General features: G+C 70.5%; 94 protein-coding genes and 1 pseudogene (1 of these 95 cut by a window edge). 62 read left to right on the forward strand and 33 right to left on the reverse strand.

The window, feature by feature from the left end; all coding sequences use genetic code 11:
- The 3 genes in view from ACIBVP_RS02545 to ACIBVP_RS02555 are tightly spaced (at most 8 nt apart) and all read left to right on the forward strand, a layout consistent with a single transcriptional unit that may run on beyond the window.
- Positions 1 to 27, forward strand: the 3' end of a protein-coding gene (locus tag ACIBVP_RS02545; RefSeq protein ID WP_396104180.1) for a hypothetical protein. The gene continues 309 nt to the left of window position 1, outside the view; the window shows 27 of its 336 coding nt (coding positions 310-336); the start codon falls outside the window, past its left edge; the stop codon is at positions 25 to 27.
- Between the two features lie 8 nt (positions 28 to 35).
- Positions 36 to 1,172, forward strand: a complete 1,137-nt coding sequence (locus tag ACIBVP_RS02550) for a sensor histidine kinase (RefSeq protein ID WP_396104181.1) — start codon at positions 36 to 38, stop codon at positions 1,170 to 1,172.
- Positions 1,169 to 1,831 (forward strand): response regulator, encoded by a 663-nt coding sequence (locus ACIBVP_RS02555; RefSeq protein WP_396104182.1) that lies wholly within the window; start codon positions 1,169 to 1,171, stop codon positions 1,829 to 1,831. Before ACIBVP_RS02550 ends, ACIBVP_RS02555 begins: the two co-directional genes overlap by 4 nt.
- Here the strand turns inward: ACIBVP_RS02555 and ACIBVP_RS02560 are convergent.
- A complete protein-coding gene (locus ACIBVP_RS02560; protein ID WP_396104183.1) occupies positions 1,795 to 2,268 on the reverse strand; it encodes a MarR family winged helix-turn-helix transcriptional regulator in 474 nt (157 codons plus the stop codon). The two genes, ACIBVP_RS02555 and ACIBVP_RS02560, sit on opposite strands and share 37 nt — an antisense overlap.
- Before the next feature lie 49 nt (positions 2,269 to 2,317).
- Here ACIBVP_RS02560 and ACIBVP_RS02565 point away from each other — a divergent pair, with 49 nt between their 5' ends.
- The 4 genes from ACIBVP_RS02565 to ACIBVP_RS02580 all read left to right on the forward strand — a co-directional run bounded on the left by ACIBVP_RS02565 (position 2,318) and on the right by ACIBVP_RS02580 (position 5,536).
- On the forward strand, positions 2,318 to 2,722 hold the full coding sequence (locus ACIBVP_RS02565; protein ID WP_396104184.1) for a DUF5313 family protein: 405 nt from the start codon (positions 2,318 to 2,320) through the stop codon (positions 2,720 to 2,722).
- Positions 2,723 to 2,801: 79 nt separating this feature from the next.
- Positions 2,802 to 4,379 carry an apolipoprotein N-acyltransferase gene (gene lnt, locus ACIBVP_RS02570; protein ID WP_396104185.1) on the forward strand — a complete coding sequence of 526 codons (1,578 nt, stop codon included), beginning with the start codon at positions 2,802 to 2,804 and terminating at the stop codon, positions 4,377 to 4,379.
- Between the two features lie 48 nt (positions 4,380 to 4,427).
- Complete coding sequence (locus ACIBVP_RS02575) at positions 4,428 to 5,177, forward strand: polyprenol monophosphomannose synthase (protein ID WP_396104186.1); 750 nt, start codon at positions 4,428 to 4,430, stop codon at positions 5,175 to 5,177.
- Entirely contained in the window at positions 5,174 to 5,536 is a 363-nt protein-coding gene (locus tag ACIBVP_RS02580) for a hypothetical protein (protein ID WP_396104187.1), read from the forward strand. The genes ACIBVP_RS02575 and ACIBVP_RS02580 overlap by 4 nt, the downstream gene beginning before the upstream one ends.
- A 96-nt stretch (positions 5,537 to 5,632) precedes the next feature.
- Here ACIBVP_RS02580 and ACIBVP_RS02585 read toward each other — a convergent pair whose 3' ends face one another.
- Both ACIBVP_RS02585 and ACIBVP_RS02590 read right to left on the reverse strand, forming a co-directional pair.
- Positions 5,633 to 5,977 carry an RNA polymerase-binding protein RbpA gene (locus ACIBVP_RS02585; RefSeq protein ID WP_396104188.1) on the reverse strand — a complete coding sequence of 115 codons (345 nt, stop codon included), beginning with the start codon at positions 5,975 to 5,977 and terminating at the stop codon, positions 5,633 to 5,635.
- 240 nt (positions 5,978 to 6,217) lie between these two features.
- Positions 6,218 to 6,946: a thymidine kinase gene (locus ACIBVP_RS02590; RefSeq protein ID WP_396104913.1), complete on the reverse strand. Its 729-nt coding sequence runs from the start codon at positions 6,944 to 6,946 to the stop codon at positions 6,218 to 6,220.
- A 105-nt stretch (positions 6,947 to 7,051) separates the two neighbouring features.
- Between ACIBVP_RS02590 and ACIBVP_RS02595 the strand changes: the two genes are divergently transcribed.
- Positions 7,052 to 7,321: a hypothetical protein gene (locus ACIBVP_RS02595; RefSeq protein ID WP_396104189.1), complete on the forward strand. Its 270-nt coding sequence runs from the start codon at positions 7,052 to 7,054 to the stop codon at positions 7,319 to 7,321.
- Between the two features lie 103 nt (positions 7,322 to 7,424).
- Here ACIBVP_RS02595 and ACIBVP_RS02600 read toward each other — a convergent pair whose 3' ends face one another.
- Positions 7,425 to 8,039, reverse strand: a complete 615-nt coding sequence (locus tag ACIBVP_RS02600; protein ID WP_396104190.1) for a LysE/ArgO family amino acid transporter — start codon at positions 8,037 to 8,039, stop codon at positions 7,425 to 7,427.
- A 69-nt stretch (positions 8,040 to 8,108) separates the two neighbouring features.
- Between ACIBVP_RS02600 and ACIBVP_RS02605 the strand changes: the two genes are divergently transcribed.
- From ACIBVP_RS02605 to ACIBVP_RS02615, 3 genes are all read left to right on the forward strand, one after another.
- The gene (locus tag ACIBVP_RS02605) at positions 8,109 to 9,005 is read left to right on the forward strand and encodes a LysR family transcriptional regulator ArgP (RefSeq protein ID WP_396104191.1); all 897 of its coding nucleotides are present in this window, start codon (positions 8,109 to 8,111) and stop codon (positions 9,003 to 9,005) included.
- A complete protein-coding gene (locus ACIBVP_RS02610) occupies positions 9,002 to 10,213 on the forward strand; it encodes an alpha/beta fold hydrolase (protein WP_396104192.1) in 1,212 nt (403 codons plus the stop codon). Before ACIBVP_RS02605 ends, ACIBVP_RS02610 begins: the two co-directional genes overlap by 4 nt.
- Positions 10,214 to 10,276: 63 nt before the next feature.
- Positions 10,277 to 10,684 carry a PGPGW domain-containing protein gene (locus ACIBVP_RS02615; RefSeq protein WP_396104193.1) on the forward strand — a complete coding sequence of 136 codons (408 nt, stop codon included), beginning with the start codon at positions 10,277 to 10,279 and terminating at the stop codon, positions 10,682 to 10,684.
- Here ACIBVP_RS02615 and ACIBVP_RS02620 read toward each other — a convergent pair.
- From ACIBVP_RS02620 to ACIBVP_RS02640, 5 genes are all read right to left on the reverse strand, one after another.
- A complete protein-coding gene (locus tag ACIBVP_RS02620; protein WP_396104194.1) occupies positions 10,665 to 11,447 on the reverse strand; it encodes an alpha/beta fold hydrolase in 783 nt (260 codons plus the stop codon). The two genes, ACIBVP_RS02615 and ACIBVP_RS02620, sit on opposite strands and share 20 nt — an antisense overlap.
- Positions 11,448 to 11,528: 81 nt before the next feature.
- Positions 11,529 to 13,604 (reverse strand): choice-of-anchor J domain-containing protein, encoded by a 2,076-nt coding sequence (locus ACIBVP_RS02625; RefSeq protein ID WP_396104195.1) that lies wholly within the window; start codon positions 13,602 to 13,604, stop codon positions 11,529 to 11,531.
- A gap of 370 nt (positions 13,605 to 13,974) precedes the next feature.
- Positions 13,975 to 15,693 carry an MFS transporter gene (locus ACIBVP_RS02630; RefSeq protein ID WP_396104196.1) on the reverse strand — a complete coding sequence of 573 codons (1,719 nt, stop codon included), beginning with the start codon at positions 15,691 to 15,693 and terminating at the stop codon, positions 13,975 to 13,977.
- Positions 15,690 to 16,133: a MarR family winged helix-turn-helix transcriptional regulator gene (locus ACIBVP_RS02635; protein ID WP_396104197.1), complete on the reverse strand. Its 444-nt coding sequence runs from the start codon at positions 16,131 to 16,133 to the stop codon at positions 15,690 to 15,692. The genes ACIBVP_RS02630 and ACIBVP_RS02635 overlap by 4 nt, the downstream gene beginning before the upstream one ends.
- A gap of 20 nt (positions 16,134 to 16,153) precedes the next feature.
- Positions 16,154 to 16,849 (reverse strand): TetR/AcrR family transcriptional regulator, encoded by a 696-nt coding sequence (locus ACIBVP_RS02640; RefSeq protein ID WP_396104198.1) that lies wholly within the window; start codon positions 16,847 to 16,849, stop codon positions 16,154 to 16,156.
- A 55-nt stretch (positions 16,850 to 16,904) separates the two neighbouring features.
- On the opposite strand from ACIBVP_RS02640, the gene ACIBVP_RS02645 reads away from it, so the two are divergent.
- From ACIBVP_RS02645 to ACIBVP_RS02700, 12 genes are all read left to right on the forward strand, one after another.
- Positions 16,905 to 18,470 carry an ATP-binding cassette domain-containing protein gene (locus ACIBVP_RS02645; RefSeq protein ID WP_396104199.1) on the forward strand — a complete coding sequence of 522 codons (1,566 nt, stop codon included), beginning with the start codon at positions 16,905 to 16,907 and terminating at the stop codon, positions 18,468 to 18,470.
- Between the two features lie 155 nt (positions 18,471 to 18,625).
- On the forward strand, positions 18,626 to 19,606 hold the full coding sequence (locus ACIBVP_RS02650) for a methyltransferase domain-containing protein (RefSeq protein ID WP_396104200.1): 981 nt from the start codon (positions 18,626 to 18,628) through the stop codon (positions 19,604 to 19,606).
- Positions 19,607 to 19,708: 102 nt separating this feature from the next.
- Complete coding sequence (locus ACIBVP_RS02655) at positions 19,709 to 21,010, forward strand: M28 family peptidase (RefSeq protein WP_396104201.1); 1,302 nt, start codon at positions 19,709 to 19,711, stop codon at positions 21,008 to 21,010.
- Positions 21,011 to 21,019: 9 nt separating this feature from the next.
- Positions 21,020 to 21,901, forward strand: a complete 882-nt coding sequence (locus ACIBVP_RS02660; protein ID WP_396104202.1) for a hypothetical protein — start codon at positions 21,020 to 21,022, stop codon at positions 21,899 to 21,901.
- Between the two features lie 32 nt (positions 21,902 to 21,933).
- Complete coding sequence (locus ACIBVP_RS02665; RefSeq protein WP_396104203.1) at positions 21,934 to 25,797, forward strand: glycosylhydrolase-like jelly roll fold domain-containing protein; 3,864 nt, start codon at positions 21,934 to 21,936, stop codon at positions 25,795 to 25,797.
- 60 nt (positions 25,798 to 25,857) lie between these two features.
- The gene (locus ACIBVP_RS02670) at positions 25,858 to 26,649 is read left to right on the forward strand and encodes a DeoR/GlpR family DNA-binding transcription regulator (RefSeq protein WP_396104204.1); all 792 of its coding nucleotides are present in this window, start codon (positions 25,858 to 25,860) and stop codon (positions 26,647 to 26,649) included.
- An 86-nt stretch (positions 26,650 to 26,735) separates the two neighbouring features.
- Positions 26,736 to 29,360 (forward strand): family 78 glycoside hydrolase catalytic domain, encoded by a 2,625-nt coding sequence (locus ACIBVP_RS02675; RefSeq protein WP_396104205.1) that lies wholly within the window; start codon positions 26,736 to 26,738, stop codon positions 29,358 to 29,360.
- Between the two features lie 2 nt (positions 29,361 to 29,362).
- Positions 29,363 to 30,616: an ABC transporter substrate-binding protein gene (locus ACIBVP_RS02680; protein ID WP_396104206.1), complete on the forward strand. Its 1,254-nt coding sequence runs from the start codon at positions 29,363 to 29,365 to the stop codon at positions 30,614 to 30,616.
- Between the two features lie 3 nt (positions 30,617 to 30,619).
- On the forward strand, positions 30,620 to 31,498 hold the full coding sequence (locus tag ACIBVP_RS02685; RefSeq protein ID WP_396104207.1) for a carbohydrate ABC transporter permease: 879 nt from the start codon (positions 30,620 to 30,622) through the stop codon (positions 31,496 to 31,498).
- A complete protein-coding gene (locus ACIBVP_RS02690) occupies positions 31,495 to 32,322 on the forward strand; it encodes a carbohydrate ABC transporter permease (RefSeq protein WP_396104208.1) in 828 nt (275 codons plus the stop codon). The genes ACIBVP_RS02685 and ACIBVP_RS02690 overlap by 4 nt, the downstream gene beginning before the upstream one ends.
- A 5-nt stretch (positions 32,323 to 32,327) precedes the next feature.
- The gene (locus tag ACIBVP_RS02695; protein WP_396104209.1) at positions 32,328 to 33,875 is read left to right on the forward strand and encodes an alkaline phosphatase D family protein; all 1,548 of its coding nucleotides are present in this window, start codon (positions 32,328 to 32,330) and stop codon (positions 33,873 to 33,875) included.
- 45 nt (positions 33,876 to 33,920) lie between these two features.
- Positions 33,921 to 35,492, forward strand: coding sequence for an alkaline phosphatase D family protein (locus ACIBVP_RS02700; protein WP_396104210.1), 1,572 nt, complete (start codon positions 33,921 to 33,923; stop codon positions 35,490 to 35,492).
- On the opposite strand, the gene ACIBVP_RS02705 is transcribed toward ACIBVP_RS02700, so the two are convergent.
- Complete coding sequence (locus tag ACIBVP_RS02705; protein ID WP_396104211.1) at positions 35,480 to 36,301, reverse strand: ornithine cyclodeaminase family protein; 822 nt, start codon at positions 36,299 to 36,301, stop codon at positions 35,480 to 35,482. The two genes, ACIBVP_RS02700 and ACIBVP_RS02705, sit on opposite strands and share 13 nt — an antisense overlap.
- A gap of 94 nt (positions 36,302 to 36,395) precedes the next feature.
- Between ACIBVP_RS02705 and ACIBVP_RS02710 the strand changes: the two genes are divergently transcribed.
- Complete coding sequence (locus ACIBVP_RS02710; RefSeq protein ID WP_396104212.1) at positions 36,396 to 38,399, forward strand: glycosyl hydrolase family 28-related protein; 2,004 nt, start codon at positions 36,396 to 36,398, stop codon at positions 38,397 to 38,399.
- Between the two features lie 14 nt (positions 38,400 to 38,413).
- On the forward strand, positions 38,414 to 39,538 hold the full coding sequence (locus ACIBVP_RS02715) for a VanZ family protein (RefSeq protein WP_396104213.1): 1,125 nt from the start codon (positions 38,414 to 38,416) through the stop codon (positions 39,536 to 39,538).
- A gap of 107 nt (positions 39,539 to 39,645) precedes the next feature.
- Here ACIBVP_RS02715 and ACIBVP_RS02720 read toward each other — a convergent pair whose 3' ends face one another.
- Complete coding sequence (locus ACIBVP_RS02720) at positions 39,646 to 40,611, reverse strand: YihY/virulence factor BrkB family protein (RefSeq protein ID WP_396104214.1); 966 nt, start codon at positions 40,609 to 40,611, stop codon at positions 39,646 to 39,648.
- Positions 40,612 to 40,808: 197 nt separating this feature from the next.
- On the opposite strand from ACIBVP_RS02720, the gene ACIBVP_RS02725 reads away from it, so the two are divergent.
- From ACIBVP_RS02725 to ACIBVP_RS02740, 4 genes are all read left to right on the forward strand, one after another.
- Positions 40,809 to 42,272: a S8 family peptidase gene (locus ACIBVP_RS02725; RefSeq protein WP_396104215.1), complete on the forward strand. Its 1,464-nt coding sequence runs from the start codon at positions 40,809 to 40,811 to the stop codon at positions 42,270 to 42,272.
- 126 nt (positions 42,273 to 42,398) lie between these two features.
- A complete protein-coding gene (locus tag ACIBVP_RS02730; RefSeq protein ID WP_396104216.1) occupies positions 42,399 to 42,809 on the forward strand; it encodes a hypothetical protein in 411 nt (136 codons plus the stop codon).
- Between the two features lie 215 nt (positions 42,810 to 43,024).
- Positions 43,025 to 45,277 carry a SulP family inorganic anion transporter gene (locus ACIBVP_RS02735; protein ID WP_396104217.1) on the forward strand — a complete coding sequence of 751 codons (2,253 nt, stop codon included), beginning with the start codon at positions 43,025 to 43,027 and terminating at the stop codon, positions 45,275 to 45,277.
- Positions 45,278 to 45,531: 254 nt separating this feature from the next.
- On the forward strand, positions 45,532 to 48,051 hold the full coding sequence (locus tag ACIBVP_RS02740; RefSeq protein ID WP_396104218.1) for a PEP-utilizing enzyme: 2,520 nt from the start codon (positions 45,532 to 45,534) through the stop codon (positions 48,049 to 48,051).
- Here the strand turns inward: ACIBVP_RS02740 and ACIBVP_RS02745 are convergent.
- From ACIBVP_RS02745 to ACIBVP_RS02760, 4 genes are read right to left on the reverse strand one after another with little or no spacing between them, the layout of a single operon-like run.
- Complete coding sequence (locus ACIBVP_RS02745; protein ID WP_396104219.1) at positions 48,048 to 48,425, reverse strand: DoxX family protein; 378 nt, start codon at positions 48,423 to 48,425, stop codon at positions 48,048 to 48,050. The genes ACIBVP_RS02740 and ACIBVP_RS02745 overlap by 4 nt on opposite strands.
- A 49-nt stretch (positions 48,426 to 48,474) precedes the next feature.
- Complete coding sequence (locus tag ACIBVP_RS02750) at positions 48,475 to 48,762, reverse strand: hypothetical protein (RefSeq protein ID WP_396104220.1); 288 nt, start codon at positions 48,760 to 48,762, stop codon at positions 48,475 to 48,477.
- Positions 48,762 to 49,313: a TetR/AcrR family transcriptional regulator gene (locus tag ACIBVP_RS02755; protein ID WP_396104221.1), complete on the reverse strand. Its 552-nt coding sequence runs from the start codon at positions 49,311 to 49,313 to the stop codon at positions 48,762 to 48,764. Before ACIBVP_RS02755 ends, ACIBVP_RS02750 begins: the two co-directional genes overlap by 1 nt.
- 47 nt (positions 49,314 to 49,360) lie before the next feature.
- The gene (locus ACIBVP_RS02760) at positions 49,361 to 50,434 is read right to left on the reverse strand and encodes a hypothetical protein (protein ID WP_396104222.1); all 1,074 of its coding nucleotides are present in this window, start codon (positions 50,432 to 50,434) and stop codon (positions 49,361 to 49,363) included.
- Positions 50,435 to 50,517: 83 nt separating this feature from the next.
- Between ACIBVP_RS02760 and ACIBVP_RS02765 the strand changes: the two genes are divergently transcribed.
- Entirely contained in the window at positions 50,518 to 50,802 is a 285-nt protein-coding gene (locus tag ACIBVP_RS02765) for a hypothetical protein (RefSeq protein WP_396104223.1), read from the forward strand.
- Between the two features lies 1 nt (position 50,803).
- On the opposite strand, the gene ACIBVP_RS02770 is transcribed toward ACIBVP_RS02765, so the two are convergent.
- From ACIBVP_RS02770 to ACIBVP_RS02780, 3 genes and pseudogenes are all read right to left on the reverse strand, one after another.
- Positions 50,804 to 51,940: a DoxX family protein gene (locus ACIBVP_RS02770; protein WP_396104914.1), complete on the reverse strand. Its 1,137-nt coding sequence runs from the start codon at positions 51,938 to 51,940 to the stop codon at positions 50,804 to 50,806.
- A gap of 27 nt (positions 51,941 to 51,967) precedes the next feature.
- Positions 51,968 to 52,271 (reverse strand): annotated as a pseudogene (locus ACIBVP_RS02775) (ATP-binding cassette domain-containing protein); the annotation flags it as partial.
- Positions 52,272 to 52,344: 73 nt separating this feature from the next.
- Entirely contained in the window at positions 52,345 to 52,563 is a 219-nt protein-coding gene (locus ACIBVP_RS02780; protein ID WP_396104224.1) for a hypothetical protein, read from the reverse strand.
- A gap of 266 nt (positions 52,564 to 52,829) precedes the next feature.
- On the opposite strand from ACIBVP_RS02780, the gene ACIBVP_RS02785 reads away from it, so the two are divergent.
- From ACIBVP_RS02785 to ACIBVP_RS02795, 3 genes are read left to right on the forward strand one after another with little or no spacing between them, the layout of a single operon-like run.
- Positions 52,830 to 53,717: a helix-turn-helix transcriptional regulator gene (locus ACIBVP_RS02785; RefSeq protein ID WP_396104225.1), complete on the forward strand. Its 888-nt coding sequence runs from the start codon at positions 52,830 to 52,832 to the stop codon at positions 53,715 to 53,717.
- Entirely contained in the window at positions 53,717 to 53,899 is a 183-nt protein-coding gene (locus ACIBVP_RS02790) for a DUF397 domain-containing protein (protein WP_396104226.1), read from the forward strand. The genes ACIBVP_RS02785 and ACIBVP_RS02790 overlap by 1 nt, the downstream gene beginning before the upstream one ends.
- A 36-nt stretch (positions 53,900 to 53,935) precedes the next feature.
- A complete protein-coding gene (locus ACIBVP_RS02795; RefSeq protein WP_396104227.1) occupies positions 53,936 to 54,262 on the forward strand; it encodes an antibiotic biosynthesis monooxygenase in 327 nt (108 codons plus the stop codon).
- 6 nt (positions 54,263 to 54,268) lie between these two features.
- Here ACIBVP_RS02795 and ACIBVP_RS02800 read toward each other — a convergent pair whose 3' ends face one another.
- The gene (locus ACIBVP_RS02800) at positions 54,269 to 55,264 is read right to left on the reverse strand and encodes a hypothetical protein (protein ID WP_396104228.1); all 996 of its coding nucleotides are present in this window, start codon (positions 55,262 to 55,264) and stop codon (positions 54,269 to 54,271) included.
- 52 nt (positions 55,265 to 55,316) lie between these two features.
- Positions 55,317 to 55,652, reverse strand: coding sequence for a hypothetical protein (locus tag ACIBVP_RS02805; protein WP_396104229.1), 336 nt, complete (start codon positions 55,650 to 55,652; stop codon positions 55,317 to 55,319).
- Positions 55,653 to 55,876: 224 nt separating this feature from the next.
- Here ACIBVP_RS02805 and ACIBVP_RS02810 point away from each other — a divergent pair, with 224 nt between their 5' ends.
- Positions 55,877 to 56,353 (forward strand): hypothetical protein, encoded by a 477-nt coding sequence (locus ACIBVP_RS02810; RefSeq protein ID WP_396104230.1) that lies wholly within the window; start codon positions 55,877 to 55,879, stop codon positions 56,351 to 56,353.
- A 28-nt stretch (positions 56,354 to 56,381) separates the two neighbouring features.
- Here the strand turns inward: ACIBVP_RS02810 and ACIBVP_RS02815 are convergent, their stop codons facing one another.
- Together ACIBVP_RS02815 and ACIBVP_RS02820 are read right to left on the reverse strand one after the other, a co-directional pair.
- Positions 56,382 to 58,019 carry an ABC-F family ATP-binding cassette domain-containing protein gene (locus tag ACIBVP_RS02815; RefSeq protein WP_396104231.1) on the reverse strand — a complete coding sequence of 546 codons (1,638 nt, stop codon included), beginning with the start codon at positions 58,017 to 58,019 and terminating at the stop codon, positions 56,382 to 56,384.
- A 308-nt stretch (positions 58,020 to 58,327) separates the two neighbouring features.
- Positions 58,328 to 59,479: an ROK family protein gene (locus ACIBVP_RS02820; protein WP_396104232.1), complete on the reverse strand. Its 1,152-nt coding sequence runs from the start codon at positions 59,477 to 59,479 to the stop codon at positions 58,328 to 58,330.
- 98 nt (positions 59,480 to 59,577) lie between these two features.
- Between ACIBVP_RS02820 and ACIBVP_RS02825 the strand changes: the two genes are divergently transcribed.
- Genes ACIBVP_RS02825 through ACIBVP_RS02845 form a run of 5 tightly spaced genes read left to right on the forward strand, consistent with a single transcriptional unit; the run spans position 59,578 to position 63,549 of the window.
- A complete protein-coding gene (locus ACIBVP_RS02825; RefSeq protein WP_396104233.1) occupies positions 59,578 to 60,498 on the forward strand; it encodes a glutamate ABC transporter substrate-binding protein in 921 nt (306 codons plus the stop codon).
- Positions 60,498 to 61,142 (forward strand): amino acid ABC transporter permease, encoded by a 645-nt coding sequence (locus ACIBVP_RS02830; protein ID WP_396104234.1) that lies wholly within the window; start codon positions 60,498 to 60,500, stop codon positions 61,140 to 61,142. The genes ACIBVP_RS02825 and ACIBVP_RS02830 overlap by 1 nt, the downstream gene beginning before the upstream one ends.
- A complete protein-coding gene (locus ACIBVP_RS02835) occupies positions 61,139 to 61,933 on the forward strand; it encodes an amino acid ABC transporter permease (RefSeq protein ID WP_396104235.1) in 795 nt (264 codons plus the stop codon). The genes ACIBVP_RS02830 and ACIBVP_RS02835 overlap by 4 nt, the downstream gene beginning before the upstream one ends.
- Positions 61,926 to 62,879: an asparaginase gene (locus ACIBVP_RS02840; protein WP_396104236.1), complete on the forward strand. Its 954-nt coding sequence runs from the start codon at positions 61,926 to 61,928 to the stop codon at positions 62,877 to 62,879. The genes ACIBVP_RS02835 and ACIBVP_RS02840 overlap by 8 nt, the downstream gene beginning before the upstream one ends.
- Positions 62,880 to 62,898: 19 nt before the next feature.
- A complete protein-coding gene (locus tag ACIBVP_RS02845) occupies positions 62,899 to 63,549 on the forward strand; it encodes a maleylpyruvate isomerase N-terminal domain-containing protein (RefSeq protein WP_396104237.1) in 651 nt (216 codons plus the stop codon).
- On the opposite strand, the gene hrpB is transcribed toward ACIBVP_RS02845, so the two are convergent.
- Complete coding sequence (hrpB, locus tag ACIBVP_RS02850) at positions 63,546 to 65,945, reverse strand: ATP-dependent helicase HrpB (protein WP_396104238.1); 2,400 nt, start codon at positions 65,943 to 65,945, stop codon at positions 63,546 to 63,548. The genes ACIBVP_RS02845 and hrpB overlap by 4 nt on opposite strands.
- A gap of 55 nt (positions 65,946 to 66,000) precedes the next feature.
- On the opposite strand from hrpB, the gene ilvA reads away from it, so the two are divergent.
- On the forward strand, positions 66,001 to 67,242 hold the full coding sequence (ilvA, locus tag ACIBVP_RS02855) for a threonine ammonia-lyase IlvA (protein ID WP_396104915.1): 1,242 nt from the start codon (positions 66,001 to 66,003) through the stop codon (positions 67,240 to 67,242).
- 189 nt (positions 67,243 to 67,431) lie between these two features.
- Here the strand turns inward: ilvA and ACIBVP_RS02860 are convergent, their stop codons facing one another.
- The 3 genes from ACIBVP_RS02860 to ACIBVP_RS02870 are packed head-to-tail and all read right to left on the reverse strand — an operon-like array spanning position 67,432 to position 70,564.
- Positions 67,432 to 68,463 (reverse strand): alpha/beta fold hydrolase, encoded by a 1,032-nt coding sequence (locus ACIBVP_RS02860; protein ID WP_396104239.1) that lies wholly within the window; start codon positions 68,461 to 68,463, stop codon positions 67,432 to 67,434.
- Between the two features lie 13 nt (positions 68,464 to 68,476).
- Positions 68,477 to 69,724, reverse strand: a complete 1,248-nt coding sequence (locus ACIBVP_RS02865) for an esterase/lipase family protein (protein WP_396104240.1) — start codon at positions 69,722 to 69,724, stop codon at positions 68,477 to 68,479.
- A gap of 6 nt (positions 69,725 to 69,730) precedes the next feature.
- Positions 69,731 to 70,564 carry an alpha/beta hydrolase gene (locus ACIBVP_RS02870; protein WP_396104241.1) on the reverse strand — a complete coding sequence of 278 codons (834 nt, stop codon included), beginning with the start codon at positions 70,562 to 70,564 and terminating at the stop codon, positions 69,731 to 69,733.
- Positions 70,565 to 70,719: 155 nt separating this feature from the next.
- On the opposite strand from ACIBVP_RS02870, the gene ACIBVP_RS02875 reads away from it, so the two are divergent.
- From ACIBVP_RS02875 to ACIBVP_RS02900, 6 genes are all read left to right on the forward strand, one after another.
- Positions 70,720 to 71,466 (forward strand): 3-hydroxybutyrate dehydrogenase, encoded by a 747-nt coding sequence (locus ACIBVP_RS02875; RefSeq protein WP_396104242.1) that lies wholly within the window; start codon positions 70,720 to 70,722, stop codon positions 71,464 to 71,466.
- A 91-nt stretch (positions 71,467 to 71,557) separates the two neighbouring features.
- The gene (locus ACIBVP_RS02880) at positions 71,558 to 72,316 is read left to right on the forward strand and encodes an ABC transporter ATP-binding protein (protein ID WP_396104243.1); all 759 of its coding nucleotides are present in this window, start codon (positions 71,558 to 71,560) and stop codon (positions 72,314 to 72,316) included.
- Entirely contained in the window at positions 72,309 to 73,001 is a 693-nt protein-coding gene (locus tag ACIBVP_RS02885; RefSeq protein WP_396104244.1) for an ABC transporter ATP-binding protein, read from the forward strand. The genes ACIBVP_RS02880 and ACIBVP_RS02885 overlap by 8 nt, the downstream gene beginning before the upstream one ends.
- 17 nt (positions 73,002 to 73,018) lie before the next feature.
- Positions 73,019 to 74,260 (forward strand): ABC transporter substrate-binding protein, encoded by a 1,242-nt coding sequence (locus ACIBVP_RS02890; protein ID WP_396104245.1) that lies wholly within the window; start codon positions 73,019 to 73,021, stop codon positions 74,258 to 74,260.
- Positions 74,261 to 74,264: 4 nt separating this feature from the next.
- On the forward strand, positions 74,265 to 75,143 hold the full coding sequence (locus ACIBVP_RS02895) for a branched-chain amino acid ABC transporter permease (RefSeq protein WP_396104246.1): 879 nt from the start codon (positions 74,265 to 74,267) through the stop codon (positions 75,141 to 75,143).
- Entirely contained in the window at positions 75,140 to 76,162 is a 1,023-nt protein-coding gene (locus ACIBVP_RS02900) for a branched-chain amino acid ABC transporter permease (RefSeq protein WP_396104247.1), read from the forward strand. Before ACIBVP_RS02895 ends, ACIBVP_RS02900 begins: the two co-directional genes overlap by 4 nt.
- A gap of 13 nt (positions 76,163 to 76,175) precedes the next feature.
- On the opposite strand, the gene yjfF is transcribed toward ACIBVP_RS02900, so the two are convergent.
- Genes yjfF through ACIBVP_RS02920 form a run of 4 tightly spaced genes read right to left on the reverse strand, consistent with a single transcriptional unit; the run spans position 76,176 to position 80,590 of the window.
- Complete coding sequence (yjfF, locus tag ACIBVP_RS02905) at positions 76,176 to 77,183, reverse strand: galactofuranose ABC transporter, permease protein YjfF (protein WP_396104248.1); 1,008 nt, start codon at positions 77,181 to 77,183, stop codon at positions 76,176 to 76,178.
- Entirely contained in the window at positions 77,180 to 78,154 is a 975-nt protein-coding gene (locus ACIBVP_RS02910; protein WP_396104249.1) for an ABC transporter permease, read from the reverse strand. The genes yjfF and ACIBVP_RS02910 overlap by 4 nt, the downstream gene beginning before the upstream one ends.
- Positions 78,151 to 79,668 (reverse strand): sugar ABC transporter ATP-binding protein, encoded by a 1,518-nt coding sequence (locus ACIBVP_RS02915; protein ID WP_396104250.1) that lies wholly within the window; start codon positions 79,666 to 79,668, stop codon positions 78,151 to 78,153. The genes ACIBVP_RS02910 and ACIBVP_RS02915 overlap by 4 nt, the downstream gene beginning before the upstream one ends.
- A gap of 4 nt (positions 79,669 to 79,672) precedes the next feature.
- On the reverse strand, positions 79,673 to 80,590 hold the full coding sequence (locus tag ACIBVP_RS02920; protein ID WP_396104916.1) for an ABC transporter substrate-binding protein: 918 nt from the start codon (positions 80,588 to 80,590) through the stop codon (positions 79,673 to 79,675).
- Positions 80,591 to 80,797: 207 nt separating this feature from the next.
- Between ACIBVP_RS02920 and ACIBVP_RS02925 the strand changes: the two genes are divergently transcribed.
- The 16 genes from ACIBVP_RS02925 to ACIBVP_RS03000 all read left to right on the forward strand — a co-directional run bounded on the left by ACIBVP_RS02925 (position 80,798) and on the right by ACIBVP_RS03000 (position 102,467).
- A complete protein-coding gene (locus ACIBVP_RS02925; RefSeq protein ID WP_396104251.1) occupies positions 80,798 to 83,287 on the forward strand; it encodes an alpha-L-arabinofuranosidase C-terminal domain-containing protein in 2,490 nt (829 codons plus the stop codon).
- Positions 83,287 to 84,735 (forward strand): family 43 glycosylhydrolase, encoded by a 1,449-nt coding sequence (locus ACIBVP_RS02930; protein WP_396104252.1) that lies wholly within the window; start codon positions 83,287 to 83,289, stop codon positions 84,733 to 84,735. Before ACIBVP_RS02925 ends, ACIBVP_RS02930 begins: the two co-directional genes overlap by 1 nt.
- A gap of 87 nt (positions 84,736 to 84,822) precedes the next feature.
- Positions 84,823 to 85,806: a LacI family DNA-binding transcriptional regulator gene (locus ACIBVP_RS02935; RefSeq protein ID WP_396104917.1), complete on the forward strand. Its 984-nt coding sequence runs from the start codon at positions 84,823 to 84,825 to the stop codon at positions 85,804 to 85,806.
- 218 nt (positions 85,807 to 86,024) lie between these two features.
- Positions 86,025 to 87,695 (forward strand): ribulokinase, encoded by a 1,671-nt coding sequence (araB, locus tag ACIBVP_RS02940; protein WP_396104253.1) that lies wholly within the window; start codon positions 86,025 to 86,027, stop codon positions 87,693 to 87,695.
- Complete coding sequence (locus ACIBVP_RS02945; protein WP_396104254.1) at positions 87,692 to 88,345, forward strand: L-ribulose-5-phosphate 4-epimerase; 654 nt, start codon at positions 87,692 to 87,694, stop codon at positions 88,343 to 88,345. Before araB ends, ACIBVP_RS02945 begins: the two co-directional genes overlap by 4 nt.
- A gap of 20 nt (positions 88,346 to 88,365) precedes the next feature.
- Positions 88,366 to 89,865, forward strand: a complete 1,500-nt coding sequence (gene araA / locus ACIBVP_RS02950; protein WP_396104255.1) for an L-arabinose isomerase — start codon at positions 88,366 to 88,368, stop codon at positions 89,863 to 89,865.
- Positions 89,866 to 89,882: 17 nt separating this feature from the next.
- On the forward strand, positions 89,883 to 90,998 hold the full coding sequence (chvE, locus tag ACIBVP_RS02955; protein WP_396104256.1) for a multiple monosaccharide ABC transporter substrate-binding protein: 1,116 nt from the start codon (positions 89,883 to 89,885) through the stop codon (positions 90,996 to 90,998).
- A 25-nt stretch (positions 90,999 to 91,023) separates the two neighbouring features.
- Positions 91,024 to 92,529: a multiple monosaccharide ABC transporter ATP-binding protein gene (mmsA, locus tag ACIBVP_RS02960; RefSeq protein ID WP_396104918.1), complete on the forward strand. Its 1,506-nt coding sequence runs from the start codon at positions 91,024 to 91,026 to the stop codon at positions 92,527 to 92,529.
- A complete protein-coding gene (mmsB, locus tag ACIBVP_RS02965) occupies positions 92,526 to 93,755 on the forward strand; it encodes a multiple monosaccharide ABC transporter permease (RefSeq protein ID WP_396104257.1) in 1,230 nt (409 codons plus the stop codon). The genes mmsA and mmsB overlap by 4 nt, the downstream gene beginning before the upstream one ends.
- Positions 93,756 to 94,055: 300 nt before the next feature.
- Positions 94,056 to 95,927 (forward strand): cellulase family glycosylhydrolase, encoded by a 1,872-nt coding sequence (locus ACIBVP_RS02970; RefSeq protein WP_396104258.1) that lies wholly within the window; start codon positions 94,056 to 94,058, stop codon positions 95,925 to 95,927.
- Between the two features lie 15 nt (positions 95,928 to 95,942).
- A complete protein-coding gene (locus ACIBVP_RS02975) occupies positions 95,943 to 97,667 on the forward strand; it encodes an ABC transporter substrate-binding protein (RefSeq protein WP_396104259.1) in 1,725 nt (574 codons plus the stop codon).
- A gap of 10 nt (positions 97,668 to 97,677) precedes the next feature.
- A complete protein-coding gene (locus ACIBVP_RS02980; protein ID WP_396104260.1) occupies positions 97,678 to 98,670 on the forward strand; it encodes an ABC transporter permease in 993 nt (330 codons plus the stop codon).
- On the forward strand, positions 98,667 to 99,596 hold the full coding sequence (locus ACIBVP_RS02985) for an ABC transporter permease (protein ID WP_396104261.1): 930 nt from the start codon (positions 98,667 to 98,669) through the stop codon (positions 99,594 to 99,596). The genes ACIBVP_RS02980 and ACIBVP_RS02985 overlap by 4 nt, the downstream gene beginning before the upstream one ends.
- The gene (locus ACIBVP_RS02990) at positions 99,596 to 100,546 is read left to right on the forward strand and encodes an ABC transporter ATP-binding protein (RefSeq protein ID WP_396104262.1); all 951 of its coding nucleotides are present in this window, start codon (positions 99,596 to 99,598) and stop codon (positions 100,544 to 100,546) included. The genes ACIBVP_RS02985 and ACIBVP_RS02990 overlap by 1 nt, the downstream gene beginning before the upstream one ends.
- Positions 100,546 to 101,454, forward strand: a complete 909-nt coding sequence (locus tag ACIBVP_RS02995; protein ID WP_396104263.1) for an ABC transporter ATP-binding protein — start codon at positions 100,546 to 100,548, stop codon at positions 101,452 to 101,454. The genes ACIBVP_RS02990 and ACIBVP_RS02995 overlap by 1 nt, the downstream gene beginning before the upstream one ends.
- Positions 101,451 to 102,467 carry a LacI family DNA-binding transcriptional regulator gene (locus ACIBVP_RS03000; RefSeq protein ID WP_396104264.1) on the forward strand — a complete coding sequence of 339 codons (1,017 nt, stop codon included), beginning with the start codon at positions 101,451 to 101,453 and terminating at the stop codon, positions 102,465 to 102,467. Before ACIBVP_RS02995 ends, ACIBVP_RS03000 begins: the two co-directional genes overlap by 4 nt.
- Position 102,468: 1 nt before the next feature.
- On the opposite strand, the gene ACIBVP_RS03005 is transcribed toward ACIBVP_RS03000, so the two are convergent.
- The 3 genes from ACIBVP_RS03005 to ACIBVP_RS03015 form a co-directional block, all read right to left on the reverse strand.
- Positions 102,469 to 103,038 (reverse strand): dihydrofolate reductase family protein, encoded by a 570-nt coding sequence (locus ACIBVP_RS03005; RefSeq protein WP_396104265.1) that lies wholly within the window; start codon positions 103,036 to 103,038, stop codon positions 102,469 to 102,471.
- 204 nt (positions 103,039 to 103,242) lie between these two features.
- Positions 103,243 to 104,544, reverse strand: a complete 1,302-nt coding sequence (locus tag ACIBVP_RS03010) for a cellulase family glycosylhydrolase (RefSeq protein ID WP_396104266.1) — start codon at positions 104,542 to 104,544, stop codon at positions 103,243 to 103,245.
- Between the two features lie 134 nt (positions 104,545 to 104,678).
- Positions 104,679 to 107,618, reverse strand: a complete 2,940-nt coding sequence (locus ACIBVP_RS03015) for a glycoside hydrolase family 48 protein (protein ID WP_396104267.1) — start codon at positions 107,616 to 107,618, stop codon at positions 104,679 to 104,681.
- Between the last annotated feature and the right edge of the window lie 359 nt (positions 107,619 to 107,977).

A 107,977-nucleotide genomic window follows, 5' to 3' on the forward strand; every position in this document is an offset into this window, starting at 1 on the left:
GGCCGGACTCCCGCCGGCGCGGTCTAATGGCTGCCGTGACGGGCAGAGTCGGCCGGGTCGGCCTCGCAGTGACGATCGTGCTGCTGTTCGGCCTCGGTGTGCTCGACCTCGTCCAGCACTACCGCGTCGAACCGGTCGCCGCGTTCGCCCTCAGCGCCGCTCGGGTGGCCCCGCTGCTGTTCTTCCGGAGGCGTCCGGTCGAGGCGTGGGTGATCGAGTTGTCGGCCGTGCTCGTCACCGCGATCGTGACCGTGCCGGTGTCGCCCGCCGAGCCGTGGCCGTGGGCGGTCAGCAGCATCGCGACGCTCACGGCGGTGGCCGGTCTGGTCGCCACGCTGGGCGGCAAGCACCTGTCGATCGTCATGGTGACGGTCACAGCCGCGCTGGGTGTGTTGCTGTCGATCTGGCCGGGCCGCGGGGACTGGTTCTCGTTCGTCGCGACCACGGTCGCGGTGGCGATCGGCGCCGGCGTGGGGGACGTCGTGTGGGCACGCAGGCAGATGGCGAACGCGCTGGCGGAGGAGAAGCAGGTCAGTGCGGCGGAGCGGGAACTGCGGTCGGTGGTCGAGGAACGGGCCCGGATCGCCCGCGAGATGCACGACGTGGTGGCGCACCACATGTCGGTGATCGTCGTGCAGTCGGAGACGGCCCGGTACCGGCTGGACGGGTTGCCGGAGCGGGCGGTCGCCGAGTTCACCGAGATCGCGCGCCTGGCCCGCGGCTCCCTGTCCGAATTGCGCGGCCTGCTGTCGGCGCTGCGCGACGACGGCGCCGACCCGGCCCGCACGCCGCAGCCGACGCTGGCGGAGCTGCCCGCGTTGGTGGCGCGGGTCGAGGCGGCGGGCATCCCGGTGACCATGACGATCGCGCCCGGTGCCGAGAACCTGCCGCAGGTCCTGCAGCTGGCGGTGTTCCGGATCGTCCAGGAGGGGCTGTCGAACGTGGTCCGGCACGCCCCGGGCGCGCGGACGTGGGTCGACATCGCCCGCAGGAAGGAGACATTGACAGTGGAGGTGACCAACGACGAAGCCGGGGGCGGCGGCCCGCTCACGGACAAGGAAGGCGGCCATGGTCTGGCGGGGGTGCGGGAACGGGTGACGCTGCTGGGCGGCCGGTTCGAGGTGGACCAGCCAGACGGCGGCTGGCGGCTACGGGCGGTGCTGCCGCTGTGAACGGAACATCGATCCGGGTGGTGGTGGTCGACGACCAGGACATGGTGCGTGCCGGGTTCGTGGCACTGCTCGACGCGCAGCCCGACATCGCGGTCGTCGGTCAAGCGGCCGACGGGCAGGCCGCAGTGGAGGTGTGCGTGGCGACGACACCGGACGTGGTGCTGATGGATGTCCGCATGCCGGTGCTCGACGGCGTCGAGGCCACGAAACACCTCGCGGACACGCCGTCGCGGGTGCTCATGCTGACCACCTTCGACATCGACGACCATGTCTACGCGGCGCTCCGCGCGGGTGCGTCCGGGTTCCTGCTCAAGGACGCGACGCCCGACGAGCTGGTGGCGGCGGTGCGGGTGGTGGCGGCCGGGGAGTCGCTGCTCGCGCCCACGGTGACGAGCAGGCTGATCGCACACTTCGCGCGACAGCCCGTGCTCGTCAGCACGCCACCGTCACTGGCTGAGCTGACCCGGCGCGAGCGGGAGGTCCTCGTGTGGGTGGCACGCGGCCTGTCGAACGCGGAGATCGCGGACCGCCTGGTGTTGGCCGAGCAGACGGTGAAGACCCACGTCAGCCGGATCTTCCTCAAGCTCTGCATCCGGGACCGGGCCCAGGCCGTGATGGTCGCCTACGAAACCGGCCTGGTGTCGCCCGGTGTCTTCTGAGTGGCTGCCAGCACGCGGGAGAGGGCGGCGTGCAGCTCCTCCAGCTCAGCCAGCTCCATGCCGAGCTCCTCGACCACCTTGTACGGGATCTTCTCCGCCTCCGCGCGCAGGGCGTTGCCCTTGTCGGTGAGGTCCACCGCCAGTGCTCGCTCGTCGCGGGCGCTGCGGGCACGGCTGATGTACCCGAGCGCCTCCAGGCGTTTGAGCATGGGGGACAGGGTCGCGGGCTCGTGGCGGAGTGTCTCGCCGATGTCCCGGACGGTGCGGGGTGAGCGGTCCCACAGTGCCAGGAGCACCAGGTACTGCGGGTGCGTCAGCCCGTGGGGCTCCAGCAGCGGCCGGTAGATCGCGATGACGCTCCGCGACGCCAGCGACAGTGCGAAGCAGACCTGCCGGTCCAGCGCCAGCGGGTCAGGGCCGAGATCGATCGGTGGCATGGCTCATAGATCCCTAATAGTTAGCGTACTAAGTGTTAGTGTACTGAATATGCAACGACCCAACCCCTTCCAGTGGCTCTGGTACGCGGTGGGTGGCCGGCTGCCGGAGCGCCTCGCCCCGTGGGTGCTGCACGACGTGACCGCCAGGACCTGGGTGTGGCGCCATGCGGCGCGCGGCATCGTGGTGCTGGCGCCGATCGCGGCCGCGTGCCTGGCGCTGCCCGGTCCGCTGGGTCTCCGCCTGGCGATGGTGCTGCTGGTGGCCATTGTCGGCGTCTACTTCTCACTGTCGTACGTGGACGAGAGCTGTGAACTGCGGGCAGTGAAGCACGGCTACGAACACGGCATCGCCCGTGTCACCCGGGACGCCCGCAACGAGAAGGCCGAAGAGGAAGCGCGGGCCCGCTACGCGGCCCAGTTCCGCGCCGAACCGACCGAGCGCACCAGCCGATGACACCGTGCGTGTCACTCGGCGAAACGGGCTCGGGTCGGCTGGAACATGAAGTGAACATACGACGCCGTACCCTTGCCGAGTGGCCGCACCCGTAGTGTCGCCGGACGAGCCGGCGGTGTCCGACAAAACGGACGAACGCTCGCCTGCCTGGCGAAACGTGCTCCTGCGCGTCGTGATCGCGACGGGCGCGGGCATCATGATCTACTTCAGCGGCCCGCCGCGCACGCTCTGGTGGCTCGCGCCGCTGGGGTTCGCCGTCCTCGGCGCGGTGCTCTACGGGCGCCGGGCTCGCGCCGGTTTCGGTTACACGCTGTGCGCGGGTCTCGGGTTCACCGTCCCGCTGCTGGCGTGGACCGGCGAGTTCGTCGGCGTCGTCGCCTGGCTTCCGCTCAGCCTCGCGGAGGCCCTCCTGATGGGCCTCGCCGGGGCCGGGATCGCCGCGGTGAGCGTCCTGCCGGCCTGGCCGGTCTGGGCCGCTCTGATCTGGGTCGCGGGGGAGTGGCTGCGCTCGATCTTCCCGTTCGGCGGGTTCCCGTGGGCGCGGATCGCGTTCACGCAGCCCGACGGCGTCTACCTCCCGCTGGCCTCTGTCGCGGGCACCCCGCTGATCGGTCTCGCGGTCGCCATGACCGGGTTCGGCGTGACCATGCTGGTGCGCAACCTGCTGGTCGACCGGCAGCCGCGGCGGATCGTCGCGCCCGCGCTGGCGGTCCTGCTGCCGATCGTGGCGGCCTTCGGCGCGCTGCCGCTGGTCGGCACGGACGCCAACGACGGCGAGGCGACGGTCGCGGTCATCCAGGGCAACGTGCCGAGGGCCGGGCTCGACTTCAACTCCCAGCGCCGCGCCGTGCTCGACAACCACGCGGAGCGCACCGAGCAGCTCGCACAGGAGGTCCGCGAGGGCAAGGTCAAGCAGCCTGACCTGGTGATCTGGCCGGAGAACTCCTCCGACATCGACCCGTACCGCAACCCGGACGCGTGGGCGCGCATCGACGCCGCCGCACGCGCGATCGGCGCGCCGATCGCGGTCGGGTCCGTGCTGCTCGGCGACGACGGGCTGCCCCGCAACACGATCCTGCTGTGGGACCCCGAGCAGGGGCCGATCGAGCAGTACACGAAGCGAAAGCTGCAGCCGTTCGGCGAGACCATGCCGTGGCGGCCGTTCTTCCGGCTCTTCACCTCGGCCGTGGATCGCGCGGGCCAGTTCGTGCCTGGTGACAAGGCGGTCTCGTTCCCCATGGGGAACGCCACGGTCGGGTTCGCCACCTGCTACGAGGTCGCGTTCGACGGCGTGGTGCGCGAGTCGGTCGAAGGGACGAACCTGCTCGCCGTGCCGACGAACAACGCCACGTTCGGCTACACCGAGATGACCTACCAGCAGCTCGCCATGGACCGCGTGCGTGCCGTCGAGCACGGCCGTGCCGTGGCCGTCGCGGCGACGAGCGGGGTCAGCGCGTTCGTCCGCCCGGACGGCTCGATCAGCCAGTCGACCGGCATGTTCGTGCCCGGCGCGCTGGTCGAGACGGTGCCGCTGCGGACGACGACTACGCTGTCTGACCAACTGGGCCCTGCCCCGGAGTGGGTGATGGTGCTCGCGGGACTCGGCGCGCTCGGCGTCGCGATCGTGGTCCGGCGGCGCGGCAGGGCAAGCAACTGAACGAGTGAGTGACCGGCGCGTCAGGTGCGCCGGCGAGGAGGGTGACGTATGGCGGAGCAGCTCGAGCCGGTGCTCGTGGTGATCCCGACGTACAACGAGCGGGACAACATCGAGCGGATCGTGACCCGGCTGCGTGCCGCACTGCCGAACGCGCACGCCCTGATCGTGGACGACGGCAGCCCGGACGGCACCGGCGACATCGCCGACCGCCTGTCCGCCGAGTCCGACGGGCACGTGCACGTCATGCACCGCACCGAGAAGAACGGGCTCGGCGCCGCGTACGTGGCCGGCTTCCAGTGGGGGCTGGACCGCGACTACGCCGTGCTCGTCGAGATGGACGCCGACGGCTCGCACGCGCCGGAGGACCTGCCGCGCATGCTCGACGCGCTGGCGGACGCCGACCTCGCGATCGGCTCCCGGTACGTGCCGGGCGGCAAGGTCGTGAACTGGCCGAAGCACCGCTACATGCTGTCGTGGGGCGCCAACACCTACGCCCGCATCGCGCTCGGCGCGCGGGTGAAGGACATGACGGCCGGCTTCCGCGCGTACCGCCGCGAGGCGCTGCAGAAGATCCGCATCGACAACGTCGCGTCGCGCGGCTACTGCTTTCAGATCGACCTCGGCTGGCGCACGATCGAGGCGGGCTTCACGGTCGTGGAGGTGCCGATCACGTTCACCGAGCGCGAGCACGGTGTGTCGAAGATGAGCAGCGACGTGATCCGCGAGGCGCTGATCCGCGTCACGAAGTGGGGGCTGCGCCGCCGCGGCACCCAGCTGAAGGCGTTGTTCTCGAAGTGACGCACGCGGTCTCGCCCGAGGACTGGCGCTGGGGGGACGAGTTGGACGCGGTGGTGGCCGCGCCCAACTCGCACCGGGTGGTGTTCGAGAACGAGAAGGTGCGGGTGCTCGAGGTCTCCGTGCCGCCGGGCACGCGCGAGCCGGAACACACGCATCGCTGGCCGAGCGTGATGGTCACCGACACGCGGGCCCGCATCCGCTACTGGATCGGCGACACCCTGAGCTTCGAGTCCCCCGACCCGCTCCCGCCGCCCGGCGACCTGTCGGGCTCGTGGAGCGGGCCGGAGGGCCCGCACTCGGTGGAGAACATCGACACGTTCGCCTCGCACGCGCTGCGCATCGAGTTCAAGGACCAGTAGCCGGCGGTACCCGGCTCAGGCTCCTGTGGTGAAACATGCCGAATGCCACATCGGGCTCGCCCGATGTGGCATTCGGTGTAGGGAGCCGCGGGAGGCTCAGGCGGAACGGCTGCGGCGGACCTTCAGCTCCTGCAGCCGCTCGGTCAGCAGGTCCTCCAGCTCCGGGATGGTCCGGCGCTCGAGGAGCATGTCCCAGTGGGTGCGCGGCGGCTTGACCTTCTTGGCCTCCGGCTCGGTGCCGTCGATCAGCTTCGACGCGGTGCCGTGCAGGCGGCACTCCCACATCGAGGGGACCTCGGCGTCGTCGGAGAACGGAACCTCGAACTCGTGGTCCTTGGGGCAGGCGTACCGGATCGTCCGCCGGGGCGCGAGGTCGTGGTTGCGGTCAGTCTCGTAGCTGACCGCGCCAAGTCGGCTTCCACGGAGTACACGGTCGGCCATGGCGACGTCCTTTCGTTCGGCTCACAGCTGGAGCCAGGGTGGTGCTCACCAAGAGCAACGTCGGAGTAGGTCGAAACGTTCCCGCCCGCCACACTTTGTTGCTCAGGGTGACCTGCGGCAACCCCTGCTTCTATAGCTTCCACCGTAGAGATGCCCCGTAAACGTGTTCGTGACGCGACACTCGTCGGATTGCCGAATGATGTCGCCCACTTGGGGGTACGAGTTGCCCAGGATGGCCGGTCAGGCGAGGCTGAGCTGTCCCCGTCCGGCCACGGCGGGCCCGAGGTCGCCGACGCGGAAGTGTCTCCGGCACAGGACCTGATAACGCACGGTAGTCGGCGGGGTGAAATCCGGTAATTCACGGTCCGTATCCGCGACAAGCACCGTGTCGCCGGCGCGGATCACTGTGCCGTCCGCCACACGCGCGTTGAACCGGGCGGGCAGCCCGCACCAGCAGAGCACGTCGACCTGTACGGGTTCCAGCTCGTCGGCGAGTTCGAACAGCCGCCGCGAGCCGGGGAACATGCGGCTGCGGAAGTCGGTGGCGATGCCGAAGCAGTACACGTCGACCTGCACGTCGTCGGCCAGCTCGGCGAGCTGGTCCACCTGCGCGGGGGTGAGGAACTGTGCCTCGTCGACGATCAGGTAGTCGACCCGGTGACCGTCGGCCCAGCGGGCGCGGACCAGTTCCCGCAGGTCGACCTCGCCGTGCACCTCGTAGGCCTGGCGGGTGATGCCGATGCGGCTGGAGATCTGCGGCTTGCCGGAGCGGTCGTGGTGGACGAGGAGGAGCCCCTTGCGACCCTGCCGGGCGTGATTGTGGTCGACCTGCAACGCGAGCGTGGACTTCCCGCAGTCCATCGGTCCGTAGTAGAACCGGAGGTGTCCCACCACCGGCACCGCCCGCCGTGACCCGGCTGCGGGCACCGAGGACAGTGCGTCGGTCGGGTCGTTGAGGTGCGTCGGCATGGGCTCCACGGCAGGAGACCCTATCCCGGCCACGCTGAGTGGCATGGGATCTTCGGGTCACGGGTATCCACGGCGGTGTCAGCCGCTCCGTTCGAGAGGTGTCGCATGACCGCCCTCCCTTTCCACCGCCTGGTCGACCGCGCCCGTGACGAGGCCGCCGACGGCATCGCGTGGCTCACCGGCCGGACCGCGGGCCTCCTGGACGACACCGCGGCGGTCATCGCCGACGTGTCGGACACGGCGGCGCTGACCGCGGCCAGGGTGAGCGGCCACGCGGGCGAGGCCGCGGGCCGGTACGCGTCGCAGGCGTGCGGCTGGCTCGCCGACCGGGTGAGCGTTCTCGGCGAACGCGTCGTGAGCCGCGTCGAGGACTGAGCGCTCGACGGACGGGACGTCGTCGGGACCGTCGCAGGCCGATGTCGGCAGCAGGTCCGCCGAAGCAGGCGTACCTGTCGACGAACTGGTGGGTCGCGGTTCGTCAGCTCGCGCCGACGACCAGGGTGACGCCCAGTGTGACCATGGTCGCGGCGACGAGGCCGTCCAGCAGCCGCCACGACGAAGGTCGCGCGAAGAAGCCGGTCAGCAGCCGGGCACCGAAGCCCAGTGCCGCGAACCAGCACAGGCTCGCGATCGCGGCGCCCACGCCGAACGCCCAGCGCAGGTCGCCCCGGTGCGCGGCCACCGAACCCAGCAACAACACGGTGTCCAGGTAGACGTGCGGGTTCAGCCACGTCAGCGCGAGGCACGTGAGCACGACGCGGCGGGCGGAACCCGTCGGCGCGCCCGTGACGTCCATGGCCGACGGCCGGAACGCCCTGCGTGCGGCGAGGAACCCGTAGCAGAGCAGGAACGCGCCGCCGACCAGGCCGACGACGGTCAGCGCCTGCGGGAACGCCGCCACGACCGCGCCGACGCCGCCGACCCCGAGCGCGATCAGCACCGCGTCCGACAACGCGCAGATCGCGACGACCGCGAGCACCCCGTCGCGGCGGATGCCCCGCCGCAGCACGAACGCGTTCTGCGCGCCGATGGCGACGATCAGGGACAGTCCGGTGCCGAACCCGGCGACCGCCGCGAGCAGGGCGTCTCTCATGGAGCCGAGGCTAAGGGCGCAGCCGTCGACAGTACAGCTAAGGATTCTTACGTAACATTAGTGTTTGTGATGACCGATCTGCCGCTCGACCAGGTCCGCACGCTGCTGGCCGTGGCCGACGAGGGCACGTTCGACGCGGCGGCCGCGGTGCTGCACGTGACGCCGTCGGCGGTGAGCCAGCGCGTGAAGGCGCTCGAACAGCGCACCGGCAGTGTGCTGGTGACCCGCACGAAACCGGTGCGGCTCACCGAGCCGGGCCAGGTCGTGGTGCGGTTCGCCCGCCGGCTGGCGGCGCTGGAGCGGGACGCTCGCGCCGAGCTGGGCATGAGGGGCGCGAACGAGCCGGTGCGGTTGCCGATCGCGGTGAACGCGGACTCGCTCGCCACCTGGTTCCTGCCCGCGCTGGCCCGCGTGGCCACCGACCCGCCGGTCTGCTTCGAGCTGCACCGCGAGGACCAGGACCACACGACGACGTTGCTGCGGGACGGGACGGTGATGGCCGCGGTCACGTCGTCGGCGACGCCCGTGCAGGGCTGTTCGGTGCGACCGCTGGGCGGCCTGCGGTACCTGCCGTGCGCGAACCCGGCCTTCGCGCGCCGGTGGTTCACCGGCACGTTCGCCGACGACGTCGCGGCGGCGCCCGTGGTGGTGTACGACCGCCGCGACGACCTGCAGGACGCGTTCGTGCGGGCGGTGAGCGGCCGCGACGCGAGCGTGTCGCGGCACTACGTCCCGGCCTCCGAGTCGTTCGCCGACGCCGTCACCGCCGGGTTCGGGTGGGGGATGGTGCCGACGGAGCAGGCCGGGCCGCGGTTGCGTGCGGGGGAGCTGGAGCTGCTGGCCGACCGGCCGATGGACGTGCCGCTGTACTGGCAGCAGTGGAAGCTCGACTCACCCGCCCTGTCCGCGGTGGCCGAGGCCGTCGCCGCGGGGGCCGCCACCTCGTTGCGGAGGACCGCTTCGTGAAGTTCGCAGACCATACGTTTGACCTGCCACTCGACCACGACCGGCCGGACGGCGAGCGGATCACCGTGTACGCGCGGGAGGTCACCGCCGACCCGGCGCTGCCGTGGCTGCTGTTCCTCGGCGGTGGCCCGGGTTTCCCGGCGCCCCGCCCGCTCGGCGACGAGGGCTGGCTGCTGCGCGCGCTGCGTGACTACCGGGTGCTGCTGCTCGACCAGCGCGGCACCGGCCGGTCGACGCCCGTGACCCGGCGGGTGGCGCAGGCGCGGGGAGCGGAGTACCTGACGCACTTCCGGGCGGACTCGATCGTGCGCGACGCCGAGCTGGTCCGGCAGCGCGTGACGGGCGGCGAGCCGTGGACCGTGCTGGGACAGAGCTTCGGCGGCTTCTGCACGGTGACGTACCTGTCGTTCGCGCCGGAAGGGTTGCGTGCCGCGCTGGTGACCGGTGGCCTGCCGGGCGTGGCGACCGACGCGGCCGGGGCGTACCGGGCGCTGTACCCGGTGGTGGCGGAGAAGAACCGCGCCCACTACGCCGCCCACCCGTCGGACGTGGCGGCGGCTCGCCAGGTGGCGACGCACCTGCGCGCGCGTGACGTCTGCCTGCCGACCGGGCGCCGGTTGACGGTCGAGGCGTTCCAGTCACTGGGCAACCTGCTCGGCGGACGCGACGGCAGCGCACGCCTGCACTACCTGCTGGAGTCACCGTTCGACGGCGCCGGGCTGTCGGACGCGTTCCTGCTCGCGGTGACGGCGGAACTGTCGTGGGCGTCGGCGGCGAACCCGCTCTACCTGCTGCTCCACGAGGCGACGTACGCGCAGGGGCCGGGCGCGACGGCGTGGGCGGCGCAGCGGGTGCGCGCGGAGTTCCCGGACTTCGACGGGGACGACCCGCTGTTGTTCACCGGCGAGATGATCTACCCGTGGATGCTGTCCGACGATCCGCTGCTGGCGCCGTTGCGGCCGGTCGCCGACGAGCTGGCGGACCGTCCACAGTGGTCCCCGCTGTACGACGTGGACCGGTTGCGTGCCAACGAGGTGCCGGTCGTCGCGGCCGTGTACGACACGGACATGTACGTGAACCGCGACCTGTCCCTGCGGACGGCGACGGTGATCGGCGGCCTCCGCGTGTGGCACACCGCCGACCACCAGCACGACGGTCTCCGCGTCAGTGACGGCGCGGTCCTGTCCCGGCTGCTGGAGATGCTGTGAGTCGGCGGCGACCCGCCCGGCGAGCGAGCGGAAACCGGGACGAGCGGGCACGATGAAACCACCATGGTTGCCGGGAAACACGTGAAACAGGCGACGATCGCGCTGATCGGTGCGGTCGTGCTCGTCATCGGTGTCGCGTTGCTGGTCCTGCCGGGGCCGGGGCTGTTGCTGGTCCTGGCGGGCCTGGTGATCCTCGCGTCGGAGTTTCCCGCGCTCGAACGGCATGTCGACCCGGTTCGCGACCGCGCCATGAAGGCGGCGGAGGACAGCGTGTCGTCGCCGCTGCGGATCGCCGGGTCGGTGCTCGTCGGGTTGGGGCTGATCGCGGCGGGGGTCGTGTGGGGGTTGCGGCTGTTCCCGTGGTTGCCGTTCCCGGGGTGGAGCACGGGGTCGAGCCTGATCCTGTCCGGGATCGTGCTGTTCGCGCTGCTGGGCTGGTCCTACCGGAAGGTCAGCGCACGGCGTCGGTGATGTGCGTGCCGAGCACGTCCGGCGCGTGGACGTGCGCGAGGTGCCCCTGGCCGGTCATCCGCGTGACCGACGCCCGCGGGAAGGCCGCCACGAACCTGGCGAACGGCTCGCCGTAGGGATCACCGCCTTCGGAGCGCTCGCCGACGATCAGCGTCACGGACGTCTCCAGGTCGCGGTAGCGGTCGTACGCCGGGTTGTGCGCGTTGATGGCCGCCAGTTCCTCGGCGAGCGGCGCGGCGAGCCGGACGAGCGTGGGCCACGCCGGGCCGCGGCGCAGTTCGTCGACGTACTCGGTGGAGAAGCCGGACACGTCGCGGTTCACGATCTCCACGGCACGGCCGGGGTCGCCGCTCGCGGCGGCCGCCCGCAGCGGGGCGACGTACTCGGCCACGAACGGGGCGGCGACCGGCTCGTACAGCGTGAGCGAGCGCAGGTCGCGCCGCTCCACCGCCGTCTCCGCGGCGATCAGGCCGCCGTAGCTCCAGCCGAAGAGGTGGGCCTCCCCGCCGAGGTCGTCGAGGAACCCGTGCAGGTCGTCGACCTCGGTGCGCACCGTGTAGCCCTCGCCGACCGGTCCGCTCGGTGTGCGGCCGCGGCGGTTGACCACGACCACCGGGTTCGGCGCCTCGATGCGTTCGACGACCGGCAGCCAGGACTCCGCGTCGGCCATCACTCCCGGCACCAGCACCAACGGCGTACCCGCGCCGTCACGCACGAGCGCGGTGAGGATGGTGCCCGCACGTTCGATCCGCAGGGAACGCATGCCACCATCCTGTCACGCACCTGATCATGGAGCGGCCCCCGGCACGGACGTGCCGGGGGCCGCTCTGTGTCACTCAGCCGGTCAGGAACCGCCGCCCGGCTGGACGACGCCGTTGACCGTCAGGGTGTACGGCGCGTACTGGTTGACGAGCTCGGTGGGCTCGTCGTACGCGACCACCGCGACGACCTTCTCGAACGGGGTCAGGAACATCAGCTGCATCCAGCCGAGCTTGACCTGGTTCTTGCCGTCGACCTCGACCTGCAGCGCGACCTGGTTCTTCTCGTTGTACGCGATCAGCCGCAGGTTCCAGTTGTGCACCGGGAACGGGCGGATCTCGGTCGGCGAGTCGAACGGCTCCACCGACGAACCATCGCTGACGGTGGTGCCGCCCACGGTGATGTCGTCGATCTTCACGCCACCTTCGTTGACGCCGCCGTCACTGATGTACTGGAACCCGACCAGGATGGTCTGGCCCGCGTACGCGGACAGGTCGAACGTGTGCGGCTCGAAGCCGTCGGTCGTGCCGTTCAGCGACGGGCCCTGCGGACCCGGCACCGTCTTGTCACCACTGATCGGCGTGTAGGACTCGCCGCCGTCGGTGGAGACGACCACGTAGCCGTAGTCGTAACCCAGCTCGGCGCCGTACTTCGCGTCGAAGCGCAGCGTCGGGTCGGCCTGCGGCACCGTCACCGACGTCACCGCGGTGGCGTTGATGTTGTTGCCGTTGCCCGACCACAGCACCGGGTCACCGGCGCTGTCCGGGTCGTCGGACACGACCGTCCACTCCAGCGGGAGCGGCGGCAGCGTCTCGGCACCGTCGAACGACAGGGACTTGAGGTCCTTGCCCCTCAGCGTGGTGCCGTCGGCCTTCTGGAGCGGCACGAAGTCCGCACCGTTCGGGGCCGCACCAGGGGTGGCGTAGGACGCCGGGTTGTCCAGGTTCACCGTCGAGCGCAGGCTCGGCGTGGTCACCCGTGACTTCGGCACCCCGAGCATGACACCGCGCCGCGAGTCGCCGACGATCTTGTCCAGCAACGTCATCGACTGGTAGTCGTGCAGCACCCGGTACATGTCCGACTGCCCCTCGGCCTCGAGCGCCGCGTCGAGGCTGGCCAGCCCCTGGCGCTCGCCGTCCTGGTGCAGCAGCGTCATGATCTCGGTGCCGTACCGGTCGGAGAGGAACTGCATGATCGAGTACGCGTTGCCGTAGTCGGCGAGGACCGCACTCGGGTTGCTGCCCTCACCCCACAGGTTCAGCGAGTTCTCCGCACCACCGCAGTCCCTCGGGTTGGTGTTGTACGGCGTCTGGACGATGCCGAAACCCTGGTAGCAGTAGATGTGGCTGTCGCCGCCCCTCTCGAACACGGTCAGCCGCGGGTCGACGTACCCGGTCAGGGTCTGCGCCCAGTCCGAGAGACCCTCGTTGATCCAGTTTCCTTCGAACGGGTCGGTGTAGTACATGAGCAGGTGCTGCCACTCGTGCGCGAACGTGCCCTCGTACAGCTGAGGACGCGCCGGGCGGCTGGTGCACAGGTCGTCCGTCGGCTCGTCGGCCGGGTTGGCACCGGTGCGGTGCGCCCAGTCGAACGCGTCGATGGTCATCACGTTCCGGTCGACCAGCTCGTTGAACTGGCCCGAGAAGAAGCCGGCGATGTACGTCGGCGCCTCGGGGAACGTGTAGTAGTTGTCGTCGCGCACGTTGTCGATCAGCGCGACCGTGTTGTCGCCCTCACCAGAGAAGTCGAAACCCTCCAGCACGGGGCTCATGTTCGAACCGTCACGGTCCGGCGGCGTCGAGAAAGCCGCCGTCTCCTTCGGGTACATGTTGCTGTCGAACTCGTTGACGAAGTACGCGACCTGCTCGTCGGTGACCGTGGTCGAGTTCGGGATCTGGGTACGGCAGTCGCCCTCGGGGAACGACGTGTCGTTGGCGACCCAGACCTCGATCTTGTCGCCGACCCCGCGGAGTGTGTAGTCCTTGAGGTACAGCTGTCCCTGGGCGTCGTCCAGGGCGAGCCACGGACGGACCGTGCCGACCGGCGGTGTCACCGCTGTCGCCGCTGCTCTCTTGCTGCTCGGCTGGTAGCTGCTCGGCACGTTCACGGGCTTGCCGTTGAGCGTGAAGTCCTTGCGGGTCAGCTCACGGGTGTCGTCCACCGGTGCCTTCGCGGCGGGTGCACCGGCCGCCGCCGTAACGGGCAGTACCTGGAGAAGTGGAACCACGAGCAGAGCGGCCGCGACCGAGACTAATCGGCGTCGTCGCATGGAAACCCTTTCGCTATGCGCGTCCGCCACGTGGGGTGCCCACGAAGACGGGCACGGTTGTACATGCCCCCGTACCTCGCCTTTTCGGTTGGGGCATTCCCGGCGTTTCATTCACACCACGGTGTGTTTTTCCCGGTTAACGGGCTGGGTGTGATCAAGTGGCTACGTCTCGTGGCGACTTCTCCGCGTAATTGGCGCACACGTGGACAGCGCCCGGAGCCGGTGCTCCGAGCGCTGTCGAGAATTGCTGCGAACGCAGGAATCAGGTTCGTGCGTGTGCCTCGGCGGTCACCGGTCCGGCCGGGTTCTCGGGTGTCGATTCCGAATTCACGATGACCACGTCACAGTGGACGGTCCGCCACAGTTCGCGGCTGGCGCTCGCGTCCATCAACGCGGGCAGCCCGCCGTGGGTCGGTGCGCCGATGACGACCGCGCGGGCGTGGATCTCGTCGGCGTGCTCACCGATCAGCCTGCCGACCGCGCCGTGGTCGCCCGCGTTCAGCAGGACGTGCCCGACCGCGGGCACACCGGCGGCCGCCAACCGGGACAGGTGCGCGCGGACGAGCGCCGCCGCGGTCTCGAGCGCCTCACCGCCTGCCGCGGACTCGCTCGTGTTCGCCTGCTCCTGCGCGTGCAGCACGTGGACCGCCCGGCCCCGGATCGCGGCGAGCCTGGCGGCCGCGGCGGTGACCCGCTCGGCGACGGGGGAGTCGTCGACCGCCGCGACGATCACGCCGTTGCCCGTGCCGCCGAGCGCGGTGCCCAGTTCCCTCAGCCCCGGTGCCACGGCCGGTGCCACGCTCATGGCCTGCACCCGCTCGGCCTCGGCCAGTTCGCCGCGCGCGGTGCGCAGGATGAGGATGCCGACGATCAGCGCGCCCGCGCCGATGTAGAACGGCACGTGCACGTTCGTCGCCTCGACGAGCTTGCCGGCGGCGAACGGGGCGAGGCCGCCGCCGATGAACCGCACGAACCCGTAGGCGGCGGACGCGACCGGCCGTTCGACCGGCGCGATCGTCATGACCGCCTGCGTGGTCACCGTGTTGTTCACGCCGATGAACACACCGGCGACGATCACCGCGGTGACCAGCACGGGCGTGTTGTTCGTCCAGATCGCGATCACGAGCACGACGAGCGCGAACAGGAACAGGTTCGCGTAGAGCGTGCGGGCGATGCCGAAGCGGGCCTGCAGCTTCGGTGCCCCGAACACCGAGAAGACCGCGACGAGCGCGCCCCAGCCGGTGAACACCAGGCCCAGCTCGATCGCGCCGAGACCCATGGGGAACGGTGCGTATCCCAGCACCGTGAAGAACGCCCAGTTGTAGCAGAGCGCGGTGAGCGACATGGTCGCGAGACCGCGGTGGCGCAACGCCTTCAGCGGTTCCAGGACACCTGTCCTGCGTTCGGGTTTCGGCAGCGGCTCGACGAGCACGAGCGTCGCGAGCGCGGCGATGGTCATGAGCACGGCGACGCCGAAGAACGGGCCGCGCCAGCTGATGTTGCCGAGTACGCCGCCCAGCAGCGGGCCGACGGCGATGCCGAGGCCGAGTGCGGTCTCGTACAGGATGATCGCGCCGACGAACCCGCCGCTCGCGGACGCGACGATCACCGCGAGGGACGTCGCGATGAACAGGGCGTTGCCGACGCCCCAGCCCGCGCGGAAGCCGACGATGCCGCCGATCGAGTCCGACGCGCCCGCGAGGGCGGCGAACACGACGATCAGCGCGAGGCCGGTGAGCAGGGTCTTCTTGGCGCCGATGCGGCTGGACACCCAGCCGGTGATCAGCATCGCCACCGCGGTGATCACCAGGTAGCTGGTGAACAGCAGCGTCACCTGGCTCGGCGTGGCGTTCAGGTCCTCGGAGATCGCGGGCAGGATCGGGTCGACGAGGCCGATGCCCATGAAGGACACGACACAGGCGAACGCGACCGCGAAGACTGCCTTGGGCTGCCGGAAAGGACTGGCCGTCTGGCCGGTCATACCGCTGTCCTTTCGTGTGGTTCGGCGGCCAGCCGCGCCAGCGTCCTGATGGCGGGAAGGGCGGCGAACAGCGCTGTCCGCTCGTCGGCGCCCAGCCGGTCGAAGAGGGTGCCGAGGCGTTCGGTCCGCACGTCGCGGCGGCGGGCCAGTTCGGCGCGACCGTTCTCGGTGATGTGCACGCGGACCACGCGGCCGTCGCCGGGGTCGGGCACCCGTTCGGCGAGCCCGGCCTCCTGCAGGCGGGTGACCAGCTGCGTCATCGCGGGCTGGGTCACGCCCTGCTGCGTGGCGAGTTCCGTCAGCCGGGCCGCGCCATCGCGGTCGAGGCTCGCGAGCGTCGCTGCCGAGGTCAGGGACAGCCCGCCCGCCGGGTTGAGGCGCCGGAAGAGCCGGACCACCTCTTCGAGGGCGATGGCCAGCTCGGCGGCGTCAGCATGCATAAGCTCTTTATATCACTTGCTTATGTATCTTGGTCCAGCCCGGTGAGGAAGGCGCGGACGGCCTGGTCGAACAGGGCGTCCTGGCCCGGCGCGTCCAGGTGCCGGGTGGCCGCGAGGGTGGGGTAGCGGTCGGCGTTGGCCTGGATCAGCTCGTGCGCCGACGTCTGCGGCAGGTCCCCGTGCCACGTCGACTCGGTGAGCGCGGCGCCGATGGTGAGGTTGGCGAGGCCGTGGGTGGCGGCCGCGAGCGCCTGGCCCGTCCGGCCGCTCCGCGCGAGCGTGGACTGCAGGAACTCGGTGCGCGCCAGCACGTTCGGGCCCAGCATCGGGCGGCCGATCAGCGCGGGTGACCACGGGTGGCGCAGCATCGTGGCGCGCCACCGCAGCACGAGCGTCCGCGCGTCGGCGGCCCAGTCGCCCGTCCGGTCGGGGATCCGGACCTCACCGAAGATCGCGTCGACGGCCAGGTCCAGCACCTCGTCCTTCGTCTTCACGTGCCAGTACAGCGTCGGTGGTGCCACGTCGAGGCGCTCGGCCAGCCTGCGCATCGTGAGGTGTGCCGTGCCGTGTTCGTCGAGCAACTCGATCGCCGCGGCCGTGATGCGGTCGCGGGTCAGCGTGTCGCGGCGGGGTTTCTCCGCGCGCAGCCACACCTCGCCCGCGATCCCGCCCGACCGGCCGCCCCGTCCACCCGCCCGCAAACCCTTCGCGTCCACGGACCGCACTCTAGTACGTTGGTCGGGTACTCGACCAACGTTCGAGGAGGCTTCGTTGGCGCACGTGGACGTCTCCGGCCTCACCTACGGCCTCGGCGACGGCAGGCCCCTGTTCGACGACGTGTCCTTCCGCGTCGGCGACGGCGTCACCGCCGGGCTCGTCGGACCCAACGGCGCGGGCAAGACCACGCTGCTGCGGCTGGTCGCGGGCGAGCTGGTCCCGGCGGCGGGCACGATCGCGACGTCCGGCGGCATCGGCGTGATGCGGCAGTTCACCGGCCCCGGCCGCGTGCGTGACCTGCTCCTCGGCGTCGCACCGGCCCGCGTCCAGGCCACCACCGCGGCACTGGCGGAGGCGGAGGCCGTGCTCGCCGACGACGAGGCCTCCCAGCTGCGGTACGCGAACGCGCTCGCCGAGCACGTCGACGCGGGCGGGTACGACATCGAGGTCGTCTGGGACACGTGCACGACGGCCGCGCTCGGGCTGCCGTTCGACGCGGCGGCGGACCGGCCGCTCGACACGCTGTCCGGCGGAGAACAGAAACGTCTGGTGCTGGAGGCGTTGCTGCGCGGGCCGGACGACCTGCTCCTGCTCGACGAGCCCGACAACTACCTCGACGTGCCCGCGAAGCAGTGGCTGGAGGAACGCCTGCGGGCCAGTGCCAAGACGGTCCTGCTCGTCTCGCACGACCGGCAGCTGCTCGCGAACGCCACCGACCGCGTCCTCGCGGTCGAGAACCGGGACGTGTGGGTGCACGGCGACGGCTACGCCACGTTCCCCGCCGCACGCGACCGCCGGGTCGCCGACCTGGACGAGAAGCGGAAGCGCTGGGAGGACGAGCACCGGCGGCTGCGGGGCATGGTCCACACGCTGCGGCAGACCGCCGCGAAGAACGACGCCGTGTCCTCCGCGTACAAGGCCGCCCGCACCCGGCTCGACCGCTTCGAGGAGGCGGGCCCGCCGAAGCGGCCGCCGCGCGAGCAGAACATCCGCATGCGGCTGTCGGGCGGCCGGACCGGCAAGCGCGCGCTGACGTGCGCGGGCGTCGCGCTGTCCGGGCTGACCGAGGCGTTCGACCTGGCGGTCTGGTTCGGCGAGCGGGTCGGGGTGCTCGGCGGCAACGGGTCGGGCAAGTCGCGGTTCCTGCACCTGCTGGCGGGGCAGGACGTCGCGCACACCGGCACGGTCGAGCTGGGCGCACGGGTCGTGCCCGGCCTGTTCGCGCAGACCCACGTCCGGCCCGACCTGCACGGCCGTCGCGTCGCGGACATCGTCATGGCCGACGCGGCGCTGCACCGCAACGACGCGATGGCCGCCCTCGCCCGCTACGAGATCGCCGCCGCCGGGCAGCAGACGTACGGGACGCTGTCCGGCGGGCAGCAGGCACGTCTGCAGATCCTGTTGCTGGAGCTGGCCGGCGCGACGCTCCTGCTGCTCGACGAGCCGACCGACAACCTCGACCTCGCGAGCGCGGCGGCACTGCAGACCGGGCTCGCCGCGTTCACCGGCACGGTCGTCGCGATCACCCACGATCGCTGGTTCGCGGGCGAGCTGGACCGCTTCCTGTACTTCGGCCGCGACGGCCGCGTGACCGAGGTCGACCACCCGGTGTGGACGTGAGACGCAAATCGGTTGCTCACCCCCAGTAATGTTCACCGCATGACGACACGCTTCTTCCGACTGGCCGGCAGCCGCTAGCCGGATCGAGGAGACCCCGCGGCTGGCGATGTGGGGCGGCTGTCCGCCGCTCCAGGTCGCTCTTCGGGAGTGTCGTCATGCCCGCACACCGCCGCCCGGCGGTGGGTACCAGCCTGTTCGCCCGCACGGTCCACGGCCTGGAGCAGGTCGCCGAGGCGGAACTGCGCGAACAGGGCTGCACGGTCCACGCCGTGACCCCACGCCAGCTCGTACTGACCGCACCGGCCGTCCTGCGTCCACCGAGGACGGTCGACGACCTGTTCGACCTCGTGCTCGCCGTGCCGGACCCCGGTGCCACCAAAGCGGATCTCGACGCGCTGGCGCGAGCACTGGCCTCGGCGCCACTGGGGGTGCCGCCGGCACCGGTGCTCAGCGTCTCCGCGTCGACGGCCGGCCGTCGCACCTACAGCCACCTCGACGTGGCCGACGCCGTCGGCGCGGTGCTCGCGTCCCGGCTGGGCGCGGTCTACGCGTCCCGCCGGGACGGCGCGAAACCACCGCCCGGCGCGGCGGACTGGCGCGTCACCATCGACGCCTCGGGTGTCCACATCGGACTCCGCGGCGTCCGGCCGCCGCTGCACCGCCGCCCGTGGAAGGTCGCGTCCGTGCCCGGCACCCTGCACCCGCCGGTGGCCGCCGCGATGGTCCGGCTGGCCGGGATCCGCGCCGGTGACGTGGTGGTCGACCCGTGCTGCGGCGCGGGCACCCTGCTCGCCGAGGCCCCGCCGGGCACGTTCCGCGCGGGCAGCGACCGGGCCGGGGTGGCCGCGGCCAGGACCAACGCGCCCGACGTCCCGTCGTTCACCGCCGACGCCCGCGCGCTGCCGTACCCGACGGGGTCGGTAGACCACGTGCTGACCAACCCGCCGTGGGACCGGCAGGTGACCTCCCACGGCACGTTCGCGGAGTTCGTGGGTGAGTGGCGCCGGGTGCTGCGGCCCGGTGGCCGGTTGACCTACCTCGGTCCGTGGGACCCGCCGCCCGGCTGGCGTCTGGTCAGCCGCCACCCGATCAGCCTGTTCGGCACGCGCCCGGTGATCACCGTGTGCGCGCGGTGACTGGGAAGTACGGGAATTACCACACGCTTTCGGCTGTGGTGCGGTACCGGCCGGTGGCGCACGCTGTGTGACGTTGTCCTTCTCCCCCCTGCTGGAGGCAGCATGCGTACCTTCCTCGTCTCGTTGACCGCGGGCGCGCTCGTCGCGTTCGCCGTCCCGGCGGCCGCCGCGTCGTCCGGGCCGCCCGCCGTGCTCGCCGCGCCGGACATCCCGGTCGCGAACGTGCAGGCGCACCTGAACCAGTTCCAGTCGATCGCGACCAGCAACGGCGGAAACCGGGCGCACGGCAGACCCGGGTACCGCGCGTCGATCGACTACGTGCAGGCGAAACTGAACGCGGTCGGCTACACGACGTCGTTGCAGTCGTTCACATCCGGTGGTCTGACCGGCTGGAACCTGATCGCCGAGTGGCCGCGCGGCGACGCCAACAACGTGATCATGGCCGGCGGGCACCTCGACAGCGTCACCGCCGGGCCCGGCATCAACGACAACGGCTCGGGTTCCGCGGCGCTGCTGGAGGTCGCGCTGACCGTCGCCAGCCAGGACCTCAACCCCGGCAAGCGGATCCGGTTCGGCTGGTGGGGTGCGGAGGAGCGCGGCCTCGTCGGCTCGACCTACTACGTCAACAACCTGCCGTCGGCGGAACGGTCGCGCATCAAGGCGTACGTCAACTTCGACATGATCGGCTCGCCGAACGCGGGCTACTTCGTGTACTCGGCGAGCGGCCAGCCGTCGGGATCCCTTGCGCTGCAACAGACCCTGCAGGCGCCGTTCGCCACCATGGGTGTGCCGACCGAGCTGACGTCGGTCGGCGGCCGGTCCGACCACGCCGCGTTCGCGAACGCGGGCATCCCGATCGGCGGGTTGTTCACCGGCGCCGAGGTGACGAAGACGTCGGCGCAGGCGCAGAAGTGGGGCGGTACGGCCGGACGGGCGTTCGACCGTTGCTACCACGCGTCCTGCGACACGACCAGCAACATCAACGTGACCGCGCTCGACCGCAACGCCGACGCGATCGCCTACGCCGTCTGGACGTTGTCCGCGGGCACGCCGCCGCCGACCGGTCCGCGCTTCGAGAACACCACGGACGTCGCCATCCCCGATCTGTCCACTGTGGAAAGCCCGATCGCGGTGAGCGGGGTCGCCGGCAACGCCCCGGCAGGCCTGCAGGTGGCCGTCGACATCAGGCACACCTACATCGGTGACCTCGTCGTGGACGTGCTCGCACCGGACGGCAGCGTCTACAACGTGCACAACCGGTCCGGCGGCGGCACGGACAACCTCGTGACCACGTACACGATCAACGCGTCCAGCGAGGTCGCGAACGGCACGTGGCGTCTGCGCGTCCGCGACGCCGCGTCGTGGGACGTGGGCACGATCGACGCGTGGAGCCTGCAGTTCTAGCCTGTCCGAATGATCGTCAACTTCACTGACGCCGAACGCGAACAGTTCCACGACGCGGTCGACAAGGCGCTGTTCGCGTTCGGCGCGGACGGCCAGGACCTGTCCTACGGGTTCATGCTGGCCGTCGGCAATCCCGTGATCGAGATGGAGGAGTTCCCGATCGACCCGCTGGTGTCGGCCTGCCGCGCCGTCCCGGCGGGCGAGTGGCACGACGTCTGCCGCGACATCGTGTACCGCTGGGCGCACGGCGACGACCAGCGGGACTGGCTCACCGCCCAGCCGTTCGGCGACGTCGCGGGCGCGTTGCGGCCGTGGCTGTCCGACCGGCGGGAGCGGCCGTTCACGTTCGATCCCGACCACCCGGACCAGCCGTGGTCGGTGGAGTTGCTGCCCGACTGCTGGCTCAGCCTGTTCGTCCAGGTGCCGAGCCTGGGCGAGGACCTGCCGGAGGTGCCCGAGTTCGTGCCGAACAAGGCGGTGGCGGCATGGGGCGTCTCGTCCGACGACCTGGTCGACGCCGTGCGTGCCCGGTTGCGTTCGCTGCCGTCGCCGACGTGGGAGTCGGGCGTCTTCGCCGACCGCGAGGGCACCTCCCAGGCCGAGCTGTGGTACCTGGAGCAGGCGGTGGCGACCGACCCGATCCCCGCCGCCTGGCAGTTCGTCCTCGACGAGGTCGCGCCGCGTCCGCTCATGCCGGGCACGGTGATCACCGCACCGGCCAGGCAGGCGATCCTGCTGTCCTACCCGGACCCGGACCTGACCTTCGACCAGCGCCGTGCCGTCGTCGACCACGTCGGTGACCGGATGTGGGGCGAGTACCGGGAGAGCCGGGTCCAGGCCGGGAGCCTCCAGGTCGGCGACGACGGGCTCTGGCACATCATCGAGGACTGAGAAGTTCTCATCGACTGTGGTTAAGTACGCACATGGTCGACTACCGGTCGTGGCACGGGGAACTGCACGCGGACTTCGCAAACCCCGATCCGGAGTTCTCACCGGCGCCGATCTGGTGGTGGAGCGGAGCGCGGGTCACGCTGTCCGGTCTGCGCGACCAGCTCGACACGCTCGTCGAGCAGGGCGTGCACAACGTCGTCGTGATCAACCTCGCGCCGTCCGGGCCCAGCTACGGGGCGCTCGCCGACGAGCCCGCGCTGCTGTCCGGCGACTGGTGGGACCTGTGGGCGGGGCTGTGCGCGCACGCCCGTGACCGGGGCGCCCGGCTCTGGTTCTACGACCAGATCGGGTTCTCCGGCGCCAACCTCCAGGGCCGGATCGTCGCGGCCCGGCCCGAGTTCGCCGGGGCCTCGCTCGAGTCCCTGACGGGGCGTGGTGAGCTGCGCGTTCCCGACGGTGGCGAGGCCATCGCGGCGTGGGCCGTCGACGAGCGGCGGCCGCTGTCCGTCCACAGCGGACGGGTCAGCCATGACGGCGAGATCCTGCTCGCCTACCAGCTGCGGCGCGGGTTCGACTACACCTCGCGGCAGGCGTGCGCCGTCCTGTTCGACCAGGTCCACGGCGAGTTCGAGCGCCGTCTCCCCGACTACCTCGGCGACGTGGTCGTGGGGTCCTTCCAGGACGAGCTGCCGTCGTTGCCGACCTGGTCGCCGCGGTTCGCCGAGGAGTTCGCCAAACACTGCGGGTACCGGATCGAGACGCTGATCGGCGCGCTCTGGCACGACTGGGGTCCCGAGTCCGCGCGCGTCCGCGTCGACTACCAGCGGGTCCGCGCCGCGCTCGCCGAGGAGGCGTTCTTCGCGCCCCTGCACGAGTGGCACGAGCGGCACGGCATGACCATCGGCGTCGACCAGCAGAGCCCGTCCCGGGCGGGCGAGCCGCTCGGGACCGTCCGCCAGTACGCCGACTACCCGCGCACGCACCGCTGGTACAGCGCACCCGGCAGCGACCACTGGGGCGACGCCAAGCTGCACAGCTCGCTGGCCCACCACTACGGCAGGCCCCGCACGTGGATCGAGGCGTTCCACTCCACCGGCTGGGGCGGCACCCTCGAAGAGACCTTCGACTGGCTGCTGCCGTGGCTGCTGTCCGGTGCCACCCTCTACAACCCGCACGCCGTCTACTACTCGACCGGGCAGGACTGGTGGGAGTGGGCACCGCCGAGCACCTGCTGGCGCCAGCCGTACTGGCCGCACTACCGCCATTTCGCCGACACCGTCAGCCGCCTGTGCAAGCTGTTCACGCGCGGCGAGCACGTCTGCGACGTCGGTGTGCTGTTCCCCGCCACGACCGTCGCCGCGGGCACACTCGTCGACGGCACCCGCGCCGACGCCGCGCTGGCACATCGCACGTATCTCGACGTCGTCGGCCGCATGCTGTGGTTCGACACCGCGCCCGGCGCGTTGCGGTCGGCCGGGCTCGACTTCGACGTGCTCGACGACCACACCGTCGCGACCGCGTCGGTGCGGGACGGTGCGCTGCACACGCAAGGCGAGCGGTACCGGGTGGTGGTCGTGCCCGCGTGCACGGTCCTGGAGGCGGCGACCGCGCGCAGGCTGGTCGAGCTGGCGGCGAACGGCGGGCAGGTGGTGCTGCTGGGTGCGCTGCCGGAGCACGCGGACACCCCCGACGGCGACGACGCCGTGGCCCGGCTGCGGGAGCTGGGCGTGACCGAGCTGCCCGAGGTGGACCAGTCGGTGCGAGCGGACACGCCCGTGCTGCGGCGGCGCGTGGGCGACCGCGAGGTGCTGCTGGTGACCGCGGGCGAGGCGACGGTCAACCCGATCCTGCCGGGCACCGCGTGGTCGGACGAGGTCGAGGACCTGGACATGCCGCGGTACAACCAGCTGCTGCGCGAACGCGGCTACGAGTTCGACCCGTCCCGCCGGGCGGCGACGACCACGGTGTGGGTGGCGGGCGCTGTCACGGAGGTCGAGCAGTGGGACCCCCTGACGGGCGCCGCAGCGCCGGCACCGTGCCGGGCCGTCGACGGCGGCACGGAGGTGACGGTCACGTTCGACTCGGCGCCCGCGGCGGTGCTGGTGTGGTCGGGCGGGACGGGTTCGCCGGTCGCGGTCGAGCCGCCGCCGGTGCTGACGCCGGTGCCACTGACCGGACCCTGGCGGTCCACAGTGGACGCTTCGGTGGTGGCGCAGTGGCGGCCGTGGCACCGCATCGACGGCGAATGGCGGCAGGTGCTGGTGACGCACGGCGAGTTCGCGCAGGTCAGCGTGGACGGCGGGGAGTGGCGGCCGGTCGAGTACTCGTTGTCGCGCGGGATCGAGAAGGACCCGTTCCACGTGCACGCGCTCGGGCCGAAGGGGCGGGTGCCGGAGGAGTTCTGGCACGTCGAGGCGGCGTCGACGGTCCGCCTGCGGACGACGCTGCCCGCGCCGCCGGGCACGCGGACGCTCGCGGTCGCCGCGAACGGGCCGGTCGAGGTGTGGTGGAACGGGTCGCGACTGCCGGACGATCCGGGCGGCTACCTGCGGCTCCACGACGTGGCATGTGCTGACCGCAACCGGCTGGAGGTCGTGGTCCGGTCAGAAGAGGACGGTCCACTGCGCGGGTACTGGGCGCTGACCGACGACCCGGCGGCGTTCGTGCGTCCCGAGTGGCTGACGCCCGCCGACGGCAGCGTGCCGGGGACGACCGTGCGCGCGTCGGCGACGGTGTCGGCGGCGGCCGGCCCCGTGGTGGTGCAGCTGGGCACGGAGGGCGCGGCGACGTTCCTGGTCAACGGGGCGGAGGTGGCGGTGCAGGGTGCGTTCGACCCGTACGCGACGCGGCCGAACCCTCGCGTGCTGCCGCACGAGATCGTGTTGGCGGCGGGGGACAACCGGCTCGAGGTCGTGTTCCCGGACCGGGGCGCGCCGGTCTCGCTGGTCTTCGACGGCCCGGCGGCGGAGTGGTCGTTCACCCGCGACGGTGTGCCGGTGGCGACCGCGCTGCGGCGGCGGCAGTCGTACGACCCGCGGTGGCCGCTGTCGCGTGCGCGCCCGCACCCGCTGCCGAGGGCGACGTGGCTGGACGGCGCGCCGACGAACGGTGTGCTGGACGTCGTGCCGGACTCGGGGCACGAGCGGCGGGTGGAGTGGTTCCGCCTGGTCGTGCCACCGGGCACGCGGCGGGTGCGGCTGCCGGTCGCGGGGGAGACGCAGGCGTGGGTCGACGGGGCGCCGTTGGTGGGTGAGGAGCTGCCGCCCGGCCGGGAACTGCTGATCAAGGTGATGCCGACGGACGGCCGCACGGGCGGGGCACTGTGGGACGGCCCGGCCGAGTTCGAGATGGAACCGAGCGAGAGTCCCATTCGCTCAGCCCTGGGGGCCCCCGGTTTCAACGCTATCAGCGGGGACCGACGGGAAGCGGCGTTCGGGGCGGTGGGCTCGAGCGAGAGTCCCATTCGCACGGGCAAGGGGGCCCCCGATTTCCACGCTACCAGCGAGGACCGACAGGAAAAGGCCGTCGGCGCCGAGGGTGTGGATGGTTCCGTCATCGAGGTCGGGCCGTGGGAGGATGCCGGGCTCGGGTCGTTCTCCGGGGCCGTCAGCTACCACCGCGACCTCGAACTGAGCGACCCCGGGACCGTCGTCCTCGACCTCGGCGCCGTGCGCGGGACGGCCGAGGTGCACGTCAACGGTCGGCCGGCGGGCGTGCGGATCTGGTCGCCGTACCGGTTCGACCTCACCGGACTCGTCCGCGACGGGACCAACACGATCACCGTCACCGTGCGGAACACCCTCGGGCCCCGGCTGGACGACACCTCGCCGACGCTTGGCGTCTACGCGGGTCAGCGGGTGTCCGGCATGCTCGGGCCCGTCACCCTGTGGACTTGACCGGACCGCACCGGCTGAGACAGGCTTTGTGATGTTGGCGCGGAAAATGTTAAGAGGGTCATGAGCAAGGACACGAGCAGTCGCAAGGGCCCGGACTCGCGGCGGAAGGCACTCGCCGACCACGTGCTGTCCGCCGGGTCGGTGAGTGCGGCGGACCTGGCCGACCTGTTCGGCGTCAGCCTCATGACCATCCACCGCGACCTCGACGAACTCGAACGGCAGGGCATCGTCCGCAAGTACCGCGGCGGGGTCACCGCCCAGCCGTCCGGGGTGTTCGAGAGCAACGTCGCCTACCGGATGAAGTCCATGCAGCGGGCCAAGGACGCGATCGCCGCGCACGTGGTGTCGATGGTCGAGCCCGGCATGGCCGTCATGCTCGACGACTCGACCACCGCGCTCGCGCTGGCCCGCCGGCTCGTCGGCATCACCCCGCTGACCGTGGTCACGAACTTCCTCGAGGCGATCAACCTGCTCGCCCGCGAGCGCGACATCCGCCTCATGGCCCTCGGCGGCGACCACGACCCGCTCCATGACTCGTTCCTCGGCATGTCCTGCGTCGACGCGATCGAGTCGCTGCGGGTCGACCTGTGCTTCGTCTCGACCTCGGCGGTGTCCGGCGGGTTCGCCTACCACCAGGAACAGCACATCGTCTCGGTCAAGCGCGCCATGCTCGACGCCGCGGCGCGCAGCGTCCTGCTCGTCGACCACACCAAGCTCGGCCGCGTCGCCCTCCACCGGGTCGCGCCGCTCTCGGCGTTCGACCGGGTCGTCGTCGACGACGGCGCGAGCGCCGAAGCCCTGCGTGAGCTGGACGAGCACAAGGTCGTCCACGAGGTCGCCACCACTTCTTGACACGTTTCAATTCGGCTCTCTAGGCTCCACATCACACTTTCTGGTGTTAATTTCACATCTCATCGGTGACATGTGATCGGAGCGGGATGACCGACCAGCTCAACGCGACGGTGGCCCCCTACGGGCTCCGCTGCGACCACCTGGTCGAGCCGCTCGGCATCGCCGGCGACCGGCCACTGCTCTCCTGGCGCCTGCGTTCCGGCCGCCGTGACGACACCCCGGTGTCCTGCCGCGTCGTGGTGACCGCGGACGGCACCACGGTCTGGGACTCCGGCGAGGCTGCCGACCCGGCCGCCGTCGCCATCCGGTGCGCACCGCTCGAGCCGCGCACCCGCTACCACTGGCAGGTCACCGTCACCGCCGAGGACGGCGCGACCAACACCGCCACGTCGTGGTTCGAGACCGGCAACGACACCTGGACCGCGGCCTGGATCACCCACGACCCGTCCGAAGTGGACGTGGTGGACGCGCCGGACGAGGGCGAGCTCGCGCTGGCCGACCACGGCCTGCGCCCGGCGATCGACCTGCGCCGCGGGCTGACCGTCCGCGCCGCACCGGTTCGCGCCCGTCTGTACGTCACGGCCCGGGGCCTGTACGAGGCGCACCTCAACGGCACCAGGATCGGCGACCACGAACTGGCTCCCGGCTGGACCGAGTACCGCGACCGGATCGACTACCAGACCCACGACGTCACGGACCTGATCACCAGCGGCGCCAACACCCTCGACGTCACGATCGCCGACGGCTGGTGGAGCGGCTACGTCGGCTTCGACCCGCGCCGCTCGGGCGCCCACTACGGCACGTTCCCGCAGCTGCTCGCCGAACTGCACCTCGAACACGCCGACGGCACCCACGAGGTGATCACGACCGACGGCACGTGGCAGTCCCGCCGCGGCCGCGTCCGCTACGCCGACCTGCTGATGGGGGAGTGCCACGACCGCGCCACCACCCCCGGCGACTGGCACCCGGCCACCGTCGTCGACACCGACCACACCCGCCTCACCGCCGGGGTCGCGCCCCCGATCCGTGCGACGGAGGAACTCCCCGCCAGGACGATCACGCGGCAGGGCGACCGCCACCTCGTCGACTTCGGCCAGAACGTCGCGGGCCGCGTCCGCCTCACCGCACGGAACCTGACACCCGGCGACCGCGTGGTCATCCGCCACGGCGAGGCGCTGAACACCGACGGCACGCTGCACACCGCGAACCTCCGCACGGCGCGGGCCACGGACGTCCTCGTCGCCGGTGCGCGGACCGAGACCTTCGAACCCCGCTTCACCTACCACGGCTTCCGCTACGCCGAGGTCACCGGCCTGACGGAACTGTCCGAAGAGGACATCACGGCCGTCGTGCTGCACAGCGACACCCCACGCACCGGCGAGTTCTCCTGTGGCGACGGGGAACTCGACCGGCTCCACGAGAACATCCGCTGGGGCCAGCGCGGCAACTTCGTGTCCGTGCCCACCGACTGCCCGCAACGCGACGAACGCCTCGGCTGGCTCGCCGACGCGCAGGTCTTCCTGCCGACCGCCGCGCTCAACGCCGACGTCGCCGCGTTCTTCGCGGGCTGGCTCCGCGAGGTGCGCGGCGCGCAGTCGGCGGAAGGCGGCTTCACCAACGTGGCACCGCGCCTCGCCGGGGTCGCCGACGAGGGCGCACCCGGCTGGGCGGACGCGGGCGTCCTGATCCCGTGGCACCTCTACGAGGTCTACGGCGACGAACGGTTCCTCGAAGACAACCTCGACGCCATGCGCGCGTGGGTGGCGTTCGTCCATCGCCACAACCCGGACCTGGTGTGGCGCAACAAGGTGGGCCCGCACTTCGCCGACTGGCTCGCACCCGTCCCGACCCCACGCGAGGTCGTCGCCACCGCCTACTTCGCCCGCAGCGCCGAACTGACCGCCCGCGCCGCCGAGGTCCTCGGCCGACCGCACGACCGCACGCTCGCCGAGCACGTCCGCAAGACGTTCGTCGAGCGGTTCTGGCGTGACGGCCGCCTGCACGGCGACACCCAGACCGCCTACCTCCTGGCGCTCGCGTTCGACCTGCTGCCCGACGACCTCGTCCCGCGAGCGGTCGACAGGCTCGTCGAACTGACCGAGACCGGCATCGCCACCGGCTTCCTCGGTGTTTCCCTGATCGCGCCGGTGCTCGACCGCTTCGGTCACCCGGAACGCGCACACGCCCTGCTGCGCGACGAGAACCCGCCGTCGTGGCGGTACCCGCTGCGACACGGCGCCACCACGGTCTGGGAACGCTGGGACGGCTACACCGACGAACGCGGGTTCCAGGTCGCCGCCATGAACTCGTTCAACCACTACGCGCTCGGCTCGGTCGGCGAATGGCTCTACCGCGGCGTCGCCGGCCTCGACCAGGCACCCGGTTCGGTCGGCTACCGCGACCTGCTGATCCGCCCACGTCCCGGCCGGCTGACTCGCGCGAGCGCCCGGTACGAGTCGGTGCGCGGCACCGTCGCCACCGACTGGGCCATCGTGGACGACAGGTTCACGCTCGCCGTCACCGTGCCGCCCGGCGCGACCGCCACCGTGCACGTGCCGACCGCCGACCCGTCGAGCGTGCGAGAACGAGCCCTGCCGGTGCGGGAGGCCACCGGTGTCCGGGTGCTCCACACCGAGCCAGGCGCGCTCGTCTGCCTGCTCACCTCGGGGGACTTCCATTTCACCTCGGCAGCGCCGCCACCTCAGGAGTGATCATGACCATCGACAAGCTGTCCCGGCGCGGTTTCCTCGCGCTCACCGGCGGAGTCGCCGCGACCGCGGCACTGGCCGCGTGCGGCGGTTCGGGCAGCGGCGACACGCTGCGGCTCATCGGCGTCGCGGACCAGCAGAAGCCGCTCGACCAGCTCACCAAGGCGTACAAGAAGATCGGGTTCAGCACGTCCTACGCGCCGACAGACCAGGTGCAGACGTCGGTGCGCACCCAGCTCGGTGCGGGCAACGCACCGGACGTGCACGTCGTGTACCCCGGCAACGGCAGCGCGATGAGCATGGCGCAGATCGCGGACGCGAACCTGCTCGCCGACCTGTCCGACCAGGAGTGGACGAAGAAGATCCCCGAGAACTTCAAGCCCGCGTTCCAGATGGACGGCAAGACCTACATCTACTCGGCGGGTGCGAGCGTCATCGGCGCGATCTACAACACGAAGGTGTTCGCCGAGGTCGGGGTGGCGCCGCCGACGACGTGGCCGGAGCTGCTCGACGTGTGCGCGAAGCTCAAGGCCGCGGGCAAGATCCCGATCGCGCTCGGCGCCCAGACCCCGTGGATCACCCAGCTGATCACCTACGCACTCGTGCCGTCCACTGTGTACGCGAAGGACCCGGAGTTCGACCGGAAGATGGCGGACGGCTCCGCCAGCTTCGCCGACTCGGGCTGGGCGGACGCGTTCGAGATGTACCTGGACCTGCAGAAGCGCGGCTACTTCAACGACAACCCGAACGGCACCACGTTCGAGCAGCAGACGGCGATGGTGGCGACCGGCGAGGCCGCCATGGCGATCCAGGTGAGCGCGGTGCTGCCGGACTTCCGCGACGCCGCGTCGAGCCCGGACGACCTGTCGATGTTCCCCGTGCCCGGTGCGGACACCGCCGACGGCGTGTGGATCCCGGCCGGTGTCGTCGTCGGCCTCGGGGTGAACGCGCGCGGCAAGAAGCTCGACGACGCCAAGGCGTTCATCGAGTTCCTCGGTGAGCAGAAGAACATCAACGCGTGGGCCGAGGCCGTCGCGTGCGTGCCGCTGGTGCGCGACAGCTCCTCGAAGATCGACCCCGTGTTGGACCCGTTCCTGCCGTTCCTCGACGAGAACAGGGCGGTGCCGTTCATGGACCAGGCGTGGCCCAACGCCGAGGTGCAGCCCGCGCACTTCGCGGTCGTGCAGGAACTGCTCGGCGGCGAGACCACCATTCCGGAGGCGCTCGCCACGCTCGACCAGACCTACCGGAAGAGCTAGCACGTGCGGCGCAAGTTCCTCCTGCCGCCGTGGTGGTTCGCGGTTCCCGCGCTGCTCGTGTACGCACTCGTCGTGCTGTACCCGAGCGGTGCGGGCATCATGTACGCGTTCACCGACTGGACCGGCATCGGCGACTTCTCGTTCGTCGGCTTCGACAACTTCACCCAGCTGTGGAACGACGAGGCCGCACGCGGGTCGCTGCTGAACACCCTGCTGCTGACCGTCGCGATCGTGGTGGTGCAGAACGGGATCGGGCTCGCCCTCGCGCTCGGCGTGCACGCACGCATCAGGTCGCGGGCACTGCTGCGGGTGATCTTCTTCGCACCCGCCGTGGTGAGTCCGGTGATGGTCGCGTTCCTGTGGAAGTACGTCTACAACCCCGATCCGGAGTCCGGCCTCAACGGGATCCTCGGCGCGATCGGGCTCGGCGGCTGGCGGCAGGACTGGCTCGGCGACCCCGACCTCGCGCTGTGGTCGGTGGCGTTCATGGTCGTGTGGCAGTTCGCGGGCTACTCGATGGTGATCTTCCTCGCCGGGCTCGAGTCGGTGCCGGACAACCTGCACGAGGCCGCGATGATCGACGGCGCCGGGCGGTGGCAACGGTTCCGCCACGTGACGTGGCCGCTGCTCGCACCCGCCGTGACGGTCAACGTGATGTTGTCCACCATCGGCGGACTCAAGCTGTTCGACCAGGTCTACGCGGCGACCAACGGTGGCCCGGGACACGCGAGCGAAACGCTGTCCACTGTGCTCTACAAGCAGGCGTTCGTGTTCGGCAACTACGGCTACTCGACCGCGATCGCGTTGGTGCTCGCCCTCTTCGTGGCGGCCGTCTCGCTGATCCAGATCCACTTCCTCCGCGGCCGGGAGGTCACATCATGAGTTTCCGATATGGACTCCGGACGTTCGCGCTCGAGTTGTTGATGATCGCGGTCGCGGTGGCTTTCCTGTTCCCTGTGTACGCGCTGGTCACGCTGTCCCTCAAGGATCAGCGACAGGTCGCGGAGTCGCCGTTGGGGCTCCCGTCCTCCCCGACGTTCGACAACTTCGCCGGTGCCTGGGAGCGGGCGTCGTTCGGTGACGCGTTGCTGAACAGCACGGTGATCACCGTCGTCAGCGTGGTGGTGCTGATCGGGATCGGGTCGTTCGCCGCGTACTTCATCGCGCGCTGCCAGACCCGGCTCGGCTACGGCCTGTACGTGCTGTTCCTGCTCGGCATCGTGCTGCCGTTCCAGCTCGGCATGATCCCGCTGTTCTCGATGGTGGACGACGCCGGCCTGCTCGGCACCTACCAGGGGATGATCGTCTTCTACACCGGCATCCAGTTGCCGTTCACGATCTTCCTGTACACCGGGTTCATCCGCGCGCTGCCGAACGACTACGCCGACGCCGCGCTCATCGACGGCGCGAGCCACTTCCGCGCGTTCCGGCAGGTGGTGTTCCCGCTGCTGCGGCCGGTCACCGGCACCGTGCTGATCCTGAACGCGGTGTTCGTGTGGAACGACTTCCTCACCCCGCTGCTGTACCTGGGCGGGTCCGAGAAGGAGACCATCCCGGTGCGGGTCTTCTCGTTCGTCGGCCAGTACGTCTCCGACTACGGCCTCGTGTTCGCCGGTCTCGTGTTGGCGGCGCTGCCGATCCTGGCCATCTTCCTGGTGCTCCAGAAGTACGTGATCAAGGGTTTCTCCAGCGGCTTGAAGGGGTGAGGCGAATGGCGATCGGGCGGCGTGAGCTTTTGTTGTCCGGTGGTGTGGTGGGACTCGCGGCCGCCACCGCGGGCTTCTCCGCGAGCAGTGGGCACGCCAGCCCCCGGGGCGACCTGTTCGAACTCGGGGTCGCGTCCGGCGACCCGTGGCCGGACAGCGTGGTGCTGTGGACCCGGCTCGCCCCGGACCCGTTGGCGTTGGACGGCCGCGGCGGCATGCCGGACCGCAGGGTCGGCGTGGACTGGCAGGTCGCCACCGACGACCGGTTCCGCCATGTGGTCCGAAAAGGACGGACGACGGCCGTGCCGGAGCTGGCGCACTCGGTGCACGTCGAGGTCGACGGCCTCGCACCGGACCGCGAGTACTTCTACCGGTTCCGCGCGGGCGGCGTGCTCAGCCCGGTCGGCCGGACCAGGACGGCGCCGGCGCCGTGGGCCCGGGTGGGCGCGATGAGCTTCGCCGTCGCGTCGTGCCAGGCGTGGTTCGAGGGCTACTACACCGCCTACCGGCACATGGCCGACGAGGACGTCGCCGTCGTGTTCCACCTCGGCGACTACATCTACGAGAACAAGATCGGCGCGACCGGCGGGGTGCGGAACACACCGGTGCCCGCCGAGATCGGCGCGAAACCGTTCGACCTGACCCAGTACCGGCTGCGGCACGCACTGCACCGCTACGACCCCGACATCATCGCCGCGCACCAGGCCCACCCGTTCGCCCTGGTGTGGGACGACCACGAGATCGACGACAACTGGGTCGGCGACATCTCCAAGGCCGACGGTGAACCGGACAACGACCCGGCGGTGTTCCGGCAGCGCAAGGCCGCCGCGTTCCAGGCCTACTACGAGCACCTCCCGCTGCGCCTGCCCTCCACCCGGCTGCACCGGAAGCTCTCCTACGGCCGGCTCGTCGACTTCCACGTGCTCGACACCCGCCAGTACCGGGCCGACCAGGCGTGCGGCGACCGCACCAGCGACTGCGCCGACCGGTTCCTGCCGGACCGCCAGGTGCTCGGCCCGGCGCAGGAACAGTGGCTGTACGACGGGCTGCGCTCCTCGGACGCGCTGTGGAACGTGATCCCGCAGCAGATTCCGGTGACGCAGGTCGACACCGTGCCGGGGGACGGCCGAGCGTTCGTCATGGACTTCTGGGACGGTTACAAGCCCGCCCGCGACCGGTTGTTCGCCGAGCTGGCCCGGGTGCGCAACCCGGTCGTGCTGACCGGCGACATGCACCGGCACATGGCCGCGGACCTCAAGCTCGACTTCGACGACCCGTCCTCCCGCACCATCGGCGTCGAGTTCGTCGGCACGTCCATCTCGACCAAGATGGACGGTGAGGACCTCGACCAGGGCGGCCGGAACCTGCTCGACGCCAACGAGCACATCAGGTTCACCAGCTACCAGCGCGGCTACCTGCGCTGCACCGTCGACGACCAGACCTGCCGCGCCGACTTCCGCGTCCTGCCGTACGTGACCCGGCCCGGCGCACCCGTGTCGACCCGCACGAGCTACGTGACGGAGAACGGCAACCCCGGACTGCAACTCGCCTGACTGAATTCACGGTCCCACCACAGGAGGTTCGTCTTGAACACACCCATGTCCCGACGACGGGCGCTGGGGCTTGGCGGCGCGGGTGCGGCGGCGGTGCTGCTGGGCACCGGCGCGTGGAACGCGGCAGGCGCGTTCGCGGCACCCAGGGCCGGTGGCCTGTTCACGCTCGGCGTCGCGTCCGGCGACCCCGCACCGGACGGCGTCGTGCTGTGGACCCGCCTCGCGTCCGACCCGTTCGCCGTGGACGGCAAGGGCGGCATGCCGGACCGTCCGGTGCGCGTCGAGTACGAGGTGGCGGTCGACGAGGGGTTCCGCGGCGTCGTGCGGCGTGGCAGCGCGGTCGCCACCCCGCAACTGGGTCACTCGGTGCACCCGGAGATCCACGGCCTGGCGCCGGACCGCGAGTACTTCTACCGGTTCCGCGCCGGTGACGAGTTGTCCCCGGTCGGCCGCACCAGGACCATGCCCGCGCCGCACTCCAACCCGCGTGAGCTGAACTTCGCGTTCGCGTCGTGCCAGGCGTGGCAGGACGGGTACTTCACCGCGTACGACCACATCGCGGCCGAGGACCTCGACTTCGTGGTCCACCTCGGCGACTACCTCTACGAGTACGGCGTGCGCAGCAACCGGCGCGGTGTCGTCACCGATCCGCGTTTCCACACCGAGACGTTCGACCTGGCGCGCTACCGGCTGCAGTACTCGCTGTACAAGACCGAGGCACCGTTGCGGAACGCGCACGCGATGCACCCGTTCATCACCACGTTCGACGACCACGAGGTCGAGAACAACTGGGCGGGCGACCTCTCACAGGCCGACACCGAGCCCGACCAGGACCCGGCCGTGTTCCGCAAGCGCCGTGCGGACGCGTTCCAGGCCATGTACGAGAACCTGCCGCTGCGCCGTGCCCAGATGCCGACCGGGCCGGACATCCGCATGCACCGCAGGCTGTACTACGGCAAGCTCGCCGACCTGACGATGATCGACACCCGCACCTACCGCGACGACCAGCCGTGCGGCGACGGTGGCGGCGTGGACTGTGCCGACCGGTTCGACGACGACCGGACACTCCTCGGCGCGGCGCAGCGGGACTGGCTGGTCGACGGCTTCTCCCGGTCGAACGCGCGCTGGCAGATCCTCGGCAACCAGGCCCCGATGGGCCAGACCGACCGCGACCCGGGCCCGGCCGTCGACGTGTGGTACGACCCGTGGGACGGCTACGTGGCGGACCGCAACCGCGTGCTGGCGGCGGCGCAGGACCGCGGTGTGCGGAACCTGGTGGTGATCACGGGTGACCGGCACCAGAACTACGCGTGGGACCTCAAGCGCGACTTCGCCGACCCGAACTCGCCCACGGTCGCCACGGAGTTCGTCGGCACGTCGATCACCAGTGGCGGCGACGGCGCCGACATGAACGACGACGGCGTGAAGTTCATGGCCGCCAACCCGCACATGAAGTTCTTCAACGCCCAGCGCGGGTACGTGCGGGTGAACGTGAACCGGGAACGGTGGCAGAGCGACTTCCGGGTGCTGCCGTACGTGCAGCAGCCGGGCGCCCCGGTGTCGACACGCGCGAGCTTCGTGGTCGAGGACCGCGTGCCGGGCGTTCAGGAGGCCTGAGCCTCGTAGACGGCGGCGGCCACGGCCAGGTCCTCCCAGGCCATGCCGACGCTCTTGAACACGCGTGGACGGTCGTCCGGCACGGTGATCTCGTGCCGGACGACCGACGCGAGGGGGATCAGGTCCGTCGTCCCGGCGAGGATCACGTCACCGGCCTCGCGCAGTGCGGTCGGGACCGACTCGACGACGACCGTCCTCATCAACTCCGCCGGTAGCTCACGGGCGTCGGGTTCGTGCGAGCCCACCGCCACCACCGTCGCGCCGGGACGGACCAGGCGGGCGGGGAACAGGGGAGTGCGGGCGGTCGTCGCACAGCAGACGATGTCGGCCTCGGCGACCGGGGCCGGGTCGTCTCCCCTGCCGAGGAAGGTCACGCCGGTCACCTCCCGGACCGCTCGTGTGGCCGTCACGTGGCCGTGGGCCTGCGGACCTCTGCCGAAGACCACGAGCCGGGCGGGGGTCGTCGGCGCCAGGAGGTCCACCGCGAGCGCGGAGACCGCCGGGGTGCGGAGCGTGGTCAGCGCCGGGCCGTCCAGCAGCGCGAGCGGGGTCAGGGTCGCGGCGTCCATGAGCACGTACACGCCCTTGATCCGCGGCGTGCCCTCGTGCGCCACCGTCGCCAGCTTCACGCCCGTGTACCGGGCACCCGACGACGGCATCAGCAGCAGCTGGCCTGCGGGCACCGGCACGACCGTCCGCGCGGGGTCGGCGTCCACGTCGAGACCGGCCAGCAACGCGTCACGCAGGGCCTGGACGGCTCCGGCGTAGGTCAGGGCCATGACCTGGTGGTGATCGAGGAACGGCAGCACGCCCCGACCGTAGTCGCCGAGCGAGTCATGCAATTTTTCGACTGATCAGCGCAAGTATCTAGCAATGCGATGTGATCTGGGTTACGGTCCGGCCGTGACATGGAGACGGTTGCTGGTGGTGGGCGCGGTGGTCGCCCTGGGTGTGGGAGACGTGGCGGCAACGGCCGAGACACGGGCCGAGACACGGGCGGTGGCACGGGCGGTGGCACCGGTCGTCACACGGGCCGCGCTCGCGCCGCACCTGGTCGCGGGCCGGGGCGCGGACGTCGCGTTCCTCGAACAGGAGGCCGAGAACGCGGCCACGAACGGCACGGTCATCGGGCCCGACCGGACCGCCTACACGCTGCCCGCCGAGGCGTCCGGCCGCACCGCGGTCCGGCTCGCACCGGGGCAGCACGTCGAGTTCACGCTCCCCGCGGACGCGAACGCGGTCACCGTCCGGTACAGCATCCCCGACGCGCCGAACGGCGGCGGCACGACCGCGCCGCTGCGCGTCGCGGTCGACGGCGAGCACCGCGCCACGATGACGCTGACGTCGCGGTACGCGTGGCTCTACAACCAGTACCCGTTCACCAACGACCCCAACGCCGACCTCCTGCATCCCGACTGGTGGATCACCGAGTGCGCCTGCGTGCCGTCGCAGACGAACCCGCCGCCGGTGATCACGAAACCGTTCCGCCCCACGCACTTCTACGACGAGCAGCGCCTGCGCCTCGGCCGCACCTACCGCGCGGGCGACACGATCCGGCTCACCGCCACGGACCGGGCCGCGTGGACGGTCATCGACCTGCTCGGCTCCGAACTGGTCGGGCGGCCGCACGTCGAGAAGAGGGCGCTCGACGTTCGGCTGTTCGGCGCGGACCCCACCGGCCGCCGTGACGCCGCGCCCGCGCTCGAACGCGCCATCGCGCTGGCCCGGTTCCTGAACGTCCCCGTGTACCTGCCGCCGGGGGAGTTCCAGGTGAACCGGCACATCATCGTCGACGACGTCACGATCGTCGGTGCGGGCAACTGGCACACGGTCGTCAGGGGCCGTGCGGTCGCGCTCGACCCGCCCGCACCGGACGGCTCCGTCCACACCGGCGTCGGGTTCTACGGCCGCGACGCGGCCGACGGCGGCTCGTCGAACGTGCACCTGCGCGGGTTCGCCATCGAAGGCGACGTCCGCGAACGCATCGACACCGACCAGGTCAACGGCATCGGCGGCGCGATGAGCGACTCCACGATCCGCGACCTGTACCTCCACCACACCAAGGTCGGCCTGTGGTTCGACGGGCCCATGTCGGGCACCGTCGTCGAGGACAACATCATCACCGACCAGATCGCGGACGCGCTGAACTTCCACGTCGGCGTCACGGACTCGGTGGTGCGGAACAACTTCGTGCGCAACACGGGCGACGACGGTCTCGCCATGTGGGCGGAGCACCAGCAGAACGCCAGGAACGTGTTCGACCACAACACCGTGCAGACGCCCGTACTGGCCAACGGCATCGCCCTGTACGGCGGGACCGACAACACGGTGTCGCGCAACCTGGTCGCCGACCCGGTCCGCGAGGGCAGCGGCATCCACGTCGGGTCGCGGTTCGGCGCACGGCCGTTCACCGGACACGCGTGGATCACCGACAACACCACGGTCCGCGCGGGCACGTACGAGCTGAACTGGAACATCGGCCTCGGCGCGATCTGGTTCTACGCGCTGGACCGCGACATCGACGCCGCGATACGGGTGACCGGCAACCACTTCCTCGACAGCACCTACAACGCGATCATGTTCGTGAGCGACTGGCCGGTGAAGGACCTGTACTCGATCCGCGGCGTGCGGTTCACCGACACGAGGATCGACGGCACGGGCACGTCCGTGCTGAGCGCTCGCGTGATGGGCGGCGTGACGTTCGAGAACACCGACGCGCGCAACGTGGGCGCCATCGGTGTGAACAACTGCGGCTCGTTCAACTTCCCGGCGACGGGCTCGGAGTTCACGGTGACCGACGCGGGCGGCAACGACGGTGGCTGGCTGCTGCCCTGGATGCTCCCGAACACCGTCACCTGCGACGATCGCCCGCCGGTCGTGCCACCGCCGCCGCCGTCGGAGTGGTGAGGTATTAGTAGCGGGTGTTCGAGACCTACCTGCTGCCGGTCACCACGGCGCTGACGGTCTTCCCGCTGCTCGCACTGATCGTGATGCTCCCGGTCGCGGTGGTGTCCTATCGCCGCCGCGGCCGGGCGGGTGGGTGGACGACGCTCGTCTTCTACTGCTTCCTCTTCTACCTGCTCGCGGCCCTGATGCAGACGATCGTGCCGCTGCCCGCGAACCCGGGGGAGTACTGCGCGGGCCAGTCGTACGCGTCAACGCCCCAGCTGCGGCCGTTCTACTTCGTCGACGTGCTCCAGACGCGGGCGCGGGTGTCGGGGACGTGGCTGAACCCGGCGCTGGGGAGCACCGCGCTGAACGTGGTGCTGCTGGCGCCGCTCAGCTTCTTCGCGCGGTACCTGTCCGGCACCCGGTTCCTGGCGGCGACCGGTCTCGGCTTCGGGGCGTCGCTGTTCTTCGAGCTGACCCAGCTGACCGGGCTGTGGTTCATCTACCCGTGCGCGTACCGGCTGTTCAGCGTCGACGACCTGGTCCTGAACACGGCGGGCGCCGCGCTGGGCTGGGTCGTCGCGGGCCCGCTGATCCGGGTGCTGCCGAACCTCGACCCGGTCCGCGACCGACGCCGCTACGCGACGCGCGTGACCGCCAGCCGTCGCGTACTGGCGCTGTTGACCGACGCGGTGGCGTTCGGGGTGCTCGTGGTCCTGGTGCTGGGCTCGGCGAAGCTGTTCGGCATCGACGTGTCACGCGGTCTGGTCGTGGCCGTGCTGGCCCTGGGCTACTTCTGGGCGGTGCCGGTGCTGGCCGACGGCACGCCGGGGAAGCGGGCCATGCTGTTGCGGGTGGCACGCGCCGACGGCCGCCGGGCGGGGCCGCTGTCGTGGCTGGTGCGCAACGGGGTGCTGTTGTCGCCGCTCTGGCTGGTGTGGCTGGCGCTGACGGTGGACCGGTGGGACGTTCTCGGCTCACCGCGACAACTCCTGATCCCGGCCGGTCTGCTGGTGTCGCTGTTCGTGGTCGGCGTGTGGACCCCGCTGGCGGTCTTCTTCGGTGACGAACCCGCGCCGTACGAACGCCTGTCCCGGACGCGGAACGTGGCGGTCGTGGCCGGGAACCCTTCCGTGGCAAGCACTTCCACCTCATAGCCCGGCTCGCCGATCGCGTTTGCCACAAACAGCTATTAGCTATATAGATGTCCGATATTATCGCCGGTAGGGCCCGTGCCGGGGAACGACCGGCCGCCCCCGGGCGCTCAGTCCATGGCCTGTGTGTCGCGTGGCGGCAGGAACGGCTCCTCGTCCTCGGGCAGGCCCTCGGCGACCTCCTTGCCGCGCGTCAGCTCCGCGTCGAACTCGGCGCCGAACAGGATCGCCAGGTTCGAGATCCACAGCCACACCAGGAACACCACGACACCGGCCAGTGACCCGTAGACCTTGTTGTACGAGGCGAAGTTCGCGACGTAGACCGCGAACCCGGCCGACGCCGCCGCCCACACGAGAACCGCGATCGCGCTGCCCGGCGTGACCCACCGGAACCCGGGCTGCCGCACGTTCGGCGCCGCCCAGTACAGGATGGCGATGGCGAGGCTGATCAGCACCGCCAGCACAGGCCACTTCGCGATGTTCCACACCACGATGCCCGTGGACCCGAGGCCCACCGCACGGCCGACGCGGTCGGCGATGCCGCCGCTCAGGATCACGCCGAGGGCGGTGGCGGTCAGCAGCACCATCATCGTGATCGTCAGTGCGATCCGCAGCGGGACGGTCTTCCAGATCGGCCTGCCCTCCTCGACCTCGTAGATCGCGTTGGACGCGCGGATGAACCCGCCCAGGTAGCCGGACGCGGCCCACAGCGCGCTCGCCAGGCTGATGATCGCGAGGGGGCCGGCGACCGACGTCGAACCCGCGAGTTGCCTGACCACGTCGACGAGCGTGTCCTGCGCCTGGCTCGGCGCGAACTGCCGCAGGTTCTCCACGAGCTTGTCGGGGTCGCCGACCAGGCCGATGAGGCTGGCGAGCACCAGCACCGCGGGGAACAGCGACAGCACGGAGTAGTAGGTGAGCGCGGCGGCCCAGTCGGGGAGGTTGTCGTCCACGAACTCGGCGAACGTCCGCTTCAGCGCACCCCACCACGCGTGTTTCGGCAGGTCTGTGGGCGTCTCGGTGCGCATGGCGTCCTCCTCGTGCCGCATCGTGTCGACAACGCGGTTACCCGTCATGGCGGTCGATGCACCTGACTGAACCAACCGCTCGTGCCGAAGAACCCCCCGAACGGGGACTTGATCTGCGGCGATGCGGATGGTTGCGTGCATCCGGCCGTTCCACGGCCCCGCCAGACCGGCGGGGACCAGGTGGAACGCGCAGATGGAGGTACCAAGTGCGAAGAACTTCCTTCCGAGCATTAGTCGCGGCGGCGGTGGCGGTGTCCGCTGCCGGTGTCACCGCCGCGACCGCGTCCCCGGCCGTCGCGCAGGACGGGCCCGCGGCGCACTTCGTCGTGCTCGGGCCGCAGCACGGCTCGCTGGGCAATACCGAGGCGTCGATCCGTGCCGCGGGCGGCGAGGTGCTGCAGAGCTGGCCCCAGATCGGGGTCGTGATCGCGACGTCGACCAGCGCGGACTTCGCGTCCGAGGTGCGGGGCAAGCCGGGCGTCGCCGGGGCCGGTGCCTCCAGAAACCTGGCGGAGCTGGACCAGGCGGCGGCGCGTTCGGCCGGTGCGTCCGAGCAGCAGGGCATGCTCGCCGAGATCGACGCGGTGGCCACCGCCGCCGCGACGGCGCCCGCCGCCGGCGCGGTCGCGGCTGAGCCGCTCGAGGCCAACCAGTGGGGCGTGCGGGCGATCAGGTCGGACCAGGCCAACGCGATCTCCGGCGGCAGCCGCTCGGTGCTCGTCGGCGTGCTCGACTCCGGCATCGACCCGGCCCACCCCGACCTGGCGCCGAACCTGGACGCGTCGAAGTCGGTCGGCTGTACGGACGAGGGCGTACCCGACACGTCCCCGGCCGCGTGGGCGCCGACCACCAGCTCACACGGCACGCACGTCGCGGGCACCATCGCCGCGGCGCGCAACGGGATCGGTGTCGCCGGTGTCGCGCCGAACGTGCGGCTGGCGTCGGTGAAGGTCGTCGACGACAACGGGTTCATCTACCCCGAGTACGCCATCTGCGGGTTCGTGTGGGCGGCCGAGAACGGCATCGACGTCACGAACAACTCCTACTTCATCGACCCGTGGTTCCTGTGGTGCAAGAACGACACGGACCAGGCGGCGGTGATCGAGGCAGTGCGGCGGGCCGTCGACTACTCGGCACGCAATGACGTGGTCAACGTGGCTGCGCTCGGCAACAGCAACTGGGACCTCTCGCACGAGATCACGGACACCGGCAGCCCGAACAACGGGACGCCGGTGGAGCGGACCGTCGGCAACGAGTGCCTCGACCTGCCCGCCGAGCTGCCGGGATTCGTCGGTGTCTCGGCGATCGGCCCGGAGATCCGCAAGTCCTTCTACTCGAACTACGGCGTCATCGAGACCGATGTGGCCGCTCCCGGCGGTGACTCGCGTCAGGTCGCCGACACTCCGTCCCGCAACGGCCGGATCCTGTCGACGATCCCCGGCGGTGGCTACGGCTACTCGCAGGGCACCTCGATGGCCTCGCCGCACGCGGCCGGTGTGGTGGCGCTGATCCGCAGCACCCACCAGGACTGGTCGGCACCCAAGGTGCAGGCGGCGCTCGGCCTGGACGCCGACCGGCTCCCGTGCCCGGAGGGCGTGTACGACCCGGACGGCTCCGGTGCGTTCCTGGCCACGTGCCAGGGCGGGCCGAGCGGCACGGGCTTCTACGGCCTCGGCGTCGTCGACGCCCTGGACGCGGTGACCCGCTGACCGGCTGAACCGCCCTGAAAGACGCTTTCGGGACAAGGAGTGTCCCGGGAGCGTCTTTCAGGGCGTTGGGGCGGACCTTTGGGCAGGGCGTTGATTACGGTGCCCGGCTCGGTCACTGTCGGCGGCATGCGTGCCGAGCGGCGGGTCGTGGTCGTGGTCCTGGGTGGACAGGTCGTGCTGTTCGGTCTGGTCGCCGCCCTCGCGCCCGTGTTCGTCGTCGTCTCCTGCGTCATCGCGCTCCTCGCGCTCATCGCCCTGCTGGTGTTCCTGCTGCGCTGGCAGCGTGCCGACGCCCGCCGGGAGGCGCTCATCGTCTCCGGCGCCCGCACCACCGCGCGGCTCGTCTCCTCCCGTGCGACCGCCACCCGCATCCGCAACCGCACGGTCCAGGCCCACACCTTCGAGGCGCACGCGGCGGGCCGGGTGCTCCGCGCCGAGGCACGCGCCTTCACCCACCTGCCCGTCGGCACCGTGGCGACGATCGCCTACGACACGCGGGGCAACGCGACCGTCGTCGACGACCTCGACCGGCCGTGAGTCGTGACTCCATCACTGGATCAGGTTGACTTCCGTTCACGCGCACCGGTGACGCGTTCCGGGAAGCGCCAGCTCAACCGCCACTGATGCGTATCCGGACATCTTTCCTGTAGCGGACAACACACCCGGTTCTCGGGTTTCCTTGCTCGCATCAGGCCAATCGGGCCTCGACCGAATCCCTCGCCGCGTATCGCTGCCAGATCACGGAGTCGCGAATGATCGAGCCCTCGTCAGGTCAGGACCTGCCCCCGCCACGGAGACGGTGGCCGTCCTGCGCCGGAAACAACCTCAAGCACGACCTCCCTGCCTCTCTCGTCGTTTTCCTCGTCGCGGTCCCGCTCTCACTGGGCATCGCGTTCGCGTCCGGGGCGCCGATCGTCGCCGGCCTGACCGCCGCCGTCGTGGGCGGCGTCGTCGCCGGGTTCCTCGGCGGCGCACCACTGCAGGTCAGTGGCCCGGCCGCGGGCCTGACGGTCATCGTCGCCGAGACCATCGAACGGTTCGGCTGGACCACCACCTGCGCGATCACCGTGCTCGCCGGCGCCGTACAGCTGCTGCTCGGTGCGAGCCGTGTCGCCAGGGCCGCGCTCGCGATCTCACCGGCGATCGTGCACGGCATGCTCGCGGGCATCGGCGTCACGATCGTGCTGGCGCAGGTGCACGTCATCCTCGGCGGCGACACCCAGACCTCGCCCGTGGCCAACCTCGTCGAGCTCCCGGCGCAACTCGCCGGCTTCGACCGGGCCGCCGCCGCGGTCGGCGTCGTCACGCTGGCGGTCCTCCTGCTGTGGGGCCGGCTGCCCGCCAGGGTGCGCGTGCTCCCCGGCCCGCTCGCCGCCGTGCTGTGCGCGACCGTGCTGACCGTCGTCACCGGCCTGACGCTCGACCGCGTGGACGTGCCGGGCAACCTGCTGCACCTCGAGCTGGTGCCGACCTTCCCCGACGGCGACTGGACCGGTTTCGTCCTCGCCGTCATCACGATCGCGCTCGTCGCGAGCGTGGAGAGCCTCCTGTCCGCGGTCGCCGTCGACAAGCTCCACGCCGGCCCACGTGCCAACCTCGACCGCGAGCTGATGGGCCAGGGCGCCGCGAACCTCGCGTCCGGCGCGCTCGGCGGGCTGCCGGTCACCGGCGTGATCGTCCGCAGCTCCACCAACGTCGCGTCCGGCGCGCGCACCCGCGCGGCCGCGGTGCTGCACGCCGTGTGGATCCTCCTGTTCGTGGTGTTCCTCTCCGGGTTGCTGCGCGAGATCCCGCTCGCCGCGCTCGCCGGGTTGCTCGTCTACATCGGCGCGAAGCTCGTCGACCTCGGCCGGATCCGGGAGGTCCGGCAGCACGGCGACCTGCTCGTGTACCTCGCCACCCTGCTCGGCGTGGTCGCCATCGACCTGATGTACGGCGTGCTGATCGGCCTGGGCGTCGCGGTGCTGCTGACGCTGCGCCGCCTGCTGTGGTCGGGGATCCGCGCGGAACGCGACGGCGACGGGTGGCGCATCGTCGTCGAGGGCGCGCTGTCCGCGTTGTCGATCCCGCGCCTGTCGTCGGTGCTCGGCACGATCCCGGCGGGGGGCATGGTGACGCTCGAACTGGTCGTCGACTACCTCGACCACGCCGCGTTCGAGACCTTGTCCAGCTGGCAGCAGGCACACGAGCGCGGCGGCGGCACGGTGGTCGTCGAGGAGCTGGGACATCCCTGGTTCGCGCACGGCAAGGCGGGCAACCCGACGGTCCACAAGTCCGCGGCGCGCCGGGCGGTGCCGAGGTGGTTCGCGCCGTGGTCGGAATGGCAGCGCGCCACGGCGGGCCCCGTCGTGCCCCCGCAGCGGTCCGCGCCACCGTCGGTGCTGCGCGGCACGGCCGAGTACGAACGGAACGTGGCACGCCTGATGCGGCCCACATTGCGACGGCTCGCGGACGCCCACGCCCCGTCGACCATGTTCCTCGCCTGCGGCGACGCGCGGATCGTGCCGAACGTGATCACCTCGAGCGGGCCGGGCGACCTGTTCACCGTGCGCAACCTCGGCAACCTCGTGGGCACGGACGGCTCCGTCGCCGCGGCCGCGGAGTTCGCGGTCGGCACGCTCGGCGTACGGGAGGTCGTCGTGTGCGGGCACTCGTCGTGCGGTGCGATGAAGGCGCTGGTGAGCGGCCTGCCCGCGGGCACGCCCGCGCTGGAGTCGTGGCTGCGGCACGCGACACCGAGCCTCGACCGGTTCGGCACCCGGCCGCACCCGACGATCGAGGGACACGTCCCGGCCGCGGAGTGGGACCGGCTCGCGCTGCACAACGTGCTCGCGCAGCTGGACCGCCTGCGCACACAGCCGACGGTGGCCACCGCGCTGGCGGCGGGCAGGCTCCGGCTGATCGGCATGTACTTCGACGTGGCCGCGGCCCGGGTCTACCTCCACGACCCGGCAACGGGCGACTTCGGCCCTGCGTCCGTCCACACTGGACACTCGGTCGACTAGGCCGGACGACGTGGTGGCGCCGTTCCCGCGGATCAGCGGGCGGAGCGGGTCGGAGATCACCGGGCCCGCCCTCACCCTGGCGGGTGACCGGCTCCACTCCTCGTCACAGCGCGGCACGTCCGGTTCGGCCGCCGGCCGCATCACCTACGAGGTCACAGGACGATTTCGGAGGGTGAGGTCGATGTGAGCCCCTGTTACTGCGCGTGTACCGTCCCCGCCGGGTGGGTGAGGGCAGAGCGCGGGAAGGGGCCACGATGCGCGTTCTCGTCAGCGGAGTCACGTCGGACCTCGGTCGTGTGTTCGCGCGCGCGGCGGCGGGTGCCGGGCACGAGCTGATCGGGGTGGGCGACCAGGCCCACCCCGACCTGCCGCCCGAGGTGGCGTTCACCGCCGGTGACGCGGCGACCGCCGAGTCGCTGGTGGCGGGCACGGACGTGGTCGTGCACCTGTCGCCGGTGGAACGCGAGGTGCCCGGCTCCGGCGGCATCCCCGCCCTGCGCAGGCTGGCGACCGCCGCGGCACGGCACGGCATCCTGTTCGTGGCGCCGATCGCGCACGGCCCGGACGCCGCCGACGCCGACAAGGTCGTGCGGGACAGCGGCCCCCGGCACGTGGTGATCCGCACGGCCCCGCTCGGCGGCAGGCTGCTCGACTGGCAGGCCTGCCGCACCGCCGCGACCCTCCTGACCGCGCCGAAGGACACGCCGTGGCGGCTGCTGCACCACGACGACCTGGTGCGCTTCCTGCTGCACGCGATCACCGGCGAGCGGGTCGGCGTCGTCGCGCTCGCCGCGCAGGACGTCGTGTTCGCGGGCGCCGCGCGTGAGGTGCTGCGCGGGGTGTCGGCGCGCGGCATCCCGGCCCACCCCGCGATGTCCACATCAGACCGCAAGGGCAGCGCGCGGGACTGGGGTTTCGAGTGCGGCTGGTCGTCCGCGGACGTGCTCGCGGACCTGGCCCGTGGCGCCCGCGGCCGCAAGCTGACCAAGAACGGCGCCGTCGCGTCGGCCGTCCGGTTGCCGATCCCGGTGCACGTCCCGCCACGTCGCCGCCAGCCGGAGGACGGCACCGCGCTCACGTCCGTGTCGCTGCCGAGCATGGCGGTCGAGATGGACGACCGCATCGACCCGCGCTACCCGGTGTTCGCCGCACAGCAGACCGCCGAGCTGTTCCCCGGCCCGCTCACGCCGCTGTCGATCGACGTGCACACCGCCGGTCTGCGCGCGGCGGGCCGCACCCTCGCGGAGGTCCTCGGCCTGCCCGCCGCGGTCGCCGACGAGTGGGCGAGCCGCGGTCACGCCGTGTTCGGCCACCACCTGTACGCCGGGGTGTCCGCACTCGCCGCCGCCCCGCCGCCCGGCTGGCACGAGGACACGGTCACCGACCAGCTGATCGGCCCGCGTGCCGACGCCGACCTGTTCCCCGACGAGCGGCCCGCGAAGCGGGGGATCGTCACGCGGCTGGGGGCGTGGGTCCGGTTCGCGGGCATGGCCCGGCGCTACCGGACGTCCGTGCGCGACTTCGCCGCCGCCGCGGTGGCCGAGCGGGTCGAGGACGTGACCACGTTGTCCGACGGCGCGCTCGTCGTGCGGGCCCAGCTGCTGCGGGACCGGCTCGGCGAGGGCTGGACGCTCACGCGGCTCGGCCAGTTCGTCGCGTACTTCCTCGGCGCCCCGCTGCGCAAGCGCGCCAAGGCCGACATCGCGGCACTCGGGCGGGGCGTGGACATCGAGCACGAACCCGTCTACCCGGCCGTCACGGAACTGGCCGAGCTGCTGCGCGCCGACGACGACCTGCGCGGCCTCGCGGAGTGGGGCGACATCGACGCGGTGCGGCAGAAGTCGCCGGAGTTCGGGGCCGCGTTCGACGCGGTGCTGGCACGCATCGGGCACCGGGGACCGTGCGAGACCGAGCTGTCCGGCGTCCCGTTCGGGCAGCGTCCCGAGCTGGTGTTCACGGCGGCGCTGAGCGCGTCCCGCCGGCCGGAGCCGGAACCGCCCGCCGCACCGGAACCGCCTGTGGAGAAGGAAACCGAGGACACCGCCGACGACACCGCCGAGCCTGTCACGTCCGAGGAGGACACTCCGGAGCCCGCGCGGGAAACACCGGTGAAGGCGAAGCGGACGGTGCTGGAGAGGCTGGCGATCGCGGGGCGCAGGCAGCGTGACGTGGCCGTCGACGCCACGGTCCGGTACACCGACGAGCTGCGTGCGGTCGTGCGTGAGTGGGGCGGCAGGCAGGTGCGCGCCGGCCGTCTCGTGGACGTCGACGACGCGTTCTACCTGACGCTCGACGAGCTGCTCAGCCCGCCCGCGGACGCGCTGCGGCGGATCGAGCGCCGCCGCGCCGACGGCGAACGGCTGCGGAAGGTGCGGATGCCGGCGGTGGTCACCGGGTCGTGGCGCCCGGAGGCCGCGGTCGACCCGGTGCCGGAAGGCAAGCAGCTGTACGGGATCGGCGTGTCCCCTGGCGTGGCGGAGGGCCTGGTCCGGGTGCTCGCGGACGACAAGGCGGACGTGGAACCGGGCGAGATCGCGGTCGTGCGGGTGGCGGACGCGGGCCGCGTCGCCCTGTTCGGTCCGGCGGCCGCGATCGTCACCGACTTCGGTGGCCCGTTGTCGCGGGCGGCGGTCGTGGCTCGGGAGCTGGGCATTCCGTGCGTGACCGGTGCCAGGGACGCCGCCGCGCGGCTCGCCCCCGGCACGCTGGTCCGCGTCGACGGCACCACCGGCGACGTGCTGGTTCTCGCCCCGGCACCCATGACCGCGCACTAGGCCGGGACGGCGAAACGCCCCACGGCCACGAACACCGTCGCGGCGAGGTAGGCCAGGTCGGCGCTCAGGTACCGGAACTCCTGCCGCCGGATGCGGGTGATCGACGCGCCGACCATGATCATGGCCAGCCCGATGGCTGCGACCGGCACCAGCCCCGGCGCGATGTCGAGCACGGCCGGCAGGATCAGGCCGATGGCGCCGAGGACCTCGAGCGTGCCGATGGCCTTGACAGCACCGCCGCTGAAGTCCTCCACCCAGTGCGCGCTGGGTCCGGTGGCGGCGATCCGGTTCTTCGGGATGATCACTTTGCCGCCGCCGCCGACCAGGTACGCGGTGGCGAGCAGGCCGGCGACGATCCACAGTGCGATGTTCATGCACACGAGTCACCGGCGGCACGCCTGGCGTGACAGTGACGTGCGCCGCTCAGGCGGGACGGCGGCCGAACGCGCCGGGCCCCGCGTGGAACAGGCCGATCAGCAGCACACCCGTGCTGACCGACGCGAACGCGGCGACCGGGTGCGTCGGCAAGTCGGCCCACCGCAGCGCGAGCGCGGCGAGCACGAAGCCCAGCCAGCCGGCGACCAGGTTCGGGATCGGCCCGTTGCCGAGGGCGCAGGGGTAGTCCCGTCTGGTGATGCCGCGGACGAAGTGGGGGAGTGCGTTGCCCGCCAGCAGTCCGCCGAACAGACCGAGCAGGATCGTGTGCCACATCAGGGTTTCTCCTGGAGCTGGGGGAGCAGGACGGTGTCGACGAGCTTGGCGAGGAAGTGGTCGTCGAGCGGGTCACCGGTGACGAGCTGCCGCGACAGCAGGGCGGCCGAGGTCAGCTCGGCGAGCCACTCGTGGTCGGCGCTCTCGGGCAGCAGCGCGGCGAACGCCTCGCGCTTGTGCTCGAAGACGGCCCGCCGCACGGTGTCCGCGAGTTCGGGGTCGTGCCGCATGGCGCTCAGCAGCCCGAGGACGAGCGCGGCGTCCTGAGCGACGAGGCTCTCCCGCAGCGCGCGGAGGTGGGCGAGGAGGTCGGTGCGCAGGTCGCCGGTCGGTTCGGTGGTCGCGAGCGCGGTGCCCGCGTACCGGCTGACGGCCGCCGTCACCAGCGGCGCCTTGTGCGACCAGCGGCGGTAGACGGTCGCCTTGCTGGCGTTCGCCCTGGCCGCCACCGCTTCCACCGTCAGCCGGTCGTAGCCGATCTCGCTCAGGACCGCCATGGTGGCGAGGAGGATCGCCTCTTCGCGAACGTCGCTCCGTGGTCGGGGTGCCATAAACGAAACGCTACCGTTTCGAAATACGCTCGGCAAGCGTCTCCGGGTCAGATCGACCCGGAGACTCTGCGGGTACCGGGTGGTTTGGGGAGCGCGGTGACCGCCGCGGCCGTCTCCGCGAGACGAGTCCTGAGTTCCTGATCACCCGGCCGGATCGCCGCGACGACGAGCTTGGCCGCCCGAATCGCATCGGATTCCGGTGCGGGTGGCGGGGCGGTGGTGCCGTCGGCGACGGTCTGGTGGACCGTTCGGTAGGAGTAGACGAGCAGCAACACGACGGCCGCGAGGCACGGCAGCCACACGACGTTCTGCCAGCCGTCGAGGTCGAGCGCGCGTGCCGACTCGGTCACGACCACCAACTCGCCCACCGCACCGGACAACGTCAGGGTCGCCGCCGCGAACAACCCCGAAACACGAAACACCTTGTTCCGCTTGGTGGCCAGCAAAAGGACAGGTGCGGCGGCGACGAACGCGACCGCGATCGCCGCGCCGACCGTGGCCAGTGCGATCGACTGGTCGGCATCCGCACCGAGGAGCGCCTTCACGACATCCGACGAGCCCACCACTCCGGTCAGCAAGCCTCCGATGACGGTCACGTTGCCTGCCCAGCTGTCCTTGAAGGACCACGCCGCGTCGAGATAGGGCAGTTCGTCCTCCTCGTGGGCTCTCATCTGACGTCGCCAGAGCATGATCGCCAGCGAGGCGAACAACACGAACACCGCGGGGAACACCAAAAGCACGGACCAGGAAGACGCGGACGCCGGTGATGGCGCCTTGGCGAGGACGTCCACCTGGGTCGCAGGTGCGATCACCAGGAGCCGCAGGCCCGCGTCCGGGACGGGACACGTCTCGGGGATCGTGATCGTGACCGTCGTCGGCTGGGCGCGGGGGAGCGTGTCCGGTTGGGCGACGAGTCCACAGCCCGCGTCCGGCCTACGCGGCCTGATGACGATGTCCAGGTCCTCGTCGGTCAGATTGGTGACGAGGAGCGACACAGTGCCGTCGGCGCTGACCTCCGGTGACGTGTCGTCGATCGTGAACGAGGCAGGGTCGGCCATGGCCCGCGGCATGCAGAGCAACGTCGCCGCGATGACCACGACCACGAGAAACGCACTCCTCATCGAGCAACCCCCGTTCGAACACGGAACGTATTGGGGGATTCGCGGGTAGGCTCGGCACCGTTACGGCGAACGGAGTAGGCGACATGAGTGGCGACCAGGAACCGATCGACGCGGAGATCGTCGAGGAGAGCAAGGCGCTCGACACGCCGCCCCCGGTGGTGCCACCCAGCGACTACACCGAGGGAGGCGTCCCGACCTTCGACTACGTGCGCGACCGGATCGAGAACCGGGTGAACACGGAAATCGGGGCCGCCGAACTGGCCGACGCCACGCCCGAGGGCAAAGCCGTCGAGGACCAGTTCGAGGCGCGCAGGAAGGCCGGGCTCGACAAGCTGGAGGAGATCCGCCGCTCGATGCGCGACCGCTGACTCACGCGGTGAACGGCGCGAGGTCGAACCGGCCCCACGCGATGAACGCCGCCAGCCCGAGGTACACCACGTTCAGCAGCACCAGCTTGTACTGACCGAGGCGGCCGTGGGTGACCATCGCGCCGACCATCAGCAGGATCCAGCAGACGGCGGTCACCGGCACCATGACCGGTGCCACGTCGACCACGGCAGGCACGGTCAGGCCTACCGCGGCCAGCAGTTCCAGGACCCCGAGCGTCCTGACGAAGCCGGTGCTGACGCCCGCGGTCCACTCCCCGCCGTGCGACGCGGCCAGTTTCTCCTTGGGCAGGAACGACTTCGTCATGCCGCCGAGTAGTGCGACCGCGGCGAGCAGGCCGGTGGTGATCCACAGCGCGAGGTTCATGAGGTTCTCCTTCGTTCTCGACCTCATGACTCGGCCGCGCCAGACGTGGTAACCGAACGTGAAGCAGATCACGGCTCCGTCGGCAGGCTCACCCGGAACGTGGTGCCGTGCCCCCGGTTTCGTCTCCAGCGCCACCTCGCCGCCGTGTGCGGTGACCAGCGACCACACGATCGCCAGGCCGAGGCCCGCGCCGCCGCCCTGGTCGCGGGTGCGGGACGTGTCGGCGCGGTAGAACCGGTCGAACACCTTCGCCGCCGCCTCCGGCGGCAGCCGCGGGGTCGGGGCACCCCGCAGCGACAGTCCCCGCTCGTCGAGCTGGGCCAGCAGCAGCAGGTCGTCCACCAGACCTGTCAGCCGCAACGACTCCCGTTCGATGCGGTCCATCGTCGCGTCGATCTCCGCGCCGCCCATCCGGTAGAGCTGCGCGAAGCCGCTGATGCCGGCCAGCGGCGTGCGCGGCTCGTGGCTCGCGTCCGCGACGAACCTGCGCAGCCGTTCCTCCGACCGTGCCCGCGCCGCGACGGCCGCCTCGATCTGTGCCAGCATCCCGTTCGGCGACGCGGTCAGCCTGCCGACCTCGGTGGTGTCGGCCGTCGTCGGCGGGACCCGGCGGGACAGGTCGCCGCCCGCGATCGCGGCCGCGGTCTCCTCGATCCGCCGCAGGGGGCGCAGGCCCGCCCGCACCCAGAACCAGCCGACCACCGCCAGCAGCCCGGCGCCGACCAGCAGGCACAGGAGCCGCACCCGGTTCATCGTCGCGTCCACCTGGGACAGCGCGCGACCGACGAGCCCCAGCACCTCGTCGACCCGCTTCCTGCCGATGCCCGCGGTCTGCGCGAGCGCGAGCAGGTGGTTCGCCGCGGTGCGACCGGGATGGACGGCACGGGCGTCGAGCAGCGCACCGACCACGTGCAGCGGGCGCACCAGGTCCGCGTACCGCCTCCCGCGGACCGGTCACACCGCCCGCGGTCGGGGCGTCCAGCCCGAGGACGAGCTGCATGGTCGTGGACTTGCCCGCGCCGTTCGGCCCCAGGAACCCGGTCACCCGGCCGGGCGCGACGGTGAACGTGAGGTCGTCGACGGCAGGTGACGGGTTCCTGGGAACCGGCGCGCGTTCCTCGGCGAACGGCCGCGGGTTCCCAGGAAACTCCCAGGAACTACTCGGGGTCGGCGTACCGGTCCATCTCCAGCAGCGCGTCGGTGGCCAGTTCGACCAGTGCGCGCAACGCCGACCGCGACACGGTGAACTCGAACGCGTCCGACGGCAGCCACCCGCACGTGATCTGTGCCTGGTCGGGTCCGTCGACGCTGACCGCGAGCGGGCAGCCCTCCCTGATGATCACGTACGAACTCACGACAAGACTCGCGCCCAGCATGGTTTTCTCCTGTTTGTCACGCGGCGAGGTCCGCTCGATCGGGTGAACCGTGCGGCAGCGATCGCCTCGACTTGATCACGCCAAGCCTCGCGTCCGCTGCGTTCGCCCAGTTCAGACCCGGTGGGGAGGGGGAGCGGACCTGGTGTTCGAGCCGCGGGGTCCGCGGTTAGATTCCGCATCGGCGGTTGACCAAGTCCGCTTATAATTAAGCTCGCTTGAATCAAGTATAGCAAGCTCAAATATGTAGCCTGATGGGGTGAACCAGCGTGCACGAGACAGCCCTCCCGCCCGCGCTCCGGTCCGGGAGCCCGGCGCTGTTCAAGCGGACGATCGCGCTGTCGCTGAAGAAGTGGCGCCTGGAGGCGAAGCTCCCGCAGAAGGACGCGGCCAAGCGACTCGACCGGACGGTCCAGCACATCAGCAACCTGGAGTCCGGACAGCTGCCCACGGCCGCCGACCTGGAGCTGCTGCTCGGTCTCTACGGCAAGGCCGACCGGATTCCCTTCATGCGCGAGCTGCTTTCCGCCGCTCGCAAGGCAAGGAACTGGTGGACCGCGTTGTCGGGCGTGACCCCGAAGTGGTTCGACCTCTACCTCGGACTGGAGTCAGGAGCGGCCGAGCTGTACAGCTTCGACACGGTCGTGGTGCCCGGGTTGCTGCAGACCCGCGAGTACGCGACTGCTGTGCTGCGCGGAAATCCCGACCTGAGTGACGAGCAGCTCGAGCAGGGCGTGGAGCTTCGCCTTGGGCGGCAGCAGATCCTCGATCGGGCCGAGGATCCGGTCCACCTCTGGACTGTGCTCGACGAGTCGGTTCTCTACCGGCAGCGCGGTGATGCCAAGGCAATGCGCGACCAGTTGAAGCATCTGCTGGAGATGTCGAAGCGTCCGAGGACCGACATCCAGGTGCTCCCATTCGAGGCGGGCGCCACTCCCGCGCAGGACGGCGGCACGTTCACGGTGATGACGTTCCCGCCGGAGATGGAGAACGATCCCGGTCTCGTCTATCTGGAGTTGCTCACTGGCGGGCAGTACTTCGAGAAGGCGGACGAGATCGCCGAGTATCGGCGGGCGCTCACGCGATTGCACGCTTTGGCGGCTGACCAGAAAGCCTCGCGTGGGATCATCGAGAGAGCGATGAGGGAGGTGAAGTGATGCGGGAGCCAGTGTTCCGCAAGTCCAGCTTCAGTGGTGGTCAGAACGGATCTTGCGTGGAGATCGCGCACGGCGCGGTGGCGTTCAGCATCCGTGACTCCAAGAACGTCCCCGGTCCCGTGCTGACGCTCGACGAGTCCCAGGGGGTGGCGTTTCTCGCTGCGGTGAAGCGGTTTCGCTGACAGGTGTGTGCCCCGCATCCGGTTAGGGTGCGGGGCATGACCATGGCGATCGAACTGGCCCGCTTCACCGTCAAGCCCGGCACGGAGGACACCCTGCTCGCCGAGCGCCCCGCGATGATCACCGCATTGCGGCAGCGGTTCCCCGGTTGTGTCGCCGCGTTCCTCACCCGCGAGGAGGACGGCTCCTGGCTCGACATCCTCGTCTGGCGCACCCGCGCCGAAGCGGACGAAGCCGCGGCGCGGATCGACACCGTCCCGGAGGCCGTGTCCTGGTTCCGGCACATCGCCGAGTCCGGCGGGCTGCGCCACGTCGAGGTCCGCGACTCCTGGATCGCCGACACCCTGGTCGGCGACCCGCGCTGACGGTGATCAGCGCACCCGAGCCCACTCGTTCAACAGACGGCGTGCCGACCCGCCGACCGGCCCCACCGCGTCGGCCAGCGTGGCCGCGTCGGGCAGGTGAGCGCCGTCGATCGCGGCCACTGCCTCGCCCGCGTCGTCGATCGTCGACGAGCAGACCGCCAGCAGGTAGTCCGGCACCGTGAGGGCGGGATCGGTGACCCCGACGAGCGGCGTCCCGACCGCCGCGACCAGCGGGAACACCGTGCCGGGGATGCCGATGGCCGCCTCCGCGCGCGCCGACGCGGTCACCGAGGGGACGTCGGCGATCTCGTAGTCGTCCCACAGCGTGCGGTCCTCACGCGGGTGCAGGCCGACGAGGATCCGCTTACCGGCGGCGGCGAGCTTCTCCGCCGCCGCCAGCAGGAGTTCGGTGCCCGGTGCCGCGCCGCCCGTGCCGTCCGGGTGGGTGACGCTGGTCAGCACCAGCACGAGGTCCGGTTCCGGTGCCCGCGTGGGCAGGTTGTCCGTCTGCGGTGAGCCGACGATCGTGGGGCGGCGTCCCGTGCCGAGGTAGGCGCGGAAGGCCCGGCCCTCGGCGGGCGACGACGACGTGATGATCCGCGGCCGGATCTCCTTGGCACGCGGCGCTTCCACCGGTCGCTGGTAGGCGAGCGAACTGGCGGCCACGGGCAGCCTGCGGAACCGGTCGACGCAGTCGGCGGGCCAGTCCCCGGCGCCGGTGACGACGAGCAGGTCCGCGCGGGGCGCGTCGGCTGGCGTCGCGACCGGCACGGGGTCGCCCGGCGCCACCCCCGCGTAGTCGGGCACGAGCTGCGTGAGCTGCCAGCCGCGCCGCGCGACCTCGGCGAGCAGCGGTCTGACGTGGTAGGTGCCCCACGGCTCGTTGGTCGCGACCAGCACGCGGCGGCGTGCGGCGGGCGCGGCGATGGCCGTGCCGGTCCCGACCGCGACGGCCGCCGCGCCGGCCAGGGCACCACTGAGGAATGTCCGGCGGTTGATCATGCGCGGAACCTAGCCGCCGGTCGCGGCCCCCGGGTGAACCGGCGGGAAACGTTCAGCGCAGCGAGACGGTCAGCAGGACGACGGCGTCCGTCAGGGCCGCGAGGCCGTGGCGCTGGTGGGGGATGGCCGTCAGGTGACCCGCGTCCAGGACCCACTCGCGGTCGCGGGTGTGGAGACGGACCCGGCCCTCGACGACCTGCAGTGTCGCCGCGGGCGGGGCGTCGTGGTCGGCCATCGACGCGCCTTCGCACAGAGCGATGAGGGTCGCGCGCATGGCGGTGCCCGTGACGAGGGTGCGCGCGGTGCGGCGGGAGTCGTGGCCTCGGGCCTCGGTGAGCAGCTCCTTGGCCGCTGTGTCGAGTTCGGTGATCTCCGGATGGCCGGTCATCGCGCGCTCCCAACCTCGTCGTAGGTGTTCGCCACCACCAGTGCAGCAGGTTCACCGGCGCCTCGCTCGTTCTGCGAGTCCCCGGCGTACCAGTGGACCCTACCTTCGTAGGGTTGTGGGGAATTTCTCCCGCTCAGTACGTTCGGTTGGTCGGGGTATTCGACCTCGGAATCAATTTCCATCGCATTGTGTTTCTTGACCCCTGCTATGAAAAGGAATACGCGATGTCGAGGTTTGTGGTGAAACTGTTGACGGTGGCGGCCGCCGTCGTCGGGTTCGTGCTGTTCGGGATGCCGGTCGCGCAGGCGGCGGACGGGCAGGCCGCGGACGTCGGGACGCAGGCCTGGTCGTACCACATCGAGTCGTCATGTGCCGGGTGGGAAGGACCGATCCGGCAGGGCGCCAACTACTGGGGCGACGTGACGGAGGGCGGCGGCACACCCGTGCGGTGCCAGAACTCCGCGATCACCGACTGTGGCTTCCTCGCCGACGGAATCGAGACCACGGACGTCCACGGAAATCTGATCGTCGTCGGCTGCAACTACGGCGCCGGTCAGCTGATCAAATTGTTCCCGGGCGCGGTGAACGATCCCGCTCTCCTCGCCGCGCACGAATTCGGGCACAACTGGTACGGGCATTCCTACGACGGGTGCGCCTCCTGGGCGAGCCCGACGGACGTGATGGCCACGACCATGTGCTGACGCGGACCGCGGACGGGTGGCCCCGGGGTCACCCGTCCGTCACGACCCCGTCGGCCACGTGCAGGTGTCGCGTGGTGTGGACCGCCGCCAGCATCCGCCGGTCGTGCGTGACCAGCAGCAACGTGCCCGGGTAGTTCGCCAGCGCCGACTCCAGCTGCTCGATCGCGGGCAGGTCCAGGTGGTTCGTCGGCTCGTCGAGGACCAGCAGGTTCACGCCGCGGGCCTGCAGCAACGCCAGTGCGGCACGCGTCCGCTCACCCGGCGACAGGCTGTCCGCCGGGCGCAGCACGTGCGCCGCGGTCAGCCCGAACTTCGCCAGCAGTGTGCGCAGGTCCTGGGGCGTCGCGGACGGCAGCTGCGCCTCGAACGCGGCGAGCAGCGTCCGGTCGTCGGTGAACAGCGCGCGGGCCTGGTCCACCTCGCCGATCCGCACGCCCGACCCGAGCGTGGCCGTGCCCTCGTCGAGCGGCAGCCTGCCGAGCAGTGCGGCGAGCAACGTCGACTTGCCCGCTCCGTTCGCGCCCGTGATCGCGACCTTGTCCGCCCAGTCGATCTGCAGGTGCACCGGCCCCAGCGTGAACGACCCGCGCCGCACCACGGCGCCGCGCAGCGACGCGACGACCGTGCCCGAGCGGGGTGCCGCGGCGATCTCCATCCGCAGCTCCCACTCCTTGCGCGGCTCCTCGACCACCTCGAGCCGCTCGATCAGCCGGTCGGTCTGCCGTGCCTTCGCCGCCTGCTTCTCGGTCGACTCGATCTTCTTGTTCCTGCCGATCTTGTCGTTGTCGGAGGACTTGCGGCGCGCGTTGCGCACACCCTTGTCCATCCACGCGCGCTGCGTGCGGGCCCGCTGCTCCAGCGACGCCCTGGTGTCGGCGTACTCGTCGTACCGCTCCCGCGCGTGCCGCCGCGCCACCTCGCGTTCGGCGAGGTAGGCGTCGTAGCCACCGCCGTAGACGTTGACCTGGTGCTGGTGCAGGTCCAGTTCGAGCACCGAGGTCACGGTCCGCGCCAGGAACTCGCGGTCGTGGCTGACCAGCACGGTCGCCGAGCGCAGCCCGGTCACGAACGTCTCCAGGCGCGCGAGCCCGTCGAGGTCCAGGTCGTTGGTCGGCTCGTCGAGCAGGAACACGTCGTAGCGCGACAGCAGCAGCGACGCCATGCTCGCCCGCGCCGCCTGCCCGCCGGACAGCGACGTCATGGCCGCGTCCAGGCGCACGGTCAGGCCGAGGTCGGCGACCACGTCGTCCATCCGCTCGTCGAGGTCCGCGCCGCCGAGCGAGAGCCAGCGCTCCAGGGCGACCGCGTAGTCCTCGTCCGCGCCCGGCTTCCCGTCGGCGAGTGCCGCGGTCGCGACGTCGAGATCGGCCTGCGCGGCGGTGACCCCGGTACGGCGGCCGAGGAACCCGCGAACGTCCTCGTCCGGCCTGCGGTCCGGCTCCTGCGGCAGGTACCCGACGGTCGCGGTCGGCGGCGACAGCCGGACCGTGCCCTCGTCGGGCGCCCGGACCCCGCCGAGCATCCGCAGCAGCGTCGACTTCCCCGCCCCGTTGACGCCGACCAGCCCGACGACGTCCCCGGGCGCGACCACGAGATCGAGATCGGTGAACAGGACGCGGTCCCCGTGCCCCGCCGTCAGCCCCTTGGCGACCAGTGTTGCGCTCATCGGAGACGAGCCTAGATATGAGGAAACCCCGCGGTACTGCCAGGGCTGAACATGAGGAAACCCCGGGATGCTGCCAGGTCGGGGGGTAGCCCGCCTCCCCGCGTTTCAAAGTGTTGGTCCCGACCCGGCGGCGGTGCGGAGAGCAGGTGGTTGGTGGCTGGCTGCCGTCACGTTCCCCTGGGGTTCCCTTGGTCGACACCGGGCCTGAGCACAGGGAAACCCCGGGATGCTGCCAGGTCGGGGGTCCGCCAGCACCTCGGGGTTCAATGGGGTGATCGTCGTTGCCCTCCGATGCGTTACCCGATCTTCTAGCCGATTTCCGCGTTCACGCGTTCCGGGGCCAGCAGGTACTCCAGCATCAGGTGCGCCGCCCCCGTCACGCCCGCCAGCCGGCCCGTGCGGGTCGTGACGACCTGCAGGTCCTCGGTCGCCATCGGCAGGCAGCGTTCGTAGAGCGTGGACCGGAGGCTCGCCACGAACGGTTCCGCGCGGCTGAACTGGCCGCCGACCACCAGCACGTCCGGGTTGAAGAAGTTCACGATCGTCGCCAGGACCTCGCCCGTGGCCTGGCCCGCCTCACGCAGCATGCGCGTGGTCACCGGGTGGGCGTCGCGGGCCAGCTCGACGACCTCGGCCGGGTCCGACACCGTGACGCCCGCCGCGGTCAGGTCGCGGACCAGTGCCGCGCCGCTCGCCACCGCGTCCAGGCAGCCGTTGCGGCCGCACGAGCACTCGACGTCCTCCCGGCCGTGCACCGCCAGGTGGCTGATGTCGCCCGCCGCGCCCACCGCGCCGTGGTGCAGCCTGCCGGACGCGATGACGCCGCAGCCGATGCCGGTGCCCGCCTTCACGTAGACCAGGTGCGCCACCGGGTCGGCGCTGTGCTCGCCGACCGCCATGAGGTTCGCGTCGTTGTCGACCACCACCGGCAGGTCCGTGTGCGCGGCGAGCACCTCGCGCACGTCCACGCCGTTCCAGCCCGGCATCCGCGACGGTGACACGACCCGTCCGGTGCGGGCGTCGACCGGGCCCGGCACCCCGACGGTGATGCCGCGCAACGGGATCGTCCGCTCGGCGAGGCGCTGCACCTCCGCAAGCATCTGCGGCAGCACCACCGACGGGCCGTCGCCGATCCGGACCGGCTGCTCGTGCTCGGCGAGCAGCGCGCCGCACATGTCGAAGACCGCCAGCGACGCGTGGTGGCTGCCCAGGTCGATCGCCGCCACCGCACCCGAGTCCGCCCGCAGCGCGAGCCGCCGCGGCCGACGGCCGCCGTGGGACTTCCCGTCACCGGCTTCCCGCAGGTAGCCGTGGTCGATCAGCGCCTGCACCCGGCCGGCCGCCGTGGACGCCGACACACCGAGCAGCCTCGCCACGTCGGACCGCGACGCCGCGGCGCCGGACCGGATCAACTGCAGCACGCCGCCGGGGGAGTCGGGCGCGGCCTGGGGACCAGTCATGGGCTACTTCATACCAGCTTGTTACGAACTCAGCTTGACTTGTTTCGATTTTTGGACCTACGGTTCCGACATCCGGCGTAAGTCGAAGGGAACTTTCCATGAAGCGTCGCCTGTTCGTAGCCATGACCGGCGCACTCGCGGTCGCGCTCGCTGGATGCGGCAGCGGTGGTGACTCGGCCGTGCCGCCCGCGGGTGGCGGCGCCACGAGCGCGGACCTGTTCGCGGACGCGCCCAAGGCCCCGGCCGACGCGATCGTGCCCGGCTCCACCATGGAGAAGATCAAGCAGCGCGGGAAGCTGGTCGTCGCCGAGGCGCTCGACGCACCGCTGTTGTCCCAGCAGAACCCGTCGAACCCCGACGAGGTCGCCGGCTTCGACGCCGACCTCGCGAAGCTGCTCGCCGTCTACATCCTCGGCAAGCCCGAGGTGGAGATCGTGCCGCCGGCCACCGAGACCCGTGAGGCGCTGCTCGCCAACGGCACCGTCGACGTCGTGTTCAACACCTACACGATCACCGAGGAGCGGGCCCAGCAGGTCGCGTTCGCCGGGCCGTACTTCGAGTCCGGTCTCGCGGTGGCCGTGAAGAGCGACAACACCGACATCAAGGGCGTCGACGACCTCGCGGGCAAGACCGTGATCGTCGGCGCCAACACCCCGGCCGTCACCGCGGTGCCGGAGAAGGTGCCGACCGCGAACGTCGTCCCGTTCGGCACCGACCCGCAGGCCGTGACCGCCCTGCTGCAGGGCCGCGGCGACGCCTACGTGCAGGACCTGACGCTGCTCGCCAGCAACGCCAAGGCCAACCCGAAGCTCAAGGTCGTCGGCAACCCGTTCACCACCGAGCCCTACGGCATCGGCCTCCGCCACGGCGACGACGACTTCAAGAAGTTCGTCAACGACTGGCTGAAGAAGATCCAGGACGGCGGCCAGTGGGCGGCGGTCTGGGAGAACTCGCTCGGCACGGTCGTCGACGCCGAGGCGCCGGAGCCGCCCGCCATCGGCTCGGTGCCCGGGTCCTGATGGACGCACTGCTCGACAACCTCGCCCCACTGCTGCAGGGCCTCGTCACCACGCTGTGGATGGCGGCCCTGTCAGCGGTGGGCGCGCTGGTGCTCGGCGTGATCGTGACGGCGATGCGCGTCAGCCCGCTCCCGGTGCTGCGCGGCGTCGCCTTCGCGTACGTGCAGCTGTTCCTGAACGTGCCGCTGCTCGCCCTGCTGGTGCTGTTCGTGTTCGCGCTGCCCGACGCCGGGCTGTTGATGCCGCTGCCGATGACCGCGGTCGTCGTGCTGATCATCTACGAGGCGGCGTACGTCGCGGAGGCCGTGCGGTCGGGCGTGAACACGGTCGCGCTCGGGCAGGCTGAGGCGGCGCGGGCGCTCGGGCTCACGTTCCGGCAGACGCTCGGGTCGGTGATCCTGCCGCAGGCGCTGCGGGCGGTCGTGCAGCCGGTCGGCAACGTGATGATCGCGCTGGTGATGAACACGTCCCTGTTCGCCGCGGTCGGGATCGTGGAGCTGACGGCGGCCGCGAACAAGACGAACCTGATCCACGCGCAGCCGATCCCGATCTTCGTCGGCGCCGGGCTCACGTACATGGCGCTGGCGCTGCTGATCGGCCTCGGGACCGGATGGCTGGAGCGACGGGTGGCGATCGTGCGATGAGTACGGTTCTGTACGACGCACCGGGGCCGAGGACCCGGCGGCGGATCTTCATCTGGTCGGTCGTCAGCGCGCTCGTGCTGGCAGGGCTGGTCGGGCTCGGGCTGTGGCAGTTCGCGGAACACGGCCAGCTCGACGCGGCCAAGTGGACGCCGTTCACGCAGTGGCCGATCTGGGAGTACCTGTTCGTCGGTCTGCTCGGCACGCTGGAGGCCGCCGCGTACGTGGCCGTGCTGAGTGCCGTGGCAGGCGTTTTCCTCGCTCTGGGAAGGCTTTCCCGCGTACGGCCGGTCCGCTGGCTCGCGACCGGGTACATCGAGATCGCCCGCACGCTGCCCGTGCTGCTGATGATCTACGTGACCTTGTTCGCGCTGCCGTCCGCCGGGGTCAACCTGCCGACGCTGTGGAAGCTCGTGCTGCCGCTGACCGTCGCGAACTCGGCCGCGTTCGCGGAGATCTTCCGGGCGGGCATCCTGAGCCTCCCGAAAGGACAGTCGGAGGCCGCGGTCTCGCTGGGACTGTCCGGGGTGCAGACGATGCGGCACGTGGTGCTGCCGCAGGCGGTCCGGCACGTGACGCCGTCGCTCGTGAGCCAGCTGGTGAGCCTGCTGAAGGACACGTCGCTGGGGTACGTCGTCGCGTTCACGGAACTGCTGTACCGGGCGCAGGTCCTGTCCGCCTACAACCACCTGCTGGTGCAGACGTTCCTCGTGGTCACGTTCATCTACCTGGTGTGCAACGGGACACTGTCGTTCGCCGCGCACCGGCTGCAACGCTGGGAGAAGCATGGCTGAGCTGGCGGTCGTCGAGCGGTCCGGTTTCGTCGAGAGCAGACATCACGGCACACTCGTCGGCCTGGCGGCCGACGGATCGGTCGCGGTGTCGCTCGGTGCGGTGTCGGCGCCGATCCTGCCGAGGTCGTCGACGAAACCGTGGCAGGCGGCGGGGTGCCGCGCGGCCGGGCTGGAACTGTCCACGGCCGGGACCGCGCTGTCCGCGGGCAGCCACACCGGCGAGGACCGGCACGTCGCGCTGGTGCGGGAGATCCTCGCCGACGCCGGGCTGTCCGAAGAGGACCTGCGGTGCCCGGCGGACTGGCCGGAGGACGAGGCGACCCGGCACCGCATGATCCGCGACGGCGAGGGCCCGAGCCGGGTGCGGATGAACTGCTCCGGCAAGCACGCGGCGATGCTGGCGGCCGCGGTCGTCAACGAGTGGTCCACCCACGACTACCTGTCCCCGGACCACCCCGTGCAGAAGACGATCCGCGACCGGCTCGAGTCGGTGGCCGGTACCGTGGCGCACGTGGCCGTCGACGGCTGCGGCGCACCGCTGTTCTCGACCACGGTCCCCGGCCTGGCCCGCGCGGCCCGCGCCATGGCGACCGCGTCGCTGCGCACCCCGGAGGGCGCGGTGGCCGCCGCGATGCGCGCCGAGCCGGACTTCGTCGGCGGCACCGGCCACGAGAACAGCGAGTTCATGCGGCTGGTGCCGGGCTCCATCTGCAAGGGCGGCGCCGAGGGCGTGCTGATGGCCGCCGCCGCGACCGGGCAGGCCGTCGCCATGAAGGTGATCGACGGCAGCCCACGCGCCACCACGCTGCTGGCCCTGAGCGTGCTGGGCGCGCTGGGCGTGAACGTCTCGGGCGCTGCCAAGCTCGGCGAGCTGCCGGTGCTGGGCGGCAGCGTCCCGGTCGGCGAGATCCGTGTTAGCGACGAGGTGCGCGCGGCACTGCCCTGAACCGCGTTACCGTGCCGGGGTGGATCTCTTCTCACGCTCCTGGACGGCGCTGCTCACCGCGGTCGCCGACGTGCCGGACGAGGACTTCGAACGGCCGTCGGGCTGCGCGGGCTGGTCCGTGCGGGACCTCGCCTGCCACCTGGTCATCGACGCGCAGGACGTCCTCATCACCCTGGTCACACCGGCCGACACCGAACCGACCGCGGACGCGGTCACCTACTGGGAGGTCGGCCACACCCCGCCCACCGGCGACGACCCGCTCTCCGCGCTCATCCCTCGTCTCGCCGCCGCGTACGGCGAGCCGCGCTGGCTGAAGTTCCACCTCGACGACGTCGGTTCCGCCGCGGGCCGCGCCGCCGTGCTCGCCGACCCGGACACGCGGGTGAGCACGCAGGACAAGGTGCTGACCGCGGGCGACTACCTGTCCGCGTACGTGATCGAGTGGACCCTGCACCACCTCGACCTCATCGCACACCTGCCGGACGCCGCCGACCCGCCCGCCGACACCCTCGCCGCCGCCCGTGACCTGCTGGAGAAGATCGCCGGGACCGCGTTCCCCGCGTCGTTCTCCGACACGGACGCGCTGCTGGTCGGCACCGGCCGCCGCGCGCCGACCGACGCGGAGAAGGTCGCGCTGCCCGCCGTCACGCTCCCGCTCGTGCTGGGCTAACGCCGGTTCGTGCGTGCGGTCGGCGTCGCCGTCGTCGGGTCCTCCGGCCACGGGTGCTTCGGGTAGCGGCCACGCAGCTCGGCGCGCACCTGCCGGTAACCCTCCTGCCAGAACGTCGCCAGGTCCCGGGTGACGGCGACCGGGCGGCCGGCGGGGGAGAGCAGGTGCAGCAGCACCGGCACCCGGCCGTCCGCCACCGCCGGGGTGTCGAGCCAGCCGAACGTCTCCTGCAGTTTCACCGGCAGCACGGGGTCGTCCGCCGAGTAGTCGACGCGGATCCGCGCGCCGGACGGGACCTGGATGCGGTCCGGTGCCAGCTCGTCGAGCCTGCCCGCGGCGGGCCAGGGCAACAGCCGTTGCAGCGCGCCGTGCGTGTCGACCTTCGCGAGGTCGGCGCGACGGCGCGCGGTCGCCAGCTCCGGGCCGAGCCACACCGGCGCCGCCGCCAGCAACGCGTCGTCGTCCACGGCGGGCCACGGGTCGCCGAGCGCGCGGTGCAGCAGCGCCAGCCGTTGCCGCAGCCGGGTCGCGGAATCGTGCCACCGCACCAGGTCCAGGCCCTCGGTGCGCAACCCGTCGACGAGCGCCGCCCGCACCCGGTCCGGGTCGGGGTCGGGCAGTGGCCGCTCTCGCAGCACGATCGCGCCGAGGCGGCGCACGTGCCGGGCCACCACGTCCCCGCCCGACCACGCGATCTCGTCCACGTCGGACAGCAGCGCGGGTGCAGCTCGCTCGGCCAGCGCCTGGTCGGCGCGGGCGGCGAGCCGGATCTTTCCCTGCGTACGGCCGGGCTGGCGGTCCGCGCTCGCGACGGCCAGCCACTCCGCGTCCGGGCCGCCGTCCAGTTCCGCCGCGGTGCCGCCCGCCATGAGGTACACGTGCGAGCCGGGCGCGCGGCGGCGCGCGAGCCGTTCCGGGTGCGCGAGCGCGACCACCAGCGCCGGGTCGGGTGTCCCGTGTGGACCGTCCGGCACGAGCGCGGCCAGCCTGCGGACCTCGCGCGCCCACCGCTGGTCGCCGTCGCGGCGCAGCCGCCGCAGTCCGTCCTCGACGGACGTGCCGGTGGCGAGCGTGTCGTCGTCGAGGAGCGCGACGACCTCGGCGGCGGCTGTCGCGCCCACCACGTCGGCGCCGTCCAGCAGCGCCCGCGCGAGGCGGGGGTGCAGGCCGACGTCGGCGATCCGCCCGCCACGCGCCGTGACCCGGCCGTCCGCGTCGAGCGCGCCCAGCGCGGTGAGCACCGCCCGGCCCGCCGCGAGCGCGCCCGGGGGCGGCGGGTCCCACCAGTCGAGCGCCGACCCGTCCGGCGTGCCCCAGCAGGCCAGCTCCAGGGCCAGGCGGGTCAGGTCGGCGGTACGGATCTCCGGCTCCGGCTGCGTGGGCAGCGTGGCGTGCTCGTGCTCGGCCCAGCAGCGGTACACCCGACCGGGTGCCTCCCGGCCCGCGCGACCCGCCCGCTGCTCGGCCACCGACAGCGACACCCGGGTGGTGACCAGCCCGGCGAGCCCTCGGCGGTGGTCCATCCTCGGCACCCGTGCCAGCCCGGAGTCCACGACCGCCCGCACGCCCGGCACCGTCAGGCTGGACTCGGCGACCGCCGTGGCCAGCACGACCCGGCGGTCCGCGCCCGGCGTCAGCGCGACGTCCTGCTTCGCGGCGGGCAGCCGGCCGTGCAGCGGCACCGTGCGCACCCCGGACAGCAGGCCCATGACCCGGTTGATCTCACCCGCGCCCGGCAGGAACACGAGCACGTCGCCGTCCTGCTCGGACAGTGCGGTGTGGACGGTCCGCGCCACGCGCTGCTCGATCCGCTCACCCCGGGCCGCCGGTGTGTAGGTGACCGTGACCGGATGCGTGCGGACGTGCGCCTCGACCACCGGCGTGCCCTCGCCGAGCAACGCGGCGACCCGCTCACCCGCGACGGTCGCCGACGTGGCGAGCAGCCGCAGGTCGGGCCGCAACCCGGCGCGGGCGTCCAGCAGCAGCGTGAGCAGCAGGTCGGCGTCGAGGTGGCGCTCGTGGATCTCGTCGAGCAGGACGGTCCCGACCTCCTCCAGGCCCGGGTCGTGCTGGAGCCGCCGGACCAGCAGGCCGGTGGTGACCACCTCGATCTTCGTGTCCTTCGACGTCCTCCGGTCGCCGCGCACCGCGTAGCCGACCGTCCTGCCGACGGGCTCGCCGATCAGCCGCGCCATCCGCGTGGCGGCGGCACGGGCGGCGAGCCTGCGTGGCTCGGCGACGACCACCTTGCCGGGGCCGTCCGCCAGCGCCAGCGGCACGACCGTGGTCTTGCCGGTACCGGGTGGCGCGACGAGCACCGCGGCCCCGTGCCCGTCGAGCGCGGCGGTGACGTCGCCGAGCACCGCGCGGACCGGCAGGTCGGGGAGGGGAAACACGCCATGAACCGTACAGTCGGCCATGGGCGTGTGGTTGGTGACCGGTGCCGCGCGTATGGTCACGCGAGTGGTTTCCAAGGTGGACGTCGCGGCGGCGGCGGAGCGGTTCGCGGGTGTGATCCCGCCGAGCCCGCTGCAGCGCAACGAACGGCTCTCCCAGCGGTACGACCTGGACGTGTGGCTCAAACGGGAGGACCTGAACGCGGTCCGGTCCTACAAGGGGCGCGGGGCGTTCAACTTCGTCAGCGTGCTCGAATCCGCGGCCACGGCCCGCGGCGTGGTGTGCGCGAGCGCGGGCAACCACGCGCAGGGCGTCGCGTTCGCGTGCGCGTCACTGGGCGTGAAGGCCACCGTGTACCTGCCCCGGACCACGCCTCGGCAGAAGCGCGACCGCGTCGCCACCCTCGGCGGCAGGCACGTGAAGGTCGTGGTCGAGGGCGAGACGTACGACGAGGCGTCGGCCGCGGCGTCGTCCTACGCGAACGCCACGGGGATGACGCTGATCCCTGCGTTCGACGACCCGCGCACCATCGCGGGCCAGGGCACGGTCGTGGCCGAGGTGGTGGCCCAGCTGGGTCGCATGCCCGACACGCTGGTCGTCCCGGTCGGCGGCGGTGGGCTGCTGGCGGGCACCCTCGCGTGGCTGGGCGCCGGTGACCGCGTCATCGGCGCGGAACCGGCGGGCGCGGCGAGCATGGCGTACGCGCTGGCGTCCGGTGGCCCTGTGCCACTGCCGGACCTTGACCCGTTCGTCGACGGCGCCGCGGTCCGCCAGGTCGGCACGCACACGTACGCCGTCGCCGCGGCGCACGAGCCGAGGCTGGTCGCGGTGCCGGAGGGCCAGATCTGCGTGGAGATGCTGGATCTGTACCAGTCGGACGGGATCATCAGCGAGCCGGCGGGTGCGTTGGCGTCGGCTGCTCTCGCGTCGGTGGAGTTGCCCGCGGGGTCGTGCGTGGTGTGCGTCGTGTCGGGCGGTAACAACGACGTGAGCCGGTACGCGGAGATCGTTGAGCGGGCGTTGGTGTTCGAGGGGCGCAAGCACTACTTCCTGGTGGAGTTTCCGCAGGAGCCTGGTGCTTTGCGGCGGTTTCTCGACGATGTGCTGGGGGCGGATGACGACATCACGTTGTTCGAGTACGTCAAGCGGAACAATCGCGAGACTGGGCCTGCTCTTGTGGGGATCGAGCTGGGGGCGCCGGAGAATCTCGCCGCCATGCTGAAGCGGATGGAGGCGGCGCCGCATCGGATCGAGCGGGTGCCGCCGGACAGTCCGTTGTTCACGTTCCTGGTGTGAGGTTGGGGTGCCCTCCGGGCGGGCTTCGCCAGGTCGACGGGAGGGCAGGCCGTCTTTGTGGGCTTTCGCCCGGCTTTGCTTGGGGCTGGGGGCCCGCTTCGCGGGCCGGGCGCGCATCGCCCGGGCCCGTGCTGTGACAGGCGCGTTGCTGGCGTTGAGTGCTGTGAAGCCGCCTTTCGCGGCGTGGGGTCAGCCTCGGGTCAGTCCCTTGTGGAGGGCCGTTGCGAATTCCGCTGGGCGTTCGATGTGGGGGCTGTGGCCTGTGTCGGGGAAGACGATCTCCTCGTAGGTGCCGCCCGCTTTCGCGTAGCGGTCCAGCACCGCGCGGGTCTGGGCGATCATCGGTTGTGGGGGATGGGTTTCCGCACCCGGCCAGCCGGGGATCGCGCCCAGCTGGCCGAGGTGGGCCAGGTCGAACATCGACGTGTCCGACACGATCTGGTCGTCCGCGCCGCGGAGCCACAGGATCGGGGGTTTCGGCGACACGGCGTGCAGGTCGTCGATGCGGAAGTGGTTGGGGGCCATGGAGTTCAGCACCCCGCGTGGGCCCGGTGCCGCGCCCGGCCACACCTCCGACGGGACTGTGTCGCCCGGGTAGTTGTCCTCGCCCGTGCGGGTCGTGAGCATCGACTCGACGAACTCGTCCTCGTCCTCGATCGTGCGCGGGGGTTTCACGTAGAAGGTCCGCATGACCGTTCTGGGGGACATCGGTTCCGCGCCTCGGTCGCCGTCGGCCAGGCGTTGTACGAAGTCCGGGTTCGCGCCGCCCGCGCCCGCACCCGCGCCGTCCGGGGAGATCAGGGTGCCCTCGACGTCCGTGGTGCCGCCGAAGCCGTACGGGGACACCGGGTTCACCAGTGTGAGGGTGCGGACCAGTTCGGGGTGGTCGCGCAGCAGTTGCAGCACCACGCCGCCGCCCATGCTCCAGCCCACGTAGTGCGCGGGGCCCAGGTTCAGCGACAGCACGTCGTCCACGTGGTCGCGCAGGCCTCGGGTCGCGTCGACCGGCAGGGGGTCCGAGCCGCCGAAGCCGCGCAGGTCCACCGCGAGGGGGCGGTAGCCGCTGGGCAGGTCCAGCATCTGCCGCTGCCAGAACAGGCTCGACGACACGTTGCCGTGCACGAACACGACCGGGTCACCCTGGTCGCGGCCCTCGACCGACAGGACCTGTGCCGTGAGGCGCGGCGTGGTGACCCGTGCCGCCGTGATTCCGTCCAACATCTTCGCGTTCTCCTCAGGCAAGCCAGCTCGCGACCTGCGACATCGACGACGTCGCCCAGCCGAGCTGGAGGTGGTTCACGGTCGAGACCAGCGCGGTGCCGCCCACAGTGGACACACCCGTCGTGGACAGAGCGCTCGCGACGAACACGATGCCGTCGCTCGGGCCCCGGGTCTCGTTCCACACGCCGACGATGTTCGCCGCGCCGCCCGCCAGCAGGTACACCGACACCGACGACGGTGTGCCCGCGTTCTGGATCGTCGAGATCAGGGAGCCCGCGTTGATCGCGGCCTGGATGCCGGGGCCCTCGGTGTAGAAGCCCTGGCCGCCGTAGTAGGTCGTGTACCAATCCTGTGCGGACGTGTTCACGCCGAACGTGCCGTCCCACCGCGCCAGCATCTGCCGCTGGCCGGGATAGGCGTCCCAGCCGCCGGTCGGGGTGATCGACAGCTCCGGGTGGTAGGTGTACTGGCCGTAGCACGTCATCCTGGTGTGCGGGGACGGCGCGTTGATGGCGCCGCCGCACTCCGGCCAGATCGAGAAGTCGTGTGCCCAGCCGTGCGCGAACGGGTAGTCGTAGCCGCCGTTCGGGCCGCCCAGCGTGATCAGCTTGCGCACGTCGCCCGCGTAGTTCCGGCCCCACGACGGCTTCACCGACGACACGTACATGCGCGACGACATCATGCCCTTGCTCCACCCGATGACGTCCACCTTGGACACCCCGAGCCGGGACTTGATGACCGCGATCGCGTCGCCGACCTGCTGCGCCTGCTGCCGGTTGTCGCCCTGCTTGTGCGCGAACCCGATGGCGAACACCTTGTAGCCGCGCGAGTCCAGGTACTGCATGAGACCCGTCGACGGGCAGGACGCCGAGCCGCAGCCGAAACCGCCGGACTCGTTCGGGTTCGCCCACGCGCGGTCGGGGTTGTCGTTCGCGCCGTGCACCAGCAGCACCGGCGTGGCCTTCGTGCCCGTCTGCCAGCGTGGCGCGGAGTACAGCAGGAACCGCGACGACGACGGCCGCGCCACGTTCCCGAAGAACGTCCTGCGCTGGCCGTCCTGGTCACCCCGGCCGTCCGGCGGGTACTGCTCGTTGACGAAGCCGGCCGTGGTGTCGCGGTACCGGTCGACCTTGGCCCACCCGTTCGCGACGGACGTGTAGGTCGCCTCCAGCGTCAGGTACGCCGGGTCGGCGGCGGCCGGGGTGACCGGAACCAGGAACGCGAGCGCCAGTAGCGCCACCGCGAGGACGCGTCTCACCATGTCTCCTCAGAACAGTGCGGCGGCCACGGCACGCGCGCCGTCCTCGCCGAGCAGGATCGTGTAGTGGTTGGTGCCGGGCACGGTCGTCACGGCCAGGCCGATCGTGGCCGGGTCGGGGTAGAGCGCCTCCGGCTGGTTGAACATGCCGCGCTCGGCACGCAGGAAGACGGTGTCCGACGCCAGCGCCTCGTACGCTTCGCGCGGGTCGTCGCCCTTGTGCAGGTCGATGAAGTCGGTGCGGACCGCGTCGCCGTTGACCTTGCTGCGCAGCCGTGGCGCCGCGCCGGTGAGGTCGTAGTCCACGTAGGACTCGATGGCGGGGTTCCACTCCGCGAACGACGGGTGCTCCCGCCAGAAGTCGCGGTACTCGGCGACCGAGCCGAACCGCATCTCCAGGCGTGCCACCGCCGGGCCGAGCGCGGTCTCGATGTCCACGCCCTCGGGCAGCGTCAGGGGAGCGCCGCCGTCGACCAGCACGAGCCGGGCCACGCGTGACGGGTAGCGGTGTGCGAGTACCGACGCGACGAAGCCGCCCATCGAGTGCCCGACCACGATCGCCTGCTCGATCCCGAGCCCGTCCAGCACGGCGACGCAGTCAGCGGCGTGCGTGGCCATCCCGTAGGGCCCGGGCAGCGACCCGCTGCCGCCGCGGCCACGCAGGTCGGGTGCGATGACCGGGCCCGCCACGAGCGGCGCGACCATGCCCCACGCCAGGTGGCTGGCCGTGATGCCGTGGATCGCGAGCACGGGCAGCGAGTCCCCGGGCCACCGGCCGACCGCCAGCTCACCTCCGGGCACGGATATCCGGGACACCGCGGGCGTCGCGGGCGTCGCTGTCATGGCACGTACCCTCTCGGCCGCGCACCCGCCGGTCAACGTGGTGGGTCGCCATCCCGTGGTGAACGTACATGTGGCCGCCCCACACGGCCGACCGGCCGAGTATGGATGCGCCAGACGTGGAAGGCCGTCCCGTTGGCGTCGTAGCGTCACCACCCATGACACCTGGGGATCTGACCGGACGACGGGCGCTGGTGACCGGCGCGGCCAGCGGCATCGGGCGGGCGTGCGCGGCACGGCTGGTGGCGGCGGGTGCGAAGGTGGTGGCCGTCGACCGGGACACGGACGCACTGGCCGCGCTCGACCTGGACGTGGAACCGGTGGTCGCCGACCTCGCCGACCTCGACGCGATCGACCGGCTCGACCTGACCGTGGACATCCTGGTCAACAACGCCGGGCTGCAGCACGTCGCGCCGATCGAGGAGTTCCCGCCGGAGCGGTTCTCCTACCTGCTGCGTGTGATGCTGGAGGCGCCGTTCCGGCTGGTACGTGGTGCCTTGCCACACATGTACGAGCGGGGCTGGGGCCGGGTGATCACGATCTCGAGCGTGCACGGGCTCGTCGCGTCGCCCTACAAGTCCGCGTACGTCGCGGCCAAACACGGCGTCGAGGGCCTGTCGAAGGTGATCGCGATGGAGGGCGCCGCGCACGGCGTCACCTCGAACTGCGTGAACCCCGCCTACGTGAGGACCCCGCTGGTCACCGGGCAGATCGCCGCGCAGGCGAAGAGCCTCGGCATCCCGGAGGACCGGGTGGTCGAGGAGGTCATGCTCGAGCCCGCCGCGGTGCGCAGGTTGATCGAACCCGAAGAGGTCGCCGAACTGGTGGCCTACCTGTGCTCGGACGCCGCGTCGGCTATCACCGGAGCGTCGATGAAGATCGACGGTGGATGGACCGCGCACTGAGCATTGTGTAGGAAGTCGACACATCCTGCGCTCACCTTGTGGACCTCCCGGCCATGTTGCTCCGAGCGGCGCAGTCTCTAGGGTCTTCCGGGTGACAGACGCCACACCGTTGTTGCGTACTGAGGGACTCGTTCGCGAGTTCAGCGGCTTCACCGCCGTGAACGGCGTCGACCTGGAGGTCGCCGCGGGAACCGTGCACGCGCTCGTCGGGCCGAACGGCGCGGGCAAGACCACCCTGTTCAACCTGCTCACCGGGTTCCTCAAGCCGACCGGTGGGCGGATCGAGCTGGACGGCCACGACGTGACCGGGTTGCGGCCGGAGCAGATCGCGCAGCGCGGGGTCGCCAGGTCGTTCCAGATCACGAGCCTGTTCGAGGAGTTGACGCTCGTCGAGCACGTCGAGCTGGCACTGCAGGGCCGCGACGGCCGCGGCTACCGCTTCTGGCGTTCCGACAAGGCGTTGCGCCGCTACCGCGCGGAGACCGACGACCTCCTCGAACAGGTCGGGCTCACCGCGCACGCGCACAAACCGGCGGGCAGCCTCGCCTACGGCCAGAAGCGGGCGCTCGAACTGGCGCTGGCGCTCGCGCTGTCGCCTCGGCTGCTGCTGCTCGACGAGCCGACCGCCGGCATGGGCGTGGAGGACGTGGCCCGCACGGTCGAGCTGATCCGGCGCGTGCGTGCGGACCGCACGATCGTGTTGGTGGAGCACAACATGAAGGTCGTCGGCGACCTCACCGACCGCGTCACGGTGCTGCAGTTCGGCAAGGTCCTCGCCGAAGGACCGTACGAGGAAGTCCGCAACGACCCCCGTGTGATCACCGCCTACCTGGGGGAGAACGTTGCTTAGCATCCACGGACTCACCGCAGGCTACGGCGAAGCCCAGGTCCTGCAAGGGGTTTCCCTCGACGTGGGGGAGGGCGAGGTCGTCACCCTCGTCGGTCGCAACGGGGCGGGCAAGACGACGCTCCTGCGCTGCCTCATGGGACTGCACAAACCCACCTCCGGTCACATCGAACTGGACGGCCGCGACATCACCAGGGTGCCCGCGCACAAGCGGTGCGCCCTCGGCCTCGGCTACGTGCCCGACGACCGCGGCATCTACTCGAGCCTCACCGTCGAGGAGAACCTGACGCTGCCGCCGAAGGTCGGGCCGGACGCCTGGTCGCTGGCGCAGGTCTACGACACGTTCCCCGTCCTCGCCGAACGCAGGAAGCAGGCGGGCACGCACCTGTCCGGCGGTGAGCAGCAGATGCTGTCCGTCGCACGGGTACTGCGCATGGGCGCCCGGCTCCTGCTCGCGGACGAGCCGACGGAAGGACTGGCACCGCTGCTGGTGCAACAGATCGGCGAGATCATCCGCACGGTCAAGGCACACGGTGTGACCGTGCTGCTGATCGAGCAGAACATCCACTTCGCGGCCACTGTGGCCGACCGTCATCACCTCATCGCGCAGGGCCGCGTCGTCGAGTCGCTCGACAACGCGGAGGTAGCGCGACGCGAGCACGAGCTGCTCGAGTACCTCGGCATCTGAACAAAGGAGAAGTGTCAATGGCGACCAGGCTCAAGGCGGCGGCGACGGTGGTCGCGGTCGGTGCGATGGTCGCCGCCTGCGGCGGCGGCCCGCAGAGCGGCGGCGGCAAGATCAGCGGGGACGCGATCAAGCTCGGCGTCATCACCGACCTGTCCGGCGTCTACTCCGAACTGGCCGGGGAGAACGCCGCCGAGGCGGTGCGGATGGCGGTGGACGACTTCAAGGCGCGGCACTCCGACGACGCCGTGACCCAGAACATCGAGGTCAGCCAGGCCGACCACCAGAACAAGCCGGAGATCGCGAACACCGCGGCCCGCGAGATGTACGACCGGGACGGCGTCGACGCGATCTTCGACGTGCCCACGTCGTCGGCCGCGCTCGCGATCGCCACGGTCGCGGGGCAGCAGAAGAAGATGTACTTCAACATCGGTGCCGCCACCACCGAGCTGACCGGCGCGCAGTGCAACGCCTACACGTACCACTACGCGTACGACACCTACATGCTGGCGCACGGCACCGGCACGACGGTGACCGAGCAGGGCGCGAAGAACTGGTACATCATCTACCCGGACTACGCGTTCGGGCAGGACATGAACAAGAGCTTCACCGAGGCCATCGAGGGCGCTGGCGGCAAGGTCGGCGTCGCGGACCCGACCCCGTTCCCCAACGACAACTTCTCGACGTTCATGACGAAGGCGCCCGGCCTCAATCCGAAGCCGGACGTGCTCGGCGTCATGCAGGCAGGCGGTGACCTCGTCAACGTCGTCAAGCAGTACAACGAGTTCGGCCTCAAGGACAAGGGCGTCGGCCTCGCGGTGGGCCTGATGTTCGACACCGACATCGCGTCGATCGGCGTGGAGTCGCTCGCCGGCACGCTGTACACGACGGCGTGGTTCTGGAACATGGACGCCAAGAGCCGCGAGTGGGCGGACAAGTTCAAGGAGCGCACCGGCAAGCGGCCGACGTTCGACCACGCCGCGAACTACTCGGCCGCCACGCAGTACCTGGAGGCCGTGCAGCGCGCGGGCACCGACGACGCGGACGCCGTGCGCGAGGAGCTGGACGGGACCGAGTTCGAGGACTTCTTCGCCCGCAACGGCAAGTTCCGCGCCGAGGACCACCGCGTCGTGCACGACTCCTACCTCGTGAAGGTGAAGGAGCCGGACCAGGTGAAGGAGGACTTCGACTTCACCGAGATGGTCAAGACGATCCCCGCGGACGAGGCGTTCCGCGAGCCGACCGGCTGCGACATGGGCTGACCACATGGGCACTGAACTCGTCCAGCAGCTGTTCAACGGCCTCGTCAGCGGCAGCTTCTACGCGTTGCTCGCGCTCGGCCTGTCGGTGATCTTCGGCATGCTCGGCGTGGTCAACTTCGCGCACGGCGCGTTCTACATGCTCGGCGCGATCGGCGCGTTCGTGCTGCTGGACACCGTCGGGCTGTCGTGGTGGCTCGCGCTGCTCGTGGTGCCGGTCGTGCTCGGGCTCGTCGGCATGGTCCTCGAACGGCTGCTGGTCGCCAGGCTGGTGCGGCTCGACCCGCTGTACAACTTCCTGCTGACGTTCGGCATCGCGCTGATCCTGCAGGACGTGGTGCGGCTGCGGTACGGCGTGCAGTCGCAGCCGTACTCGCGGCCGGAGCTGCTGGACGGGTCCGTGAACCTCGGGTTGTTCGACTACCCGAAGTACCAGGTGTTCGTGCTCGTGTTCTCGATCGTGGTGTCGGTGCTGGTGTGGCTGGTGCTGACGAAGACGCGGGTCGGCGTGATCGTGCGGGCGTCGACCGAGCGGCCGGAGCTGACCAGGGCACTGGGCATCGACGTGCGCAGGTGGGTCACCCCGGTCTTCGGGTTCGGCATCGCGCTGGCCGGGCTCGCCGGGGTGCTCGCCGCGCCGATGCGGGCGGTGAACTCCGGCATGGGCGCCGACCTCATCATCGTGATCTTCGCGGTGGTGGTCATCGGCGGGCTGGGCTCGGTGTTCGGGTCGGTCGCCGCCGGCTACCTGGTCGGCATGCTGTCGGCGGTCGGCAACCTGTACATCCCGGCGTTCTCCCAGAGCCTCGTGTTCGTGCTGATGGCGTTGGTGCTGCTGCTGCGACCGGCGGGGTTGTTCGGTCGCGAGGAAGGCGTGCGCGCATGATCATCTCCAGGTTGGCGGCGGGGCGTTCGCCGGTGGTGCGCCTGGCCCTCCTCGTGGTCGGGCTGGTGCTGGCGTTCGGGCTGCCGTGGATGATCTACCCGCCGGTGGCGCTGGACATCGCCGCGTGGGCCCTGTTCGCGGTGGCGCTGGACCTGCTGCTGGGCTACACGGGGTTGTTGTCGTTCGGCCACGCGGCGTTCTGGGGCTCGTCGGCGTACGCGACGGGCATCATCGCGATCGAGACCGGGCTGCCGTTCTACGTCGCGGTGCTCGGCGGTGCGGTCGTGGCCGCGTTGATCGCGGTGCCGATCGCGCTGCTCTCCGTACGCCGCACGGGAATCTACTTCGCGATGGTGACGCTGGCGTTCGCGCAGCTGATCTACTTCGTCGCGAACCAGTGGCGCTCGGTCACCGGCGGGGAGAACGGTCTGCAGGGCATTCCCCGCGAGGCGTTCGGGTGGGACCTGGCCGATTCCTTCTACTTCTACTACGCGGCACTGCCGTTGCTGCTCGTCGGCCTGTTCGTGGCCTGGCGGGTGGTGTACTCACCGTTCGGCCGGGTGATGGTGGCGATCAGGGAGAACCCGGCGCGTGCCCGTGCTCTTGGTTACCCGGTGAACCGGTACAAGGTGCAGGTGTTCGTGATCTCCGCGTTCCTGGCGGGGATCGCGGGTGGTGTGTACGCGATCGGGCACGGGTTCGCGTCGCTGCAGGAGGTGTACTGGACGACGTCCGGCAAGGTCGTCGTGATGAACATCCTCGGCGGCATGGGCACGCTGTGGGGTCCCGTGCTCGGCGCGGGCATCATCGTGGTGCTGGAGGACTACCTGGCGACCGCGGGCATCGACGCGATCGGCGTGGTCACGGGCGCCATCTTCGTGATCACCGTGCTGGTGTTCCGGCGAGGCATCTGGGGCACGGCGCGGCACCTCCTCCGGTCCCGCAGGCGTCAGCCACCGGACCCGGACCCCAGCCCGACGCCCGAGAAGCCGAAGACCACCACGAGCCCGGGCCGGTGACTGTGGCTCCGTTCTACGTCACCGGCTGACGGCGCACGATCACCCTCTGCAGCGCGATGAACGCCAGCAGGAGCACACCGATCACGATCTTGGTCCACCACGACGACAACGTGCCCTCGAACGAGATCAGCGTCTGCACGGTCCCGAGCACGAGCACCCCGAACACCGACCCCACGACATACCCGACCCCACCCGCTAGCAACGTCCCGCCCACGACCACGGCGGCGATCGCGTCCAGTTCCAGGCCCACCGCGTGCAGGCTGTAGCCCGACAGCATGTAGAAGCTGAACAACAGCCCACCCAGCGCCGAGCAGAACCCGCTGATCACGTACACGCCGACCTTGACCCGCCCCGTGCGCAACCCCATGAGCGTCGCCGAGGACTCGCTGCCGCCCACCGCGTACACGGTCCTGCCGAAGCGGGTCAGGTGCAGCACGTACGCGGCCGCCGCCACCACGACCAGCGCGATCACCACGCTGTAGGTGATCGACACCTCGCCCATGGGGATGGACGCCGTCGCGATGTCGTAGAACCGCGCTTCCTTGATGGAGATCGACTCGACGCTGATCACGAAGCACAGGCCGCGGGCCAGGAACATGCCCGCGAGTGTCGCGATGAACGGCTGCACACCGAACCGGTGGATCATCACGCCCATGCCGAGACCCAGCAGGGCGCCGGTGGCCAGCACGACGATGACCACCAGCCACGCGGGCCACCCGGCGCGCAGCGTGGCGGCCGCGATCATCGTCGACAAGGCCACGACGGAACCCACCGACAGGTCGATGCCGCCGGTCAGGATCACGAACGTCATCCCGACGGCCACCACGATCAGGTGCGCGTTGTCGATGAACAGGTTCGCGACCACCTGCCCCGACGCGAACCCCTCGTAGCGGATCGAGCCCGCGCCGAAGGTCAGCACGAACACCACGAACGTCGCGATCACCGGCAGGAACCGGGACGGCACCCGCGTGGTGACCGGCACGCGTTGCCGGGCAGGCGGAGCGAGCGGGGGCGCGGTCATGCGGCACCTGCCTTCTGGGGGACCGGGACGCGGATCACGAGCTTCGGCGCCTGGAGCAGGCACACCACGATCACGACCGCCGCCTTGAACACGAGCGTCGTCTCCGGTGGCACGCCGATCGTGTACACGGTCGTGGTGAGCGTCTGGATCACGAGCGCGCCGACCAGCGTGCCGGTCAGCGAGTACCGGCCGCCCGCCAGCGACGTGCCGCCGATGACCACGGCGAGGATCGCGTCCATCTCGATCCACAGCCCGGCGTTGTTGGCGTCGGCCGCGTTCACGTTCGACGCGATCATCAGCCCCGCGACGCACGAGCACAGCGCCGAGAAGACGTAGACGGTCCAGATGATCGTGCGGGACCGCACTCCGGCGAGCCTGCTGGCCTCCGGGTTCACGCCGACCGCCTCGATCAGCATGCCGAGCGCGGTCCGCCTGGTCATCAGCGCCACCCCGGCGAGCGCGGCGAGGCTGATGAGGATCGCGACCGGCAGCACCAGGAAACCGGCGCCGACCTGGCGGAACACGTCGTTGTTGACGGTGACGATCTGGCCTTCGGTCATGAGCATCGCCATGCCGCGGCCCGCGGTCATCAGCACGAGCGTCGCGATGATCGGCTGGATGCCGATGACCGAGACCAGGAAACCGTTCCACAGCCCCAGCACCGCGCACAGCCCGAGCGCGAGCGCCATCCCGCCGACCGCGTCACCGGTCGACGCGATGTGCGTGCACGTCACCGCGCCCGCGATCGCCGCGACCGCGCCGACGGACAGGTCGATGCCCCGCGTCGCGATCACCAGCGTCATGCCGAGCGCGATCAGCAGGGTCGGCGCGCCGTTGCGGAGGATGTCGACGAGGCTGCCGTACAGGTGCCCGTCCTGGAACCGCAACGCGAAGAACGACGGCGTGAACACGAGGTTCAGCAGCAACAGCGCCGCCAGCGCGATCAGCGGCCACAGCAGACTCTTCCTCACGCGGGCACCACCTTCTCGGCCTCGGCCGCGATGAGCGTGAGCACGTCGTCCACGGTGACCTCGGCGCCGGTCAGCTCACCGATCTTCTGCCGGTCCCGCAGCACGACCACCCGGTCGGACACCCGGACCACCTCCTCCAGTTCGGCGGAGATGAACACCACCGCCATGCCCTCGGCCGCGAGGTCGGCGACCACCTTCTGGATCTGGGCCTTCGCACCGACATCGATGCCGCGCGTCGGCTCGTCGAGGATCAGCAGCTTCGGCCGCGTCACCAGCCACCGCGCCAGCAGCACCTTCTGCTGGTTGCCGCCCGACAGCGTGCCGACGATCGCGTCCGCGTTGGCGGGGCGGATGTCCAGCGCCTCGACGTACTTGTCGACCAGCTCGTCGGCCACGCGGCGGGACACCTGCCGCGCCCACCCGCGGGCCGCCTGCATGGCCAGGATCAGGTTGTCGCGCACGGTCAGGTCCGCGACCAGGCCCTCCGCCTTGCGGTCCTCGGACGTGAACGCGATGCCCTGGGCGATCGCCGACCGGGGGCCACGCAACTTCAACGGTTTCCCGTCGAAGTACACCTGACCCGAGTCGGCCCGGTCCGCGCCGAACAGCAGCCGTGCCAGCTCGGTGCGGCCCGACCCGAGCAGCCCGGCCACACCGACGACCTCGCCGTGGTGCAGCTCCAGGTCGAACGGCGCGATCGACCCGGTGCGGCCGAGGTGCTCGGCACGCAACAGGGGAGTGGCGGACGGGACCCGGCGCTCGCTGCGCCGCTCCACCTCGTCGAGCACGGTCAGGTCGCGGCCGATCATGGCGCGCACCAGCTCGAGCCTGCCGACCTCGGCCGTCGCGTACTCGCCGACGACCGTCCCGTTGCGCAGCACCGTCATCCGGTCCGCGATCTCGTAGACCTGGTCGAGGAAGTGCGACACGAACAGGATCGCCACGCCCTCGTCCCGCAGCACCCGCACGATCCGGAACAGCTCCGCGACCTCACCCGCGTCCAGGCTGGACGTCGGCTCGTCGAGGATCAGCACCCGCGCGTCCACGGCGACCGCGCGCGCGATCGCCACGAGCTGCTGCACCGCGATCGGGTGCGACCCGAGCGCCGAGCCCGGGTCGATGTGCAAACCGATGCGGGACAACAACTCCCTGGCCTTCGCCCGCATGGCACGGCCGTCGATCGCACCGAACCGGCGCGGCTCCCGGCCCAGCAGGATGTTCTCCGCGACCGAGAGGTTCACGCACAGGTTCACCTCCTGGTACACGGTGCTGATCCCGGCGTCCTGTGCCTGCGCGGGCCCGTGGAAGGACACCGGGACGCCGGCGAGACGGATCTCGCCGGCGTCGATGGCGTGCACCCCCGTGAGCGCCTTGATGAGGGTCGACTTCCCGGCCCCGTTCTCGCCGAGGAGCGCGTGCACCTCGCCGGGCAGGAGCCGGAAGTCGACCTCGTCCAGGGCTTTCACCCCGGGAAAGGTGACGGTGATGCCGTGCAGTTCAACCAGTGCTGACATGGCCTCAGTACTTGCGGTCCGGCAGCGCGGCCTTGGCCTGCTCCTGCGTGAACGTCGTCTCCTCGGTGACCACGCGCTGCGGCACCTCCTCGCCCGCGACGACCTTCTCCGCCAGGTCCATCAGCTGCGGTCCGAGCAGCGGGTTGCACTCGACGATGAAGTTGATCTCGCCGTTCGCGAGCGCGGTCATGCCGTCCTTCACCGCGTCCACGGTGATGATCTTGATGTCGGTGCCGGGCTTCTTGCCCGCCGCCTTGATCGCCTCGATGGCGCCGAGGCCCATGTCGTCGTTGTGTGCGTAGACGACGTCGATGTCGGGCTGCGACTTGAGGAACGCCTCCATCACCTGCTTGCCGCCGGATCGGGTGAAGTCACCGGTCTGCGAGGCGACCACCTTGATGTCCGGGCGCGCCTTGATCTCGGCCTCGAAGCCCTCCTTGCGGTCGATCGCGGGCGCCGCACCGGTGGTGCCCTGCAACTCGACCACGTTCACCGGCCCGGTGGTGTTCTCCACCAGCCACTTGCCCGCCTTCTTGCCCTCCTCGATGAAGTCCGACCCGAGGAAGGTCTTGTAGAGCGAGGTGTCCTCCGAGTCGATGGCGCGGTCGGTGAGGATCACCGGGATCTTCGCCCGCTTCGCCTCCAGCAGGACGGTGTCCCACCCGGTCTCCACCACCGGGCTGAAGGCGATCACGTCCACCTTCTGCTGGATGTAGGACCGGATCGCCTTGATCTGGTTCTCCTGCTTCTGCTGCGCGTCGGAGAACTTCAGCTCGATCCCGGCCGACTTGGCCGACTCCTGGATCGACTTCGTGTTCGCCGTCCGCCACCCGCTCTCCGCGCCGACCTGGGCGAACCCCATGGTGATCGTGCCGTCGTTGCCGCCGCCCGCACCGCTGCCGCCGCTGCCGCACGCGGCCATCGCCGCCAGCAGGACCGCGGTCAGCGCGGTCGTGATCGTCTTGCGCACTGCACTTCCTCCGTTGGACCGTGCGTGACCCGTGTCACTGGGCCACTAGAGTGAACGCTCACAGTCCGGACGTCAAGATGCTGTCCACAAGAAGTTGTCTTTGTTGACGATGGCGTGGAAACCGTCTTATGTTAACGCTCACTTTGTAGGGAGCCGCTCATGCGCAGAACCCGGCCGCTGCTGGCGGCCCTACTCGTCACGTCCACGATCGTCGCCCTGCCCGGCGCGGGACAGGCGGCCGAGATCGACTACCGCGTCACCGTCGACACCGCCGCGACGGGACCGGAGATCTCCGACCACATGTACGGCGTGTTCTTCGAGGACATCAACCGCGCGGCCGACGGCGGGCTGTACGCGGAGCTGGTGCAGAACCGGTCGTTCGAGTACGACCGTGCCGACAACAACGCCTACACACCGCTCACCGGGTGGGCGCCGCGGAGTGGAAACCCGCAGGTCGTCGAGGACGCGGGCCGCCTGAACGAACGCAACCGCCGCTACCTGACGCTGCCCCTGCCGGGTGGGATCATCAACTCCGGCTACAACTCCGGGATCCACGTGGAGAAGGGGAAGCGGTACGACTTCTCCGTCTGGGCACGCACCGACCAGACGTCGACACCGCTGACCGTGTCGCTCACCGACCCGGCCGGGGCCGCGCTCGCCGATCCGTTGCGGCTCACCATCCGCGGCGTGACCTGGACCAGGTACACCGGCACGTTCACCGCGCGGACCGCGAGCATCACCGGCCGCCTGCTGGTGTCCGGTGGGGGAGCGGGCACCCTCGCACTGGACATGGTGTCGCTGTTCCCGCGTGACACCTACAAGAACCGCCCGAACGGCATGCGCCGCGACCTCGCCGAGAAGATCGCCGCGCTGAACCCGGGCTTCGTGCGGTTCCCGGGCGGCTGCCTCGTCAACACCGGCAGCCACTACGGCTACGAGGCGCCGAACTTCGAGCGCCGCCGCTCCTACCAGTGGAAGGACACGATCGGGCCGGTCGAGACCCGCGCCACGAACGCGAACTTCTGGGGCTACAACCAGTCCTACGGCCTCGGCTACTACGAGTACTTCCAGTTCTCGGAGGACATCGGCGCGATGCCGTTGCCGGTCGTACCCGCGCTGGTCACCGGCTGCGGCCAGAACCAGGCGACCGACGATCCCGCGCTGCTGGCCCGGCACATCCAGGACACGCTCGACCTGATCGAGTTCGCGAACGGGCCCGCCGACTCCGAGTGGGGCCGAGTGCGCGCGAGGATGGGACACCCGGAGCCGTTCGGGCTCACCCACCTCGCGGTCGGCAACGAGGAGAACCTGCCGGACGCCTTCTTCGCCCGGTTCACGCGGTTCCGGGACGCGATCGCGGCGCGGTACCCCGACATCACGGTGATCAGCAACTCCGGTCCGGACGACACCGGCGCCACCTTCAACCGCCTGTGGCAGCTCAACAGGGACGCCGACGTGGCCATGGTGGACGAGCACTACTACAACAGCCCGACCTGGTTCCTGCAGAACAACAACCGGTACGACTCCTACGACCGGCAGGGCCCGAAGGTGTTCCTGGGGGAGTACGCGTCGCAGGACAACCGGTTCTACAACGCCCTGTCCGAGGCCGCCTACATGACCGGGCTGGAACGCAACGCCGACGTCGTGCGGCTCGCGTCCTACGCACCGCTGCTCGCCAACGAGGACTACGTGCAGTGGCGGCCGGACATGATCTGGTTCGACAACCGCTCGTCGTGGGGCTCGGCGAGCTACGAGACGCAGCGGCTGTTCATGAACAACGTCGGTGACCACGTCGTGCCCAGCACGGCGACCGGGACACCGTCGCAGGAGGACCTGCCGATCACCGGTGCGGTCGGACTGTCCACGTGGGGCACGTCCGCGTCCTACGACGACGTCCGCGTGACCTCGCCCGACGGCACGCAGTTGTTCGCCGACGACTTCTCCTCAGGCGACGGCGACTGGACCAACATCGCCGGGCGCGGCACGTGGGCCGTGACGAAAGGCGCGTACGTGCAGTCGGACGCCGCGGCCGAGAACACCATGGTCATGGCGGGTGATCCCGCGTGGCAGAACTACGACCTGAACGTCAGGGCCACCAAGCTGTCCGGCCGCGAAGGGTTCCTGGTCGCGTTCGGCGTCAAGGACTCCGGCAACTTCTACTGGTGGAACCTGGGTGGCTGGAACAACACCCAGTCGGCGGTCGAGAAGGCCGAGGGCGGCGGCAAGTCCACGCTCATCTCCGACGGCACGACCGTCGAGACCGGACGGACCTACGACCTGCGTGTCTCGGTCCGCGGCCGCACCGTGTCGCTGTTCCTCGACGGGCGGAAGTGGGGCGAGTTCACCGACAGCCAGAAGGTCGAGCCGTTCCGGCAGGTCGTCACCCGCGACGCGGCGACCGGTGAGCTGATCGTCAAGGTCGTCAACGCGCAGGCGAACGCGGCCCGCACGACGGTCGACCTGAGGGGCGCGGACGTCGAGCGCGGCGCACTGGTGACCACGTTGCGGGGCGACCCGGACGACGTGAACACCCAGCACACGACGCCGATCGCGCCGCGGGAGTCGCGGATGGACGTCGCGAGCACCTTCACGCACACGTTCCCGCCGTACTCGGTGACGTTCGTCCGCATCAAGGTCAGGAGCAGCTGATGGGCATCGACCGGAGAACCCTGTTCAAGGCCGGTGGCGTGGTGGCCGCGGCGGGTGCCCTGCCCACCGCCGTGCCCGGCGCGGCGGCCGCCGCGCCCTCGGCACCCGGCCTGACCACCCGCAACCCGCTCGTCGAGCAACGCGCCGATCCCTTCGTCACCAGGCCCGTCGACGGCATGTACTACCTGACGGGGTCCGTGCCGGAGTACGACCGGGTGGTCGTGCGGGGTGCGCCGACGCTCGACGGGCTGGCGACCGCCCGTGAGCGCACGATCTGGCGGCGGCCGGCGTCCGGGCCGATGGGTGGCTACATCTGGGCACCGGAGCTGCACCGCATCGGCGACCGCTGGTACGTGTACTTCGCGGCGGGCGACTCGGACGACCCGTTCCGCATCCGCACGTACGTGCTCGAGTCGCCCAACGCCGACCCGCGCGCGTCCGGGTGGTTGCCGCCGAAGCGGATGGTGACGGGCTGGGAGTCGTTCACGCTCGACGCCACCACGTTCGAGCACCGGGGGAAGCGGTACTTCCTGTGGGCGCAGAGCGAGCCGGGCATCGCGACCAACAGCAACCTGTACATCGCGGAGATGGCGTCGCCGACGTCGCTCGCGACGGCACCGGTGCGGATCGCGGTGCCCACGCTGAGCTGGGAGGTCCAGGGGTTCCGCGTCAACGAGGGGCCCGCCGTGCTGATCCGCCACGGGCGCGTGTTCGTCACGTTCTCGGCGTCCGCGACCGACGCCCGGTACTGCATGGGCCTGCTGACCGCGGACGAGAACGCGAACCTGCTCGACGCGCGGTCGTGGACCAAGTCGCCCAACCCGGTCTTCGCCACCAACGCGGAGACCGGGCGGTTCGGGCCCGGCCACAACTCGTTCACGGTCCAGGGCGACACCGACGTGCTCGTCTACCACGCCCGGGACTACCGCGACATCACCGGCGACCCGCTGTTCGACCCGAACCGGCACACACGGGTGCAGAAGCTGTACTGGAACGAAGACGGGACGCCCGCGTTCGGGGTCCCCGTCGGCGCGGGCGAGCGGGCCGTCCAGCTGTCTCCGTACGACGCGCGGGAGCTGGTCGTGCGGCACGCCGAGTTCCGGTTGCGGGTCGAGGGCAACGTGCGGGAGGTGGCCGACTCGTGGTTCCGGTTCACCTCCGGGCACCTCGGTGCGAGCACGGTGTCGGTGCGGTCCGTGAACTATCCGGACCGTTATGTCACGGCCGGTGACGGTGTGCTGCGGATCGAGCCGTACGCCGACACGGACGACTACGGGCGGGCGACGAGCTTCGTGAAGGTCCCTGGTCTGGCGGACCCGTCGGGCGTGTCGCTGCGGTTGCTCGACGACCCGGGCGCGTACGTGGCGCACGACAACGGGCGCCTCGTGGTGGCCCGGCCGGGCGGAGGACGCGCCGAACGGGCGCGTGCGACGTTCGTCGGGCGGTGACGGTGGGACACTGTGACCGGGACCTGTGACGATGTGAGGGTGAGGTAGCGAGTGGACAACCCGGCGAAGGTGTCGCGCGATCCCGCGATGACGGACGTGGCCCGCCTCGCCGGGGTCTCGCACCAGACCGTGTCGCGGGTGCTGAACGGGCATCCGAACGTGCGGGAGCAGACGCGGCTGCGGGTGCGTGCCGCGATCGCGCAGCTGGGCTACCGGCCGAACAAGGCGGCGCGGGCGCTGGTCACGGGCCGGTCGCAGTTGATCGGGATCATCGCGCAGAACTCGTCGCTGTACGGGCCCGCGTCGCTGCTGGGGGCGTTCGAGCTGGCGGCGGCCGAGGCGGGGTTCTCGGTGAGCCTGCGGCGGGTGAAGGTGCTTGACCGTTCGTCGATCGCCGCCGCCGTCGAGCACCACCGGGACTCGCGGGTGGCGGGGATCGTGGCCATCGCGCCCACCGCCTCGGCCAACGAGGCACTCGCCGACGTGCCTGCCGGGGTGCCCTTGGTGACCGTCGACGGGGATCCGGCTCGGGCCACGCCGTTGGTGACCGTCGACCAGGAGGCCGGGGCTTTCCTCGCTACCCGGCATCTGCTCGACGCCGGGCACTCGACGGTGTGGCACGTGTCGGGGCCGCCGGACTGGTTCGACAGTGCCGGGCGGGTGCGGGGGTGGACGCGGGCCCTGGAGTCGGCCGGGGCGGAGGTGCCGCCGTTGGTGGCCGCCGACTGGAGTGCCGCTGCCGGGTATCGGGCTGGGCAGATGCTGGCGCGGATGCCTGAGGTGACCGCCGTGTTCGCGGCCAACGATCACCTGGCGTTGGGGTTGTTGCGGGCCATGCACGAGCGGGGACGGGTCGTGCCTCGGGACGTGTCGGTGGTGGGGTTCGATGACGTGCCTGAGGCTGCTTACTTCATTCCGCCGTTGACGACTGTTCGGCCGGATTTCGATGCTGTGGCTCGGGAGACGTTGAATCTGTTGCTCGCGCAGGTTGACGAGGGGGAGGTCAGCGAGTCTCACCGGACTGTCGCGCCTGCGTTGGTGTCCCGGGACAGCGTGGCGGCGCCTGGGTGACGTTCTTGCCCTCTGGGGGGCCTCGCCGGACGGTGGCCTGCGCCCGGCTTGCGCGCCCTAGACCGCGCGAAGCGGGGTTGAGTGTCCCGAAAGCGGCTATCAGGGCGTTGGTCCCGGTCGCCGGGTGTCCAAGCTGGTTGTGCGCGTTCACCTGATTGTGCGTGTTATCTGCTGTGAGTCCCTTGACGCAGTGAATGTTAGCGATAACAATCCTCCGCATGGCTGGCGATCGCGAGGACGCGCTTGTGGTGGGTGTTGACTTCGGCACCTTGTCTGGGAGGGCGGTCGTCGTGCGGGTTCGCGACGGGGCCGAGTTGGGGACCGCCGTGCACGAGTTTCGGCATGGGGTGCTCGACCGGGCGTTGCCGGACGGGACCGCTCTACCGCCCGACTGGGCACTTCAGGTGCCCCGCGACTACGTCGACGTGCTGCGGACCGCCGTGCCCGCCGCTGTCAAGGACGCCGGGGTCGACCCCGCTGCCGTGATCGGGATCGGGACCGACTTCACCGCCTGCACCATGATCCCGACCACCGAGGATGGGACGCCGCTCTGCGAGCTGCCCGAGTTCGCGGGTAATCCGCACGCCTACGTCAAGCTGTGGAAGCACCACGCCGCCCAGCCGCAGGCCGACCGCATCAACCGGCTCGCCGCCGCGCGCAAGGAGACCTGGCTTTCCCGTTACGGCGGGCTGATCTCGTCGGAGTGGGAGTTCGCCAAGGGGCTCCAGCTCCTTGAGGAAGCCCCCGACGTCTACGCCGCCATGGCGCACTGGGTCGAGGCCGCCGACTGGATCGTCTGGCAGTTGACCGGAACCTACGTCCGCAACGCCTGCACCGCCGGGTACAAGGGGATCCGGCAGGACCGTGCCTACCCGTCCGAGGAGTACCTGCGTGAGCTGAACCCCGAGTTCGGGGGCTTCGTGCGGGACAAGCTCGACCACCCGATCGGCAACCTCGGCGACCGGGCCGGGAGCCTCTCCAAGCTCGCCGCCTACTGGACCGGTCTGCCCGAGGGCATCGCCGTCGCGGTCGGGAACGTCGACGCGCACGTCACCGCGCCCGCTGCCCGGGCCGTCGAGCCGGGGCGGCTCGTGGCGATCATGGGGACCTCCACGTGTCACGTCATGAACGGGGCCGAACTCCGTGAGGTGCCCGGCATGTGCGGGGTCGTCGACGGCGGGATCGTGCCGGGGCTCTGGGGGTACGAGGCCGGGCAGAGCGGGGTCGGGGACATCTTCGGCTGGTTCGTCGACAACCAGGTGCCGCGCGCCTACCACGAAGCCGCTGCCGCGCAAGGGAAAAACCTCCACGAGTACCTGACCGAGCTGGCGGCGCGACAGAAACCGGGGGAGCACGGGCTCATCGCGCTCGACTGGCACAGCGGGAACCGGTCGGTGCTGGTCGACCACGAGCTGTCCGGGGTGGTGCTCGGGCAGACCCTCGCCACCCGGCCGGAGGACATCTACCGGGCGCTCATGGAGGCCACCGCGTTCGGGACGCGGGTGATCGTCGAGGCGTTCGTCGAGGCCGGGGTGCCCGTCACCGAACTGGTCGTCGCGGGTGGGTTGTTGCGGAACGAGCTGCTCATGCAGATCTACGCCGACGTGACCAACCTGCCGCTCTCGACGATCGGGTCCGCGCAAGGGCCGGCGCTCGGGTCGGCCATGCACGCGGCCGTCGCCGCCGGTGCCTACGACGACATCCGGGCCGCCGCCGACGCCATGGGTTCGGTGGACGCCGCGGTGTACCGGCCGGTGCCGGAGCACGCCGCCGTGTACGAGCAGCTCTACATGGAGTACGCCGACCTGCACGACCACTTCGGGCGTGGCGGCAACGACGTCATGCACCGGTTGCGAGCCCTGCGGCGCGCGGCGGTGGCCGACCGATGACGCGGATCTCCCAGCTTCGCGAGGAAGTCGCCGATCTGCACCGGGAGCTGACGCGCTACGAGCTGGTCATCTGGACGGCCGGCAACGTCTCCGCGCGCGTACCGGGCGAGGACCTCATGGTCATCAAGCCGTCCGGTGTCTCCTACGACGACCTCGGCGCCGACACCATGGTCGTCACCGACCTGCACGGGAACCTCGTCGAGGGCGACCTGGCACCGTCGTCGGACACCGCCGCCCACGCGTACGTGTACCGGCACATGCCGGAGGTGGGCGGGGTGGTGCACACGCATTCGCCGTACGCCACCGCGTGGGCCGCGCGTGGCGAGCCGATTCCGTGTGTGCTCACGATGATCGCCGACGAGTTCGGGGGCGAGATCCCCGTCGGGCCGTTCGCGTTGATCGGGGACGACTCGATCGGGCGGGGCATCGTGGAAACGTTGCGGGACAGCCGGTCGCCTGCCGTGCTCATGCGCAACCACGGACCCTTCACGGTCGGCGCGAGCGCCCGCGCCGCCGTGAAGGCCGCCGTGATGCTCGAGGACGTCGCCCGCACCGTCCACTTCGCACGTCAGCTCGGCACGCCGGACACCATCGACCAGCACCACGTGGACCGGCTCTACGCCCGGTACCAGAACGTCTACGGGCAATAACCCGGGCAAGGAGTCACCACATGTCGTCTGCCGCCAAGCCACAGGTCTGGTTCCTCACCGGCAGCCAGCACCTCTACGGCGCGGAGACCCTCGAACAGGTCGCGAGCCAGTCACAGCAGATCCAGCGCATGCTCACCGACTCGGGCGCCATCGGCGCCGAGATCGTGTGGCAGCCGGTGCTGACCGACTCTGCCGCGATCCGCGACCTGCTGCTGGCGGCCAACACCGACCCCGCCTGCGTCGGCGTGATCGCGTGGATGCACACGTTCTCACCGGCCAAGATGTGGATCACCGGGCTGGACGTGCTGCGGAAACCGCTGCTGCACCTGCACACCCAGCTCAACGAGGCGCTGCCGTGGGCGTCCATCGACATGGACTTCATGAACCTCAACCAGGCCGCGCACGGCGACCGCGAGTTCGGCTACATCCAGACCCGCATCGGGGTGGCCCGCAAGACCGTCGCCGGGCACGCGACCGACCCCGTGCTGGCCGCCCGCGTCGACGAGTGGGCGCGTGCCGCGACCGGTCTCGCGCACCTGAGATCGCTGCGGCTCGCCCGGTTCGGGGACAACATGCGGGACGTCGCCGTCACCGAGGGCGACAAGGTCGAGGCGGAGCTGCGGTTCGGCGTGTCGGTCAACACCTACGGGGTGAACGACCTCGTCACCGTCGTCGACGCGGTCACCGACGCCGAGACCGACCTGCTCGTCGCCGACTACGCCGACGCCTACCGGCTCGCCCCGGAACTCGCGAAGGGCGGCGAGCGGCACGACTCGCTCCGGTACGCCGCCCGTATCGAGGCCGGGCTGCGGACCTTCCTGACCGACGGCGGGTTCGGCGCGTTCACCACGAACTTCCAGGACCTCGGCGGGTTGCGGCAGCTGCCAGGGCTCGCCGTACAGCGGCTCATGGCCGACGGCTACGGCTTCGGCGGCGAGGGCGACTGGAAGACCTCCGCGCTGCTCGCCGCCGTCAAGGCCATGGGGGCAGGCGGGACCTCGTTCATGGAGGACTACACCTACCACTTCGGGCCGGGCACCCCGAAGATCCTCGGCGCCCACATGCTGGAGGTGTGCCCGTCGATCGCGGCGGACACGCCGTCCTGCGAGATCCACCCGCTCGGCATCGGCGACCGCGAGGACCCGGTGCGGCTCGTGTTCGACGCCGCGCCAGGACCGGCGGTCGTGGTCGGGCTCGCGGACGTCGGCGACCGGTTCCGCCTGGTGGCCAACGAGATCGAGGTCGTGCCGCCGGACGAGCCGCTGCCGAACCTGCCCGTCGCGCGGGCCGTGTGGCAGCCCGCGCCGTCGCTGCAGACCTCCGCCGAGTGCTGGCTCACCGCGGGCGGCCCGCACCACACCGTGCTCACGAGCGCTGTCGGCTCCGGCGTGCTGCGGGACTTCGCCCGCATGGCCGACACCGAGCTGGTGCTCATCGACGACGACACCACGACCGACGCGTTCGCCGACCGGCTGCGCTGGAACCAGGCCTACCACCGCCTCGCACACGGCCTGCGCTAGAGAGATAGGGAGAAACAATGAGGTTTCCACGGCTCGCGGCAGGCCTTGCCCTGGCTTCGGCCCTGGTCCTGAGCGCCTGCGGTTCGTCGGAGAAGACCGTCGACCAGGAACCGCGGTCCGCTGAGGGCGCGCTCGTCGGCGTCACCATGCCGACCCGGTCGTCGGAACGCTGGATCCACGACGGCGACAACATCAAGAAGGCCCTGGAGGAGATGGGGTACGAGGTCGACCTCCAGTACGCGGAGAACGACATCCCCACCCAGGCCAACCAGATCGAGAACCAGATCACCAAGGGTGCTCGGGTGCTGATCGTCGCGTCCATCGACGGCACCGCGCTCACCTCGCAGCTGCAGCTGGCCGCGGACAACAAGATCCCCGTGATCTCCTACGACCGGCTCATCCGCAACAGCCCGAACGTCGACTACTACGCCTCGTTCGACAACTTCAAGGTCGGCGTGCAGCAGGCCACGTCGCTGCTCACCGGGCTGAAGGTGCTCAACGCGGACGGCAGCCCGGGCACCGCCAAGGGCCCGCTGAACATCGAGCTGTTCGCCGGTTCGCCGGACGACAACAACGCCACCTTCTTCTTCGACGGCGCCATGTCCGTGCTGCAGGAGCACATCGACAAGGGCACCCTCGTCGTGAAGAGCGGCCAGACCGACTTCAAGACCATCGCGATCCTGCGCTGGGACCCGGCGACCGCGCAGCGGCGCATGGAGGACCTCATCACCTCCACCTACGGCAACGCGCGGGTCGACGGCGTGCTGTCCCCGTACGACGGCCTGTCGATCGGCATCCTGTCGGCGCTCAAGAGCGGCGGCTACGGCACCGCGGGCCAGCCGTACCCGATCGTGACGGGCCAGGACGCCGAGGTCGCGTCGGTGAAGTCCATCATCGCGGGTGAGCAGTACTCCACCATCCACAAGGACACCCGTGAGCTGGCGAAGGTGGCCGTGGCGATGGCCGACTCCGTGCTCAAGGGCGAGAAGCCCGAGGTCAACAACACGAAGGACTACGACAACGGGGAGAAGGTCGTCCCCGCGTACCTGCTCGAACCGGTGATCGTCGACAAGACGAACTACGAGAAGGAACTGATCGGCACCGGCTACTACACAGAAGACCAGCTGAGGTAGTCCCGTGTCGGATGACATCCTGCTGATGAGCGGCATCACCAAGTCGTTCCCCGGGGTGACCGCGCTGCGGGACGTCGCGTTCTCGGTGCGGCGCGGGGAGATCCACGCGATCTGCGGCGAGAACGGTGCCGGCAAGTCGACGCTGATGAAGATCCTCTCCGGGGTGCACCCGCACGGGTCGTACTCCGGAGAGGTGGTCTTCGACGGCGAGGAGTGCCGCTTCGCGGGCATCCGCGACAGCGAGGCTCGCGGCATCGTGATCATCCACCAGGAGCTGGCGCTGGTGCCGCAGCTGTCGATCGCGGAGAACCTGTTCCTCGGCAACGAGATCGCGCAGCGCGGGCTGATCGACTGGAACCGCACCAACCACGAGGCGGGCAAGCACCTGCGCCGCGTGGGGTTGCACGAGAACCCGACGCTCGCCGCGGGGGAGCTGGGCGTCGGCAAGCAGCAGCTGGTCGAGATCGCCAAGGCGCTGTCCAAAGAGGTCCAGCTGCTGATCCTCGACGAGCCGACCGCGGCGCTGAACGACGACGACTCCGCGCACCTGCTGGACCTGCTGCGCGGCCTGCGGGACGACGGCATCACGTGCGTGGTGATCTCCCACAAGCTCGGCGAGGTCACCGCGATCGCCGACACCATCACGATCCTGCGCGACGGCCGCTCGATCGAGACACTCGACGCGGCGGACGTGAGCGAGGAGCGGATCATCGCCGGGATGGTCGGCCGCGACCTGGAGCACCGGTTCCCGCCCCGGACCCCGTCGATCGGTGACGAGGTGTTCCGGATCGAGGACTGGACCGTCCACAGTGCCACCAACCCGGGCCGGGTCGTCGTCGACCACGCCAACCTGTCGGTGCGGCGCGGGGAGATCGTCGGCCTGGCCGGGCTGATGGGCGCGGGTCGCACCGAGCTGGCCATGTCGGTGTTCGGCCGGTCCTACGGCGTCGACATCTCCGGCCGGGTCTACAAGGACGGGCGCGAGATCGACGTGCGGACCGTCCGGTCGGCCATCCGCAACGGCGTCGCGTACGTGAGCGAGGACCGCAAGCGGTACGGGCTGAACCTGGTCGCGGACGTGAAGCAGAACGTGTCCGCGGCCGGTCTGGGTCTGTTGTCGCGGCGCGGCTGGGTGAACGAGCACGAGGAGTTCCGTGTCGCCGAACGGTTCCGGAACGCGTTGCGGATCAAGGCGCCGTCGGTCACCGCGGGCGCCCAGACCCTGTCCGGCGGGAACCAGCAGAAGGTCGTGCTGGCGAAGTGGATGTTCACCGAGCCGGACGTGCTGATCCTCGACGAGCCGACCCGCGGCGTCGACGTCGGCGCCAAGTACGAGATCTACACGATCGTGAACTCCCTTGCCGAGCAGGGGAAGGCGGTGCTGGTGATCTCGTCGGAGCTGCCGGAGCTGCTGGGGTTGTGCGACCGGATCTACACGCTGTCGGCGGGCCGGATCACCGGCGAGGTGCCACGCGAGGAAGCCACGCAGGAGAGGTTGATGGAGTACATGACGCGGGAGGTGCGGACGTGAGTGTTGACGTCAAGGTGCCGTCGGTGCTCGCGCCGACGGAAGGGCCGCAGCGGCGGTTCCGGCTGAACCTGCGGCAGAGCGGCATCTACGTCGCGTTCGCGTTGATCGTAGTGCTGTTCACCGTGCTCACCGACGGCGCGCTGCTGCAGCCGGGGAACATCTCGAACATCGTCGTGCAGAACTCGTACGTGCTCATCCTCGCCATCGGCATGATCCTCGTGATCATCAGCGGGCACATCGACCTGTCGGTGGGCTCGGTCGTCGCGGTGACCGGTGCGATCTGCGCGGTGCTGACCGTCCAGTGGGGACTGCCGTGGTGGCTGGCGGTGCTCGCGACGCTCGGCGCCGGTGCGCTGATCGGTGCCGCGCAGGGGTACTGGATCGCGTACTTCGGCATCCCGGCGTTCATCGTGACGCTCGGCGGCATGCTGGTGTTCCGCGCGCTGACGCTGACCGTGCTCGGCAACCAGGGCATCGGCCCGTTCCCGGAGGAGATCCGCACCCTCGCCAACGGGTTCACCGGCGGCTACCTCGGCAACGTGGGCCTCGGCCCACTGGGTGGCGCGGACCTGGTCTCGCTGATCCTCGGCGTGCTGGTGGTGGCCGGTTTCGCGGCGGTCCAGTGGCGGACACGGCGCGCCCGGCTCGGCTACGGGCAGACGGTGGACCCGTTCCCGCTGTTCGTGGTGAAGATACTGCTGGCCGCCGTCGTCGTGCTGTTCGTGGTGGTGCAGCTGGCGCGGTTCCGGAACCTGCCGTGGGTGCTGGTGCTGCTGGCGGTGCTGGTGCTGGCGTACTCGCTGATGGCGAGCCGGTCGGTGTTCGGCAGGCACATCTACGCGGTGGGCGGCAACCTGCAGGCGGCGACGCTGTCCGGTGTGCGGGTGAAGCCGGTGACGTTCTGGGTGTTCGTGAACATGGGCGTGCTGGCCGCGCTGGCGGGCGTGATCTTCGCGGGCCGCCTCAACCAGGCCGGTCCCACCGCGGGCAACGCGTTCGAACTGGACGCGATCGCGGCGGCGTTCATCGGCGGCGCCGCGGTCCAGGGCGGTGTCGGCAAGGTGATCGGCGCCATCACCGGTGGGCTCATCATGGGTGTGATCAACAACGGGATGTCGCTGATCGGCGCGCCTTCCGAGCGCGTGATGCTGGTGAAGGGTCTTGTGCTGCTCGCCGCGGTCGCGTACGACGTGTGGACCAAGCGCCGGGCGGGCGCTGTCCGGTAGACCGGCGGCGCGGGCGCTCGTCGGGTGTGCCCGCGCCGCCATCCCGGGGTGGGCGGTAGTGGCACCGCCCACCCACGCGAGGTGGCGGCCACCCGGTCCCTGGCGCGCCGCCACCTCGCACCGAACACCGGTACTGAACAAGTTCATTTGCCCAGCTCACCGGCCTTTTGGAGCGTTTCACTGAACCGGTTCATCATTTGGCTCTAGCCGTGACACCGGGAACACGCGTATGTTTTCCCGTGGTTCGACTGATCCCGAGTTACACAACTTATGCGGTTCAGTGGACGCGAGGAGGCGACGATGCTTCTGTTCGACGGGCGACCGTGGCTCGGGGCCAACTTCTGGTCGCGGTCCGGTGGGCCGCTCATGTGGCGGAACTACGACCCCGACCTGGTCACCCAGGAGCTTCGGGTCCTGCGCGAACACGGCATGAACCTCACCCGCTCGTTCTTCTACTGGCCCGACTTCCACCCCGAACCGGACCGGCTGGACGAGGACATGATCAGCCGGTACGCCGACTTCCTCGACCGGCACCTCGCCGAGGGCATGGCCACCATCCCCACGTTCATCGTCGGGCACATGTCCGGGGAGAACTGGGACCCCGGGTGGCGGCAGGGCCGCGACCTCTACCGCGACGTGTGGATGGTCGGGCGGCAGGCCTGGTTCGTCGAGCGGATGACGGCGCGCTTCCACGCGCATCCGGCCGTCGCGGGCTGGTTGATCTCCAACGAGATGCCGATCTACGGCGAACCCGCGACCAGGGACCACGTCACCCCGTGGGCGCAGCTCATGGTCCAGGCCGTGCGCGCGGGCGGCGGCACGCAACCCGTGTCGATCGGTGACGGGGCCTGGGGGATCGAGGTCACCGGCCGCGACAACGGGTTCTCGGTCCGCGACCTCGCCGACCTCGCCGACTTCGTCGGGCCGCACGTGTACCGCATGGAGAACGACCTCGCGCGCCAGCACCTGACGGCCGCGTTCATCTGCCAGCTGGCTGACATGGGCAAACCGGTGGTGCTCGAGGAGTTCGGGGTCACCGACAGCTTCGTCTCGGCCGAGCACGCCGCCCACTACTACCGGCAGGTCCTGCACAACACGCTCCTCGCGGGCGCGACCGGCTGGATCGCCTGGAACAACACCGACTTCGACAACCTGTTCACGCAGGACCCGTACCGGCACCACCCCTTCGAGATGCGGTTCGGGCTGACCGACGTGACCGGCGCACCCAAGCCGCAGCTGCGGGAGGTGCGGGAGTTCGCGGAAACCCTCGACCACATCGACTTTCCACGGTGTGCGCGGCCGGAGCCCGAGGTCGCGCTGGTCGTGCCGTCCTACCTGGAGCGCCGGTACCCGTTCACCGAACCCGCCGACAGCAGCCACCTGTTCGACGTGCTCCGCCAGGCCTACGTGGCCGCGCGTGAAGCTGACCTTTCTGTGACGGCCGCCAGGGAGGCCGACGGCCTGCCCGACGCGAAGCTCTACCTCGTTCCGTCCGCGAAGCAGCTCACCGCGCCGACCTGGCGGCAGCTCGCCGACAGCGGCGCCGTCGTCTACGTCTCCTACAGCGCGGGCGACCACAGCACCCAACGCGGCCTGTGGCACGCCGACCTGAACGGCATGTTCGGCGTCGAACACCAGCTCCGCTACGGGATGGTCGACCCGGTCACCGACGACGAGGTGGACGTGACGTTCACGGCCGACCTCGGGCCGCTCGGCGCGGGCACCACGCTCACGTTCCGCGCCGGCGGCAACGAGCACGAGCGGGTGTTCCTGCCCGTGCGCGCCACCGATGGCGAGGTGGTCGCGGTCGACCGGCACGGCCACCCCGTGCTGGTGCGCAACGGAAACCTCGTCCTGTGCACGTATCCGCTTGAGGCCATGGCCGCGGCGCTGCCGCGCGTCAACCCCGAGCCCACACACCGGATCTACGACGCGCTCGCGGCCATCGCGGGCGTGTCGCGGCCGGTGACCGTCGCCGATCCGCTCGTCCACGTCGGCGAGCTGAGCCACGCCGACGGGCGCCGGTTCGTCTGGCTCGTCAGCCAGGCGGAGAAGGAACTGGAGGTCAAGCCGGTAGGGGGCCCGCTGGCCGACCTCACGTCGGGGGAACCCGTGAATGAGGTGACTCTGCGCCCGTACGGCGTGCGGGTGCTGGCACTCGAGGATTCCTGAGCTAGGAGAAGCGCCATGCGAAACCGCCTGAGGTTCGTGGCCATGTTGGCGGCGGCGGGACTGCTCGCCGCCGCGTGCACCGGGGTGGACGGCGGTGAGCAGGGCGCAACGCCCGGCTCGTATCCGCGCAACCAGACGCTGTTCACGAGCGGCACGCAGTGGGGACCGCCCGCGAACTGGAACCCCATCATGAACTGGACGTACGCGACCGGCACGGTCGGCTACGTCTACGAGACCCTGTTCCTGTACGACCCGCTGACCGACGAGTTCGAACCCTGGCTCGCCGAGCAGGGCGGCTGGACCAGCGACACCACGTACGAGGTGACGCTGCGGGACGGTCTGGAGTGGACGGACGGCAAGCCCATCACCGCCGACGACGTCGCGTTCACCATCAACCTCGGCAAGATGGAAACCGTTCCCTACCACTCGGTGTTCGAGTTCATCTCGTCCGTGGAGGCCGTGAACGAGCGGACCACGCGGGTGACGTTCTCCGAACCGCGCTACCAGCAGTGGGCGAACTGGGTGTACTTCAACCCGATCGTGCCCAAACACCTGTGGGAGAACAAGTCCGAGAAGGACGTGACGTCCGGCGCGAACGAGAAGCCGGTCGGCTCAGGCCCCTACCTGTACGAGACGCACGACCAGGACCGCATGGTCTGGAAGAAGAACGACAAGTGGTGGGGCCGCGACAAGCTGGACCTCGACGTCAAGCCCACCTACATCGTCGACATCGTCAACTCCAGCAACGAGGCCGCGCTCGGCCAGCTGCTGCAGGGTGACATCGACCTGTCCAACAACTTCCTGCCCGGCATCGCGTCGCTGGTCAAGGGCGGCTACCAGCTGCAGACCTACTACAAGGACGCGCCGTACATGCTGTCGGCGAACACGACGTGGCTGGTGCCGAACACCACGAAGGCACCGCTGAACGACACCGCGTTCCGCCGTGCGCTCGCGAACGCCGTCGACGTCGACAAGATCGTGAACTCGGTGTACGGCCAGATCGTGGAGAAGGCCAGCCCCACCGGGCTGCTGCCGATCTGGGACAAGTACATCGACACGGCCGTCGTGGACGAGGTCGGCCCGACCTTCGACACCAGCGGTGCCAAGCAGATCCTGAGCCAGGCCGGGTACCGCGACACGAACGGTGACGGGCTCGTCGAGAACAAGGACGGCTCGCCGATCGAGCTGAAGCTCGCCACGCCGTCCGGCTGGACCGACTGGAACGAGGCGGCCCGCGTGGTCGTCGACAGCGCCAAGGCCGCGGGCATCAAGATCACGTCGGAGACGCCCGCCGACACCGTCGTCCAGGACATCCGCGAGTCCGGCGAGTTCGACCTGATCCTCGACAACCAGCGGCAGATGGACAACACGCCGTTCCGGTACTACGAGTACGTCTTCGGGCTGCCGGTCCTCGAGTCCCAGACCACCGTCAACTACGGCCGGTACGAGAACCAGCAGGCGTGGGACCTCACGCAGCGGCTCGACCGGACCAAGGTCGACGACCTCGCGGGGATGAAGGCGATCACCTCGCAGCTCCAGCGGATCCAGCTGACCGAGATGCCGATGATCCCGTTGTGGTACAACGGCCTCTGGTCGCAGTACAGCAACAAGGTGTGGACCAACTGGCCGTCCGCGGAGGGCGACGGGCCCAAGTACCTGCCCAGCACGTGGCGGGGTTACCTGCAGCGCGGCGCGATCAAGATGCTGGCCGAGCTGAAGCCCGCGCCGGAAGAGAAGTAGCGGCCACGCGATGGGACGGTACTTCGGCAGGAAGCTCGCGATCTACGCCCTGACCTTCGTGGTCGCGGTGACGATCAACTGGCTGATCCCGCGCTTCATGCCCGGCGACCCGGTGCGCGCCATGGTGGCGCGCGCCGGGCTGCAGGACGCGAGCGGGGTCGCGGCCATGCGCGAGTACTACACGAACCTGTTCGGCTTCGACCTGCCGTGGTGGCAGCAATACCTCAACTTCTGGGGTGAGCTGTTCAGCGGCAACTTCGGGGTCAGCCTGTGGGCCTACCCCAAGTCCGTGAGCACGATCATCTTCGAGGCGTTGCCGTACACGCTCGGCCTGCTGCTGCCCGCCATCCTGCTGAGCTGGTGGGCGGGCAACAGGTTCGGCGCGTACGCGGCACGCAAGAAGGTGCTCGACAACACGGTCCTGCCGGTCTGGTACGTGCTGACCGCGACGCCGTACATGTGGCTCGCGATCCTGCTCGCGTGGGCGCTCGGCAAGGTGGCGGGCCTGTTCCCGGTCGGCCGCAGCTTCAGCGCGTCACTGGAGCCGTCCATCTCGTGGCTGTTCGTCACCGACCTGATCAGCCACTGGTTCCTGCCGTTCCTGTCGCTGTTCCTGGTGATGTTCGGCGGCTGGGCCATCGGCATGCGCAACATGGTCATCTACGAGCTGGAGGCGGACTACGCGCACTACCTCGGCGCGCTCGGCGCACCGCAGAAGCTGGTGCGCCGGTACGCCTTCCGCAACGCGGTGCTGCCGCAGGTCACCGGACTCGCGCTGCAGCTCGGCGTGATCGTGGGCGGCGCGGTCGTCACCGAGATCGTCTTCGACTACCGGGGGCTGGGCTACCTGGTGCTGGAGGCGATCAAGACGAGCGACCTGTTCCTGCTGCAGGGCGTGTTCCTGTTCATCGTCATCGGGGTCCTGCTGGCGAACTTCGTCATCGACATCGTCTACGTGCTCGTGGACCCGCGCACGCGGGTCGGCATGGGGAGCGGCTCATGACGCAACCGAAGACCGGCACCGGGCAAACGGCGCCGGGTGCGGCGGCCACCGTGCCCGGCGTCGCGACCGTGCGCGGTACCGCCGTGCGGCGGGAGGCGCTGTACTTCGCGGTGCGCAACCGCAAGCTCGTCGGCGGGTTCGCGGTCGTGCTGGTGTTCGTGCTGGCCGCGCTGATCGGGCCGCTGTTCTTCGCCGGTGACCCGAACGCGTACGTCGGTCCGGCGGCCGCGGCGCCGTCGGGGGAGTACTGGTTCGGCACCACGACGTTCGGGCAGGACGTGTTCGCGCAGTTCCTCCACGGGCTGCGGTCGTCGTTCTTCGTCGGCGCGGTCGCGGCGCTGATCGCGGGCGTGCTCGGCATGGTCATCGGGTTCACGTCCGGCTACCGCGGCGGGCTCGTCGACGAGATCCTCAACATGATCACCAACATCGTGCTGGTGCTGCCGGTGCTCGCGGTGCTGATGATCATCGCGGCGTACCTGGAGGTGCGCAGCGTCGAGGCCCAGGCCGTGATCATCGGGGTGTTCTCGTGGCCGTGGGTGGCGCGGGCGGTGCGCTCGCAGACGCTGACGCTGCGGGCGCGGGAGTTCGTCGACCTCGCACGGCTGTCGGGCATGCCGGTGCGGCGGATCATCGTCCGCGAGATCGCGCCCAACATGGCGTCCTACCTGTTCATGGTGTTCATCCTGCTGTTCGGCGGGTCGGTGCTGTTCGCGGCCACCCTGGACTTCATCGGCCTCGGCCCGACCGAGGGGACCTCGCTTGGCCTGATGCTCAACCAGGCCAAGCAGTGGAGCGCGATGAACCTCGGCCTGTGGTGGTGGTTCGTCCCGCCGGGGCTGGGCATCACGACGATCGTCGGGGCGCTGTACATCATGAACGTCGGCCTCGACGAGGTCTTCAACCCGAAGCTCCGGGAGACGTGATGGCGCTTGGTGTCAAGGACCTCCGGGTCCACTACCGCACCCTCGCCGGGGACGTGCGCGCGCTCGACGGCGTCACGTTCTCCGTCGCGGACGGCGAGATCATGGGGCTCGTCGGCGAGTCCGGGTCCGGCAAGACCACACTCGGCAAGAGCCTCATCCGGATGGACAACCGGATGCGACACGTCGGCGGCACGGTCACCCTTGACGGCGCCGAGCTGCCGATCGGCGACACCGACGCGATGAACCGCTTCCGGTTCGCCGACGTGTCGATCGTGCCGCAGTACGCGATGAGCGCGATGAACCCGACCCGCAAGATCGGGAAGATGGTTCGCGAGCTGGTCGAGTCGCGGAAGATCAGGTTCGCCTCGGTGCGCGACGAGCTGAACCGGCGCCTCGACCTCGTCGGGCTCGACCGCGCCGTGCTCGACCGGTACCCGATCGAGCTGTCCGGCGGCATGAAGCAGCGGATGGTCATGGTGATCTCGACGCTGCTGAACCCGTCGCTGCTGATCGCCGACGAGGTGACCTCGGCGCTCGACGTGTCCACGCAGCGCGCGGTGGCGCTCGCGCTGGCCTCGTTCCGCGACCACGACCTGGTGCGCAGCATGATCGTGATCACCCACGACGTGTCGCTCGTGTACCAGGTCGCCGACACGATCACGGTCATGTACGCGGGCAGGCTCGCCGAGTCCGCGCCGACGGAGACGCTGGTCAGCACACCCCGCCACCCCTACACCCAGCTGCTGATCTCCGCGCTGCCGGAGGTCGGGGTGCGGTACGGCGGCAAACGGCTGACCGGCATCGCGGGCAGCCCGCCCGCGCTGCTCGACCCGCCGCCGGGCTGCCGGTTCCGGGACCGGTGCCCGCTCGCGTTCGGCCGGTGCGCCGAACAGCCGCCGTTCGTCGAGATCGCGCCCAACCACAGGGTCGCCTGCTGGAAGGCGGTCTGATGCTGCGCCTGGAGGGTGTGTCCAAGACGTTCCGGACCGGCGCGTTCGGCCGCGGCACCACGGCCGCGGTGCGGAACGTGAGCTTCGAGCTGCGGCCAGGCGAGGTCGTGTCGCTGATCGGGGAGAGCGGCAGCGGCAAGTCGACGATCGGGCGGATGATCCTGCGGCTCTCCCGCCCGACGACCGGCACGATCACGTTCGAGGGCACCGACATCGCGCGGCTGTCCGGTGCCGGCCTGAAGGAGTACTACCGGCACGCGCAGGGCGTGTTCCAGGACCCGTTCAGCAGCTACAACCCCGTTTTCCGGGCGGACCGCGTGTTCGCCACCATCCGCCGGTCGTACTTCCCGGGGGTGTCCGACGGCGACTGGCGCGACCGGGTGGCCGACGCGGTCGCGTCGGTCAACCTCAACCCGGACCTGGTGCTCGGCCGGTACCCGCACCAGCTCTCGGGTGGTCAGCTGCAGCGGATGCTGGTGGCCAGGGCGTTGCTGCTGGACATCAGGCTGCTCGTGGCGGACGAGATCATCAGCATGCTGGACGCGTCGACGCGGATCGACGTGCTGAACCTGCTGGCCGACCTCAAGGAACGCGGGCTGGCGGTCCTGTTCGTCACGCACGACCTGTCGCTGGGCAACTACCTGTCCGACCAGACGGTGATCCTGCGCCGCGGCGCGGTCGTCGAGCGGGGTCTGACGGAGAAGGTGTTCGGCGACCCGCGCCACCCGTACACGCGGACGCTGCTGGCGTCGGTGCCCCGGCTCGGCACCCGGTGGGAGGACCTGCCGGTGCCGTCTTTCGGCGTCCACGAGTGCGACGCGCCCATGGAGTACGTCGACGACGGTCACTTCGTGGCATGCTTCGACACCGAGCGTGTCCACCATGGACGGAAGAGCGAGTCAGCGTGACCAGACGAGTGACGATCGCCGACGTCGCCAAGAAGGCGGGACTGTCGAAGGGCGCCGTGTCGTACGCCCTGAACGGCCAGCCGGGCGTGTCGGAGACGACGAGACAGCGGGTGCTGCGGCTGGCGCTGGAGATGGGCTGGCACCCGAACAGTGCGGCCAAGGCGCTGTCCGGTGCGCGAGCGGGGGCGTTCGGGCTGGTGCTGGCGCGGCCGGCGAGCACGCTCGGGATCGAGCCGTTCTTCATGAAGCTGATCTCCGGCATGGAGTCGGCGATGGCCTCGTCCCAGACAGCGTTGTTGCTGCAGGTCGTGCCGGACCACGAGGCGGAGATCGCCACGTACCGGCGGTGGTGGGCGGAACGCCGGGTCGACGGGGTGTTCCTGATCGACCTGTGCAAGGACGACGTGCGCGTGCCCGTGCTGGAGGAGCTGCGGCTGCCTGCGATCGTCGTCGGCGGGCCCGGGCACCACGGTGCGCTGCCGGGGGTGTGGATCGACGACGCCGGCGCCATGGTGATGGTGATGGAGTACCTGGCGGCGCTGCGGCACCGGCGGATCGCTCGGGTGAGCGGGGTGCCGGGGATGCTGCACACGGAGCTGCGGACGGAGGCGTTCGAGTCGGTGTCGGCGCGGCTCGGTCTCGAGTGGTCGGAGACCATTTGGACCGACTACAGCCCGGAGCAGGGGGCGCAGGCCACGCGCCGGTTGCTGTCGTCCGCGTCGCCGCCGACCGCGATCGTGTACGACAACGACGTCATGGCGGTGGCCGGGGTTGCCGTCGCGCATGAGATGGGGGTGCGTGTGCCCGGAGATCTGTCGTTGATGGCCTGGGACGATTCGGTGTTGTGCGAGATCACGCATCCGCCGTTGACCGCGCTCAGCCGGGACGTCACCGCTTACGGGGCCCAGGTGGCGGCTCGGCTGCTGGCGTTGCTGAACGGGGAGGTTGTCACCGAGGTTGAGCAGGCTCCGCCGCGGTTGGTGGTGCGGGGGAGCACTGCTCGGCCCGAGTGACTCACAGGTGCGGCGTCGGTCGGTAGATGAGTTCCTGGGTGTGACCGTCGAGGGTGCGGCTCTCGATCAGGTCCAGGTCGAAGTCGGCGGCGTTCTGGAAGATCGGTTCCGTGCCGGTCCTCCCGGTGATCACGGGGAAGATCGTCAGTTGGACGCGGTCGACCAGGCCTGCGGCCATCAGTGCGCGGTTCAGCGACAGGCTGCCGTGGGAGCGCAGCGGGATGTCGGACTCTTGCTTGAGGCGGGCTAGTGTTTCTACTGCGTCGCCGCTGATGACGGTTGCGTTCGGCCAGTCGAGTGGGTTCCGCAGCGTGGACGAGATCACGGTGGTCGGCATGTGCTTCATGCGGGTGTTGACCGGGTCGGTCACCTCGGGGCCCAGGGCCTGCTGGAACTGGCGGAAGGTGTTGGCGCCGAGGACGAGGCGCTGCTCTTCGCCGTAGAGGGCGAGGCGGCGGTCCAGGAACTCGGGGCCTTGCTTGCCCCAGTAACCGCCCCAGTCGCCGTCTTCCGTGTAGGAGGCGAAGCCGTCGAGGGTGGTGAAGATGTCGAAGGTGTAGGTGGCGGTCATGGCGGTCTCCCTGGGGTGAGGTGGTCTCTCACCTTGGCTACGAACGGCCACGACAGTATTCGACATCGTCGCGGTTCCCGACCGTGATGAAGGGTCCTTCCTCACGCTCAACGCAATGAAGGACCCCTTCGTCACGCTGGGCGTTCTGAAGGGGTCCTTCATTCCAGGGGGCCGGGACGGCGCTGCCCGGCCGGTCGTTCCGGACTACGCCGCCGTGCAGGTGGTCGTGTTCAGGGCGAACGTGGTCGGGTCCGTGTTGGTGCCCGACCACGAGGCCGTGAACCCGATCGTCACCGAGCCACCCGCCGGGATGCGTGGGTTGTACGAGGCGTTCGCGGCCACCACGTCCGCGCCGGTCTGGGTCGGGGTCGCGTGCCACATGTTCGTGACTCGTTGCCCGGACGGGAACGTCCACCGCACCTGCCAGCCGTCGATGGTGGTGGCCTGGCGGTTGGTCACCGTGACCTCGCCCTGGAAGCCGTCCTGCCACTGGCCGACCACGTGGTAGCTCGCCGTGCACGCGCCGGGTTCGGGGTCCGGGTCGGGGGTGCCGCCGCCGTACACCGTCGCCTCGCGGGACGTTGCCTTGATGCCGTCGGTGCCGTTGAAGAGTCGCTGGCCCCACGTCGTGAGCTGCGCGGGATCGAAGTTCGTGACCATGTCGAGGTACTCGACGCCGCCGCCGTTGCCGCTCCACGACCAGCCCAGGTAGCCGATGCCCATGGACCTGGTGGTGGCGAGGATGGTGTCCTCGTCGGGGTTGCCGTCCGAGTGGTCGTGGCCGAACTCGCCGACCACGATGGGCAGGCCCGCCGTGCGGAAGCGGGTCAGGTAGTCGTTGATCTCGGCCGCCGTGTCGAAGACGCCGTACATGTGGATGGAGAACACCGTGTTGCGGTCGGGGTCGGATTCGAACACCTGCGCGGCGTTGTCGCGCATCGTGAACGTCCAGTCCTGGCCCCAGTTCGGGGCATCCACCATGATCGTGTGGGTGAAGCCGCCCGCGCGCAGGCGCTGGATCGCCGTCGACGTGTCCGACGCCCACGTCTGGTAGCCCTGGTTGCCGTAGGGTTCGTTGCCGATGTTGACGATCACGTACTTCTCCTGGCCGGCCAGCGCCGACTTGACAGACAGCCAGTAGTCCACGGCCTGCGCGAGCGTCGCGGCGCCGGACTGTTCGCCGTAGCCCGTCGTGTCGTGGACCTCCAGCACGCAGATGAGCTTGTTCTGCTTGCACAGCGACACCACGTTCGCCACGTCCGCGGTGTCGTTCTTCGTCCACCGCTGACCGGACGCCAGCACGACGCGAACGGTGTTGGCGCCCAGTGCCTTGATGTCGGCGAACGAACCGGTTTGCTGCTGGTACCAGGTGTGTGCGTGGTTCACGCCACGCATCACGAACTCGTTCCCGTTGGACTCGTACAGTTTGCCGCCCGACACGTGGAAACCCGCCGGTGCCGCCGAAGCGGTCACCGGCATACACAACGCGGCTGTCACGAAAGCCACCAACGCCAGTGTTTTCCTCATCTCCGTCCTCCCGCTTTCGCCGAAACGTGGGTGGCCCGGTCCCGCCAGCGGCGGCTGGCGGGACCGGGCCTGCGGTGCGCACACGGCGGTGTGCGCACACCATTCGTGGTGCGCTAGCCGAACAGCTCCACGTGCAGCGAGAACGCGGTCGCGATCTCGGCCTGCGCCCAGAACCGGTGGTAGGTGAACGTCGGCGCCGGGCCACCGTTCAGGTAGTCCTCGACCTTCTGCCACTGCGGGTCGTCCTGGTAGAACGACCGGATGGACAGGAAGTCCGCACCCGCGGCGATCGGGTCGCCGTTCGGCATCTCGCCCGTCCAGCCCTGCGGCACGTACACGCCCTCACCGGTCGACGAGTTGTACTCGTCGTCGAAGCGGCTGTAGTCGGTCCGCGTCTCCGGCGTCGCGATGCCGATCGAGTCGGTGTGGGCGAGCATCGCGTCCAGCAGGCCCTCACCGGTCGTCCTGGCGGCGGCGTCACCGGACCTCGCCGCGTAGTTCAGCAGCACCTTCGCGTACGAGGCCGCGACACCGACGTCCTGGCTGTGGTTCAGCACCCGGACGCGCAGGTTCGCGTTGGCACCCGGCGACGACGGGTTCCACGTGTCCGGCTGGCCGGTCCACTCCATGTCGGACGGGATCTGGAAGTCGCCACCCGTGCCGACCGTCGTGTTCGCGATGGCCCACGGCACCCACTTGTCGAGGATCCGCTTGGCCCGCGCGTCACCGGTCTGCTGGTACAGGGCGGCGACCCGCTCCAGACCCCAGACCTGGAAACCGAACCAGCGGTTCGACGGCGGGTCGTGCCACACCGGCTGCCAGTCGTAGTACATGCCGTAGAACGTCGACGAACCCGCCGGGGGAGTGCCGTACTGGCCGTCCCAGCTGTTCGTGGCGCCACCGGCGATGCCGCCGTCGGCGGACTGCAGCCACTGCAGGAACTCCAGCTGCCGGTCGAGGCTCTCCGCCCAGTCCGTCGCGCCGGTCGCCGAGACCGGCCGCAGGTCCGGGTCGTTGGCGAGCGCGTACGCGGCGAGCGGGTTCTGGTAGCCCTGGTGCACGGCGCCGTCGCCGATGCGCCACGCCCACCCGGCGGAGGTGTCCGTCGCGCCGCCCCACGCGTAGTACCACGACATCAGGTAGTGCGCGCTGTCCTTGCCGGAACCGGCCGGGCACGTCGACGGGCCGACGCAGTTGCCGACCCGCTTGAAGTACTTGTCGAACATGGCGTACCGCAGGTAGTCGCCCATCTTCGACGCCTTCTCCACCACCTCGGCCACGTCCGCGCCCTTGCCCTGCGCGGTCGCCCACTGCTTCGCGAGGTAGGCCACCTGGACCGCACGCGCGTCGGCGTCCGGTGCGTTGGTGTACTTCCACTGCCGCGCGTAGCTCGCGTCCTTGGTGAACAGGTCGAGGTACCCGTTCGGACCACCGTGCGCGAACGTGTCGCACGACGGCTGCGGGATGGTCTCCCACACCGACTCGCTCGACCCGCGCTGGTAGGTGTTCATGTACGCGGGCGCGGTGGTGCCGTCACCGCACCGGCCGAAGCCGTACGTGTTGTCAACGTCCAGCATCCAGTGCATGCCGTAGATGTCCGGTGTGCCGTAGGCGCTGCGCAGCTCGGCCGCGATCGGGTCGGACCCGACCGGGACGTTGCCGTCCAGCACCGCCGGGTACTGGTCCATCCTCGGGTGCTCCGGCGCGTAGGTGGCCGGGTCGGCGGCGTTGTACTTGTCGTTGGTGGGCTGGTCCTCGTGCGACGGGATGATGAACCGCTCCATCGAGTCCCACGCCGCGTTGAACGGCGCCCAGTCACCCTCGAGCTGACCGTACGCGGCCTCCAGCCACAGGTAGTAGCTGAACGCCTCGGACGTCGTCTGGTGACCGTGGTCCGGCGCCTCCACCAGGAGGGTCTCCACCGAGTGGTACGGCACCAGCAACCCGCTGAAGTCGCGGAAGTACCCGCTGTCCGGGTCCTTGATCTTGTTGTACTGCTCGAGGAACGCCGCCCGGTAGTCCGACGCGTTCGCGTCGATCTCCGCCACGTCCAGGGTGGCCGGGGTGAGCCCCGTGCCGCTGATGGTGAACGTCGCCGACGCCAGCGCGCCGCCGTTCGCCGCGGACGTGACCGTCACGGGTTTCGCGGTGTTCCAGGAGTTCTGGTCGAACGTGAGCGTCGCGGGCGTGGCCGTCAGGTCGGTGCTGCCCGCGGTGCGTGCCACGTTCAGCGTGACCGAACCGGTCGGCTGGGTGGCGAGCTTCACGTCCACAGTGGCCGTCTCACCCTGCCGGACGCGGACCGTCGACGGCGTCGCGACCACCGCCGGTGCCGCGAGCACGCGCACCGCGACCGGAGCGGACACCGTTGCCGCACCGAGGTTGTCGACCGCCCGCGCGGTCACCGAGTACTCGCCGGCGGCCGCATCGGTCCACGAGAACTCGTACGGCGCGGTGGTGTCGGCACCGAGCCGGGTGGTGCCGGCGTAGAACTCGACCGACGCGACGCTGCCGTCGCTGTCGGCGGCGTTCGCCGCGAGCGGGATCGGCGAGCCGACCGCGTAGCCCGTGTTGTTGTCGGGGCTGGTCAGCGCCACCGTCGGCGCCCGGTTCGGGCCGACGCACGCCACGCCGTTGACCGTGAAGTCCGTCGGCGCACGGTTCCCCGCACTGGTCCTGCTGCCGTTGAACCCGAACGAGACGGACGCGCCTGCGTTGATGTTGCGCTGCCAGTCCGCGCCGCGCACGCTCACCGCGCCACCGGACTGCGTGAAGGAACCGTTCCACAGCTGGGTGATCTGCTGACCGTCGGCGAAGGTCCACTGGAGGTTCCAGTCGGGGATGACCTCGGTGCCCTCGTTGCGGATCGATACAGAAGCGCCGAAACCTGAGTTCCAGTCGCTCGTGACGGAGTAGGCCACGGTGCAGGACACGTCGGCCGCGGCGGCCACCGGTTCGACACCGCTGGTGACCGCGGCCGTGAGTGCCACGGCGGCGGCCAGTGCCGTGACGGGGCGCGCTCTGCCGAAGCGCACCGGTAGTCGGGATCTCACAGGGTCCTCCTCGAGCGGTTGTACTGCGAACAGGTGGGACCGGCTCGGGGCCGCGCGGGCACACATCGACCCCGAGCCGGGGTCTAGCTTCGTCAAGGGAGGTCGGTGCGTTTATCGGTGGATCCAGGCGTTCGCTGGCAAGGCGCCGGAAAGCCGCTCGTACCGGGTTGTACTTGGGCTTTTCGGCAACGCCGCCAGCGGGCGTCTGGGCCGCCGAGAAACGTGCCGCACCTCCCTTGACGGAGCTGGAGGCGGGGGGGGGGGGGGGGGGGAGATAACAGACGAAAACCATCCCGAGCCCCACGGCGTCCGACCCAACCCCGGTATGCGGGAAACCGGCCAGCCCTGGCCAGCCAGCC

It is taken from the genome of Actinophytocola sp. NPDC049390 (genome assembly GCF_044466355.1).
Classification (GTDB): domain Bacteria; phylum Actinomycetota; class Actinomycetes; order Mycobacteriales; family Pseudonocardiaceae; genus Actinophytocola.

Coding starts and splice junctions, on each gene's coding strand:
- ACIBVP_RS02590 (WP_396104913.1), bottom strand. CDS start 6,946: ATGCCGACGCACCTCAACGACCCGACCGACGCACTGTCCTCGGTGCCC.
- ACIBVP_RS02935 (WP_396104917.1), top strand. CDS start 84,823: ATGACGGACGTGGCCCGCCTCGCCGGGGTCTCGCACCAGACCGTGTCG.
- ACIBVP_RS02995 (WP_396104263.1), top strand. CDS start 100,546: ATGCTGCGCCTGGAGGGTGTGTCCAAGACGTTCCGGACCGGCGCGTTC.
- ACIBVP_RS02825 (WP_396104233.1), top strand. CDS start 59,578: ATGAAGCGTCGCCTGTTCGTAGCCATGACCGGCGCACTCGCGGTCGCG.
- ACIBVP_RS02875 (WP_396104242.1), top strand. CDS start 70,720: ATGACACCTGGGGATCTGACCGGACGACGGGCGCTGGTGACCGGCGCG.
- ACIBVP_RS02770 (WP_396104914.1), bottom strand. CDS start 51,940: ATGAACCGGGTGCGGCTCCTGTGCCTGCTGGTCGGCGCCGGGCTGCTG.
- ACIBVP_RS02595 (WP_396104189.1), top strand. CDS start 7,052: ATGACCGCCCTCCCTTTCCACCGCCTGGTCGACCGCGCCCGTGACGAG.
- ACIBVP_RS02800 (WP_396104228.1), bottom strand. CDS start 55,264: ATGATCAACCGCCGGACATTCCTCAGTGGTGCCCTGGCCGGCGCGGCG.
- ACIBVP_RS02795 (WP_396104227.1), top strand. CDS start 53,936: ATGACCATGGCGATCGAACTGGCCCGCTTCACCGTCAAGCCCGGCACG.
- ACIBVP_RS02735 (WP_396104217.1), top strand. CDS start 43,025: ATGATCGAGCCCTCGTCAGGTCAGGACCTGCCCCCGCCACGGAGACGG.
- ACIBVP_RS02925 (WP_396104251.1), top strand. CDS start 80,798: ATGCGCAGAACCCGGCCGCTGCTGGCGGCCCTACTCGTCACGTCCACG.
- ACIBVP_RS02915 (WP_396104250.1), bottom strand. CDS start 79,668: ATGTCAGCACTGGTTGAACTGCACGGCATCACCGTCACCTTTCCCGGG.
- ACIBVP_RS02585 (WP_396104188.1), bottom strand. CDS start 5,977: ATGGCCGACCGTGTACTCCGTGGAAGCCGACTTGGCGCGGTCAGCTAC.
- ilvA (WP_396104915.1), top strand. CDS start 66,001: ATGGTCACGCGAGTGGTTTCCAAGGTGGACGTCGCGGCGGCGGCGGAG.
- ACIBVP_RS02630 (WP_396104196.1), bottom strand. CDS start 15,693: ATGACCGGCCAGACGGCCAGTCCTTTCCGGCAGCCCAAGGCAGTCTTC.
- ACIBVP_RS02655 (WP_396104201.1), top strand. CDS start 19,709: ATGCGTACCTTCCTCGTCTCGTTGACCGCGGGCGCGCTCGTCGCGTTC.
- ACIBVP_RS02690 (WP_396104208.1), top strand. CDS start 31,495: ATGAGTTTCCGATATGGACTCCGGACGTTCGCGCTCGAGTTGTTGATG.
- araA (WP_396104255.1), top strand. CDS start 88,366: ATGTCGTCTGCCGCCAAGCCACAGGTCTGGTTCCTCACCGGCAGCCAG.
- ACIBVP_RS02600 (WP_396104190.1), bottom strand. CDS start 8,039: ATGAGAGACGCCCTGCTCGCGGCGGTCGCCGGGTTCGGCACCGGACTG.
- ACIBVP_RS02895 (WP_396104246.1), top strand. CDS start 74,265: ATGGGCACTGAACTCGTCCAGCAGCTGTTCAACGGCCTCGTCAGCGGC.
- ACIBVP_RS02805 (WP_396104229.1), bottom strand. CDS start 55,652: ATGACCGGCCATCCGGAGATCACCGAACTCGACACAGCGGCCAAGGAG.
- araB (WP_396104253.1), top strand. CDS start 86,025: ATGGCTGGCGATCGCGAGGACGCGCTTGTGGTGGGTGTTGACTTCGGC.
- ACIBVP_RS02870 (WP_396104241.1), bottom strand. CDS start 70,564: ATGACAGCGACGCCCGCGACGCCCGCGGTGTCCCGGATATCCGTGCCC.
- ACIBVP_RS02620 (WP_396104194.1), bottom strand. CDS start 11,447: ATGCGTTCCCTGCGGATCGAACGTGCGGGCACCATCCTCACCGCGCTC.
- ACIBVP_RS02860 (WP_396104239.1), bottom strand. CDS start 68,463: ATGTTGGACGGAATCACGGCGGCACGGGTCACCACGCCGCGCCTCACG.
- ACIBVP_RS02970 (WP_396104258.1), top strand. CDS start 94,056: ATGCTTCTGTTCGACGGGCGACCGTGGCTCGGGGCCAACTTCTGGTCG.
- ACIBVP_RS02840 (WP_396104236.1), top strand. CDS start 61,926: ATGGCTGAGCTGGCGGTCGTCGAGCGGTCCGGTTTCGTCGAGAGCAGA.
- ACIBVP_RS02755 (WP_396104221.1), bottom strand. CDS start 49,313: ATGGCACCCCGACCACGGAGCGACGTTCGCGAAGAGGCGATCCTCCTC.
- ACIBVP_RS02890 (WP_396104245.1), top strand. CDS start 73,019: ATGGCGACCAGGCTCAAGGCGGCGGCGACGGTGGTCGCGGTCGGTGCG.
- ACIBVP_RS02760 (WP_396104222.1), bottom strand. CDS start 50,434: ATGAGGAGTGCGTTTCTCGTGGTCGTGGTCATCGCGGCGACGTTGCTC.
- ACIBVP_RS02900 (WP_396104247.1), top strand. CDS start 75,140: ATGATCATCTCCAGGTTGGCGGCGGGGCGTTCGCCGGTGGTGCGCCTG.
- ACIBVP_RS02650 (WP_396104200.1), top strand. CDS start 18,626: ATGCCCGCACACCGCCGCCCGGCGGTGGGTACCAGCCTGTTCGCCCGC.
- ACIBVP_RS02560 (WP_396104183.1), bottom strand. CDS start 2,268: ATGCCACCGATCGATCTCGGCCCTGACCCGCTGGCGCTGGACCGGCAG.
- ACIBVP_RS02745 (WP_396104219.1), bottom strand. CDS start 48,425: ATGAACATCGCACTGTGGATCGTCGCCGGCCTGCTCGCCACCGCGTAC.
- ACIBVP_RS02835 (WP_396104235.1), top strand. CDS start 61,139: ATGAGTACGGTTCTGTACGACGCACCGGGGCCGAGGACCCGGCGGCGG.
- chvE (WP_396104256.1), top strand. CDS start 89,883: ATGAGGTTTCCACGGCTCGCGGCAGGCCTTGCCCTGGCTTCGGCCCTG.
- ACIBVP_RS02765 (WP_396104223.1), top strand. CDS start 50,518: ATGAGTGGCGACCAGGAACCGATCGACGCGGAGATCGTCGAGGAGAGC.
- ACIBVP_RS02820 (WP_396104232.1), bottom strand. CDS start 59,479: ATGACTGGTCCCCAGGCCGCGCCCGACTCCCCCGGCGGCGTGCTGCAG.
- mmsA (WP_396104918.1), top strand. CDS start 91,024: ATGAGCGGCATCACCAAGTCGTTCCCCGGGGTGACCGCGCTGCGGGAC.
- ACIBVP_RS02575 (WP_396104186.1), top strand. CDS start 4,428: ATGGCGGAGCAGCTCGAGCCGGTGCTCGTGGTGATCCCGACGTACAAC.
- ACIBVP_RS02985 (WP_396104261.1), top strand. CDS start 98,667: ATGACGCAACCGAAGACCGGCACCGGGCAAACGGCGCCGGGTGCGGCG.
- ACIBVP_RS02720 (WP_396104214.1), bottom strand. CDS start 40,611: ATGACGGGTAACCGCGTTGTCGACACGATGCGGCACGAGGAGGACGCC.
- ACIBVP_RS02670 (WP_396104204.1), top strand. CDS start 25,858: ATGAGCAAGGACACGAGCAGTCGCAAGGGCCCGGACTCGCGGCGGAAG.
- ACIBVP_RS02700 (WP_396104210.1), top strand. CDS start 33,921: ATGTCCCGACGACGGGCGCTGGGGCTTGGCGGCGCGGGTGCGGCGGCG.
- ACIBVP_RS02920 (WP_396104916.1), bottom strand. CDS start 80,590: ATGGCCGCGTGCGGCAGCGGCGGCAGCGGTGCGGGCGGCGGCAACGAC.
- ACIBVP_RS02730 (WP_396104216.1), top strand. CDS start 42,399: ATGCGTGCCGAGCGGCGGGTCGTGGTCGTGGTCCTGGGTGGACAGGTC.
- ACIBVP_RS02865 (WP_396104240.1), bottom strand. CDS start 69,724: ATGGTGAGACGCGTCCTCGCGGTGGCGCTACTGGCGCTCGCGTTCCTG.
- ACIBVP_RS02980 (WP_396104260.1), top strand. CDS start 97,678: ATGGGACGGTACTTCGGCAGGAAGCTCGCGATCTACGCCCTGACCTTC.
- ACIBVP_RS02810 (WP_396104230.1), top strand. CDS start 55,877: ATGTCGAGGTTTGTGGTGAAACTGTTGACGGTGGCGGCCGCCGTCGTC.
- ACIBVP_RS02750 (WP_396104220.1), bottom strand. CDS start 48,762: ATGTGGCACACGATCCTGCTCGGTCTGTTCGGCGGACTGCTGGCGGGC.
- ACIBVP_RS02695 (WP_396104209.1), top strand. CDS start 32,328: ATGGCGATCGGGCGGCGTGAGCTTTTGTTGTCCGGTGGTGTGGTGGGA.
- ACIBVP_RS02665 (WP_396104203.1), top strand. CDS start 21,934: ATGGTCGACTACCGGTCGTGGCACGGGGAACTGCACGCGGACTTCGCA.
- ACIBVP_RS02790 (WP_396104226.1), top strand. CDS start 53,717: ATGCGGGAGCCAGTGTTCCGCAAGTCCAGCTTCAGTGGTGGTCAGAAC.
- ACIBVP_RS02815 (WP_396104231.1), bottom strand. CDS start 58,019: ATGAGCGCAACACTGGTCGCCAAGGGGCTGACGGCGGGGCACGGGGAC.
- ACIBVP_RS02930 (WP_396104252.1), top strand. CDS start 83,287: ATGGGCATCGACCGGAGAACCCTGTTCAAGGCCGGTGGCGTGGTGGCC.
- ACIBVP_RS02830 (WP_396104234.1), top strand. CDS start 60,498: ATGGACGCACTGCTCGACAACCTCGCCCCACTGCTGCAGGGCCTCGTC.
- ACIBVP_RS03005 (WP_396104265.1), bottom strand. CDS start 103,038: ATGACCGCCACCTACACCTTCGACATCTTCACCACCCTCGACGGCTTC.
- ACIBVP_RS02975 (WP_396104259.1), top strand. CDS start 95,943: ATGCGAAACCGCCTGAGGTTCGTGGCCATGTTGGCGGCGGCGGGACTG.
- ACIBVP_RS02615 (WP_396104193.1), top strand. CDS start 10,277: ATGGTTGCCGGGAAACACGTGAAACAGGCGACGATCGCGCTGATCGGT.
- ACIBVP_RS02565 (WP_396104184.1), top strand. CDS start 2,318: ATGCAACGACCCAACCCCTTCCAGTGGCTCTGGTACGCGGTGGGTGGC.
- ACIBVP_RS02660 (WP_396104202.1), top strand. CDS start 21,020: ATGATCGTCAACTTCACTGACGCCGAACGCGAACAGTTCCACGACGCG.
- ACIBVP_RS02605 (WP_396104191.1), top strand. CDS start 8,109: ATGACCGATCTGCCGCTCGACCAGGTCCGCACGCTGCTGGCCGTGGCC.
- ACIBVP_RS02945 (WP_396104254.1), top strand. CDS start 87,692: ATGACGCGGATCTCCCAGCTTCGCGAGGAAGTCGCCGATCTGCACCGG.
- ACIBVP_RS02635 (WP_396104197.1), bottom strand. CDS start 16,133: ATGCATGCTGACGCCGCCGAGCTGGCCATCGCCCTCGAAGAGGTGGTC.
- ACIBVP_RS02990 (WP_396104262.1), top strand. CDS start 99,596: ATGGCGCTTGGTGTCAAGGACCTCCGGGTCCACTACCGCACCCTCGCC.
- ACIBVP_RS02675 (WP_396104205.1), top strand. CDS start 26,736: ATGACCGACCAGCTCAACGCGACGGTGGCCCCCTACGGGCTCCGCTGC.
- yjfF (WP_396104248.1), bottom strand. CDS start 77,183: ATGACCGCGCCCCCGCTCGCTCCGCCTGCCCGGCAACGCGTGCCGGTC.
- ACIBVP_RS02740 (WP_396104218.1), top strand. CDS start 45,532: ATGCGCGTTCTCGTCAGCGGAGTCACGTCGGACCTCGGTCGTGTGTTC.
- ACIBVP_RS02680 (WP_396104206.1), top strand. CDS start 29,363: ATGACCATCGACAAGCTGTCCCGGCGCGGTTTCCTCGCGCTCACCGGC.
- ACIBVP_RS02780 (WP_396104224.1), bottom strand. CDS start 52,563: ATGCTGGGCGCGAGTCTTGTCGTGAGTTCGTACGTGATCATCAGGGAG.